Source organism: Delftia sp. SD018 (genome assembly GCF_017355445.1).
Classification (GTDB): domain Bacteria; phylum Pseudomonadota; class Gammaproteobacteria; order Burkholderiales; family Burkholderiaceae_C; genus Comamonas; species Comamonas acidovorans.
Map to the genome: position 1 here is coordinate 278,942 of NZ_JADDRN010000001.1, position 114,284 is coordinate 393,225.

The 114,284-nt window shown below is 64.7% G+C and carries 98 protein-coding genes and 2 pseudogenes (2 of these 100 running past the window's edge); 65 read left to right on the forward strand and 35 right to left on the reverse strand.

What is annotated here, in order from left to right:
* Both INR38_RS01265 and INR38_RS01270 read right to left on the reverse strand, forming a co-directional pair.
* Positions 1-237, reverse strand: partial view of a DUF779 domain-containing protein gene (locus tag INR38_RS01265; protein WP_207441626.1) — the 5' portion only. It extends 138 nt beyond the left edge of the window; 237 of the gene's 375 nt are visible here — the first part of the coding sequence; the start codon lies at positions 235-237; its stop codon lies beyond the left edge, outside the window.
* A 67-nt stretch (positions 238-304) separates the two neighbouring features.
* Entirely contained in the window at positions 305-1,828 is a 1,524-nt protein-coding gene (locus INR38_RS01270; RefSeq protein ID WP_012207447.1) for an aldehyde dehydrogenase family protein, read from the reverse strand.
* 322 nt (positions 1,829-2,150) lie between these two features.
* On the opposite strand from INR38_RS01270, the gene INR38_RS01275 reads away from it, so the two are divergent.
* On the forward strand, positions 2,151-4,118 hold the full coding sequence (locus INR38_RS01275; RefSeq protein WP_207441628.1) for a sigma-54-dependent Fis family transcriptional regulator: 1,968 nt from the start codon (positions 2,151-2,153) through the stop codon (positions 4,116-4,118).
* Positions 4,119-4,133: 15 nt separating this feature from the next.
* Here the strand turns inward: INR38_RS01275 and INR38_RS01280 are convergent, their stop codons facing one another.
* The 7 genes and pseudogenes from INR38_RS01280 to INR38_RS01310 form a co-directional block, all read right to left on the reverse strand.
* Complete coding sequence (locus INR38_RS01280; RefSeq protein ID WP_207441630.1) at positions 4,134-5,552, reverse strand: RtcB family protein; 1,419 nt, start codon at positions 5,550-5,552, stop codon at positions 4,134-4,136.
* Positions 5,553-5,766: 214 nt separating this feature from the next.
* A pseudogene (locus INR38_RS28655) lies at positions 5,767-5,904 on the reverse strand (hypothetical protein); the annotation flags it as partial.
* Between the two features lie 56 nt (positions 5,905-5,960).
* Positions 5,961-6,731, reverse strand: a complete 771-nt coding sequence (locus INR38_RS01290; protein WP_207441632.1) for an SDR family NAD(P)-dependent oxidoreductase — start codon at positions 6,729-6,731, stop codon at positions 5,961-5,963.
* Between the two features lie 29 nt (positions 6,732-6,760).
* Positions 6,761-8,632 (reverse strand): TRAP transporter large permease subunit, encoded by a 1,872-nt coding sequence (locus INR38_RS01295; protein WP_197944244.1) that lies wholly within the window; start codon positions 8,630-8,632, stop codon positions 6,761-6,763.
* A 5-nt stretch (positions 8,633-8,637) separates the two neighbouring features.
* Positions 8,638-9,657, reverse strand: a complete 1,020-nt coding sequence (locus INR38_RS01300) for a TRAP transporter substrate-binding protein (protein ID WP_012207442.1) — start codon at positions 9,655-9,657, stop codon at positions 8,638-8,640.
* 18 nt (positions 9,658-9,675) lie between these two features.
* Positions 9,676-11,085, reverse strand: a complete 1,410-nt coding sequence (locus INR38_RS01305) for a four-carbon acid sugar kinase family protein (protein ID WP_192368412.1) — start codon at positions 11,083-11,085, stop codon at positions 9,676-9,678.
* Positions 11,086-11,093: 8 nt separating this feature from the next.
* Complete coding sequence (locus INR38_RS01310) at positions 11,094-12,368, reverse strand: ribulose-bisphosphate carboxylase large subunit family protein (protein WP_192368413.1); 1,275 nt, start codon at positions 12,366-12,368, stop codon at positions 11,094-11,096.
* Positions 12,369-12,502: 134 nt separating this feature from the next.
* Between INR38_RS01310 and INR38_RS01315 the strand changes: the two genes are divergently transcribed.
* Positions 12,503-13,387, forward strand: coding sequence for a LysR substrate-binding domain-containing protein (locus tag INR38_RS01315; RefSeq protein WP_097201392.1), 885 nt, complete (start codon positions 12,503-12,505; stop codon positions 13,385-13,387).
* Between the two features lie 79 nt (positions 13,388-13,466).
* On the opposite strand, the gene INR38_RS01320 is transcribed toward INR38_RS01315, so the two are convergent.
* Both INR38_RS01320 and INR38_RS01325 read right to left on the reverse strand, forming a co-directional pair.
* A complete protein-coding gene (locus INR38_RS01320) occupies positions 13,467-14,144 on the reverse strand; it encodes a glutathione S-transferase family protein (protein ID WP_207441634.1) in 678 nt (225 codons plus the stop codon).
* A 174-nt stretch (positions 14,145-14,318) separates the two neighbouring features.
* Positions 14,319-15,071: an SDR family oxidoreductase gene (locus INR38_RS01325; protein ID WP_097201393.1), complete on the reverse strand. Its 753-nt coding sequence runs from the start codon at positions 15,069-15,071 to the stop codon at positions 14,319-14,321.
* A gap of 125 nt (positions 15,072-15,196) precedes the next feature.
* On the opposite strand from INR38_RS01325, the gene INR38_RS01330 reads away from it, so the two are divergent.
* Complete coding sequence (locus tag INR38_RS01330; protein ID WP_012207436.1) at positions 15,197-16,105, forward strand: LysR family transcriptional regulator; 909 nt, start codon at positions 15,197-15,199, stop codon at positions 16,103-16,105.
* Positions 16,106-16,253: 148 nt separating this feature from the next.
* Here the strand turns inward: INR38_RS01330 and INR38_RS01335 are convergent, their stop codons facing one another.
* Positions 16,254-17,108, reverse strand: coding sequence for a LysR substrate-binding domain-containing protein (locus INR38_RS01335; RefSeq protein ID WP_047326468.1), 855 nt, complete (start codon positions 17,106-17,108; stop codon positions 16,254-16,256).
* A 131-nt stretch (positions 17,109-17,239) separates the two neighbouring features.
* Between INR38_RS01335 and INR38_RS01340 the strand changes: the two genes are divergently transcribed.
* Both INR38_RS01340 and INR38_RS01345 read left to right on the forward strand, forming a co-directional pair.
* Complete coding sequence (locus INR38_RS01340; RefSeq protein ID WP_012207434.1) at positions 17,240-17,653, forward strand: VOC family protein; 414 nt, start codon at positions 17,240-17,242, stop codon at positions 17,651-17,653.
* A complete protein-coding gene (locus tag INR38_RS01345; protein WP_207441636.1) occupies positions 17,650-18,621 on the forward strand; it encodes a glyoxylate/hydroxypyruvate reductase A in 972 nt (323 codons plus the stop codon). Before INR38_RS01340 ends, INR38_RS01345 begins: the two co-directional genes overlap by 4 nt.
* A gap of 17 nt (positions 18,622-18,638) precedes the next feature.
* Here INR38_RS01345 and INR38_RS01350 read toward each other — a convergent pair whose 3' ends face one another.
* A complete protein-coding gene (locus INR38_RS01350; protein WP_016445481.1) occupies positions 18,639-19,529 on the reverse strand; it encodes a LysR substrate-binding domain-containing protein in 891 nt (296 codons plus the stop codon).
* Between the two features lie 168 nt (positions 19,530-19,697).
* On the opposite strand from INR38_RS01350, the gene INR38_RS01355 reads away from it, so the two are divergent.
* On the forward strand, positions 19,698-20,093 hold the full coding sequence (locus INR38_RS01355) for a RidA family protein (protein ID WP_016445482.1): 396 nt from the start codon (positions 19,698-19,700) through the stop codon (positions 20,091-20,093).
* An 86-nt stretch (positions 20,094-20,179) separates the two neighbouring features.
* Here INR38_RS01355 and INR38_RS01360 read toward each other — a convergent pair whose 3' ends face one another.
* On the reverse strand, positions 20,180-21,124 hold the full coding sequence (locus INR38_RS01360; protein WP_013800697.1) for a LysR family transcriptional regulator: 945 nt from the start codon (positions 21,122-21,124) through the stop codon (positions 20,180-20,182).
* A gap of 155 nt (positions 21,125-21,279) precedes the next feature.
* Between INR38_RS01360 and INR38_RS01365 the strand changes: the two genes are divergently transcribed.
* From INR38_RS01365 to INR38_RS01415, 11 genes are all read left to right on the forward strand, one after another.
* Complete coding sequence (locus INR38_RS01365; protein WP_207441637.1) at positions 21,280-22,140, forward strand: fumarylacetoacetate hydrolase family protein; 861 nt, start codon at positions 21,280-21,282, stop codon at positions 22,138-22,140.
* A gap of 14 nt (positions 22,141-22,154) precedes the next feature.
* Entirely contained in the window at positions 22,155-24,251 is a 2,097-nt protein-coding gene (locus INR38_RS01370; protein ID WP_207441638.1) for a hydantoinase/oxoprolinase family protein, read from the forward strand.
* A complete protein-coding gene (locus INR38_RS01375; protein ID WP_207441639.1) occupies positions 24,248-26,038 on the forward strand; it encodes a hydantoinase B/oxoprolinase family protein in 1,791 nt (596 codons plus the stop codon). The genes INR38_RS01370 and INR38_RS01375 overlap by 4 nt, the downstream gene beginning before the upstream one ends.
* 8 nt (positions 26,039-26,046) lie before the next feature.
* Positions 26,047-26,436 (forward strand): hypothetical protein, encoded by a 390-nt coding sequence (locus tag INR38_RS01380; RefSeq protein WP_207441640.1) that lies wholly within the window; start codon positions 26,047-26,049, stop codon positions 26,434-26,436.
* Positions 26,433-27,518, forward strand: coding sequence for a GTP-binding protein (locus tag INR38_RS01385; protein ID WP_207441644.1), 1,086 nt, complete (start codon positions 26,433-26,435; stop codon positions 27,516-27,518). The genes INR38_RS01380 and INR38_RS01385 overlap by 4 nt, the downstream gene beginning before the upstream one ends.
* 46 nt (positions 27,519-27,564) lie before the next feature.
* Positions 27,565-28,563: a tripartite tricarboxylate transporter substrate binding protein gene (locus tag INR38_RS01390; protein ID WP_207441646.1), complete on the forward strand. Its 999-nt coding sequence runs from the start codon at positions 27,565-27,567 to the stop codon at positions 28,561-28,563.
* A gap of 78 nt (positions 28,564-28,641) precedes the next feature.
* Positions 28,642-29,760 carry a porin gene (locus INR38_RS01395; protein WP_207441648.1) on the forward strand — a complete coding sequence of 373 codons (1,119 nt, stop codon included), beginning with the start codon at positions 28,642-28,644 and terminating at the stop codon, positions 29,758-29,760.
* A gap of 131 nt (positions 29,761-29,891) precedes the next feature.
* Positions 29,892-30,872 carry a quinone oxidoreductase gene (locus INR38_RS01400; protein WP_207441649.1) on the forward strand — a complete coding sequence of 327 codons (981 nt, stop codon included), beginning with the start codon at positions 29,892-29,894 and terminating at the stop codon, positions 30,870-30,872.
* A complete protein-coding gene (locus INR38_RS01405; RefSeq protein WP_043822138.1) occupies positions 30,869-31,864 on the forward strand; it encodes a LysR family transcriptional regulator in 996 nt (331 codons plus the stop codon). The genes INR38_RS01400 and INR38_RS01405 overlap by 4 nt, the downstream gene beginning before the upstream one ends.
* Positions 31,861-32,751 (forward strand): DMT family transporter, encoded by an 891-nt coding sequence (locus tag INR38_RS01410; RefSeq protein WP_207441650.1) that lies wholly within the window; start codon positions 31,861-31,863, stop codon positions 32,749-32,751. The genes INR38_RS01405 and INR38_RS01410 overlap by 4 nt, the downstream gene beginning before the upstream one ends.
* An 84-nt stretch (positions 32,752-32,835) precedes the next feature.
* The gene (locus INR38_RS01415; RefSeq protein ID WP_207441651.1) at positions 32,836-33,807 is read left to right on the forward strand and encodes a LysR family transcriptional regulator; all 972 of its coding nucleotides are present in this window, start codon (positions 32,836-32,838) and stop codon (positions 33,805-33,807) included.
* A 34-nt stretch (positions 33,808-33,841) separates the two neighbouring features.
* On the opposite strand, the gene INR38_RS01420 is transcribed toward INR38_RS01415, so the two are convergent.
* Together INR38_RS01420 and INR38_RS01425 are read right to left on the reverse strand one after the other, a co-directional pair.
* Positions 33,842-36,109 carry a xanthine dehydrogenase family protein molybdopterin-binding subunit gene (locus INR38_RS01420; RefSeq protein ID WP_207441652.1) on the reverse strand — a complete coding sequence of 756 codons (2,268 nt, stop codon included), beginning with the start codon at positions 36,107-36,109 and terminating at the stop codon, positions 33,842-33,844.
* 14 nt (positions 36,110-36,123) lie between these two features.
* A complete protein-coding gene (locus INR38_RS01425; protein WP_012207419.1) occupies positions 36,124-36,597 on the reverse strand; it encodes a (2Fe-2S)-binding protein in 474 nt (157 codons plus the stop codon).
* A 252-nt stretch (positions 36,598-36,849) separates the two neighbouring features.
* Here INR38_RS01425 and INR38_RS01430 point away from each other — a divergent pair, with 252 nt between their 5' ends.
* From INR38_RS01430 to INR38_RS01470, 9 genes are all read left to right on the forward strand, one after another.
* Positions 36,850-37,131 carry a hypothetical protein gene (locus INR38_RS01430; RefSeq protein WP_016445493.1) on the forward strand — a complete coding sequence of 94 codons (282 nt, stop codon included), beginning with the start codon at positions 36,850-36,852 and terminating at the stop codon, positions 37,129-37,131.
* A complete protein-coding gene (locus tag INR38_RS01435) occupies positions 37,128-37,412 on the forward strand; it encodes a type II toxin-antitoxin system mRNA interferase toxin, RelE/StbE family (protein WP_043822145.1) in 285 nt (94 codons plus the stop codon). Before INR38_RS01430 ends, INR38_RS01435 begins: the two co-directional genes overlap by 4 nt.
* 69 nt (positions 37,413-37,481) lie before the next feature.
* Entirely contained in the window at positions 37,482-38,330 is an 849-nt protein-coding gene (locus INR38_RS28950; protein ID WP_207441653.1) for an AraC family transcriptional regulator, read from the forward strand.
* A 106-nt stretch (positions 38,331-38,436) separates the two neighbouring features.
* Positions 38,437-40,638 carry a TonB-dependent siderophore receptor gene (locus INR38_RS01445; protein WP_043822147.1) on the forward strand — a complete coding sequence of 734 codons (2,202 nt, stop codon included), beginning with the start codon at positions 38,437-38,439 and terminating at the stop codon, positions 40,636-40,638.
* A 151-nt stretch (positions 40,639-40,789) separates the two neighbouring features.
* Complete coding sequence (locus tag INR38_RS01450) at positions 40,790-41,932, forward strand: ABC transporter substrate-binding protein (RefSeq protein ID WP_013800712.1); 1,143 nt, start codon at positions 40,790-40,792, stop codon at positions 41,930-41,932.
* Positions 41,933-41,940: 8 nt separating this feature from the next.
* Positions 41,941-43,020 (forward strand): iron ABC transporter permease, encoded by a 1,080-nt coding sequence (locus INR38_RS01455; RefSeq protein ID WP_065345582.1) that lies wholly within the window; start codon positions 41,941-41,943, stop codon positions 43,018-43,020.
* Between the two features lie 2 nt (positions 43,021-43,022).
* Complete coding sequence (locus tag INR38_RS01460; RefSeq protein ID WP_207441654.1) at positions 43,023-43,850, forward strand: ABC transporter ATP-binding protein; 828 nt, start codon at positions 43,023-43,025, stop codon at positions 43,848-43,850.
* Positions 43,847-45,589 (forward strand): ABC transporter ATP-binding protein, encoded by a 1,743-nt coding sequence (locus INR38_RS01465; RefSeq protein ID WP_207441656.1) that lies wholly within the window; start codon positions 43,847-43,849, stop codon positions 45,587-45,589. Before INR38_RS01460 ends, INR38_RS01465 begins: the two co-directional genes overlap by 4 nt.
* Positions 45,586-47,307 (forward strand): ABC transporter ATP-binding protein, encoded by a 1,722-nt coding sequence (locus tag INR38_RS01470; protein WP_207441658.1) that lies wholly within the window; start codon positions 45,586-45,588, stop codon positions 47,305-47,307. The genes INR38_RS01465 and INR38_RS01470 overlap by 4 nt, the downstream gene beginning before the upstream one ends.
* A 4-nt stretch (positions 47,308-47,311) precedes the next feature.
* Here INR38_RS01470 and INR38_RS01475 read toward each other — a convergent pair whose 3' ends face one another.
* The 4 genes from INR38_RS01475 to INR38_RS01490 are packed head-to-tail and all read right to left on the reverse strand — an operon-like array spanning position 47,312 to position 51,533.
* A complete protein-coding gene (locus tag INR38_RS01475; protein WP_207441660.1) occupies positions 47,312-48,547 on the reverse strand; it encodes a cytochrome c in 1,236 nt (411 codons plus the stop codon).
* Positions 48,548-48,559: 12 nt separating this feature from the next.
* On the reverse strand, positions 48,560-49,381 hold the full coding sequence (locus INR38_RS01480) for an ABC transporter ATP-binding protein (RefSeq protein ID WP_016450923.1): 822 nt from the start codon (positions 49,379-49,381) through the stop codon (positions 48,560-48,562).
* Positions 49,375-50,430, reverse strand: a complete 1,056-nt coding sequence (locus tag INR38_RS01485; RefSeq protein WP_207441662.1) for an ABC transporter permease subunit — start codon at positions 50,428-50,430, stop codon at positions 49,375-49,377. Before INR38_RS01485 ends, INR38_RS01480 begins: the two co-directional genes overlap by 7 nt.
* A complete protein-coding gene (locus INR38_RS01490) occupies positions 50,427-51,533 on the reverse strand; it encodes an ABC transporter substrate-binding protein (protein WP_207441669.1) in 1,107 nt (368 codons plus the stop codon). The genes INR38_RS01485 and INR38_RS01490 overlap by 4 nt, the downstream gene beginning before the upstream one ends.
* Positions 51,534-51,751: 218 nt before the next feature.
* Here INR38_RS01490 and INR38_RS01495 point away from each other — a divergent pair, with 218 nt between their 5' ends.
* The 7 genes and pseudogenes from INR38_RS01495 (at position 51,752) to INR38_RS01525 (ending at position 58,230) form a co-directional block, all read left to right on the forward strand.
* A complete protein-coding gene (locus INR38_RS01495) occupies positions 51,752-53,179 on the forward strand; it encodes an O-acetylhomoserine aminocarboxypropyltransferase/cysteine synthase family protein (protein WP_207441671.1) in 1,428 nt (475 codons plus the stop codon).
* A 36-nt stretch (positions 53,180-53,215) separates the two neighbouring features.
* Positions 53,216-54,319: a 2-oxoglutarate and iron-dependent oxygenase domain-containing protein gene (locus INR38_RS01500; RefSeq protein ID WP_047326487.1), complete on the forward strand. Its 1,104-nt coding sequence runs from the start codon at positions 53,216-53,218 to the stop codon at positions 54,317-54,319.
* 47 nt (positions 54,320-54,366) lie between these two features.
* Positions 54,367-55,179, forward strand: a complete 813-nt coding sequence (locus INR38_RS01505) for a MetQ/NlpA family ABC transporter substrate-binding protein (RefSeq protein ID WP_207441672.1) — start codon at positions 54,367-54,369, stop codon at positions 55,177-55,179.
* A gap of 13 nt (positions 55,180-55,192) precedes the next feature.
* Positions 55,193-56,335, forward strand: a complete 1,143-nt coding sequence (locus INR38_RS01510; RefSeq protein ID WP_207441673.1) for a methionine ABC transporter ATP-binding protein — start codon at positions 55,193-55,195, stop codon at positions 56,333-56,335.
* Positions 56,313-56,604 (forward strand): annotated as a pseudogene (locus tag INR38_RS01515) (hypothetical protein). The gene INR38_RS01510 and the pseudogene INR38_RS01515 overlap by 23 nt, the downstream one beginning before the upstream one ends.
* 111 nt (positions 56,605-56,715) lie before the next feature.
* Positions 56,716-57,204 (forward strand): VOC family protein, encoded by a 489-nt coding sequence (locus INR38_RS01520; protein WP_012207409.1) that lies wholly within the window; start codon positions 56,716-56,718, stop codon positions 57,202-57,204.
* Between the two features lie 87 nt (positions 57,205-57,291).
* Positions 57,292-58,230, forward strand: coding sequence for a CysB family HTH-type transcriptional regulator (locus INR38_RS01525; protein WP_013800726.1), 939 nt, complete (start codon positions 57,292-57,294; stop codon positions 58,228-58,230).
* Positions 58,231-58,250: 20 nt separating this feature from the next.
* Here the strand turns inward: INR38_RS01525 and INR38_RS01530 are convergent, their stop codons facing one another.
* The 5 genes from INR38_RS01530 to INR38_RS01550 form a co-directional block, all read right to left on the reverse strand.
* Complete coding sequence (locus tag INR38_RS01530) at positions 58,251-58,742, reverse strand: GNAT family N-acetyltransferase (protein WP_183019493.1); 492 nt, start codon at positions 58,740-58,742, stop codon at positions 58,251-58,253.
* 72 nt (positions 58,743-58,814) lie between these two features.
* Entirely contained in the window at positions 58,815-59,933 is a 1,119-nt protein-coding gene (locus tag INR38_RS01535) for a bifunctional nicotinamide-nucleotide adenylyltransferase/Nudix hydroxylase (protein ID WP_065345583.1), read from the reverse strand.
* A 46-nt stretch (positions 59,934-59,979) separates the two neighbouring features.
* Positions 59,980-61,680 (reverse strand): NAD+ synthase, encoded by a 1,701-nt coding sequence (locus tag INR38_RS01540; protein WP_207441674.1) that lies wholly within the window; start codon positions 61,678-61,680, stop codon positions 59,980-59,982.
* A 29-nt stretch (positions 61,681-61,709) separates the two neighbouring features.
* Entirely contained in the window at positions 61,710-62,909 is a 1,200-nt protein-coding gene (gene pncB, locus INR38_RS01545) for a nicotinate phosphoribosyltransferase (RefSeq protein ID WP_012207404.1), read from the reverse strand.
* A gap of 56 nt (positions 62,910-62,965) precedes the next feature.
* Positions 62,966-63,790, reverse strand: coding sequence for a cysteine hydrolase (locus INR38_RS01550; RefSeq protein WP_207441675.1), 825 nt, complete (start codon positions 63,788-63,790; stop codon positions 62,966-62,968).
* Positions 63,791-64,106: 316 nt separating this feature from the next.
* Here INR38_RS01550 and INR38_RS01555 point away from each other — a divergent pair, with 316 nt between their 5' ends.
* From INR38_RS01555 to INR38_RS01590, 8 genes are all read left to right on the forward strand, one after another.
* Positions 64,107-64,475, forward strand: a complete 369-nt coding sequence (locus INR38_RS01555; RefSeq protein ID WP_071957223.1) for a DUF2304 domain-containing protein — start codon at positions 64,107-64,109, stop codon at positions 64,473-64,475.
* The gene (locus INR38_RS01560; protein WP_207441676.1) at positions 64,472-65,905 is read left to right on the forward strand and encodes a mannose-1-phosphate guanylyltransferase/mannose-6-phosphate isomerase; all 1,434 of its coding nucleotides are present in this window, start codon (positions 64,472-64,474) and stop codon (positions 65,903-65,905) included. Before INR38_RS01555 ends, INR38_RS01560 begins: the two co-directional genes overlap by 4 nt.
* Before the next feature lie 21 nt (positions 65,906-65,926).
* Complete coding sequence (locus INR38_RS01565; protein WP_207441679.1) at positions 65,927-66,745, forward strand: ABC transporter permease; 819 nt, start codon at positions 65,927-65,929, stop codon at positions 66,743-66,745.
* Entirely contained in the window at positions 66,735-68,060 is a 1,326-nt protein-coding gene (locus INR38_RS01570) for an ABC transporter ATP-binding protein (protein WP_207441680.1), read from the forward strand. The genes INR38_RS01565 and INR38_RS01570 overlap by 11 nt, the downstream gene beginning before the upstream one ends.
* Positions 68,057-71,212, forward strand: coding sequence for a glycosyltransferase (locus tag INR38_RS01575; RefSeq protein ID WP_207441682.1), 3,156 nt, complete (start codon positions 68,057-68,059; stop codon positions 71,210-71,212). The genes INR38_RS01570 and INR38_RS01575 overlap by 4 nt, the downstream gene beginning before the upstream one ends.
* A gap of 2 nt (positions 71,213-71,214) precedes the next feature.
* On the forward strand, positions 71,215-72,330 hold the full coding sequence (gene wecB / locus INR38_RS01580; protein WP_207441791.1) for a UDP-N-acetylglucosamine 2-epimerase (non-hydrolyzing): 1,116 nt from the start codon (positions 71,215-71,217) through the stop codon (positions 72,328-72,330).
* The gene (locus INR38_RS01585) at positions 72,330-73,589 is read left to right on the forward strand and encodes a glycosyltransferase (RefSeq protein ID WP_207441684.1); all 1,260 of its coding nucleotides are present in this window, start codon (positions 72,330-72,332) and stop codon (positions 73,587-73,589) included. Before wecB ends, INR38_RS01585 begins: the two co-directional genes overlap by 1 nt.
* Before the next feature lie 61 nt (positions 73,590-73,650).
* Positions 73,651-74,829 carry a glycosyltransferase family 1 protein gene (locus INR38_RS01590; protein WP_207441686.1) on the forward strand — a complete coding sequence of 393 codons (1,179 nt, stop codon included), beginning with the start codon at positions 73,651-73,653 and terminating at the stop codon, positions 74,827-74,829.
* A gap of 25 nt (positions 74,830-74,854) precedes the next feature.
* Here INR38_RS01590 and INR38_RS01595 read toward each other — a convergent pair whose 3' ends face one another.
* The 3 genes from INR38_RS01595 to metK form a co-directional block, all read right to left on the reverse strand.
* Complete coding sequence (locus INR38_RS01595; protein ID WP_207441688.1) at positions 74,855-76,684, reverse strand: glycosyltransferase; 1,830 nt, start codon at positions 76,682-76,684, stop codon at positions 74,855-74,857.
* 12 nt (positions 76,685-76,696) lie between these two features.
* Entirely contained in the window at positions 76,697-78,706 is a 2,010-nt protein-coding gene (locus tag INR38_RS01600; protein WP_207441690.1) for a tetratricopeptide repeat protein, read from the reverse strand.
* Positions 78,707-78,949: 243 nt separating this feature from the next.
* A complete protein-coding gene (metK, locus tag INR38_RS01605; RefSeq protein WP_012207402.1) occupies positions 78,950-80,131 on the reverse strand; it encodes a methionine adenosyltransferase in 1,182 nt (393 codons plus the stop codon).
* 136 nt (positions 80,132-80,267) lie between these two features.
* On the opposite strand from metK, the gene INR38_RS01610 reads away from it, so the two are divergent.
* The gene (locus INR38_RS01610; RefSeq protein ID WP_207441692.1) at positions 80,268-81,119 is read left to right on the forward strand and encodes a lysophospholipid acyltransferase family protein; all 852 of its coding nucleotides are present in this window, start codon (positions 80,268-80,270) and stop codon (positions 81,117-81,119) included.
* Positions 81,116-81,982 carry a lipid A biosynthesis acyltransferase gene (locus tag INR38_RS01615; protein ID WP_207441694.1) on the forward strand — a complete coding sequence of 289 codons (867 nt, stop codon included), beginning with the start codon at positions 81,116-81,118 and terminating at the stop codon, positions 81,980-81,982. Before INR38_RS01610 ends, INR38_RS01615 begins: the two co-directional genes overlap by 4 nt.
* Here the strand turns inward: INR38_RS01615 and INR38_RS01620 are convergent.
* From INR38_RS01620 to zwf, 3 genes are all read right to left on the reverse strand, one after another.
* A complete protein-coding gene (locus tag INR38_RS01620) occupies positions 81,976-82,887 on the reverse strand; it encodes an alpha/beta fold hydrolase (protein WP_207441696.1) in 912 nt (303 codons plus the stop codon). The two genes, INR38_RS01615 and INR38_RS01620, sit on opposite strands and share 7 nt — an antisense overlap.
* Before the next feature lie 45 nt (positions 82,888-82,932).
* Entirely contained in the window at positions 82,933-83,685 is a 753-nt protein-coding gene (yihA, locus tag INR38_RS01625; protein ID WP_207441697.1) for a ribosome biogenesis GTP-binding protein YihA/YsxC, read from the reverse strand.
* A gap of 223 nt (positions 83,686-83,908) precedes the next feature.
* Positions 83,909-85,363: a glucose-6-phosphate dehydrogenase gene (zwf, locus tag INR38_RS01630; protein WP_012207397.1), complete on the reverse strand. Its 1,455-nt coding sequence runs from the start codon at positions 85,361-85,363 to the stop codon at positions 83,909-83,911.
* A gap of 140 nt (positions 85,364-85,503) precedes the next feature.
* Between zwf and pgi the strand changes: the two genes are divergently transcribed.
* On the forward strand, positions 85,504-87,066 hold the full coding sequence (gene pgi, locus INR38_RS01635) for a glucose-6-phosphate isomerase (protein WP_207441698.1): 1,563 nt from the start codon (positions 85,504-85,506) through the stop codon (positions 87,064-87,066).
* A 35-nt stretch (positions 87,067-87,101) separates the two neighbouring features.
* Here the strand turns inward: pgi and INR38_RS01640 are convergent, their stop codons facing one another.
* A complete protein-coding gene (locus INR38_RS01640) occupies positions 87,102-88,004 on the reverse strand; it encodes an SMP-30/gluconolactonase/LRE family protein (protein ID WP_063328285.1) in 903 nt (300 codons plus the stop codon).
* 240 nt (positions 88,005-88,244) lie between these two features.
* Here INR38_RS01640 and INR38_RS01645 point away from each other — a divergent pair, with 240 nt between their 5' ends.
* The 12 genes from INR38_RS01645 (at position 88,245) to INR38_RS01700 (ending at position 102,177) form a co-directional block, all read left to right on the forward strand.
* A complete protein-coding gene (locus tag INR38_RS01645) occupies positions 88,245-89,555 on the forward strand; it encodes a sugar ABC transporter substrate-binding protein (protein WP_071956771.1) in 1,311 nt (436 codons plus the stop codon).
* Entirely contained in the window at positions 89,552-90,445 is an 894-nt protein-coding gene (locus INR38_RS01650) for a sugar ABC transporter permease (protein ID WP_207441700.1), read from the forward strand. The genes INR38_RS01645 and INR38_RS01650 overlap by 4 nt, the downstream gene beginning before the upstream one ends.
* A 7-nt stretch (positions 90,446-90,452) precedes the next feature.
* A complete protein-coding gene (locus INR38_RS01655; RefSeq protein ID WP_012207392.1) occupies positions 90,453-91,271 on the forward strand; it encodes a carbohydrate ABC transporter permease in 819 nt (272 codons plus the stop codon).
* Positions 91,272-91,316: 45 nt separating this feature from the next.
* Positions 91,317-92,375, forward strand: coding sequence for a sn-glycerol-3-phosphate ABC transporter ATP-binding protein UgpC (gene ugpC / locus INR38_RS01660; protein ID WP_034397011.1), 1,059 nt, complete (start codon positions 91,317-91,319; stop codon positions 92,373-92,375).
* A gap of 64 nt (positions 92,376-92,439) precedes the next feature.
* Complete coding sequence (gene dalD / locus INR38_RS01665; protein WP_207441701.1) at positions 92,440-93,864, forward strand: D-arabinitol 4-dehydrogenase; 1,425 nt, start codon at positions 92,440-92,442, stop codon at positions 93,862-93,864.
* Between the two features lie 5 nt (positions 93,865-93,869).
* The gene (locus INR38_RS01670; protein ID WP_071956768.1) at positions 93,870-94,814 is read left to right on the forward strand and encodes a carbohydrate kinase; all 945 of its coding nucleotides are present in this window, start codon (positions 93,870-93,872) and stop codon (positions 94,812-94,814) included.
* Between the two features lie 54 nt (positions 94,815-94,868).
* Entirely contained in the window at positions 94,869-95,801 is a 933-nt protein-coding gene (locus tag INR38_RS01675; protein WP_016450966.1) for an AraC family transcriptional regulator, read from the forward strand.
* A gap of 276 nt (positions 95,802-96,077) precedes the next feature.
* A complete protein-coding gene (locus tag INR38_RS01680) occupies positions 96,078-96,728 on the forward strand; it encodes a c-type cytochrome (protein WP_065345545.1) in 651 nt (216 codons plus the stop codon).
* A 139-nt stretch (positions 96,729-96,867) separates the two neighbouring features.
* Positions 96,868-99,051 (forward strand): cytochrome c biogenesis protein ResB, encoded by a 2,184-nt coding sequence (locus INR38_RS01685; protein ID WP_207441702.1) that lies wholly within the window; start codon positions 96,868-96,870, stop codon positions 99,049-99,051.
* On the forward strand, positions 99,048-100,388 hold the full coding sequence (gene ccsB, locus INR38_RS01690) for a c-type cytochrome biogenesis protein CcsB (protein WP_012207385.1): 1,341 nt from the start codon (positions 99,048-99,050) through the stop codon (positions 100,386-100,388). The genes INR38_RS01685 and ccsB overlap by 4 nt, the downstream gene beginning before the upstream one ends.
* Before the next feature lie 174 nt (positions 100,389-100,562).
* Positions 100,563-101,543 carry a protein-methionine-sulfoxide reductase catalytic subunit MsrP gene (msrP, locus tag INR38_RS01695; protein ID WP_207441703.1) on the forward strand — a complete coding sequence of 327 codons (981 nt, stop codon included), beginning with the start codon at positions 100,563-100,565 and terminating at the stop codon, positions 101,541-101,543.
* A gap of 13 nt (positions 101,544-101,556) precedes the next feature.
* The gene (locus tag INR38_RS01700; protein WP_207441704.1) at positions 101,557-102,177 is read left to right on the forward strand and encodes a protein-methionine-sulfoxide reductase heme-binding subunit MsrQ; all 621 of its coding nucleotides are present in this window, start codon (positions 101,557-101,559) and stop codon (positions 102,175-102,177) included.
* Here INR38_RS01700 and INR38_RS01705 read toward each other — a convergent pair.
* Positions 102,174-103,001 carry an MBL fold metallo-hydrolase gene (locus INR38_RS01705; protein ID WP_012207382.1) on the reverse strand — a complete coding sequence of 276 codons (828 nt, stop codon included), beginning with the start codon at positions 102,999-103,001 and terminating at the stop codon, positions 102,174-102,176. The two genes, INR38_RS01700 and INR38_RS01705, sit on opposite strands and share 4 nt — an antisense overlap.
* 91 nt (positions 103,002-103,092) lie before the next feature.
* Entirely contained in the window at positions 103,093-103,374 is a 282-nt protein-coding gene (locus INR38_RS01710) for a lipoprotein (RefSeq protein WP_080518227.1), read from the reverse strand.
* A gap of 12 nt (positions 103,375-103,386) precedes the next feature.
* Between INR38_RS01710 and cyaY the strand changes: the two genes are divergently transcribed.
* Positions 103,387-103,725 (forward strand): iron donor protein CyaY, encoded by a 339-nt coding sequence (cyaY, locus tag INR38_RS01715; protein WP_012207381.1) that lies wholly within the window; start codon positions 103,387-103,389, stop codon positions 103,723-103,725.
* Positions 103,726-103,804: 79 nt separating this feature from the next.
* Here cyaY and INR38_RS01720 read toward each other — a convergent pair whose 3' ends face one another.
* A complete protein-coding gene (locus INR38_RS01720) occupies positions 103,805-106,129 on the reverse strand; it encodes a penicillin-binding protein 1A (protein ID WP_207441705.1) in 2,325 nt (774 codons plus the stop codon).
* A 371-nt stretch (positions 106,130-106,500) separates the two neighbouring features.
* Here INR38_RS01720 and INR38_RS01725 point away from each other — a divergent pair, with 371 nt between their 5' ends.
* The 8 genes from INR38_RS01725 to aroB all read left to right on the forward strand — a co-directional run.
* Positions 106,501-107,580, forward strand: coding sequence for a pilus assembly protein PilM (locus INR38_RS01725; RefSeq protein WP_043795715.1), 1,080 nt, complete (start codon positions 106,501-106,503; stop codon positions 107,578-107,580).
* Positions 107,577-108,188 (forward strand): PilN domain-containing protein, encoded by a 612-nt coding sequence (locus INR38_RS01730; protein ID WP_013800760.1) that lies wholly within the window; start codon positions 107,577-107,579, stop codon positions 108,186-108,188. Before INR38_RS01725 ends, INR38_RS01730 begins: the two co-directional genes overlap by 4 nt.
* Positions 108,188-108,865, forward strand: coding sequence for a type 4a pilus biogenesis protein PilO (locus INR38_RS01735; protein WP_034397004.1), 678 nt, complete (start codon positions 108,188-108,190; stop codon positions 108,863-108,865). Before INR38_RS01730 ends, INR38_RS01735 begins: the two co-directional genes overlap by 1 nt.
* Complete coding sequence (locus tag INR38_RS01740; protein WP_013800762.1) at positions 108,865-109,413, forward strand: pilus assembly protein PilP; 549 nt, start codon at positions 108,865-108,867, stop codon at positions 109,411-109,413. Before INR38_RS01735 ends, INR38_RS01740 begins: the two co-directional genes overlap by 1 nt.
* Positions 109,410-111,557, forward strand: coding sequence for a type IV pilus secretin PilQ (locus INR38_RS01745; RefSeq protein WP_207441706.1), 2,148 nt, complete (start codon positions 109,410-109,412; stop codon positions 111,555-111,557). The genes INR38_RS01740 and INR38_RS01745 overlap by 4 nt, the downstream gene beginning before the upstream one ends.
* 23 nt (positions 111,558-111,580) lie before the next feature.
* On the forward strand, positions 111,581-113,008 hold the full coding sequence (locus INR38_RS01750; RefSeq protein ID WP_207441712.1) for an Ig domain-containing protein: 1,428 nt from the start codon (positions 111,581-111,583) through the stop codon (positions 113,006-113,008).
* Between the two features lie 65 nt (positions 113,009-113,073).
* Positions 113,074-113,604, forward strand: coding sequence for a shikimate kinase (locus tag INR38_RS01755; RefSeq protein ID WP_013800765.1), 531 nt, complete (start codon positions 113,074-113,076; stop codon positions 113,602-113,604).
* 129 nt (positions 113,605-113,733) lie between these two features.
* Positions 113,734-114,284: the 5' end (the start) of a 3-dehydroquinate synthase gene (aroB, locus tag INR38_RS01760; protein ID WP_207441714.1), read on the forward strand. It continues 568 nt past the right edge of the window; only the first 551 of its 1,119 coding nucleotides appear in the window; it begins with the start codon at positions 113,734-113,736; its stop codon lies beyond the right edge, outside the window.

The window sequence follows — 114,284 nt, forward strand, 5'->3', positions numbered from 1 at the left end:
GAGCTGGGTGTGCTTCCAGTATTCGTACTGGGACTTGCCAATGTAGAAGGGCGCGCCGCCCACCTGGCCCAGCAGCACGTCCTGGGCGCCTATCGTCAGCTCGCCGGGCAGGTAGCAGTTGGCGGCGCTGTTGTCGCAGCAGCCCCCGGACTGGTGGAAGAACACCGGCCCGTGCTGGGCCTGCAGGTCGGCGATCAGCGCCAGCGCGGCGCCTGTGGCAGTCACTTTGTCAACCATGGGTTGGCCCTTTCCTGGGCGGCCGGCCGCGCTGTGCGCCGCCGGCCGCATTCACCTGGGAAGAACTTCAGAAGAAGCCCAGCTTGTTCTCGCTGTAGCTGACCAGCAGGTTCTTGGTCTGCTGGTAGTGGTCCAGCATCATCTTGTGGGTCTCGCGGCCGATGCCCGATTCCTTGTAGCCGCCGAAGGCCGCGTGCGCCGGGTAGGCGTGGTAGCAGTTGGTCCACACGCGCCCGGCCTTGATGGCGCGGCCCATGCGGTAGGCCACGTTGCCGTTGCGGCTCCACACGCCCGCGCCCAGGCCGTAGAGCGTGTCGTTGGCGATGGCCAGGGCCTCGGCCTCGTCCTTGAAGGTGGTCACGGCCAGCACGGGGCCGAAGATTTCCTCCTGGAAGATGCGCATCTTGTTGTGGCCCTTGAACAGCGTGGGCTGCACGTAGTAGCCGCCTTCCAGGTCACCGCCCAGATGGGCCTGGCCACCGCCGGCCAGCACCTCGGCGCCCTCCTGCTTGCCCAGGTCCAGGTACGACAGGATCTTGGTGAGCTGCTCCTTGGACGCCTGCGCGCCCATCATGCTGTCGGTGTCCAGCGGGTTGGCATGCCGGATGGCGGCCACGCGCTGTAGCACGCGCTCCATGAAGCGGTCGTAGATGCTTTCGTGGATCAGCGCGCGGCTGGGGCAGGTGCAGACCTCGCCCTGGTTGAAGGCGAACAGCACCAGCCCTTCGACGGCCTTGTCGAGGAAGGCATCGTCCTTGTCCATCACATCGGCGAAGAAGATGTTGGGCGACTTGCCGCCCAGCTCCAGCGTGGCCGGGATCAGGTTGTTGGCCGCGGCCTGGGCGATCACGCGGCCCGTGGAGGTGGAGCCTGTGAAGGCGATCTTGGCGATGCGCTTGCTGGTGGCCAGCGGCATGCCGGCCTCGCGGCCGAAGCCGTTGACGATGTTGAGCACGCCGGGCGGCAGCAGGTCGGCAATGAGCTCGGCCAGGATCAGGATGCTGATGGGCGTGGACTCGGCCGGCTTGAGCACCACGCAATTGCCCGCACCCAGCGCGGGCGCCAGCTTCCAGGCCGCCATGAGGATGGGGAAGTTCCAGGGAATGATCTGGCCCACCACGCCCAGCGGCTCCTGGATGTGATAGGCCACAGTGGTCTCGTCGATATGGCTGAGCGCGCCTTCCTGGGCGCGCACGCAGCCCGCGAAATAGCGGAAATGGTCCACGGTCAGCGGGATGTCGGCATTCAGCGTCTCGCGGATGGCCTTGCCGTTGTCCACGGTCTCGGCATAGGCGAGCAGCTCCAGGTTGGCCTCGATGCGGTCGGCGATCTTCAGCAGGACGTTCGCACGCTCGGCCGCGCTGGTGCGGCCCCAGGCGTCGCTGGCGGCATGGGCGGCGTCCAGCGCCAGCTCGATGTCTTCGGCCGTGGAGCGCGCGGCGCGGGTGTAGACCTTGCCGCTGATGGGGGTGACCACGTCGAAGTACTGCTCCTTGACCGGAGGTACGAACCTGCCGCCGATGAAGTTGTCGTAGCGGGCCTTATAGGCGATCTTGGCGCCAGCGGCGCCGGGTGCTGCGTAGACGGTCATGCTGCTTGTCTCCTGAGGATGCTTATGGGTCTGTTGTGATCGGGTGTGGATCGGCATATCCGGCCATGGCCGGACGGCAGACATGATTCAAAAGCCGTGCCAGCCTGCAGGCCGCAGGGCAGGTGCCCGCAAAGGCATGCGGGACGTGGCTGCTGCGGGTATTCCCGTGCGCGTTCGCCCTGTGCCGTGACGTTGCGCAACAGGACAACTGTCCAGAAATGGAACAGTCGGGCGCCTGGCCTGCCACTTGGCTTGCCCGGTGCCCGCCGGCCCCGCATACTGGTCTGCAACGCGGCGCAATGACGCCCGAGCAGGAGACAGCATGCAATCGAGAGCCTCCCTTGTGGCCTTGCGCCAGGCCCGTCACAGCCTGATGGAGTCAGGCCTGTGCCCCAGCGGCCTGGTGGACGAGCGCCTGGCGCGCTCGTGGCAGCGCTGCATCGAGCAGGGACTGCGTCCCACCGGGCGCCTGGGCGCCGCCGACAACCTGGAGCAGCACGCGCTGGGCGTGCTGCGCAGCCGCCACCATGCGCTGCTGGCGCATTCACGGCCCGTCATGGAGTACCTGTCCGAGCAGGTGCGCGGCAGCCAGAGCGTGGTGGTGCTGGCCGGCCCCTGCGGCACCCTGGTGGATACCTGCGGCGACCCTTTCTTTCTGGGCAAGGCCGAGCGCGTGGCCCTGGCCAGCGGCGCGTCCTGGCATGAGGCGCAGCGCGGCACCAATGCCATCGGCACGGCACTGGCCGAGATGGACTCCATCGAAATCCAGGGCGGCGAGCATTTCCTGGAGCGCAACGGCTTTCTCACCTGCGCGGCGGCGCCCATCCTGTCGGGCACGGGCCAGTTGCTGGGCATCCTGGACATCTCCAGCGAACATGGCCGGGGCAGCCCGCACACGCTGGGCCTGGTCGGCACGGCGGCCCGCATGATCGAAAACCGCCTCATGGCCTGCGACGGCCAGCGCCACATCCGCCTGCACCTGCACGCGCGGCCCGAAGGCATTGGCACGGTGGCCGAAGGCATTGCGCTGATCTCCGCGGACGGATGGCTGGTGGGCGCCAACCGCGCCGCGCTGGCCCTGCTGCGCCTGTCGCGCGCGCAACTGGGCAGCGTGTCGCTGGAGCAGGTGCTGGACGCGGGCCTGGAGGAGCTGCTGTCACGCCAGCACCGCCAGCCCGATGCGGCCCAGCCGCTGCGGCGCCATGACGGCACGGCGCTGTTCGGCCAGCTGGTGCCGGACCGGCGCACGGTCCGGTCCTCGGTCGTGGAGCGGGTTGCAGAACAACAGCAACAGAAACAGCAACAGGCGCCGCAGCAGCCGGCGCGCGATGCGCTGGCGCGGCTGGACACGGGCGATGCGCGCTGGCGCACGGCGGCCGACAAGGCCCGGCGCGTGCTGGGCAAGCCCATTGCGCTGCTCATCCAGGGCGAGTCCGGCGTGGGCAAGGAATGGTTTGCGCGCGCGGCCCACGACAGCGGGCCACGCCGCGACGGCCCCTTCGTGGCCATCAACTGCGCGGCCATGCCCGAGTCGCTGATCGAGGCCGAGCTGTTCGGCTACCGCCAGGGCGCCTTCACGGGCGGGCGGCGCGAAGGACAGGCGGGCCTGCTGCGCCAGGCGCACGGCGGCACGCTGTTCCTGGACGAGATCGGCGACATGCCGCTGTCGCTGCAGACCCGGCTGCTGCGCGTGCTGCAGGAGCGGCAGGTGGTGCCGCTGGGCGGTGGCACGCCCGTTGCGGTCGATTTCGCGCTGGTCAGCGCCTCCAACCGCAGGCTGCGCGAGGATGCCGACCAGGGGCGCTTTCGTGCCGACCTGTACTACCGCATCAACGGCCTGGCCGTGGAGCTGCCTCCGCTGCGCGAGCGCGGCGACTTCGAGGCGCTGGCCGCGCGCATGCTGGCCGACATCGAACCCGCGCGCCCGCTGCGCATGGCGCCTGCCCTGCTGGCGCAGCTGGCCGGCCATGGCTGGCCCGGCAATCTGCGCCAGTGCGCCAGCGTGCTGAGAACGGCCTGCGCCATGCTCGATCCCCATGAGGACTGCCTGCAATGGCAGCACCTGCCCGACGACTTCCAGGCCGAGCTGGTGCAGACCGCCCGCAGCGGCCCCCGGCTCGACGCTGCGCCGCAGAGCCTGGATGAACTCTCGCGCTCGGCCGTGCGGCAGGCGCTGGAGAACTGCCGGGGCAATGTCACCCAGGCCGCGCGCATGCTGGGCATCAGCCGCCAGACGCTGTACCGCAAGCTGGCCCAGGACCGTGCGGCGGACGGCTTGCGGCTGCAGTGAGGCGCCTGCCGGTGCTCAGGCCTTGAAGGTGATCCAGGGCCTGAGCTTCACGGCGGCGTGGATCAGGCCGGCGGCCTCCTGCGACTCGATGACCGGGCCGATGGGCTTGTAGGCTTCGGGCGCTTCCTCGATGCGGCGCTCCTCGCGCAGCGTCACGCATTGCCAGCCCTGTTCGCCCGCATGGCCTGCACGGGCTTCGGGCCGCAGTGCGCGCACGGCCTGGCGGCGCATGCGCCGCCCCGCGCCATGGCTGCAGGACCAGAGCCAGTCGGCCGCGCCCAGGCCGGTGACCAGGTAGGATGCATCGCCCATGGACCCCGGGATGAGCGCGAAGTCGCCCTCGTTGGCCGGCGTGGCGCCCTTGCGGTGGATGTTCATGCCGCCTTGCTGCAGGACCACGTTGTGCGGCACATCGACCACCAGGCGCGAATCCGCTGCTCCCACGATCTGCTCCAGGTCCTTGCGCACCAGCTCGGCCAGCACCACGCGGTTGGCCCAGGCATAGCGCGCCGCCACGCCCATGGCCTGCAGGTACTCGCCGGCCAGCGGACCCGACAGGCCGTACAGGCCGCTGGCCGGGTGTTTCACGCCTTGCGGCCACTCGGCCCGGGCGCGGTCCATCCAGGCCTGGCCCACGTAAAAGCCCAGGTCGCGCGAGCCGCTGTGGATCATCACCACCACGTCGCCCGCGCGCAGGCCGGCCCGGTAGGCCGCGTGGCGGTCCAGCACCTCGTCGACCACTTGCAGTTCCACGAAATGGTTGCCCGATCCCACCGTGCCCAGGCACGGGTCGCGGAACACGGCATGGCGCTCCTGCAGATAGGCATGGGGCGAGTGGCGGGCGCTGCCAGCGAAGCTGTCCAGGCCGATGCAGGCGGCCAGCTCGCGGTGCAGGCGATCCCTGTCGACATGGCCCCACAGGCCCTGGCCGTTCAGCCGGTCCACAAAGGCGGCCGGCCCGTGGTCGAACAGCGCGCGGAAGGCGGCCGTGGTCACTGGCACGTCGCGCCCGCTGCCCAGCAGGCTGGCGGTCAGCAAGTCCACCAGCCGGCCCTTGTGCGGTGCCAACTGGTCCAGCCGGGCACCCGTGGTCAGCAGGCGCACGCTGCAGTTGATGTCCGTGCCGATGGCGGCCGGAATGACGAAGTCCGATGGCGTGGCCACCACGCTGCCCACGGGCGCCACCGTGCCCGGATGGAAGTCGGGCGTGGCGCAGGCGCGGCAGACGGCGCCGTGGCTGCCCTGGCCGTCATGCCGGCGCACGGCCGCAAAGGCCAGCAACTGGCGCACGGCCTTGTCCTCCAGGGGAAGGCTGTCGGGAAGAAGGATGTGGGCCTCGGCCTGGCCATCGCGCACGTGGTAGATGCCGTCGCGATAGTCGAGAGAGATGCCCGTGCGTGCAAAGGCACGCTGGAGTCGTTGAGGAGTGCTCATGGCTGCAGATCCGCGAGGCCTGGTTGGCGCTCGCCGCGTCCGGTGGGTGTACGGACGATGAAAGACACCCGGGCGTCAAAGGCCCGGAAAACGTCTTTCCTGCAGCAGCTCGTTCAAGAAAGAAGGGGCGCAGTATAGCGGCAGATTTCCGAATCGTCTGCGGCTTCGGTCCTTGCAGCTTGAGCAGCACGCCGATCGATCGGCCGGTCGGCCGGCCAGTCTCGCGCTCGACGCGGCGGATCAGGTCCAGCCTTTCCTGGTGCTGGGTGTGGGTTGCGTGGCTGAAGTTCGGGCGAAAGGCGCCAGCGCCAGCGTGCAACAGGGCGCGGATGATGGAAAGGTCGCAGCCCAAGGGCCGAGCGTGGCGTGGAGAAGACCGCGCATGGTGCCCTTGGAGGTTTTGGTGCCTTATATGCCGCGTGCGCCTGACGCGAGAAAGCCGCCATCGACGGGCATCGCGATGCCGGTTACGTACCGAGCGTCTTCGGACACCAAGTAGGTCACGGCCGAGGCGATCTCCCCACAGGTGCCGTAGCGATTCATCGGAATGGCCTTCGAATATTCGGCGCGGAACTGCGCGGTGTGCAGCGCCTGCGTCATCGGCGTATCGACGGGGCCTGGAGCCACCGCGTTGGCGGTAATCCCGTGCTCGGCCAGTTCCACGGCCATCTGCCGCGTCAGCGCAATCACCGCCCCTTTGGACGTGCCGTAGGCGGTGCGGCCGCTCCCCACTGCGCGCATGCCGGCAACAGACGCGATGTTGACGATGCGGCCCCAGCCCTGCTTCACCATCAGCCGAGCCGCCGCTTGCGCGCACAGCAGCGTGCCGGTGACGTTGACGTTCATCGTCGCGACGAAGTTGTCGAGCGGGAAGTCGATGAAGGGGAAGACCTTCGCAATGCCGGCAGAGTTGACAAGGATGTCGCAGCGCCCGTGCTCGCGCTCGACCTGCCCGAACGCCGTGGCAATAGCCTCGGGCTTGCCGACGTCCAGCCGCAGCGCGGTGGCCCGGCCGCCGGCAGCACTTAGCTCGAGTGCCGTCGCCGTCGCCGCATCGACATCGAGGTCGGCCACGAGGACATGGTGGCCGAGGACCGCCAGACGGGCGCACACTTCTGCGCCGATGCCCTTGGCGCCGCCGGTGACGAGCGCGACACGTGATTCGGAAATGGTGGTCATGTCGGGTACCAATAAGAAGGTAGAAGGGTTCAAAGGAAGCCGATCGAGATCCACGGCACCGCCGCGACGATCACGAGGCCGACGAACAAGGCCAGCATGTAGGCGCCAATCGGTCGGATGCCTTCGTCGGGGTTGACGCGGCCGATCGCGCAAGCGGCGTAGTAACCCACACCGAAAGGCGGCGCGAACAGGCCGAGGCCCATCGCGAGGATGACCACCATCGAGTAGTGCACCTCATGGATGCCCACGGTGCGGGCAATCGGGAACAGCAATGGGCCAAACAGCACGATCGCGGGGATGCCCTCGAGCATGCTTCCCAGCACGATGAAGGCGACGACCGATACCGCCATGAAGCCTGCAGCCCCGCCAGGCAGCTCACGCATGGCCTGGCTCAGCGTGTTCGAGAAGCCCGATTGCGTCAGGCCCCAGGCCATCGCGGTGGCCGCACCGATGATCAGCAGGATCGAGCCTGACAGGCTTGCGGTATCCACCAGCATCGGATAGACCCGCTTCCAGTCGAACTGCCGGTAGATCAACAGGCCGGCGAGCACGCCGTAGGCAATGCCGATGGTGGAGACCTCTGTGGCAGTCGCGACACCTTCCACCACAGCGGCGCGGATGATGAACGGCAGCGCGATGGCCGGGAGCGCAATCAGAAATGCCCGACCGATCTCACGCCGGCTGGCACGCTGCACGCCGCTCAGGTCTTCATGCCGATAGCGGGCCCACACTACCGCCATCAGCGTCACGGCCAGCACGAGGCCTGGCAGCAGGCCGCCGGTGAACAACGCGGCGATCGACACGCCGGTGACCGAGCCTATCGTGATCAGCACAATGGATGGCGGAATGGTCTCGGTCTGTGCCCCGGTGGCCGACAGCAGCGCGACCAGGTCGCCTTCCTTGGCGCCGCGCTTCCTCATCTCGGGGAATAGCACCGGTGCCACGGCCGCCATGTCTGCGGCCTTCGAACCTGAGATGCCGGAGACGAGATACATCGCGCCAAGCAGCACGTAATGCAGGCCCCCGCGCACGTGCCCCAGCAGGCTGGCGAGGAAGGCCACCATCGCACGCGCCATGCCCGTCATCTCGATCAGTTGGCCCAGGAAGACAAACAATGGCACCGACAGCAGGATCAGGTGGCTGACGCCCTCGTCCATGCGACCGACGACGATCAGAACGGGCGTGTTCGTCGCCAGCATCACATAGCCCAGCGTTGCAAGGCCGAAGGCGAAGGCAATCGGCACGCCGGCGAACACTGCCCCAGCGACGACGACCACGAAGAAGACCACCAGATTGGCGTTGCCGAGCTGTCGCCACACCGGTTGCAGCAGCGTCATCACGACCATCAGGGCGACGACCAAGCCGACGGCGGCCATCACTTGGCGCGGCCGCCCCACCGCGACGAGCCGCAGTACGGCCAGCAGCGCCATCGCCCCGAAGCCTGCGGTCATCGCGGCCGCGCGCCATGAATTCTGCAGATCCAGCGCTGGCGTGCGCATCATCGCCTCCTCCACCGCGTATTCATATGCATGCGGCAGCACCAGCAGCAGGAATGCCAGCGCCGCGGCGGTGGCAAGCACATCAAGGAAGGCGCGCGCTTCGGGCGCGAGCTTGCCTACCACTGCCGTCATGCGCATGTGCTCGCCGCGCTGGAAGGCGACCGCAGAGCCCAGCATCGCCAGCCACAGGAACAGGATCGAGGCGACCTCATCCGACCAGATCAACGGATAGTGGAACATGTAGCGCGCGACCACGCCGGCCAGCAGCACGGCGATTTCGGTGGCCACCAGCAGCGCGACGGGTAAGCCGAGCAGGTGTCCCAGCGCTTGATGGGCGCGCTGCGCCCAGGCAGCGACGGCGCCGCGCTGCGGGCCGTCTTCGGAGATGGGTGTGGCGTGCATCTCGGTCAGCCCAGCTTGCCGGTGTGCTTCTCGAGCAAGGCCCAGGCCTCATCGCCATACTTCTTCTTCCACTCGGCGTAGAAGCCCGACGCAAGAAGCCGCGCACGGAACGGCCCGATTTCCGGGTCGTTGAAGGCCAGCCCCCTGGAAGTCAGCTCGGGCCGCAACGAGGCGTCGAGCTTCGCGCCATCGGCGCGCATGTCGAGCGCAGCCTGGTTCAGGTGCTTGGCAATGATGGGCCTTACCTTCTCGGGCATGCGGCTCCAGACCTTTTGGTTCGTCATGCACCAATAGCCATCCCACATATGGTTGGTCATGGAACAGTACTTTTGCACCTCGTAGAGTTTGGCGATCGAGATGATCGCCAAAGGGTTCTCCTGACCATCGACCACCTTCGTCTGCAGAGACGAATATGTCTCCGCGAAGTTGATAGAAGTGGGTGCGGCGCCGAGATGCTTGAACAGCGAGGTCCACAGAGGGCTAACCGGCACGCGAATCTTCAAGCCCTTGAGGTCGTCGGGAGTGTTGATCGGACGGACGCTGTTGGTGATCTGCCGGAAGCCGGAACTCCACACGGTGTCCATCGCCATCAGGCCGACCTTGGGGAACTGCGCGCGCAGAAATTTGCCGAGATCACCGTCCAGCGCCTTGTTGACGGCCTCGTCGTTCGCCCAGGCGAATCCAAGCCCCCACATCGATGAGACGGGCACGAGCTGCGACAGCACGTTCACGCCCGAGACGGTGAAGAACTCGAGCCCGCCTGCGCGCAGCTGCGAGAGCATGTCGGCGTCGTTGCCGAGTTGGTTGTTCGGGAAGACGTTGATCTGAACCTGGCCACCCGTGTCTTTCAGGATGCGCTCAGCGGCCTGCATCGCTCGCACGTTGAGTGGATGTGTCGCCGGCAGGTTGGTCCCGAACTTGTAGGTAAATTCGGCGGCGCGCGCGAAGCGCGGCAGCACCAATGCCGGTGCGCTGATCAGTGCGGCGCCAGTCACGATGGCACGTCGGCGGTCGATCGAATTCATGGTTATGTCTCCTGTTGTTTATGGAAGTGAGAGGTGGGCGTCGGCCGTGCCGAGCAACGCCTTGACGAAATAGTCGGGCTGGCCCATCTGGCCGCCCTTGAGCGCAATTTCGAGCTGTGCCAGGTGCGGCTCGCGCGAGATGGCGCGGCACAGCGGAGCGCCTGGCGCCAACCGGGCGACGACGCGCAGAGCCTGCGGGGCTAGTCGCTGCGTAACGTGGCTGGAGGTATCGCCGCCCGACAGCAGCAGGCGCTTGAGAGGATGCGCACGCAGCAGCGCATCGACGAGGTCGCCGAAGCGGTGTCCCAGCAGGCGGCCGCCTTCGTGGCGGGCCTGCTCCCGGCTGATGCCTTGCTTGGCGAGCGCGGACAGCATCGCTTCGATACGCGGGTCCTTCGGGCCGCGCGCGCTGTGCAGCATCACGCTGTGGCCGGCGCGCAGCGCTAGCAGGGCCTGATCGACGAGGCGGGCGAGTTCCGCTGCGGGATCGCTCGCTGCGACCAACGCGGCAGCGTCCACCGGCAACTCGACGAAGCCCGCATCAACGGCTGCGTCGATCTGCAGCGCGCTCAGCGGCGAAGCGCTGCCTGAGACGGCCAGCACCTGCGGCACGCCGTCGAAGCGGTCGTGCGTAGTCGGGATGGATGGCAGGGCGCCGGTCTCGTGCCACCACTGCGTCAGCGCATATTCGAGACCCGAACCGCCGATGCAGAACAAGGGTGTCTGGCGGCCCTGAGCCGCACCAGCGAGCCCATCGAGCAGCCGGCCGGTCTCGGTCAAGTGCTCAGTCGTGGTGCCGTCCAGCAGCACCGCGCCGCCCGACGTGGCGTCAACCAGGCGCTGCAACTCGCCCGCCATCTCGGTGCGGTCGAGTGTGAGTTGCGGCAGCGTGAAGCCGGTGACAGGCATCGCGGTCTGCCCTGCGAGGTGGCGCGCCAGATCCGCCTCGTGCATCGGCGTTACAGGGTGCACGCTCATGATTGGGTGGCGATCGATGCGATGCACACGGTCGTCGGTGCCGGAGCGCGCGAACAGATTGCCGAAGGCGCAGTAGCGGCCGAGCGCGGGGGTGGCGGCAACGATGGGAATCGCGGTGTCACCGAAGGCCGTGCGAGAAAGGTCCATGACCCGCCCGATGCTGCCGATGGTTGGTGAGCTGTCGAAGGTCGAGCAGACCTTGTAGTGCACCAGCGGCACAGGCAGGCGGGACATCGCTGCAAGCACGGGTGCGAGTTGCGCGTCCATCTCGGCCGGCGACATCGCGCGGCTCGCGCCCGCCACGCCGATCGCGTCGAAAGGTCCGAACTCGGCCAGCGTCTGCTCGTCGGGCACGTCGAGGAACAGTGCGCAGTTCAGGCCGGCGAACGCCAGCACTTCGAGTGCATCGGTGGACCCGGTGAAATCGTCACCGTAGAAGGCAAGCTTCATACCGGCTCCTACAGGTTGGCGAAATGAACCAGCGCGCGCTGTAGCGCTGGGTGCGCATCGGCATAGTGCTCCAGGCTCACGCCGGCCACCGCCGCCTCCCAGCCTTCGCGCATGCTTGCCACGCCGGCGGCGATGCCGTCGGGGTGGCCGATGATCCCGCCGCCCGCGAGGTGCATCAGGTCCACCGCGCCGAGCGCGCCGTACAGGTCGGGCGCCAGGCCGGCCCATTGACCCGACGAGAACACCGGCATCAGCGGCTGCAGTCCCGCCCAGGGCGCCAGGCAAGCCTTCGCGGAGGCGATCACCGAGTCGTCCGGCTCCCAGAACTTGCTGCGGATGCCGTTGCAGTGCAGGTGATCCACGCCGGCCAGGCGCCACAGCTTCTGGTAGGCCTGGAACGAGAAGCCGAGCCCTCCATGGCGCGTGAACGCGCCCCAGCCATTGCGATGACCATGGATCGGCAACTGCGAGTGGCGGCGAAGGTGTTCGACGGCGCTGAATCCGACCCAGTTGATGCTCACCATCACGCAGCTGCCGCCTGCGGCGAGCACGGCGTCGTGGCGGCGCAGCATCTCGTCGACCGAACCCGAGATGTTGATCGCGTACATCGGCATGCGACCGAGGCGATCGGCATGGCGTTGCAACACCGGCATGACGGCGCGCAGGCGCTCGTCGAACGGCGCGTACGGCGGGTCGGCGATCAGTTCATCGTCCTTGATGAAGTCGATGCCGGCTGCACAGAGGCTGTCGACCAATTCGGCGGTCTGTGCGGGCGTGAGACCGATGCTGGGCTTGATGATGGTGCCGATCAACGGCCGGCCATGGACGCCGGCGAGACGCCGGGTGCCGGGGATGCCGAAGGCGGGGCCGGCGAACTGCGCGGCGTATTCGGGGGCGAGATCAAGGTCGAGCAGGCGCAGGCCGGTGACTTCACCGAGCTCGTACAGGTTGCCCGCGATGGTGGCCAGCATGCTCGACAGATTGGCTCCGACGTTGGCGACAGGGAACGCGATCTCAATCTCCGCGCGGTGGAAGACGCCGCCGTGCGGATGCCGGCCGACATAGGCGCTTGGAAGCGTCGGCTGAAGCCCGGGTGCGAGTGGCTTGATGCTGGCGATCCGCGCGCGGGACCGCTCTTTCAGTTCATCGGTCTCACCGGGCAGTGAAAGGAAGGTGCCGCTGGACTGTTCGCCGGAGATCACCTGCGCGATCTTTTCGGAGGCGACCGAGCTTTCGACGAAATAGCGGGCGGTGAACTCTTTACGCGGGGCGATGTTGTTCATGAGGGCTGTGAGCTTCTGTCTTTGATAAACCGAAGGGTAGGCGTCACAAACCAATGAGGCAAACGATTCAATTTCGAATGGCTGTGATATAAACTCACAAAACGTACGGGTTGACCCTAGATCAAAAACTCGCCATGGCCACGCCCCATCGACTTTCGCTCAACGGATTGCGCGCCTTTGAGGCGACAGCGCGTTTGCGCAGCTTCAGCGCGGCAGCTGAAGAACTCTCGGTGACGCATGGCGCGGTGAGTCGCCATATCCGCACGCTTGAAGACTCGCTGGGCCTGGCGCTTCTGCAACGCACAGCGCAAGGTGCGACGCCAACAAACGAAGGGTTGCGCTTGGCGGAAGGCCTCTCTACGGCCTTTGGTCTGATTCAGTCAAGTGTCGAGCAACTCAAGCCTGGCCCGCTCACATTGGCATGTTCGGAGTCGATCATGATGTACTGGCTCATTCCCAGGCTGAATCGCTTCAAGGAGATCAACCCCGAGGTGGAGCTTCGCTTCAACATGAGCCATGGTCCGATCGACTTCGCTCATGACAAGGTCAGTGTGGCAATTCGTCTGTCATCGATTGACCCCCCAAAGGAGGCTGTCCGAGCGGATGTGGCTCATGAATGGATTGGGCCGGTATGCTCACCTGGGTATCTGCAGAACCACCGCATCGAGTCCTTCGAAGATCTCGCTCGAGCACGGCTGATGATCTCGCTCACCCGACCAACAGCCTGGGCCGACTGGGCCAGTTGCAGTGGGCAAATGAGCCCGGAGTTGCGCGTAGATGAGTCATTCGCCCACTTCTACCTGCTTATCCAAGGCGCCCGTTGTGGTCTGGGTATGGCGAATGTGCCCCATATGCTGGTCCGAGATGATCTGATGAGCGGCACCTTGGTTGCTCCCATGGGCTTTGTGTGTGGCCCCAACCGACTAGCGATCTGGACTGCTCCACACCTTAGCCGCAGACCTGATGTGGTGAAGCTGGTCGACTGGTTGCACGATGAGTTGCGCGCATCGGAGCCGTAGATCGTCTGCGGTCAGTGCGGCGCTTTGATGGAGGAGCATGTTTTTGACTCCTGATTGGAAGATTTGGGCTGGTTGATCGTTACCGTGAGGAAACAGCGATGAATGAGCCTTGCTCGCGCAGATGCCTCTGGAAACGATCGGCATAGTCTTCGACGACGGCATGCCTCACGCTGGGGCGCTCCGCAAGCGCCGATCGCCACGCTGAAATGCGCGGAAGGCCGTCGAAGACCTGATACGCGACCGTCGCGGGGGTGATGTCGAAGTATCGGAACAGCGGGGCGTAAACCGCATCGACCATGCCAAAGGCCTCGCCTGCGAAAAATGGCCCTGTATCCATTTCTGACTCCAGCTTGCCCAGCCGTTCGCGAAATGCAGCGCGCTTGGCATCGGCGGTTGCAGAGTCGCGAGCGTGGAGGAACTGCCAGCCTTCGGCGAAGGTCTGGGCGGCAAACTCGATCCACGCGCGGTGCTGTGCGCGAGGCAATGCATCAACGGGGTACATCGGCGCACCGCCTTGCGTTTCATTGAGGTACTCGCAGATGACCACGCTTTCGAACAGGATCGCGTCCTCGGCATTCGCTTGGCGCACCTTGAGCACCGGCACCTTGCCGGTCGGTGAAAGTGCCAAGAACCAGTCTGGCTTGGCTGACAGATCGACGTCTATCCGATCGAATTCCACACCCTTCTCAAGAAGCACGATCACGGCGCGCTGGACGAAGGGGCACAGCGGGTGACTTATCAGGGTAAGTGCAGTCATAGTGATGTGAGGATCTGGAGGGTTTGTGCAGGGGAAACAGCGGCATGGGGCCACGTACCGCTGTTTCCTTTGCCTGGAGTGGAGGAGCTGTCACGCAGCGCTGAAGCAGGCCGTCAGCGCCTCGTTGACTCTGCCCGAGCCAACACGCTTTCGCCGACCTCCTGGGCTGCGCGCTTAACCATTGAGCAGGCGGCCGCCGTCAACGACGATTTCAGAGCCCACCGTCCAACGCGACTCGTCGGAAGCCAGATACAGCACGGCTTTAGTCACCTCGTCGGCCGTGCCGAAGCGCCCAAGCGGAATGCTCGCCGCAATATCTTTGTTGACCTGCTCGCGGTACGCGTCCGGAATCCCGAGCTTGTCGTACAGCGGCGTTTCGATCGGTCCGGGGCTGACCGCATTGACACGGATGCCACGTCCCAGCAATTCAGTCGAAAGCGTCTTCGACATGTTCAAGAATGCGGCCTTCGTGGCGGCATACACGGACGAGCGGGCTGCGCCTGCATGCGCGCTGACGGAGGTGTTGAGCACGACGGAGGCGGGATTCGCGAAGATCGGGAGCAGTGCCTGCATCAGGAAGTAGGGGCCCTTGACGTTGATGTCGAAAGAGCGGTCAAACATCTCTTCCGACCATTCCTCGATGGGCAGCCAGACAGATACGCCGGCATTGAGGAAGGCAATGTCCAGTTGGCCGTAGTGCTCCTTGATGATCTGTGCCAATTCCTTTTGGGCAGCAACGCTGGCCGAGTCGGCGCGCAGCACCTGAACTTCGGGGCCCAGTTCGGCTTGTGCCTTTGCGATCGAATCGGGATTTACGCCCGTGACGATGACGCGGGCGCCTTCCTCCAGAAACTGCTTTGCGGTTTCCAGCCCGATGCCACTCGTGCCGCCAGTGATGAGAGTACGTTTACCTTGCAAGCGCGACATTGATTTCTCCTGAGAACGACGACCGACCAGGTCGACCGCAGGAATGATGCATCCATGCAAAAAAATACATAAGATATGACTTATGTATAAGATTCATGCTGAAACTGCATGAATTGAGGTGAGTAATGGACCGATTTCTCTTGATGAGCTGCTTCGCGCGCGCCGTAGAAACTGGAAGCTTTTCTGCTGCGGGGCGTGATCTGGGCCTGGGGCAACCCAATGTCAGTCGCTATGTGGCGGCGCTGGAAGATCATTTGCAGGCGCGCCTGCTCCACCGGTCCACGCGAAAGCTATCTTTGACGCCGGAGGGCGAACGCTACTACGCGGACATCCGGCGAATCCTGGATGCGGTAGATGAATCCGAATCGTCCTTCAGGAACAACGTCGAGCCATCAGGGCTCTTGCGCGTAGCCTGCCCAACGGCTCTCGCACACGCGTTTGTGTTGCCACACGTGCCGACCTTTTTGGAGCGCTATCCCCAATTGACCTTGGATCTTCAATTCAACGATCGATACGTGGACTTGGTCAACGAAGGGACCGAAATCGCCATTCGCATCGGACACTTGGAGGACAGTAGCTTGCGGGCCCGGCGTCTTGGATGGTATGACCGCGTCTTCGTGGCCAGCAAGGACTACCTGGCCAAACGTGGAGTTCCGCAGACTCCAGATGACCTGCGCGATCACGATTGCATCATCTACACCCTGTTGTCGTCCGGGGCGATCTGGCGATTCCGCGACGCGGACATCCCGGTTTCCGGCAGGCTCAGGGTGAACTCGCCCGACGCAGTGAGTGCCGCGGTCACGGCAGGCCTGGGCGTAGCACAAGGACCTGCGTGGCTGTTTGAGGGTGGGCTGAACAGCGGCCGATTGCAGTTCATTTTGACGGATCATGCAGCTCCGCCCGTACCGGTGCAGATCGTCTATGTGGCCAACAGGCTGCTACCCACGCGGGCTGTCGTGTTCATGGACTTTATGGGTGAGTTGTTTTCGAGGATTCCTGCCTTGAATGGCCGCACTCCTTTGCCGAATCTATAAATGTTTCGTTCGTTGGTCACCCGCGAATGCCATCAGGGCCAGCAGTACGAACACCTTGCATCGACAGGCCGAATGTGAGACTGCAAACCCTTCAGCCCCTTGCTCTGCCGAATCTTGCTTTTCTTGAGAAGTCCATGCGAGACATTCCCTACGCGAGTGCGCCCTCCAGCAGCTCGGCCATGCGCGGCAGGTCGGGATCGGCGCTGGTCACCAGCAAGATGGCGCGCTCATAGGCGGCGCCCGCAATGGGCAGCATGCGGCAGTCGCCCATGAAGCGCTCCAGGCCCGTCCAGTGCGGCACCAGGCCCACGCCCATGCCGTCGGCGGCCAGCATGGCGATGGCCTCCAGCGCGTCCAGGTCGCATAGCACCGCAGGCTCCAGCCCCTGGTCGGCCAGCCAGTCGGCCGCATGGCGGCCACCCCAGGCATCGGGGTCGTAGCGTATGTAGGGCAGGCTGCGCAGCAGCGCGGCAGGCCGGCCGCGTGCCTGGGGCGGGGCCAGCAGCACCAGCGGCTCGCGGCGCAGCTGCACGCTGCGCAGCGCCTTGGGTAGTTCAAAAGGGGGCGCCACGATGACGGCGGCATCGAGCTCGCCGGCCTGCAGCATCTGGAACAGCGCGCGCGAGGTGCCCGGCACGATGACGGGCCGGCACTGCGGCGCCGCCTGCGTGAGCTTGCGCAGCGCGGCCGGCAGCATGCCCGTGAGCGCGGTCGAGATGGCGCCGATGCGCAGCGTGCCGGCCAGCCCATCGGCACTGGCATCGCTGCCCAGCAGCGCGGCCTCGCGCACCAGGCGCCGCGCGCGCGGCAGCAGGGCCACGCAGGCCTGGGTGGGGCGGGCCGCATGGCCGCTGCGCGAAAGCAGGGCAAAGCCCAGTTCGCGCTCCAGCGCCTGCACGCGCTGGCCCACGGCGGCGGCGGTCAGGTGCTCGGCGCGCGCCGCATCGGCGATGGAGCCGCTGTCCACTACGGCGATCAGGCTCTTGAGATAGCGGGTCTCCAAAAGATTTCCTTGGGGATTGCAAAGAAATCAACGCTATCACTTTTGAAAAGCCTCTGCTAGGCTCGCGCCACCCACGGCAGGCCACGGCCTGCGAACCTGCCTGCACCACAAGCACAACCAAAGGATCAGCCATGCGCACCAGCTTCCACCTTGCCTACCATGTCCGCGATCTGGACGAAGCGCGCGCCTTCTACGGCACGCTGCTCGGCTGCCAGGAAGGCCGCAGCACCGAGACCTGGGTGGACTTCGACTTCTTCGGCCACCAGATCTCGCTGCACCTGGGCGAGCCCTTCCCGGTCACGAACACCGGCCGCGTGGGCGACCACATGGTGCCCATGCCCCACCTGGGCCTGGTGATGGCCATGGACGACTGGAAGGCCCTGGCCGCGCGGCTGTCGGGCGGCGTGGTGGATTTCGTGCTGCAGCCCGGCATCCGCTTCGAGGGCGAGCCCGGCGAGCAGGCCACCATGTTCTTCCGCGACCCCAGCGGTAATCCCATCGAGGTCAAGGGCTTCGCCGACCTGGACAAGGTTTTTGCCAAATGAGCGGCTCGCTGTCTCCTCGCGCCCCGCTCCCCCCGCTTCCTTTCGTCTGCGCACCCGGCTACCCGGCAGCCCCGGCCTGGCTGCAGGCACTGCAGGCCGCCCTGCCAGAGGAGCGCGTGGTGGCGCTCGATACGCTGGATGCGGACCAGCGCGCGGCCTGCGAGGTCGCCATCGTCGCCAACCCCCAGCCTGCCGACCTGCGCACGCTGCCGCGCCTGCAATGGGTGCACAGCGTCTGGGCCGGCGTGGAGCGCCTGGTGGCCGACCTGGGCGATACCGACCTGCGCATCGTCCGCCTGGTGGACCCGCAACTGGCCGCCACCATGGCCGAGGCCGTGCTGGCCTGGACCCTGTACCTGCACCGCGACATGCCGCGCTATGCCCGCCAGCAGGCCGCGCGCCAATGGCTGGCGCATGACGGCGTGCGCGCGCAGGACAGGACGGTATCGCTGCTGGGCCTGGGCGCACTGGGCAAGGCCGCCGCGCAGCGGCTGCTGTCGGCGGGATTCCAGGTGCGCGGCTGGAGCCGCACGCCCAGGCACATCGAGGGTGTGCAATGCCATGCGGGTGATGCCGAGCTGCCCGCCATGCTGGCGCAGACCGACATCCTCGTATGCCTGCTGCCGCTCACGCCGCAGACGCGCGGCATCGTCGGCGCGCAGGCGCTGGCCGCGCTGCCTGCCCATGCCTCGCTGATCAACTTTGCGCGCGGCCCCATCGTGGACGATGCCGCGCTGTGCGCCGCCCTGGACAGCGGCCGCCTGGCCCATGCCGTGCTGGACGTGTTCGAGCAGGAGCCCCTGCCAGAATCGTCCTGGCAATGGGCGCACCCCGCCGTGACCGTGCTGCCCCACATCTCGGCACCCACGGACCGCGCGACGGCATCGGCCATCGTGGCGGGCAACATCCGGCGCTGGCGCTCCAGCGGCGAGCTGCCGCAGGCGGTGGACGCGGCGCGGGGCTATTGAGGGCGGCTACGGTACGGCTATGGCACGGCCATGGACTGGCTTCTGAGCCAGTCCATGACGGCGCGCACATGGGGGCCCGGCTCCCGTTGCTCGCCCACGGCCAGATGGTAGGTATGGCCGGTGATCGAGGGGCCGAAGGGCTGCAGCAGGTGGCCGGCCGCAATGTCCTCGGCCACCAGGGCCAGGCTCACCAGGGCAATGCCATGACCGGCGATGGCCGCCTGGATGGCATGGCCCTCGTCGGAAAAGCGCAGTTGCCCCGCCGGTGAATTCCAGGCCAGGCCTGCCTCGTCAAACCAGCGCTCCCAGGTGGGATTGCTGGCGTGCGCCGTCTTCCAGTCAAAGCGGATCAGCGGCAGGCGGGCCAGGTCGGCCGGACCCAGCACGCCCAGCCGGGGATTGGCCACGGGCGCAAAGCGGTCGCTGAACAGGGGCTCGGCCACCAGGCCCGGATAGGGGCCGCGCCCGTAGCGCACGGCGATATCGACGGCATGGGAGCGCAGGTCCACTACATCGTCCGAGGCCTGCAGTTGCAGGTCCACCTCCGGGTGCATCGCGCGGAAGCTGGCCATGCGCGGCACCAGCCATTTCACGGTGAACGCATTGGTGGCCGAGATGCTGACCTGGGCGCGCAGGCGCTTTTGCAGCAGGCGCTCCAGCGTGGCGGCAAAGGCGTCGAAACCGTCGCGCAGCACCGGATAGAGCTGGGCGCCGGCCTCGGTCAGCACCACCTTGCGTACCTGGCGATCGAACAGCGCCAGGCCCAGCTGTTCCTCAAGCGCGCGAATCTGGTGGCTGATGGCCGTGGGTGTCACGGCCAGGTCGTCGGCGGCCTGCTTGAAGCTGCCCAGGCGGGCGGCGGCCTCGAAGGCGCGCAGTGCGGAAAGCGGCAGCTGGTTGCGTTGCATGAGGGCTGGAGGACGCAAGGGTCGGGTGAGGAATGGGGTGAGGAATGGGGTGAGGAAAACTCATCTTATGCCTGACAAATGAACCTTTGTCGCAATCATCCGGCTTCCCTATCGTTCACCCATGCCCCAAGCGCGATCCTGCCGGGGATGGATGAAGGAAATGAAACCATGCTGCACCGTGTCACCACGCAACCCGACCCCTACGAGCCGTTTTTGCTGTCGCAAGGCATTCGCTTTGGCGAGCTGCTGTTCATCTCCGGCCAGGCCGGCGCCGGAGACGATGGCCGCATCGTGCCGGGTGGCTTCCTGGCACAGGGCCGGCAGGCGTTTGCCAATCTGCGCCGCGCGCTGGAGGCGGGCGGCTCCAGCCTGAAGGACGTGATCAAGGTCACCATCTTCGTCACCGACATGGGCCACTTCGACGAGGTGGTCGCCCTGCGCCGGGAGTTCTTCGGCGCCCCCTATCCGGCCGACACGATTGCCCAGATCCAGGCGCTGTACGACCCGGCGGCCATGATCGAGATCGAGGCCATTGCAGCCGTGCGTGATGGACAGGCCCGCTGACATGGTTGCGGCCGTTCTGTTCCGATGGCCTGGCCACGGCGTGCATGGCCGACGACTGGAGCCGATGGGGCCGATATCTGATCCCTTCAACCGCCGAGCAGTCCCGAGGTGCTCAGCGGCCCCGGCGACAGCTGCTGCCCCCATGCCTGAGTCAATGCCTCGATGGCATCGCCCACCACGCGGCAGGCCTGGGTGAGCTTGCCGTGCCGGGGCAGGGCCAGCGTCACATGGCGCACCAGGCCGGGGTTGACCAGGCGGCTGGCCTGCAGCCGGCCCTGGCGCAGCTCGGCATCGATGGAATACGGGCCGATCACCGAGTAGAGGCCGGGCGCGTGGGCCACGAGCTCCTTTTGCACGGTCAGCGAGTCGGCCTCGGCCGCCGCCGCGAGCCGAAAGCCGTGGCTGTGCGCGGCCTCATCGAGCGCGTCGCGCCAATGGCTGGGGCGTCGCGGCAGCACCAGTTGCAGGCCGTCGAGCGCGGCGAACTCCGTGGTGGGCGCCAGGGTCAAGGGATCGCCAGGGCGCGACACCAGATAGCTGTGCGCGGTGCTCAGCAGCCGCTCGTCGCCGCCGGCCGGGCGTGCGAAGCGAAAGAGGATGGCCAGGTCCACGGCGCCGCTGTCCAGCAGCGCGTCGAGCTCCGTGCCCTGGGCCTCGGTGATGTTCAGGCGTATGCCGGGGTGCTCGCGCTGCAGCCAGTCGAACACATGCGTCATCAGCGGGTGCGCGGCCGAGGGCACGATGCCCAGCCGCACCTCGCCCCATAGCTGGCCTGCGTCCGCACGCAGCGTTTCCTGCAATTGCTCGGTTTCCTGCAGCCAGCTGCGCAGCCGCAGCGCGGCCCGCGCGCCCAGCGGCGTCAGCGTGACGCCCCGGCCCGTGCGCCGCAGCAAGGGGCCGCCCAGAGACGCTTCGAACTCGCTGATCTGCCGGCTGATGTGCGACTGCACGGTGTGCCGCCGTGCCGCGACCTTGCTGATGCTGCCGGCTTCGGAGACCTCGAGGAAGAGCTTGACGCTGGGCAGGTGCATGGTGGTTACCCGGTTGAGGTATGCCTGATGAGGCAATTCTGAAAGCCTGAAATTCTATCTATCCAGATATCAACGGGATTTCTACAGTGCAGTCATGCCTTGCCAGCGGCCTTGCCTTGGCAGGTTTTCCAGACACCGAACCTAAGGAAAATCCGTTGAAACTCGCCAGCTTCATCCATGCCGGACAGCCCCGCTACGGGCAGGTTCTGGCCGAGCGCTTCCTGCTGCCGCCCGCCGACTTTCTCGCCCGCCATCCCGACCTGCTGTCCGTGCTGCGCGCACAGGCGCTGGGCGAGCTGGAGCAGGCCCTGCAGGCCGGCGCCGTGTCCGTCGATGCGGCGCAGACCCAGGCGCTGCCCGTCATCCCCAACCCCGGCAAGCTCATCTGCGTGGGCCTGAACTACAAGACCCATGTGGCTGAGACGCGGCGCGCCGACAGCGAGCACCCGTCGCTGTTCCTGCGCTTCAACGACAGCCTGGCCGCCGATGGCGACGAGCTGCTGCGCCCGGCCTTCTCGGAGCGCTTCGACTGGGAGGGCGAGCTGGCCTTCGTCATCGGCCGGGGCGGGCGCCACATTGCAAAGGAAGATGCCTTCGACCACATCGCCGGCTATGCCTGCTTCAACGATGTGAGCGTGCGCGACTGGCAGCGCCATACGCACCAGTTCACGCCCGGCAAGAACTTTCCCGGCACGGCGCCCTTCGGCCCCTGGCTGGTCACGCGCGACGAGGTGGCCGACGTGCGCAGCCTGGCGCTGCAGACGCGCCTGAACGGCAGCGTGGTGCAGCAGGCCAGCCTGGGCGACCTGATCTTCGACATCCCCACCATCGTGGCCTATGTGTCGCGCTTCACGCCGCTGTCGCCAGGCGACGTGATCGCCACGGGCACGCCGGGCGGCGTGGGCGACCGCCGCGAGCCGCCTCTGTACATGAAGCATGGCGATGTGGTCGAGGTCGAGATCACGGGCCTGGGCGTGCTGCGCAATCGCGTCGGCACTGATAGCGCTGCCGTCTGATTCCGGAGAATTTCATGGATAACCAACAAGCGATTTCGCAGCGGCCCCGGCTGCGCATTGCCGTCGATATCGGCGGCACCTTCACCGACATGGCGGCGTTCGACGAGGCCAGCGGCCGGCTGCTGTTCGGCAAGGCCCTGTCCACGCATGGCGAGCTGGTCAACGGCATCCAGGCCACGATAGACAGCGCGGGCATCGACTGGCGCGACGGCCATCTGTTCCTGCACGGCTCCACCATTGTCATCAACACGCTGCTGGAGCGCAACGGCGCCCACACCGCGCTGCTGATCACCGAGGGCTTTCGCGACATCTACGAGATCGGCCGCGTGAACCGGCCCGATGCCTACAACCTGTTCTTCAACAAGCACCAGCCGCTGGTGCGGCGCTCGCTGCGCCATGAGGTGTCCGAGCGCCTGCGCGCCGACGGCAGCCTGCACAAGCCGCTGGACGAGGCGGCCGTGCGCGAGCTGGCCCGCGAGCTGGCAGGGCAGGGCGTGGAGGCCGTGGCCGTGCTGCTGCTGCACTCCTACCGCAACCCGGCGCACGAGCAGCGCGTCAAGCAGATCCTGCAGGAAGAGATGCCGGGCGCCTTTGTCTGCGCCTCGCACGAGCTGTCGCAGGAATACCGCGAGTTCGAGCGCGTGTCCACCGCCGTGGCCAATGCCTATGTGGGGCCGCGCGTGTCGCAGTACCTGGGCCAGCTGGAGAACCACCTGGGCGGCAAGGGCTTCGAGGGCGACTTCTACATCGTGCAGTCCACCGGCGGCCTGTTCCCGGTCGAGCACGCCAAGGTGGGCTGCGTTCGCATGCTCGAATCGGGTCCGGCGGCCGGCGTGATCGGCGCCCAGGCCATCTGTGCGCAACTGGGCATGGGCGATGCCATCGCCTTCGACATGGGCGGCACCACGGCCAAGGCCGGCGTGATCAGCGAAGGCCGGCCGCTGACCACGGGCTCGGCGCTGATCGGCGGCTATGAGCAGGCCCTGCCGATACAGATCCCGATGATGGACATCCACGAAGTGGGCACGGGCGGCGGCTCCATCGCCCGCGTGGAGACGGGCAACGCGCTGCGCGTGGGCCCGCAGAGCGCCGGCTCCATCCCCGGCCCCGTGGCCTATGGCCGTGGCGGGCTGGAGCCCACGGTGACCGACGCCAACCTGGTGCTGGGCCGGCTGGACGCGGAGCATTTCCTGGGCGGCGAGCTGCAGATGGACATGGACGCCTGCCAGCGCCAGATGGCCGAGCGCGTGGCGACCCCGCTGGGCCTGGAGCCCACCGAGGCGGCCGACGGCATCCTGCGCATCGCCGTGACGCAGATGTCGCATGCCGTCAAGGCCGTGACCACCGAGCGCGGCCTGGATGCGGGCAGCTTCACCATGGTCGTCTACGGCGGCGCGGGGCCGCTGCACGCCTCGGCCATTGCGCGCGAGATCGGCATCCGCAAGGTGCTGATTCCCTATGCGCCCGGCTATTTCTCGGCCTACGGAATGCTGTTCTCCGACCTGCGCTACGACTACGTGCGCTCGGTGTTCCGCAAGCTGGGCGAGGTGTCCTTCGAGGAGATCGAGGCCGCCTACCAGAGCATGGAGGACGAGGGCCGCGCCGCGCTGGCGCAGTCCGGCATCGCGCCGGACGGCATCGTGATCGAGCGCGCCGCCGACATGCGCTACGTGGGCCAGGAGCATGCGGTGACCGTGGACCTGCCCATGGCCTTCTTCGAGGGCCGGGACCGCTCGGCCATCAAGCGCCAGTTCGACGAGCTGCACAAGGTGCGCTACGGCACCTCGGCCCCGCAGGAGCCGGCCGACCTCGTGAGCCTGCGCGTCACCGTGCTGGGCACGATGAAGAAACCGCCCAGGCACAGCGTGGAGCGCGGCAGCGCCGAGCCCAGCCGTGCCTCCGTGCGCACGGTCAAGCCCGTCTATTTCCGCTCCAGCGGCTGGGTGGACACGCCGGTGCATCTGCGCGAGCGCCTGCTGGCGGGCAACGAGATCGCGGGGCCCGCGCTGATCGAGGAACACGCATCCACCACCGTCGTGCAGCCCGGCGACCGGCTGCGCGTGGACGAACTGGGCAATCTGCAAATCGACATCGGGAGCGACCGCACATGAACCACCCCACTGACTCCAGGCCCGTCGATCCGGTCACGGACGAGATCATCCGCAACGGCCTGTACGCCGTCACGGAGGAGATGAAGACCAACCTGACGCGCACGGCCTACAACCTCATCATCTACGAGGCGCTGGACTTCACGGTCGGCCTGTTCACGCGCGAGGGCGATACGGTGTCCATCGGCCTGGGCCTGCCCATGTTCATCCGCGGCATGTCGGAGACGGTCAAGGCCAAGATCCGCCACTTCGGCTACGAGAACATCCTGCCGGGCGACATCCTGGTCACCAACGATGCCTACACCACCGGCAGCCACCTGAACCACTTCACGTTCACCATGCCGGTGTTCCATGAGGGCCGGCTCGAAGGCTTCACCTGCTGCATGGCCCACTGGCTGGACGTGGGCGGCACGCTGGGCAACGTCACCACGGACATCTTCAGCGAGGGGATACAGATCCCCATCATGAAGTACCAGCGCCAGGGCGAGGTCAACCAGGACCTGATCGACATCATCGCGATGAACGTGCGCCTGGCCGAGCGGGCCCTGGGCGATCTGCGCGCGCAGATCACGGCCATCACCACGGGCGAGCGCCGCTATGTGGAACTGCTGCAGCGCTATGGCGTGGATGCGGTCAACGGCGCCATCGCGCAGATCATGGATTCCAGCGAGGCCGTGGCGCGCAAGAACACGCTGTCGATTCCCGATGGCGTGTACGAGGCCGAGTCCTTCATGGACGACGACGGGCTGGACATCGGCAAGCGCATTCCCATCCGCGTCAAGGTCACGGTGCAGGGCGACGAGATGACGGTGGACCTGTCGGATGTCTCCAAGCAGGTGCGCGGCTTCTACAACTCGGGCTTCACCACGGGCATCGCCTGCGCGCAGGTGGCCTACAAATGCCTCACCACGCCGACCGACTACCCGGTCAACGACGGCAGCTTTCGGCCGCTCAAGGTGATCATGCCCATGGGCACGGTGATCAGCGCCGAGAGGCCGTATCCCATGCGCGTGTGGATGACCTTCCCCATGACGGTGATCGACACCATCTTCAAGGCCCTGGCGCCGGCGATTCCCGACCGCTCCATCGCGGGCCACCATGCGGACCTGGTGTTTCCCAACATCCATGGCATCTCGCCCGAGGACGGGCGGCTGTTCATCGTCGGCATCGGCCCGCTGGGCGGCGGCTGGGGCGCCAAGAGCCGCGAGGACGGCGTGTCCGTCACCGTCTGCATCAATGACGGCGACACCCACAACAGCCCTACCGAGCAGCTCGAGGCCAAGTACCCGGTGCTGGTGGAGAAGTACGAGATCCGCCAGGACTCGGCCGGCGCGGGCCAGTACCGGGGCGGCCTGGGCGCGGAGATGGTGGTGCAGGCGCTGTCGCCCTTCACCGTCACCACGCGCATCGACCGCGTGCACTGCAAGCCCTGGGGCCTGGAGGGCGGCGGCGACGCCATGGGCAACGGCCTGGCCGTGCGCCACAAGGGCGAGTGGAAGACCGACCATGCCAACGCCAAGATCTTCAACGTGCGCCTGGAACGCGGCGATGCCTACCGCATGCTGTCGGGCGGCGGCGGGGGCTTTGGCGACCCGCTGGCGCGCGAACTGGACAAGGTGGCCGAGGACGTGCGCGAAGGCTATGTGAGCGCCCAGGTGGCCCGCGAGGTCTACCGCGTGGCGCTGGATGGCCAGGGACAGGTGGACCACGAGGGCACGCAGGCGCTGCGCAGCGGCAGGTCTCCATCCGCCGCAACGGCAACCTCAGCCGTAGCCTGGGACGGGCAGTGAGCACGGCCATGGCCTCCGACCACGCCCTGCACGCCGGCCGGCTCTGGGACCTGTGGTGCGCCCTGGCGCTGCGCCATGTCGCCCTGGGCGGTGCCTGCGCCTGCGGGGCGGGCGGCATCAGCCTGCGGCTGGAGGACTTCGAGCTGGACATCGTGGACTACCTGCAGGACGGGGGCGAGCGCTGCGAGCAGCCCGAGGTGGCGGCCTGGTTCCGTGCCCGGCCCGCACCCGAGCAGGGCGCGCAGCCGCTGCGCGGCCTGCTCGATGCGCTGGGCTCGGACGAGGTGCCGCAGGCCGTGGCGCAGTGGGCGCTGGCGCGGCTGGAGCGCACGCTGCGCTCGTTCGCCGAGGTGCATGGTGGGGCACAGGGCGGGGTACAGGGCGGGGTGGCGTCATGAGCGGGCATTTCTCCAGCCTGCTGGCCCTGCCCGAAGCGGCGGGCCAGCGCATTCCGGTCACCGTGCTCACGGGATTTCTGGGCAGCGGCAAGACCACGCTGCTCAACCGGCTGCTGGCACTGCCGGACCTGCACGGGACGGCCGTCATCGTCAACGAGTTCGGTGCGGTCGGCATCGACCAGGACCTGACCAGCCTGGCCTGCGAGGACACGGTGCTGCTGGCCAATGGCTGCCTGTGCTGCAGCGTGCGCGGCGATCTGGTGGAGGCGCTGGAGCGCCTGGCCCTGCGCGAACAGGGCGCGCCGCGCCGCGTGCTGATCGAAACCAGCGGCCTGGCGGACCCGGGGCCGATACTGCGCTCCTTCCTGGGCGAGCCCGCCGTGCGCGCGCGCTATGCGCTGGCCGGCGTGGCCTGCACGGTCGATGCCGTGCTGGGCAGCGCCACGCTGGCAGGCTATCCCGAAGCCGTGCGGCAGCTGGCTGTGGCCGACCTGGTGCTGCTGACCAAGACAGATTTGCTGGGCGGCGCACAGCCCGCTGCGCAACTGCTGGCCCAGGTGCAGGCCATCAACGGCGAGGCGCTGCAAGGCATGGACCCCGGCCACCATGTGGCGCTGCTGCAGCGGCTGATGTCGGAAGGCGCGACGGGGCAGGAGGACGCCGCTGCGGGCATGCTCCAGACGCCCGGCTACCGGGCCATGGCTCCGGTGACAGCTCCGGTGACAGCGCCGGCAGGCGCGCACCGCGACGGCATCTCGTCCTTTGTGCTGCAGCGCGACGAGCCCCTGCCCGCGCAGGCGTTCGGCGAATGGATGGACTGGGTCACGGCCATGCGCGGCGATGACCTGCTGCGCGTCAAAGGCATCGTGCACCTGCAGGAGCATCCGGACCAGCCCCTGGTCATCCATGGCGTGCAGCACCTGTTCGCCCCGCCGCAGACGCTGCCCCGCTGGCCGGGTGCCGACCGGCGCACGCGCATCGTCTTCATCACGCGGGGGCTGGATGCCCAGGCCTTGGACGACACGCTGAGCGTGCTGGTGCGCAGGCACAGGCGGCGCGCGCCGAATCAGGACCCGGGCTGAGCCACGCAACGGCCGGCCCATTTTCAAAAGAAACAGGAGACAAAGCATGAAAACTCTGACACGGCTGAAGGGGCCGGTGCTGGGCGCCTTACTGGGTGCGCTGGCTGCCTTGCCCATCGCCAGCATGGCCTCGTCCAGTGCGCCCGCCGCCTTTCCCGAGCCGGGCAAGATGGTCAAGGTCATCGTCCCGTTCGTGGCGGGCGGCGGCGTGGACAGCGCGGCGCGGCTGTTTGCCGAGCAGTTGCGCAAGCAGCTGGGCACGACGGTCATCGTCGAGAACCGTGTGGGCGGCAGCGGCGTGGTGGGCGGCCGCGCGGTGCTGGCGGCTGCCCCGGATGGCTACACCCTGCTGTTCTCGGCCGCCACGCATGTGCTGGCCAAGCAGGTGCTGGCCCATCCGCCCTATGACCCGCAGACCGACTTTGTCCCCGTGGCGCGCGTGGGCGAGGCGCCGCTGATGCTGGTGATCTCGCCACAGCTGCCCCACAGCAAGCTGGGCGAGGTGCTGGCCGCAGGCGCCAAGAACACATGGACGGCGGCCATTCCCGCCGTGGGCGCACCCAGCCACTTGGCCACGCTGCTGCTGGCCCAGCAGGGCCGCATGCGCCTCGAGTACGTGCCCTACAAGGGCACGCAGCCCGCGCTGGTGGATGTGGGCGGCGGCCATGTGGACCTGCTGCTCGACTCCATGGTCTCCGTGCTGCCGCTGGCCAAGGCCGGCAAGGTGCGGCCGATTGCCATCACCTCCGGCAAGCGCAGCCCGCTGGCGCCCGAGGTGCCCACCATGCAGGAAAGCGGCCTGCCGCAGTTTGCCTACACCTCCTGGTACGGACTGTGGGCGCCCAAGGACACGCCGGCCGACCGGGTGCAGCGGCTGAACCAGGCCTCCAACGCGGCGGTGGCGGAGCTGGCCAGGTCCGGCGCCTTCGCGAGCCTGGGCATCGACACGGTTTCGGAGAGCACCGAGCAGTTCAAGCGCTTCATCGCCGCCGATGTGGCGCAGAGCGCCGCGCTGCTCAAGGGCGCGGGCTTCAAGCCCGAGTAGCCGGGCAGACACCGGCACACGTCCGAGAAAAACAAAGAGCAAAGAGCAAAGCAAAGCAAAAAATCACAAGGAGACAACATGCAGGTATTCATACGCCAGGCCCTGGCCGCCTCGCTGGGGCTGGCCGCCGCGCATGCGGGCGCGCAGTCCTCGGTATCGATCTCGGGCACTGTCGATGTGAGCGTCAGGCAGGTGCGCAACCAGGGCCTGGGAACGGTCACCTCGCAGGCCAGCGGCGCCAACTCCACCAGCAAGCTGGTATTGCGGGGGCAGGAGGACCTGGGCGACGGCCTGAGCGCGGGCTTCTACCTGGACGGCAGCCTGCTGGCCGACACCGGCGCCATGGGCACCAGCGGCCCGTTCTGGGACCGGCGCTCCACGGTCAGCCTGGCCTCGCGGCAATGGGGCGAGCTGCGGCTGGGGCGTGACTGGGTGCCCACGCACCTGGTGTGGAGCGGCTTCGATCCGTTTGCCACGCTGGGCATCGGCAGCGCCAATGGCTTTCGCTCGTTCACGGCATCCCGCGCGCTGGGCCAGGCCTTCGGCACGGCGCCGGAGTCGCAGGCTGCCAATCCCACGCTGCGCGTGAGCAATGCGGTGGAGTATTTCCTGCCGGCCGGCCTGGGCGGGCTGCAGGGCGTGTCCGGCAGCCTGATCGCCACCTTGGGCGAGAAGGGCGCCACGGCGGCAGGCCAGACGCGCGGCAACGGCTTTCGGCTGGGCTGGGCGGGCGCGGGCTGGAACGTGGCGGGCGCGCAGTTCACCACGCGCAACACCCTGAGCGGCATCCATTTCAAGGACCAGAGCTACGGTGTCTCCTACGACTTCGGCTGGCTCAAGGCCAGCCTGGCCCAGCGCCGCTGGGTGCATGGCGTGGACCGCACGGTCAACACCCTGGTGGGCATGAGCGTTCCCGTGGGCAGCGGCGTGGTCAAGCTCAGCTATGTCAAGGCCGACCAGAAGGGCGCAACGGCGGCGCAAAGCGCCAGCGATGCCGACCTGTGGGCGCTGGGCTATGTGCACTCGCTGTCGCGGCGCACGGCGCTGTACGCGCATGCGGCCCGCATGTCCAACCGCAATGGGGCGGCCTTCGCCATTGCCGGGGGTGCGGCAGTCAGCGGCAATCCGGCCGCGGCCAATTACTTTGGCGGGCGCGCCTCCACGGCCTTCGAGCTGGGCCTCCGGCACGACTTCTGACGGGTAGCGTGGGCTGCGTGCGCGCTGGCTCGTGGTCATTGCTGCACCCCATGCAGCAGTGAACTGCACGCCGGCCTATTGCTGCCGTCAATCGCTTCTTCTACGCTGCACCCATTTCACGGAGCAGCGAGATGAACCCATTGATCAAGGTCCGCATGGACGCCGCAGGCACCCCCGACGCCATGCGCCTGGAGCCGGTCGAGGTGCAGGCGCCCGGCCCCGGCCAGGTCTGGCTGGAGCAGACGGCCATCGGCGTGAACCCGCTGGATGTGAGCCAGCGCAAGGGCGCGGTCGCCATCGCCTTTCCCTCGGGCCTGGGGCTGGAGGGCGCGGGGCGGGTGGCCGCCGTGGGCGAGGGCGTGACGAATGTGGCCGTGGGCGAGCGCGTGGGCTACGCCACGGGGCCGCTGGGCGCCTATGCCAGCGCCCGCCTGTATCCGGCCGAGCGCCTGGTGAAGCTGCCCGATGCGCTGCCTGACGACGCGGCGGCGGCCGTGCTGTTCAAGGGCATCACGGCGCAGTACCTGCTCAAGACCACCCATGCCGTGGGCCCCGGCAGCCGCATCGTGATCTATGGCGCCGCCGGTGCGCTGGGCCAGTTGATGTGCGCCTGGGCCAGGCACCTGGGCGCCCTGGTGATCGGCGTGGTGTCCAAGGCAGCCAGCGTGGAGCGCGCGCGGGCGGCCGGCTGCGACGAGGTCTTCGTGTTCGATGCGGCCACGCTGCCGGGCCAGGTGATGCAGGCCACCGGGGGTCTGAAGGCCGACGTGGTCTACGACCCCATCGGCCGCACGACGCTGGGCGCCTCGCTGGACTGCCTGCGCCCGCGCGGCCTGCTGGTGTCCTTCGGCGCGACCTCCGGCCTGCCCGATCCCATCTCGGTGGCCACGCTCAATGCCAAGGGCTCGCTGTTCCTCACGCGCCCCTCGCTGGCCGCGCACACGGCGACGGCGGCCGAGTACCAGGAGCGCGCACGGGATGTGCTGGCCGCCGTGGCGGCCGGCATCATCGTGCCCGGCGTCTGGCGCCGGTATGCGCTGGCGGAGGTGGCGCGGGCGCATGGCGATCTGGAGCAGGGACGCTCCCAAGGTGCGATCATCCTGACCCCATGAACCTTCTGGACAGCCAGCACGCCGATGAACTGGCGGCCCTGGTGGCGCTGCATGAACAAGGCTCCTTCGCTGCGGCGGGGCGGGCCTTGCTGCGCCATCCGTCCGTGCTGTCCAAACGCCTGAACGCGCTGGAGACCCGGCTGGGCGTGCGGCTGGTGGAGCGCAGCACACGCCATCTGCACCTGACCGACGAGGGCCTGCGCCTGGTGGACAAGGTGCGCCAGGCGGCCGGCCTGATCGCCGATGCCCAGAAGGAGGCCGCCCAGGGCGCCTCGCAGGCGCGGGGCCGGCTGCGGCTGTCGCTGCCGGCCGCCATGGGACGGCGCTGGCTCAGCCCGCTGCTGGCCGAGTTTGCGCTGGCCCATCCGCAGATCGTGCTGGAGGTGGAGTATGCGGACCGCTTCGTGGACATCGTGGGCGAGCGCTTCGACGCGGCGGTGCGCATAGGCCGGCTGGCGGACAGCCGGCTGGTGGCGCTGCGGCTGGGCGGGCACCAGCGCATCCTGGGCGCCGCGCCCGCCTACCTGCAGGCCCACGGCACGCCGGTGCACCCCGAGGATCTGGCGGCGCACCGCTGCCTGGGCTTCACAGGGCTGCAATCGTTTCCCCAATGGGAGCTGGTGCACGGTGGCGCATCGGGCGATGTGCCGCAGGGCCAGGCTCGGCACACGGTGCTGGTGCGCGGCCCCATGGTCAGCAATGACAGCGAGGCCCTGCTCACGGCCGCCGTCATGGGCGTGGGCATTCTGGCCGGCGGCGACTGGCTGATGAGCGAGCACATGGCCGCAGGCCGGCTGGTGCGGGTGCTGCCGCAATGGCGCCTGGATGGCGCCTCTGGCATCTACTTCGTGCGGCCCTCGGCGGCGTTCAGCAGCGCGGCCATGACGGCGCTGCGCGACTGCCTGGTGCGGTGGTTTGCCACGCGCAGCCCCTGGCGCACGGGGCATGACACACTGGCGCCGCCCCTATCGTCTTGCGCATCCGCTCCATGACCCAAAAAACCTCGCCGCCCGCCATGGCGGCCGCCTTGCTTCCCTGGCTGTTCGTGCTGCTGTGGAGCACGGGCTTCATCGGCGCCAAGTTCGGCCTGCCCTATGTGGAGCCGCTGACCTTTCTGACGCTGCGCTATGCCATCGTCCTGGTGCTGATGGCGGCGGTAGCCCTGGTGCTGCGCGCGCCCTGGCCGCGTTCGGCACGCCAGTGGCTGCACATTGGCGTGTCAGGGCTGTTCGTGCATGGCGTGTACCTTGCCGGCGTGTTCACGGCCATCGCCCACGGCCTGCCTTCGGGCGTGACGGCCCTGGTGGTGGGGCTGCAGCCGCTGATCACGGCCCTGGTGGCCGGCACCTTGCTGGGCGAGTCCGTGCGTCCCCGGCAGTGGGCCGGGCTGGCGCTGGGCTTCACGGGCGTGACCCTGGTGGTGGCGGGCAAGATCGCCTCGGTGCCGGTCCATGCCCTGCTGGCCATGCTGGTGCCGGCCGTGGTGGCGCTGGCCGGCATCACGGCCGGCACGCTGTACCAGAAGCGGTTCTGTCCATCGTTTGATCTGCGCACGGGCTCGGTCATCCAGTACCTGCCCTGCCTGGTGGCGACGGGGGCGCTGGCCCTGGCCACCGAAACCATGCAGGTGCGCTGGAGCGGCGAGTTCCTGTTTGCGCTGGGCTGGCTGGTGCTGGTGCTGTCCGTGGGCGCGGTCAGCCTGCTCAACCTGCTGATACGCCGCGGCGGCGCCGTGCACGTGGCCAGCTTGTTCTACCTGACGCCACCGGCCACGGCCCTGATCGCCTGGGCCATGTTCGGCGAGACGCTGGGCGGCCTGGCGCTGGCAGGCATGGCCTTGACGGCAGCCGGCGTGTGGCTGGCGCGCCAGGGGCGCTAGCTTGCCCCGCAAGCCGCGGGCAGGGCATGCGCAAAGGCGGGATACTGCGGCACTGTCAGCCCACGAATACCGGATTTCCGCACCATGCCCATCAATGAACTGCGCGCCATCGCCACCTTTGCCAAGGCGGTCGAGCTGGGCAGCCTGCGCCAGGCGGCGCTGTCCCAGGGCGTGAGCCCCCAGGCCGCCAGCCAGGCGGTGGCCCATCTGGAGCAGCACCTGGGCGTGCGCCTGCTGCACCGGACCACGCGCAGCCTGGCGCTGACCGAGGAGGGCCAGCGTTTCCTGCAGGACACCCAGCCGGCGCTGGCCGCGCTGGACCGCGCACTGAACCTGGCACGCGACAGCCGCGAGGGCATTGCGGGGCCGTTGCGCATCGTGGGCCCCAAGTCCTGCTTTGCGCCCGTGCTGATGCCGCTGCTCGATGAGTTCTGCCGCCTGCACCCAGGCATCGTCCCCGATGTGCGGCTGGACGACGGCATAGGCAACTGGGTGCTGGACCGGGTCGATGCGGGGTTTCGCATCGGCGCCTCGCCCGATGAAAGCGTGATCGGGCGGCGGCTGTTTCCCGTGCAGCTCATCGTCTGCGCGGCGCCGCAGTACCTGCAGCGCCATGGCGTGCCCCGGTCGCTGGACGAGCTGGCCGCGCACCGCTGCAGCATGTTCCGCCATGCGGCCACGGACACGGTGATGCCCTGGTACCTGCCGGTCGATGGCGAGCTCACGCACCGCTACCTGCAGCCGGCCCTGTCCACCAACGATGCCGAGCTGGAGCTGCATGCCGTGCTGGCCGGCCAGGTGCTGGGCCAGCTGTCCAACATCTGCGCGGCCGCGCACATCCGCGCGGGGCGCCTGGTGCCCGTGCTGCTGGCGCATGTCAGCGAGCACATCGGCCTGCATGTCTACTACGGCAGCCGCGACGCGCTGCCCCGGCGCGTGCGTGCCTTCATCGACCTGGCCGTGCATCGGCTGCAGGACTGCCCGGACTATCTGCTGTCCATGGAAGAACTGGAAAGGGCGGCGGCCGCAGGTGCCGCCGCCCTTTCCGGCGGCTGACCGGGATCAGGTCCGGTCGTTCAGGCCAGATCGATCACGCCAGATCGAACGGCAGCTTGCGCACGGGCTTGCCCGTGAGCTGTGCCACGGCGTTGGCGAAGGCCGGGGCCAGCGGCGGCAGGCCGGGCTCGCCCATGCCCGTCGGCGGCTCGGCGCTGGGCACGACGTGGACGGCGATCTCGGGCATGTCGGTGATGCGCGGCACGGCGAAGTCGCCGAAGTTGCTTTGCTCCACCACGCCGTCCTTGAGCGTGATCGCCGCGCCGGGCAGGCACATGGACAGGCCCATCAGCGCCGCGCCCTGCACCTGCGCCTCGATGGTGCGCGGGTTCACGGCCAGGTTGCAGTGCACGCCGGCCGTGGCCTTGTGCAGCACCGGGCGGCCGTCCTTGACCGAGGCCTCCACCACATAGGCCACCACTGTGTCGAAGGACTCGTGCACGGCCACGCCCCAGGCGCGGCCCGCGCGCAGCTGGCGCTTGCCGTAGCCGCTCTTGTCCACGGCCAGCTGCAGGGCCAGGCGATGGCGCGGGTGCTTGTCGCCGAACATCTGCATGCGGTAGGCCACGGGGTCCTGGCGGCTGCTGCGCGCGATCTCGTCGATCAGCGTTTCCATGACGAAGGCCGTGTGGGTCGATCCCACGCTGCGCCACCACAGCACGGGCACGTTGACCTTGGGGTGGTGCACGGTCAGGCGCATGGGCAGCGGATAGGGCTCGCGCATGCCCTCCACGGCCGTGGCGTCGATGCCGTTCTTGATCATGCCGCCCTCGAACATGGTGCCCGCCGTGATGGACTGGCCCACGATGGCATGGTCCCAGGCCAGCACCTTGCCGCGTTCGTCGAAGCCGATCTTCGCGCGGTGCAGGTGCATGGGGCGGTAGTAGCCGCCCTTGATGTCGTCCTCGCGGCTCCAGACCATGCGCACGGGGGCGCTCAAGCCGGCGCGGCGCGCGGCCAGCGCCACCTGGCAGGCCTCGACCACATAGTCGCTGGTGCCCACGCCCCGGCGGCCAAAGCCGCCGCCGGCCATCTGCACGTGCACGCGCACCTGCTCGGGCTTGAGGCCCAGCACGCGCGCGGCGGCCATGCCGTCCACGCCCGCGAACTGCGTGCCCAGGTAGAGGTCGGCCCCGGCCTCGCCGGTCTCGCCCATCTGCACCGTGCAGTTGAGCGGCTCCATGGGCGCATGGGCCAGGTAGGGGAAGCTGAACTCGGCCTCGATATGGCGCGGCGCCTTGTCCAGCGCCGAGATGTCGGCGTCGAAGTGGCGCGCGCCGGGCTGCGCGGCCAGCTCGCGGTACTGGGCCAGCTGGCGTTCGCTGTCCACCTTCTCCACGGCGTCGGTGTTCCATTGCGCCTTCAGCGCCTCGCGGCCCTTGCGCGCAGGCCAGTAGCCGGTGGCGATCACGGCCACGCCTTCGCCGCCACCGTCCACGGGCACGCGCAGCACGGCCTTGACGCCGGGCACGGCACGCGCCGCAGCGTCGTCCAGCGAGGCCAGCTGTGCCTTGAACACGGGCGGGTGTGCAATCACCGCCGTCAGCTGGCCCGGCAGGTGCATGTCGATGCCGAAGCTCTGCTGGCCGCTGCTCTTGGCCCGGGCGTCGATGCGGCCCGTGGGCTTGCCGATCAGGCGGAAGTCCTTGGGATTCTTCAGCACGACGGTGGCCGGCACGGGCTGGGCCATGGCGGCCTGGGCCAGCTCGCCATACGACAGCTTCTTGCCGTTGGGGCCGAGCACGAAGCCCTCGCGCGTGCGCAGCGTGGCGGCGTCCACCTTCCACTGCGCGGCGGCGGCGGCCACCAGCATGGCGCGCGCACGGGCGCCCAGCTCGCGGTACTGGGTATAGCTGTGCTTGAGGGCGGTGGAGCCGCCCGTCATCTGGATGCCGTAGCGCGGATCGGCATAGGCCGCATCGTTGCCGCCCAAGCGGGCGCGGACCTTGCTCCAGTCGGCGTCCAGCTCCTCGGCCAGCACCAGAGGCAGGGCGGTGTGCACGCCCTGGCCGAATTCCAGGCGGTTGATGGCCACGGTGACTTCGCCGCTGGGCGAGATCTCCACGAAGGAGGCAGGCTGCTCGGTGGGCTTGAGGCCGGCGGCCTCGCCCTTGCCCGGCGCCTGCGCCATGGCGGGAAACACGCCCAGGGCCAGCGAACCGGCACCGGCGATCTTGAGGAAGCTGCGGCGGGGGATCTGTGCAAGGGTGGGCGCGTCGGCGATGGCCGCAGTGGCCTCGTCACGGTCCAGGATGTGCTGCAGTGCGCGCGGCAGTTCGGCGGGGTTGAAGGTGGTCAGCATGCGGCGTTCTCCGTTCAGCCCAGGGTGCGCGCGGCATCGGCCACGGCCGTGCGGATGCGCGCATAGGTTCCACAGCGGCAGATGTTGCCGGCCATGGCCGCGTCTATCTCCTCGCCGCTGGGCTTCTTTCCCTTGGGCAGCGACTTGAGGAAGGCCGTGGCGCTCATGATCTGCCCGCTCTGGCAGTAGCCGCACTGGGCCACATCATGGCGCACCCAGGCATCGCGCACGGCGGTGCCCACGCGGTCGGAGCCCGAGGTCATGGCCTCGATGGTGGTGATCTTCTGGCCCGCGGCCGCCGAGATCGGCGTCACGCAGGAACGTATGGCCTGGCCATTCATGTGCACCGTGCAGGCGCCGCACAGCGCCGCGCCGCAGCCGAACTTGGTGCCGGTCATCTCCAGCGTGTCGCGCAGAGCCCACAGAATGGGCGTCTCGGGGTCCAGGTCCATGGAAACGGTCTTGCCGTTGATGGTGAGATCGGTCATCGCAGTCTCTCCTTGTTGTGGGTCAGTCAGGCAGGGGTGGGGTCCCCGCAGTAGTGTCGTGCGCAGCTGCGGCCCATGGAAGCCGGGCGCCGTCGAGGCGCGAATATAGAAAGAGGCCTTGCTTGCAACTAGTCCTGATTTGATTGATGCATTGGCAAGTGCAAGTTGCGAATGGGGTGAAGCGGTTGAGTCTCTGGAGTGTTTGGTACTGACGATGTATATACTTTGTTGGTATCTTCACAGGAGTCAATCATGCCCAAGGAAGCCGTTTTCACCATGAAACTGGAAGCCGAGCTGCGCGAAGACTTCATGGCCGAAGCCGCAGGCGAGGACCGGCCCGCATCCCAGGTCATGCGAGAGTTGATGCGCGGCTACATTGAGCAGCGCCGCAAGGCCCGTGAATATGACGGCTATCTTCAGCGCAAGGTCGAGGAGGGGCGTGCCTCCATGCGCGCTGGACTTGGCCGCTCGAATGAGGAAGTCGAGGCCGAGTTCGCTGCCCGGCGCCGTCAGGTTGCGGCAGACCGTGCGTGAAGGTCATCTGGACGCCGCAGGCGCAGCAGGATCGCGCCGATATCTGGGACTACATCGCAGCTGACAATCCTCGCGCAGCCTTGCGCATGGACCTTCTTTTCAGCGACGCAGCCGCCCGGTTGGCCGCGTATCCCAAGATGGGCAAAGCGGGCAGGATTGCCGGCACGCGCGAGCTGATCCCTCATGAAAGCTATCGCCTTGTCTATGAGATCGATGGCACGACGGTCTGGGTGCTGGCCCTGGTGCACACCGCGCGCCAGTGGCCGCCGTTGGAGGATTGACGAGGCGGTGCAAGGTCTTGGCTGTTGAACGTATGATTTGAGAATAATTCTCATTCATAGATTTGCAACGTGTTCCAGTGGAATTCCAGATTCGACAACCAGCTGTGCCTTGCGGCCGGCTGCCGCATGACGCAGGAGCCTGTGGAGGTCCGCGCGCCGGTGTTCCAGGGCCTGCAGATCATCGTGGCCCTCAACAGCAAGGTGCAGGCCGGGGTCAACGGCCGTCTGATGGAGGTGTCCGATGCCGGGGTCTACCTGGTGCTGGCCACGGGCCTGCATGAGGGACTGGACCGCTATGAATCCCACAGCCTTCAGCGCTATGTGCGCATAGGCTTTGACGCCGAGGCGGCGGAGCGCCAGGGCTTCGGGCTTGATCTCATAGCGCGCAGCGGCCACCACTGCTTCAACGACAACGATCTGCTGGTATTGCGCCAGGGGCTGTCGGCCACGGCGCGTGCGCTGGCCACACAGATTCTGGTCTGCCCCTATCAGGGGCCCATGCGTGATCTGTTCCTCAATGCCAAGAGCCTGGAACTGTCGGCTGCCGTGCTCCAGCAGTGCCTGCCGACGGCGGGCGCGCAGGGGGATGGCGCCGAGCTGTCACGCGCCGATGTGGAGCGGCTTTGGCATGCGCGCGAGGTGGCCACGGCGCACGCTCGCAGTCCCCTGTCGCTGGCCGAGCTGGCGCGCGAGGCCGGCATCAACGAGCGCAAGCTCACAGCGGGCTTTCGCCAACTGTTCGGCATGAGCGTGTTCGAGCACCTGCAGCAGCACAGGCTGGAGCAGGCCTACGGCCTGCTGACTTCGGGCGGCTGCTCGGTCACGCAGGTGGCGCTGGAGGTGGGCTACAGCATTGCGCATTTCTCGACGGCCTTTCGCAAGCGCTTCGGCATCGCGCCCAGCGAGTTGCTGCGCTGAGCCGTCTCCGGCGGGCGAAAGCCAAACTCCGGCCAGCGAAAGCGGCGAGCCTGCCTCTTGCATACAGTCGAATGCAATTGATTTTCATTTGCTTCGAGAGGGTTGAATGTCGCTGCCAGATTCTGCGGACCGGGATGCCGGCCCGCCCCGTTTTTCCATCACATCGATCGCGCTGGCCGTCTGCGTCCTGGGCCAGTGCGCCCTGGCCCGGGCGGCCGAGGAAAGGCTGCCCGAGGTGCAGGTCACGGGCCAGGCGGTCAAGGACCGGCCCACCGAGCTGACGGGTGGCTACGCGGCCCCGGGCGTCTCGGTGGGAACCAAGCTGCCTGCCACGCTCAGGGAGACGCCGCATTCGGTCTCCGTCATCACGCGCCAGCAGATCGAGGACCAGAACCTGCACACGCTGGACGAGATCATGGCGCAGACCCCCGGCGTGACTGTGGACCTGTCGGGCACGGGCGTCATTCCGGCCTTCTATGCGCGCGGCTATCCCATCGAGTACTTCCAGTACGACGGCCTTCCCGTGCAGACAGGCGGCGCTTCCTGGAGCCAGCCTGACATGGTGATGTTCGACCATGTGGAGACGCTGCGCGGCGCTGCGGGCCTGTTCAATGGCGCGGGCCAGCCCGGCGGCGTGATCAATCTGGTGCGCAAGCGCCCCACGGGCGACCGGCGCTTCACGGGCTCGCTGGGCCTGGGCTCCTGGAATGCGGCCCGTGCCGAGATCGACTACAGCACCCCGCTGAACGCCGATGGGTCGGTGCGTGCCCGGCTGGCGGCCGCGCACGACCAGCGCGACTCCCATGTGCGCTATGCCAGCAGCCGGCGCGATTCGCTGTACGGCATCGTCGAGGCCGACCTGGGATCGGCCACCACCGTCTCCTTGGGCGCCGGCCACCAGACGCGCGACTGGGTGCCGCCCATGATGGGCGTGCCGCGCTACGCCGACGGCGGCGACCTGGGGCTGGCACGCAGCACCTTCCTGAGCACGCCCTGGACGCACTGGGACTTCGAGGCCACCCAGGTCTTCGCCGACCTCAGCCATTCCATCAATGCCGACTGGCAGTTCAAGCTGGCGGCGGTCTCCGACCGCGAGTCCAGCGCGCTCAAGTACGCCTATGTCTCGGGCGCGGTGGACCGCGCCACGGGCCTGGGTCCCCGCCTGATGGGCGGCGCCAATGACTACGACAACGAACAGCTGTCGCTGGACGCCATGCTCAGCGGGGCCTGGCAGGCCTGGGGCCGGCGCCATGAGGTGGTGCTGGGCGCCAACTGGTACGACCGCGACGCGCGCTCGCAAGGCGGCAGCCTCCCGGGCTTTGGCGGCATTCCCGTCAATGTGTTCGACTTCGACCCGGCCGCCTACGCCGATCCGGGTGCCGTGCAGTGGACATCGGACTCGCGATCGCGCACGCGCCAGTACGGCATCTATGGCGCCGCGCGGCTGAAGCTGGCCGATCCCCTGACCCTGCTGCTGGGCGGTCGCTGGAGCTGGTGGCGCACCGACTCCGTCAACCAGCGCACGGGCGCGCAGACGGCGGACTACCGGCAGGACGGCCGCTTCACGCCCTACGCGGGCCTGGTCTTCGATCTGGACTCCCGCTGGTCGCTCTACACCAGCTATGCCGACATCTTCCGCGTGCAGAGCAACTACCGGGGCGAGGATGGCGGCGGACTGCCGCCCGTGGTCGGCGCCAACTACGAGGCCGGCATCAAGGGCTCGCTCAACGATGGCCGGCTGCAGGTGGCGCTGGCGGCCTTCCGCATCGTGGAGAGCAACCGCGCCGTGGCCGTGTCGCCCGTCATCGTGGACAGCTGCTGCTACGCCGCGCAGGGCAAGGTGCAGAGCCAGGGCTTCGACGCCGAGCTGGCGGGACAGATCGCCCCGGGCTGGCAGGCCATGGCCGGCTACACCTACAACACCAGCGAATACAAGCGCGATCCCAGCTATCAGGGCCAGTCCTTCAGGACCTTCAGCCCCCGGCATCTGCTGCGGCTGTGGACCACATACCGGCTGCCGGGCGCGCTCAACGCCTGGGATGTGGGCGGCGGCATCAACGTCCAAAGCGGCACCTACAGCGAGGGCGGCAAGCCCCTTGTTCGAGCCACCCAGGGCGGCTACGCCACGGCCAGCCTGCGCGTGGGCTACCGCATCAGCCCGCAGTGGAGTGCGGCGCTGAACGTCAGCAACCTGTTCGACCGCAGCTACTACACGCGCCTGGGCAGCGGTGGATTCGGGCCGGCCAACTTCGGCAATGTCTATGGCGAGCCGCGCAATGTGCAGGTGAGCTTGCGCGGCCGGTTTTGACCCCCTGAGCCGCTTTGTGGCGGCAGCCTGAGGGGGACGGCAGCCTTGCTGCGGGGCGTTGCGGCCGGCTCAGGCCCTTGCTTGCTGTCCCAGGCTTTGGGGCGCGCCGGTTGCATTGGGTATGCCGGTAACGACTGAGAGAAGAAAACAGATGCAAATACAGACAGGAATGCGGCGCGGGTTGCGCGCTGCGGTGGCGGCGCTGACGCTTTGGAGTGGGCTGGCCCAGGCCTTGACCGTGACGGACATGGCGGGGCGCAGCGTGCAGGTGCCGGACCGCGTGCAGCGCGTGCTGTTGGGCGAGGGGCGCATGGTCTACACCATGGCCCTGCTGGAAGGCCGGCAGGCGGTGGAGCGCGTGGCGGGTTGGCAGGGGGATTTCCGCCTGCTCGATACCCAGGGCTATGCGGCTTTCTCCAAGGCCTTTCCTGCCATGGAGAAACTGCCGCTGGTAGGCGGCGCCACGCCCGAAAGTTTCAACGTGGAACAGGCCCTGGCCGTGCGTCCCGACGTGGCCTTCATGGCCGTCTCGGGCGGTCACGGGCCCGCGCCCGACAGCGAGGCCGTGCGCCAGCTGCAGGCGGCGGGCGTGCCCGTGGTCTTTGTGGATTTCAGCCAGCATCCGCTGACCCATACCGTGCCCAGCCTGCGCCTGATGGGCCAGGTGCTGGGCCGCCAGCAGCGCGCCGAGGACTTCATCGCCTTCTACGAGCAGCGCATCGAGCGCGTGCGCCAGCGCGTCGCGGCGGCGCGCAGGAAGGACGGATTCCAGCGGCCCGCCATCTTCATCGACATGCTGGCCGGTCTGCGCGACTGCTGCGGCTCGCCGGGCAAGGGCAATTTCGGGGAAATGGTGGAGCTGGCCGGTGGCGACAACATCGGCGCCGGCCGCATTCCCGGTCCCATCGGTACGCTGAACCTCGAATATGTGCTGTCGCGCGATCCTGCCGTCTATGTGGCCACGGGCGTCTTCGCCAGTGGCCAGGGCGGCGTGACGCTGGGCTACCAGGCCACGCCTGCCCAGGCGCAGGCCAGCCTGGCGACGGTGGCGCAGCGTGCCCAAACGCGCGAGCTGTCCGCCGTCCGAAAGGGGCGCGTGCACGGCCTGTGGCACATCTTCTACGACTCGCCAGAGCATGTGATTGCCGTCGAGGCGCTGGCCAAGTGGCTGCATCCCGAACTCTTTGCCGACATCGACCCGCTGCGCACGCGGCGTGAGTTGTACGAGCGCTTCATGCCGATTCCGATGACCGGCGTGCTGCTGACCGACCTGCCTTCCGGGGCCGGCCGATGAGCGCGGCCATGGAGGCCAGTGCCGTGGCGGCAGAGACGGGCGCTGCGGCGGCCGGTGCCGCGCAGCGCTACCGCCGCCGCCATGCCCGCCACGGGCTGGTGCTGGCGCTGCTGGCCCTGGCGCTGCTGGCCAGCCTGGCACTGGACGTGGCCACCGGCCCGTCGGGCATGGGGCTGGCACGGCTGTGGCAGGTGCTGGGCGATCCGGGCAGCGTGTCGCGCGTGGAGGCCGTCATCGTCTGGAACGTGCGCCTGCCCTATGCGCTGATGGCCGTGCTGGTGGGTGCGGCGCTGGCGCTGGCTGGCGCGGAGATGCAGACCGTGCTGGCCAATGCGCTGGCCAGCCCGTTCACGCTGGGCGTGTCGGCGGCCGCCGCCTTTGGCGCGGCCCTGGCCATCGTGCTGGGACTGGGCGTGCCGGGCGTGCCGGCGCAGTACGTGGTGTCTCTCAACGCCTTCCTCTTCGCGCTGCTGTCGGTGGGCCTGCTGTACGGGCTGGCCATGTGGCGCGGATTTGGCGTGCAAAGCCTGGTGCTGTTCGGCATCGCCCTGGTGTTCAGCTTCAACGCCCTGGTGGCACTGCTGCAGTTCGTGGCCGACCAGAACACCTTGCAGCAGCTGGTCTTCTGGACCCTGGGCAGCCTGGCACGCGCCTCCTGGGACCGGATTGCCGTCATGGCCGCCGTGCTGGCGCTGTGCCTGCCCTGGTCCTGGAGCCAGAGCTGGTCGCTGACCGCGCTCACGCTGGGCGAGGACCGCGCGCGCAGCCTGGGCGTGCCGGTCACGGCGCTGAGAGGCTGGGCGCTGCTGCGCATCAGCCTGCTGTCGGGCGTGGCCGTCTCCTTCGTGGGCACCATAGGATTCGTGGGGCTGATCGCACCGCACATCGCGCGCATGCTGGTGGGCGACGACCACCGCGTGCTGCTGCCGGCCTCGGCGCTGGCGGGGGCACTGATCCTGTCCATGGCCTCGGTGGCCAGCAAGACGCTGATCGAGGGCGTGCTGGTGCCCGTGGGCATCGTGACCTCGCTGGTGGGCATTCCCTTTTTCATGGCCATCGTTGCCCGCACGGGCCGGCAGGAGCGCTGAGCATGCCATTCCGCAACGCGCTGCATGTCAGCGATGTGCACATGGGCTATGGCGCAGCACCCGTGCTGCGCGGTGCCACTCTGGGGCCCTTGGCTGCGGGTTCGGTCAATGCGCTGGTGGGACCCAATGGCGCAGGCAAATCCACGCTGCTGCGCGGCATTGCAGGCTTGCAGCGCATGCGCGGCGAGGTGCGCCTGGGCACGGCGCTGCTGTCTTCCCAGCCGCCGGTGCAGCGCGCGCGCCAGGTGGTCTATGTACCGCAAAGCCTGCCCGAACGCTCGCGACTGGCGGTGTTCGAGTCCGTGCTCAGCGCGGCCATGGCCGGCGAGCCCGCACAGACGGCCCGTGGTTGGCCGTTGGTCGGCACGCATGAGGCCGAGACCGCCGTGGAGCAGGTGCTGCAGCGCCTGGAGCTGACGGCCCTGGCTGACCGGCCGCTGGCTGCGCTGTCGGGTGGCCAGCGCCAGATGGTGGGTCTGGCCCAGGCCCTGGTGCGCCGTCCGCGCCTGCTGCTGCTCGACGAGCCGACCAGCGCCCTGGACCTCTACCACCAGCACCGCGTGCTGGACGTGGTGACCGAGATCGCACACGAGCGGCAACTGGTGGTGCTGGCCGTGCTGCACGACATCAACCTGGCCATGGGCTGGGCAGACCGGATCATGGTGCTGGACCAGGGCCGCGTGGTGCGTGCCGGCAGCCCTGTCGAGGTGGTGGACAGCGCCCTGCTGCACGAGGTCTACCGCGTGCAGGCTGTCGTGGAAACGGTCAACGGCCGGCGTCTGGTCGCCGTGAGGCACGCGCTGGGCGGCCGTGGGCAGGAGCCGTCATGAGCACCTCGCTGGAACGTTGGATGGTGTCGCGCTCGCGCGCGCAGCTGGCGGCCACGGTGGCCTGCGGGCTGCTGGCCCAGGCCATGCTGGTGGTGCACGCGCTGTGCCTTGCTCGACTGCTGGCCCAGGCCATGGAGGGGGCGTCGCTGCATCCCTGGCTGGCGATCGGTCTGGCGGCCCTGGTGCTGCGCGGCGTCCTGGTGTGGCTGGAAGAGTGGTGGGCGCAGCAGGTGGGCATGCGCACGCGCGCCGTGCTGCGCGAACGCCTGCTGGCCCGGTTGATGCGCCTGGGGCCGGCCTGGGCTGCGGCCCGCCCCACGGGTGAGCTGCAGGCCACGCTGGTTGCGGCTGTCGATGCCGTGCAGGTCCATGCCAGCCGCCATGTTCCCAGCCTGCTGGGAGCCGTGCTCGGCTGCGCGCTGGCGCTGGGCGCCCTGGCCTGGGTGGACGCGGGCTGCGCGCTGCTGCTGGCCGTGTTCGTGCTGGGCCAGCCGCTGCTGGACCGGCTGTGGCTGCGCCGGCACATGCCAGGGGCCAGCGGCGTCATGGCGGCCCTGGCTGCCTTTGGGGCGCAGCTGCTGGACAGCCTGCGCGGCATGGAGACGCTATGGGCCTTTGGCGCCTCGGCGCGCTGGCGCATGCGTCTGGCCGAACAGGCCGCCCGCCTGCGTGCCGAGTCCATGCACACGCTGCGCGCCACCTTGCTGCGCACCGGCCTGACGCGTTTCGTTGGCCTGGCCGGCATGGCCAGTGTCCTGGGGTGGGGCAGCTGGCAACTGGGCCAGGGCCGGCTGGATGCGGCATCGCTGCTGGCCGTGCTGCTGCTGTCGCGTGAGGCCTTCAGGCCGCTGGAGCGGCTGGAGAAAGCCTTTCATGCGGCCTGGGCCGCGCGCGACGGCCTGCATGCCATCGACGCGCTGCTGCACGCGCCGCTGCCCGTGCCTGAGCCGCTGCGGCCCGGACCTGCTCCTGCAGACGGCCGCATCTCGCTGAGCGGGGTGTGCTTTGCCCATGACCAGGGGCAGGAACCGGGGCGGCCCGAGGTGCTGCACGGACTGGACCTGGATATCGCCGATGGTGAATGGGTGGCGCTGGTGGGGCCTTCGGGCGTCGGCAAGTCCACGCTGCTGTCGCTGCTGTGGCGCGCCGCCGATCCCCGGCGCGGCATGGTCTGCCTGGGCGGCCGGGACCTGCGGGAGCTGAGCCTGGCGCAGTTGCGCTCCAGGGTCGCCCTGGTCGCCCAGGACACGCTGCTGTTCAGCGGCAGCCTGGAGGACAACCTGCGCATGGCCAGCCCCCAGGCCTGCCTCCGCGACATCGAGGCTGTCCTGCGTGACGTGCAACTGGCCGACCTGGTGGACAGCCTGCCCCAAGGCCTGCAGACCGAGGTGGGCGAATTCGGCGCGCACCTGTCGGGCGGGCAGCGCCAGCGGCTGGCCCTGGCGCGTGCGTTGCTGAGGCGTGCGCCCGTGCTGTTGCTGGACGAGCCCACATCCAGCGCAGATCCACGCACGGAGCAGGCCTTGCTGCAGGTGTTGCGGCCATTGCGGGGCCGCCGCACTCTCGTCATGGCCGCGCACCGCCTGGAGACGGCGCGCGAGGCGGACCGCATCGTGGTATTGGAAAACGGCCGGGTGGCCGAACAGGGCACGCACGATGATCTGCTGCGCCGCGGCGGCCGCTATGCACGGCTCTGGGCGGCGTCGCAGGCCAAGAGGACGACGGAGGAGGCCGCATGATCCGCGATGAATCCCGCAGCTGGGCCGGCCTGCTGGCGCCGGTGGCGTCGCACAAGCGCCTGCTGGCAGCGGCGTTGCTGGCCGCCGCACTGACGCAGGCTACCGTGGTCGGCGCCTGGGTGCTGGCTGCCTGGATTGCCGGACAGGCCGCCATGGGCGCGCCGTGGACTGCGCTGCAACCGGCACTGGGCGCATTGGCCTTGACGGCGCTGGTGGCCGCGCTCAGCCAATGGTGGCAGACCCATGCCTCCCATGCGCTGGCGTTTGCGTTGATAGAAACACTGCAACTGGGCATCTACGACGGGCTGGAGCGGGGCGCAGGCAATGCGGCCGGCCCGCAGCGCAGCGGCGACATCGCCGCCACGGCCACGGCCGATGCCGAGCTGATGGAGCACTTCTACGCCCACATGCTGGGCGAGCTGTCCGGCGCCCTGTGCGTGCCGCTGGCGGCGCTGGGCCTGCTGGCCTGGCTGCATCCGCTGCTCGCCCTGGCCTGGCTGCCCTTTGTTGCCTTGCCAGTGCTGCTGTCCTGGTGGCTGGCCGGCAAGGCGCAGCGGCAGGCCAGGGCGCTGGCAGCGGCGCAGGGCGAACTCAATGCCGATGTGGTGGAAGGCCTGCGCGGGCTGCGTGAACTGGCGCTGCTGGAGGCCGGGCCGCGCTGGCTGGCACGCATGCGTGCCAAGGCTGCCGCTCTGTCCCCGCAGGTGCGCAGGCATGCGTCGCTTGCTGCGGGCCAACTGGCCACCGCGGACCCGTTGCCGGCCGTGTCGGCCTTGGCCATGGCTGCCGTGGCCGCCTGGCTGCTGGACCAGGGGCACATCGATGCCGCTTGGCTGCCGGCCGTGGTAGTACTGGCCGGCATGGCGCTGGCGCCGCTGGCCGAAGTGGCGCAGGCCGCGCGCAGGCTGGGCGATGTGAAGGCTGGTGCCGACCGCATCGTGCAACTGCTGCGCCAGCCCCGGCGCATTGCGGACAGCGGAACCCGTGAGGCGCCGGCCACGGCGTCGCTGGACTTCTGCGGTGTGCATTGGCAGCGTGGCGGCGTACCCGTGCTGCGCGGACTGGACCTGTCCCTGCGGCCTGGCGAAATGGTGGCCCTGGCCGGCGCGTCCGGCTCCGGCAAAAGCAGCTGCGTGCAGCTGTTGCAACGCCTGGGCGAGCCTGACGCCGGCAGCCTGTGCATGGGCGGCATGGACATTCGTGAATTGCCGCTGGCCGTGCTGCGGCAGCAACTTGCCGTGGTCCGCCAGGAGGTGCATTTGTTCGACATCTCCATCGCCGACAACATCCGCCTGGGCCGGCCTGACGCCAGCGATGACGAGGTGCAGCAGGCCGCCATGCTGGCGCAGGCCCATGGCTTCATCAGCGGGCTGCCGCAAGGCCATGCCACGCGCTGTGGCGAACAAGGCATGCGCCTGTCGGGTGGCCAGCGCCAGCGCATCGCCCTGGCGCGCGCGCTGCTGACCGGTGCTCCCGTGCTGGTGCTGGACGAGGCTTCCTCCCATCTCGACAGCGAAAGCGAGCAAGCCCTGCTGCGTGCGCTGGACGCCTTGCGCGAGCACCGTACCGTGCTGCTCATCGCCCACCGGCCCGCCATGCTGGCCCGCGCCGACCGCGTGGCCCTGCTGGAGGGCGGCCGCATCGTGGAGCAGGGCACCCACCGGGAGTTGCTCGCGCGCCAGGGCGCCTATGCCAGCCTCATGGCGGCGGATGCCTGATCCCTCAGTGCACAAACCCACCCTTGATGAACCGCACGGGCTCTGCATCCATGCGAGCGATCAGGGCCCCGAGGCCGTCGGATGAGCCGTCGGGTGAGCCATCGGACGGGCCGGCGGTTGCCGCAGCGGCCGTCGTCGCCTCGACCGTCGTCCTCGCGGGCGTGTCCGTGCGGCAGACCAGGTCGTCCTCCGACCAGCCCTGGGCGCCCGGACGCGATAGCGCGCGCAGCCAGCCGCTGCGGTCGCCCAGCCATTGCATGCCCTGCAGCTGCTCCGAGCCGCTGAGCAGGGCCATGGCCTGCCAGGCGCGCGGGTCGTTGACGGTGCAGTCCAGGGCGCTGGCGGCGCGGTTGTCGCCATCGGGTGACAGCTGCAGGCTGACCAGGCGCGGGTCTTCCTGCACCGGGCCGCTGCCTGCCACCACCCTCAGCCGCTGCTGGCGGCTTTGCCAGGTGCTCAGGCGGCGTGCGGGCTGGCCTGCGCACTGCACGGCCATGTCGGGAAGGCCCACGGGATAGGGCCAGCTGCCGGCGATCTGCAGCATCTGGCCTGCGGCGCGGGCCTTCATGAAGTCGATCAGGGCCCAGGCGTCGTCGCTGGACAGCCGGTCGGCCTGGCCGTGGGCCCGTGCGCCGTCGCCAGACTCCACGGGGCGGCGGTCATGAAGAATGGCCCAGAGCAATTCCCCATCGGCGCGGCGCCACAGCAGCGGGCTGGTGAAGTTGGGGGGCCAGACCGGCTGGCTGGCGGCCAGCGGGCCGTGGCCCCGGCCATCGGCACCGTGGCAGGCCGTGCAGTGCTGGGCATAGGCGGCGCTGCCGCGCGCAATGCTCTCCACGCTGAAGCCCGTGGGCGAGGCATGGAAGCTGGTGGCATGCGCGGGCACCAGGATCAGGTCGGCACGCGGCCAGGGGGCCAGCAGCAGGGCGAGCGCGGCCAGCGCGGTCAGCACCAGGGCCGGCAGGCGGATGCGGCGCAGCACCAGGGCCAGCGCCAGGGCCAGCACCAGCAAAACGATGGCGGTGGCCACGGACGCCAGCGACCACATCAGGCCCCGGGCCTGGCCCAGGTCGATCAGCAGGTTTTCGCCGGACAGGCGCACGGCCCACGGCCAGGCGGGCTGCCCATCCACCGTGCCGGCCAGGCCCAGGCCGTGCAGCAGCTGCAGCAGGCCGACCTGGGCCTGCTGCATGGCGCCGATCAAGGGGTTGAGCCAGTCGGGGGAGTCGCTGCGTTGCATCGGATGCGGGCGCTACCAGGTCTGGTCCAGGCCCAGGTGGCGCAGGGCCTCGTGGCGCAGCTCGGACAGGCGGGCGTGGCCGCGCTGGCGCGGGTAGGGCAGGTCCACATCGATCTCGGCCACGATGCGGGCGGGCCGCTGGCTGAAGACCAGCACACGGTGGGCCAGGAAGAGGGCCTCTTCCACATCGTGCGTGACCAGCAGCACGGAAAAGCCTGCGCGCTGCCAGATCTTGAGGATCTCGCTTTGCATGGCCAGCCGCGTCAGCGAGTCGAGCTTGCCCAGCGGCTCGTCCAGGATCAGCAGGCGCGGGTCGTTGACCAGGGCGCGCGCCAGGGCAGCGCGCTGTGCCATGCCGCCCGACAGCTGGTGGGGATGGCTGTCCGCGAAATCCTCCAGCCCCACCAGGCGCAGGGCCTCGTCGATGCGGTGGGCCTGGCTGTCCAGCAGGCCGCGTGCCTGCAGGCCCAGGGCCACGTTGCCGCGCACCGTGCGCCAGGGAAACAGCGTGGGGTCCTGGAAGACGACGATGCGCGAGGGATCGGGCTCGGTGATGGCCGTGCCGTCCTGCGCCACGGCGCCGGCCGTGGGCGCGTCCAGCCCGGCCACCAGGCGCAGCAGCGTGGACTTGCCGCAGCCGCTGGGGCCCAGCAGGGCGACGAACTCGCCAGGCCGCACCTGTAGGCTGACCTCGTCGAGCACCTGCAGCGCGCCCTGTCCCTGGCCGAACCAGTGGCTGACGGCCTGCACATCGATGGCCGCGCCGGCTAGGGCCGCCCCTGCGATGGCGGGCGTGGCTGCGGCGTTGGCGGCGTGTTCTGCGGCAATCACCATTTGACGGTTCCCTTCTGCCACGACAGCGTGCGGTCGCGCACGGTGAACAGCAGCGTGATCAGGCCCGAGCACAGCACGGCCATGACCAGCAGCGCCGTGTACATGTTGGCGTAGGCTGCCCAGCCCTGGGCCCACTGCAGATACCAGCCCAGGCCGGCCTTCACGCCCATCATCTCGGCCGTGATCAGCACCGAGAACGAGGCGCCCAGCCCCATGAACAGGCCCACGAAGACCTGGGGCAGGGCGGCCGGGATGGCCACGCGCAGCACCAGGAACCAGGGCGATGCGCCCAGCGTGCGCGCCACGTCGTAGTAGCTCTTGCTGACCGATGCCACGCCCGACCAGGTCAGCACGGCCACCGGAAAGAACGTGGCCAGCGCCACCAGGAACACGGCTGCCGAGTAGCTGGACGGCGCGAAGAAAAAGGCCAGCGGCAGCAGGGCCGAGGCCGGCACCGGCCCCAGGAAGCGCAGCAGCGGATGCACCCAGTAGCCCGCGATGCGCGACCAGCCTATCCACACGCCCGTGAGAAACCCGATCACCGCGCCGAATACGATGCCGTTGAGCAGCAGCCGCAGCGAATACAGCGTGGACAGGCCCAGGCGCTGCCAGTCCTCGTGCACCACGTCGATCAGGCTTTGCGGTGGCGCGAAGAACGGCGGCGGCAGCGCGCCGAGCTTGGCCGTCAGCGTCTCCCACAGCGCCAGCAGCAGCGGCGCCGCCACCAGCCAGGCACCGGCCGGGCGCAGCCAGCGGTCGATGCGCCGTGCTGCCCGTACGGGTCGCACAGGCAGCACGGCCGATGCCAGCAGCAAAAGGGCCACGGCCAGGGCGGCAATGCCGAATTCCTGCGTGAACGCCCATTCGCTGAAGCCGATCTCCTTGTTGGGCCACAGCAGGGTCAGCATGCCCAGGCCGGCCCAGGCGGCGGCGGCCAGCAGGCCGGTGCGCCAGGGGGCTGCCTTGCGCGTGCCCTGCGCCTGTTCCCGTTCCAGGCCGGGTGCGGCATCCGTGGCGCCCAGGCGCCAGCGTGGTCTTGCGGTGCTCATGCGAGGACGTCCAGCGTGATGTGGCTGGCAAAGCGGCCAGGGTCGGTCTGCTTCTTGAGCACGCCGGCCGTGCGGAAGTCGGCCGCAAAGGCCTGGACCTCGTCGCGCAGCGGCTTGCCGTGCGGATGGTGCTTGAAGGTCAGCTCGGCCAGCAGGCGCTGCAGGTCCTCGACAGGCACCTTGGGCGAGTACTTGGCAAAGATCTTCGCCGTTTCGTTGGGGTTCTCGGCGATGTAGTCCGAGGCCTGGGTCAGCGCGCGCACCACGCTGGCCGCAGCGGGCTTGTTGGCCCGGGCGAACTTTGCGCCTGCGCCGATCACGCAGCAAATGCTTTCGGCGTACTCGTTCTTGGCGCTGTTGCCCAGTTCGAGGAAGGTGCCGGGGTTGCGCTTTTCGATCAGGTAGAGATTGGGGTCGCCGTCGGCAATGGCCTGGATCTCGCCCTTCTTGGCGGCCACATCCAGCAGGTCGGCCGGGTAGACGCGCCATTCGATGTCCTTGTCCACATCCAGGCCGCGCTTGGCCAGGTGAATGGAATAGAACTGCTTGGCTGGGCTGTTGAGATCGGCCACGCCGATGGTCTTGCCCTTGAGCGTGCTGGGGTCCAGCGTGACGCCGGCCGACTTCAGGCCGACCAGGCGCAGGCAGCCGCCGTGCACGCTGCCGATGAGCTTGACATCCAGCCCCGCCTCCAGCGGCTTGATCCAGCGGTGGATCAGGCCCGCGCCCGCATCGGCCTTGCCCGTGGCCAGCGCCTCCAGCAACTGGTCGGCCGAGCCGCCCCAGTTCAGCAGCTCCACGTCCAGGCCGTTGCGCTCGAAGAAGCCGCGCTCCAGCGCCACGGGAATGGGCGAATGGCAGAAGCTGGCCTGGCTCCAGGCAAAGGTGATCTTCTGGCGCGGCTGCGCCCCGGCGCGGCCGCTGAACCAGGCGGCCGATCCCAGCGCGCCGGCTGCGGCGCCGGCGCGGATCAGGGCGCGGCGCGAGAGCGAGGGCTCGGATGCCTCGGGAGCATCGAGCGCCCCGAAAGCACCGCAATCTGCGCCATGGGCGCAGCGGCTGTCCTGGGTCCTGTCGATCTCGGTCTGGGTCTTGCGGGTCATGGAACTCCCTCCAAAGCAGTTTCGGGACTGCCGATGCTGTCCGCTGAGTGCCGTGTTTCCAACGACGCAAAACGCGCATCCATATGTGCGTGGCAACTAGGAAGGGCGCGGCCCGGCGACATGCGCAAACCGAATAAGCGAACGCGTTTTTCTTCGTAGTGCGCAGGGCGCGGGCTTCGAATAATGGGCTGCATCGACCACTCATACGGAGTCCATGCATGACCTCAGCGACCGGCACCGAGTCCGCCCCGCACGACGCAGCCAGCGATGCGCTGTGGCAGCAGGACACCCAGGCCCTGCACGCCGGCTACCGGGGGCGCGAGCAGCAGCGCAGCGCTGCCGTGCCCATCTACCAGAGCACCTCCTTCGTGTTCGACAGCGCCCAGCACGGCGCCAACCTGTTCGGCCTGGTGGAGGAGGGCGATGTGTACTCGCGCACGGCCAACCCCACGCTGGCGGTGCTGGAGCAGCGCATTGCGGCTCTCGAAGGCGGCGTGGCCGCGCTGGCCCTGGCCTCGGGCATGGCCGCCATCGATGTGGCGCTGGCCACGCTGGCCAGTGCGGGCGACCATGTGGTCGTGGCCTCGCAGCTGTATGGCGGCACGCACAACTTCATCGCCCATGTGCTGGCCTCGCGCGGTGTGCAGAGCACGGCCGTGGCCAAGGATGATTTCCAGGCGTTGCGCCGGGCGATAGGGCCGCGCACCAAGGCCGTGTTCGTGGAGTCCGTGGGCAATCCATCGGGCGGCATTGCCGATCTGCGCCAGCTGGCCGATATCAGCCATGCGGCGGGCGTGGCGCTGGTGGTGGACAACACCGTGGCTTCGCCGCTGCTGCTGCGGCCCTTCGACTGGGGCGCCGACATCGTCGTGCATTCGGCCACCAAGGCCATCGGCGGACACGGCAATGTGCTGGGCGGGCTGATCGTGGACAGCGGCCGCTTCGACTGGGTGGCGCACGCGGGGCGCTACCCGCAGTTCAGTGCGCCCGAGCCGGCCTACCAGGGCTTTGTCTTCACCGAGAAATTTCCCGACCGGGCCTTCATCGCGCGGGCCCGTGCCGTGCTGCTGCGCAACTGCGGCGCGGCGCTGGCGCCGCACAGCGCCTTCCTGCTGCTGCAGGGCCTGGAGACGCTGGGCCTGCGCCAGGAGCGCGCCAGCCGCAACACGCTGGCCGTGATCGATTTCCTGCAGGCTCATCCGCTGGTGGAGCGCATACACCACGCCAGCCAGAGCGGCCACGCCGACCACGCGCTGGCCCTGCGCCAGCTGCGCGGCGGGCATGTGCCGGCGCTGCTGGGCTTCGAGCTGCGCGGCGGCCGGCCGGCGGCACGCGCCTTCTATGACGCGCTGCGCCTGTTCCTGCGCCTGGTCAACATCGGCGACAGCAAGTCGCTGGCCGCCATTCCTGCCGAGACTACGCACAGCCTGCTCAGCGACGAGGAGCTGGCGCGCGTGGGCATTGCGCCCGGGCTGGTGCGCCTGTCCATCGGCATAGAGCACCCGCAGGACCTGCTGGCCGACCTGGCGCAGGCGCTGGAGCAGGCGCAGGGCCATGCGGTGTTGGCTGCTGAACGCGAACAAGACCGCGAACAAAACCGCGAACAAGACCGCGAGCAAGACCGCGATCAGCGCCTGGCGGCCTGAGCGCTCCTTCCTTCCCCCTTCCTCTGGCAGCACAGCATGAGCACCTTGACAGCATCCACTCTCGACGCGCCCGCCGCCACAGCGGCAACCCCGGCCCTGCCCGTCATCGATCTGCAGGCCCTGCGCGACCCGGCCACGCAGGCCCAGGCGCTGCGCCAGCTGGCGCGCACGGCGCGTGACACCGGCTTCTTCTACCTGGAAGGGCATGGCATAGGCCGGGACGCATGGCAGGGCATACAGCGGCGCGCCCGCGAATTCTTTGCGCAGCCGCTGGCGGACAAGCAGGCGCTGGCCATTGCCAACACGCGGCACTTCCGGGGCTATACGGCCGTGGGCATGGAGATCACGCGCCAGCGGCCCGACCAGCGCGAGCAGATCGACCTGGGCGAGGAGTCGCCCGAGATTCCCGCAGGCCCCGGCGTGCCGGACTGGAAGGGGCTGCAAGGCCCCAACCAGTGGCCGCAGGCCCTGCCCGGGTTCCGCGAGGAAGTGCTGGCCTGGCAGGCGGCAGCGCATGGCGTGGCGCTGGAGCTGCTGCGCCACTTCGTGGCCGCGCTGCAGCTGCCCGAGGGCGCGCTGGACGCCCTGGTCAGCGGCCTGCCTGCGCACCGCATCAAGATCATCCACTACCCGGGCAGCGAGCTGGGCGCAGCAGGCCAGGGCGTGGGCGCGCACAAGGACGGCGGCCTGCTGACCCTGCTGCTGCAGGACGAGGTGGGCGGGCTGCAGGTGGAGACGCCGGCCGGCTGGGTCGATGTGCCGCCGCGCGACGGGGCCTTCGTCATCAACATCGGCGAGATGCTGGAGCTGGCCACCAACGGCTATCTGCGCGCCAACGTGCATCGCGTGCTGGTGCCGCGCGCGGGCGTGCAGCGCTACTCCATCGCCTACTTCCTGGCGCCGCGCCTGGACCTGGGCCAGGTCCCGCTGCTGACCCTGCCGCCCGAGCTGGCCGTGCTGGCCACGGGGCCGCAGAGCGACCCGGACAACCCGCTGTTCAGCCATGTGGGCGAGAACGCGCTCAAGGGCCGCGTGCGCTCCCACCTGGATGTGGCCCAGCGCTTCTATCCCGAGCATTTCGCCCGCCTGCAGGCCCAGGCCCGCGCCGCTGGCCGTGAGTTGCACCCCGGTGCCTATTGATCGATTCCTGTTGATCGGTGCCTGTTGATTCTTGAAAGGACTGTGCGATGGACAAGCGAGTATTTCTGCGGGGACTGGCGGCGGGGGCCTCGGTGGCGGCGATGTCAGGCGCCATCCGGGCCGCGCAGGCCGGCCCGCTGCGCGTGGGCGTGCGCGGCGGCGTGGATGAGGAAATCTGGGAGGTGGTGACCCGCGTGGCGGGCGAGCAGGGGCTGCAGGTCAAGCCCGTGGTCATCAGCGGCGCGGCCAGCCCCAACGAGGCGCTGAACAACGGCGACATCGAGGCCAACTCCTTCCAGCATGTGCCGTTTCTGCGCGACCAGAACCAGCAGCGCGGCTACCGGCTGGTGGCGGCCGGCGACACCTATATCTCGCCCATCGCCTTCTATTCGAAAAAGCACAAACGCCTGGCCGACCTGCCCGCTGGCGCGCGCCTGGGCATTCCCAACGATCCCAGCAACCAGACGCGCGCGCTGGTGGTGCTGCAGGACCAGGGCATCCTGAAGCTGCGCGAAGGCTTCGACCCCTTCAAGGGCACGGCGGGCCTGGCCGACATCGCCAGCTACCAGAAGAAGGTGCAGCTGGTGGAGGCCGCTTCGGTGGTGCTGGCGCGCTCGCTGGACGATCTCGATGCCTCGGCCATCGTCAACAGCTTTGCCTACCAGGCGGGGCTGATCGCCACGCGTGATGGCATTGCCGTCGAAAGGCGCGAGCGCAATCCCTACGTGAACATCATTGCCGTGCACGAGCGCGACCGCGCTGCACCCTGGGTCGCTGCCCTGCTGCGCGCCTACCAGTCCGAGCCCGTGCGCCAGTTCATCGTGAGCAGGTACCAGGGCTCGGTGCTGCCGGCCTTCTGAGGCGTGTAAGGCAATGAAGGTGGAACAGGCGGCGGCCGGCGAGCCCCATGCAATCGATGCGCTGCAGCGGCCGCACATCGTCTTCGAGGGCGTGCGCAAGCACTACCCGGGAACGGGCACGGGAAGGAGCGCGGGCGAGCCCGTGCACGCACTGCAGGCGCTGAGCTTCGAGGTGGCGCGTGCCGAGGTGTTCGGCGTCATCGGCCGCAGCGGTGCCGGCAAATCCACGCTGCTGCGCACCATCAATGCGCTGGAGCGGCCCAGCAGCGGCCGCGTGCTGGTGGACGGCACCGATGTCGCCACGCTGGACGAGGACGCGCTGGTGGCGCTGCGCCGGCGCATCGGCATGATCTTCCAGCACTTCAACCTCCTGTCCTCGCGCACGGTGTACGAGAACGTGGCCCTGCCGCTGCAGGCCGCGGGCTGGCGGCCCGCGCTCGTGCGCGCGCGGGTGGACGAGCTGCTGGCTCTGGTGGGGCTGGCGGACAAGAGCGGCGCCTATCCGGCCCAGCTCTCGGGCGGGCAAAAGCAGCGCGTGGGCATTGCGCGCGCGCTGGTGCACGAGCCCGAAATCCTGCTGTGCGACGAGGCCACCTCGGCCCTGGACCCCGAGACCACGCAGTCCATCCTGGAGCTGCTGCGCGAGATCAACCGCAAGCTGCAGCTGACCATCGTGCTCATCACGCACGACATGGCCGTGATCCGCGAGGTCTGCGATCGCGTGCTGGTGCTGGACCAGGGCCGGCTGCAGGAGATCGGCGAGGTCTGGCAGCTGTTTGCGGCACCGCGCTCGGAGGCTGCGCGTGCGCTGCTGCGGCCGCTGCGGCAGGCCTTGGCGGCCGACCTGGAACTGGTGGCAGAGGCCGATGGCCCGGAGGCCGTCGCCGTGCTGGCCATCGGATGGGCCGACGGCGGCAGCCAGCAGGGCCTGCCGCTGGCGCAGCTCCAGGTGCTGGGCCCGCGTGCCCGCCTGCTGCAGGGCGGGCTTGACTGCATGCGCGGGCGTTCGCAGGGCCGCCTGCTGGTGGGCGTGCCGGTGCAGGATCTGCCGTCGTCGCTCTCCCCGCTCTCGCCGGCCGCGCTGTCTTCCCTTCAACAGGCGCTGGGCGCCGATTCACTGCAACTGCTTGGCCATGTCCCTGCCCCCGCTCGATAAATACCTGCAGGCCTTTCTGGAAACCCTGCTGATGGCGGGCGCGTCCTCGCTGATCGCCATCGTTGCCGGGCTGGCGCTGGCCATCGTGCTGCACACCACGGCGCCGGGCGGGCGGCCTGGGCGACCTGGCCATCCGCTACGGCTACGAACGCTATGAGACGCGCGTGATGTTCGAGGTCATCGTCATCCTGGTGGCCCTGGTGTCGGTGCTGCAGTTCGGCGGCGAGTGGCTGGCGCGCCGTGCCGACCACCGGCGTTCGATCTCTTGAGATGATTTGGAAATAACAGACTGAATTTTTATTATTTTTGGTTTTTTCGACTTGTCTCGACAATGGCCTGCAGCAGCATTCGGGCTGCTGATTCTTTTCCGAGACGCTTCGATGACCCACACCACACGCCCCGCCTGGCCTTCCCCTCTTGCCGGCCGCACTGCCATGAAGCCGGGCGTGGCCATCGTCTGTGGCGTCCACCATGTCCAGCTGTCCTTCCCGGCGCGCGCCCAGGCGGCCATGGAGCGCTTTTATGGCGAAGTGCTGGGCCTGTCTGCCCTGACCGTTGCCGGGCGTCCGGGCCTGAGCTTTCTGGCCGGCGGGCAGCGCATCGATCTGGTGCCCTACAAGGGGCAGTCCGGCGGCACCGAGCGCGCGGCGGGCAACCTGGTGCACCTGGCGCTGACGGTCAGCGACGTGGATGCTCTGCGCCAGCAGTTGCTGGTGCACGGCGGCCTGGCGCTGGAGGTGGCGCCCGTGAGCGAGGGCCGGCGCTGCTATGCGCGCGACCCCGCAGGCAATCTGATCGAGCTGCTGGAGCTGCCCCGCGAGGCAGCGGCCGATGCCCCGGATGAGCCGGCCGTGGCCTGTTCGGCCTGAAGCCTCTCGCCGTCCCCCTCTCTCTTTCCTTCCTGCTTTTGCCTTCCACAGGCCCGGGCCGCACCGGCCCCGGGCGGAGCCTTGCCCATGAACTTCCAGCAACTGCGCTATGTGCGCGAAACCGTGCGCCGCGGCTACAGCCTGACCGAGGTGGCCCACACGCTGCACACCTCCCAGCCTGGCGTGAGCCGGCAGATCCGCGAGCTGGAGGAAGAACTGGGCGTGGAGATCTTCATCCGCGCAGGCAAGCGGCTGACCGGACTGACGCCGCCCGGCGAGGCGCTGCTGCCCATCGTCGAGCGCCTGATGCTGGAGGCCGACAACCTGCGCCGCGTGGGCGCTGACTTCAGCGCCAGCGAGCAGGGGCGGCTGTCGATTGCCGCCACCCACTCCCAGGCCCGCTATGCGCTGCCCCATGTGGTGCGCGACTTCCGCCAGCGCTATCCGCAGGTGCGCCTGCACCTGCACCAGGGCTCGCCCGAGCAGGTGGCGCAGATGCTGCGCAGCGGCGAGGCCGACATCGGCGTGGCCACCGAGGCGCTGGCCGGCTATGAAGGCCTGGTCGCGCTGCCCTGCTACCGCTGGACGCACGGCGTGGTCGTGCCGCCCGGCCACCCGCTGCTGCAGTCGCAGCAGGCGCTGACGCTGGAGGCGCTGTCGCGCTTTCCCATCATCACCTACGAGCAGGGCTATACGGGCCGCGCCCACATCGACGAGGCCTTTGCGCGCGAGGGCCTGGAGCCCGACGTGGTGCTGACGGCCATGGACGCCGATGTGATCAAGACCTATGTGGAGCTGGACATGGGCGTGGGCATCGTCGCCTCGGTGGCGCTGGATGCCGAGCGCGACCAGGGCCTGCGCACGCTGGACGCCGGCCACCTGTTCGAGGTCAACACCACGCGGCTGGGCCTGCGCAAGGGCGCCTGGCTGCGCGGCTATGCCTATGCCTTCATCGAGACCTTCGTGCCCACGCTGACGCGCGAGGTCGTCGAGCAGGCCGTGCGCCAGGGCGTGGAGCCCGAGTAGGCAGACGAAGGGGGCCGGCCTCAGGCCGGCTCGCGCGCCATCTCCAGCAGGGTGTCGCCGGTCACGCGATAGCGGATCCACTCGGTCTGGGGCAGGGCGCCCAGGCGGTCGTAGAACTCGATGGAGGGCAGGTTCCAGTCGAGCACGCTCCACTCGAAGCGGCCGCAGTCCTTCTCGACGGCGATCTGCGCCAGGCGGCGCAGCAGCGCCGTGCCCGCGCCCAGGCCGCGCGCCTCGGGCGTGACGTAGAGGTCTTCGAGGTACAGGCCGTGGCGGCCCTGCCAGGTCGAGTAATTGAAGAAGTAGACCGCAAAGCCCACGGGCTGGTCGCCATGCAGGCAGATCAGGCCGAAGACGGCGGGGTTGTCGCTGAACAGGGTGCGCTTCACATGCTCTGGCGTGGCCAGGACTTCATGCTCGGCTTTTTCATAGACGGCGAGTTCGCGCACGAAGCGGACGATGAGCTCGGCGTCATCGGGGGTGGCGGGTCGGATCTGTAGGGTGGTAGTCATTCAATCGCGGGGGAACACGGGAAGCCCGGAAAAACGGTATTGCGGCGCAAGATGGCGCCGCAATCTCCGGTTTTAGCCGATTTTCACGCCCGTGTCCGCCAGGGGCTGTTGCACCGGAAGGGGCAGGAACTGGCGCAGGATCTGGAAGTGGTCCTCGAAGAACGCACTTTCCATGGCGGGCAGGTCGCAGACGGCCACCCAGCGCGCCAGTGCCGCATCGTCGCCGCCCTGCACGGGCGGCAGCGAGGGCAGCACGCCCAGGTCCAGGTAATGCACATGGGTGATGGTGCGCCCGCGCAGGCTGCGGTCGGGATGGTCGAAGACCTGCACGGACTGCAGGGCCGCCTGCAGGTCGGCCTCGCTGAGCGTGGAGCAGGTCTCCTCGCGCAGCTCGCGCAGGCAGGACTGCCACAGCGTGTCGCGCGGCTCCAGGAAGCCGCCCGGCAGCGCCCACAGGCCCAGGCCCGGGGCATGGCCGCGGCGTATCAGCAGGATGTGGTCCTGTTGCGCGTCTTCGTGCGGCACACGGCAGCGCAGCAGTGCGTCCACGGTCACGAAGACGGGCGGGTAGGGCGCCGCAGCCCAGGCCTGGCGGTACCGGGCCAGCATGCGCCATTCCTCGCACATCTGCGCATGGACGGGCGTGGTGGCCCATTGGCGCAGGAACTGCAGGGTGGCGGGCGGCACCTGGGCGGCCAGGGCCTCGAAGTCCACGCCGGATTCGCCGAAGTAGATGTCGCGCAGCGGCGTGGCGTCGAACTGGCCCAGGCGCGGCAGGCTGATCAGCTGCCAGCGCGGAAAGCGCGCAAGGTAGCCGCTGGTCGCGTCCTTGAAATGGCCGACCAGGGCCACGCTGGCGCCTTCGGGCACGCAGGACTGCACGGCCTGCTGCACGGCCTGTACCCACAGCGGCTCGTTGTAGTAGTCGCGCACGGGCACGCAGTGCAGGCGGGCCGCGTCCGCGGGCGGCAGCGCCTCGCGCAGCATCTGCGCGCGTTCCTGCCAGCTGAAGGGGTTCTTGGGATTGGGCGCCTGCCAGGCGCTGCCCAGCACGACGACGATCTGCTCGGCACGCTCCAGCGCCGCGCGCAGCAGGGCCATGTGGCCGTTGTGCAGCGGCTGGAAGCGCCCGATCAGCACGGCGGTGTGCACGCGCTCGCTGGTGGCCGGGGTTTCGGTGGGGGCGTCCATGGCGGCAGTCTCTTGCATAAACAGGCTCGGTGGCTTCACTCTGGCTTCATTCGTAGTGGGCGGCAATGGGCATCTGGCGCCCGGTGCCGAAGGCGCGCGGGCGCACGCGCAGTATGGGCGGGGCCTGGCGGCGCTTGTACTCGCTGCGGAAGATCATGCGCTTGACGCGGTCAACCAGCTCGGCCCCGCCGGGCTGGCCCAGCAGCTGGGTCACAAAGCGCTCGGCCGTGCCGTATTCGGCGGTGGACAGGTGCCGGCCCTCAATGGCGTATTTGAGGATTTCGTCCAGCACCGCATAGGGCGGCAGGCTGTCCTCGTCCTTCTGGTCGGGCGCCAGCTCGGCCGAGGGCGGCTTGTCGATGATGGCCTGGGGAATCAGCTCTCGGCCCGCACTGTGGTTGATGTGGCGAGACAGCTCGAAGACCTCGGTCTTGTACAGATCGCCCAGCAGGCCCAGGCCGCCGTTGGTGTCGCCATACAGCGTGCAGTAGCCCACCGAGATCTCGGACTTGTTGCCCGTGGTCAGCAGCAGGTGGCCGAAGGCGTTGGAGTACTCCATCAGCGTGGTGCCGCGAATGCGTGCCTGCAGGTTCTCCAGCGGCAGGCCCTGCAGCGGCTGGCCGAAGCTGGCCTCGAACTGGCGCGCATAGCCGTCGACCAGCTCGCGGATCGGGTGCTCATGCAGCGTGATGCCCAGGTTGCGGCACAGGATCACCGAGTCATCGACCGAGCCGCTCGACGAAAAGCGCGAGGGCATGGTGACTGCCACCACGTTGTCCGCGCCCAGGGCCTCGGCCGCCAGGGCCAGGGTCAGCGCGCTGTCTATGCCGCCCGAGCTGCCGACGACGGCGCGCGTGAAGCCGCAACGGCGCGCATAGTCACGCAGGCCCAGCACGATCTGGCGGCGGTAGAACTCCATGGTGGGCAGGCCTTCGGCCGTCACGCTCATGCAGGGCTGGCCGGCCGCGTCGAGGAAGCGTCCGTCGTCGAACTGCAGCGTGCGCAGGTCTTCGACAAAGCGCTCGGCCTCGAAGACCACGCCGCGCCCGGGCTCCACCGCGAACGAGGCGCCGTCGAACACGATCTGGTCCTGGCCGCCGATCTGGTTCACGTAGAGGATGGGCAGGCCGTGGCGTGTGGCCGCCTGGCCGAAGATCTCGTGGCGCTGCTCGCGCTTGCCCAGGTGGCTGGGGCTGGCGTTGATGCTGACCACCAGGTCGGGCGCGGCGTCGGCCATGCGCGCGAAGGGGTTGGTGGCGTAGTCGGCACCGGCGTCGTTCCAGCCGTCCTCGCACACCAGAAAGCCCACCTGGGCCTGGCCTATGCGCAGCACCTTGGCCGCGTCGGGGCCGGGCTCGAAGTGGCGGCGCTCGTCGAAGATGTTGTAGGTGGGCAGCAGCTGCTTGTCGTAGCGCAGGCGCACGGCGCCGTCCTTGAGCACCAGCAGGCTGTTGTGCAGCGGCTTGCCCGGCCCGCTGGCGCGCGTGGGCGCGCCGATGACCCAGTGCAATTGCGGCCACTGGCGCGTGGCCTGCAGCAGCTGCTGCAAGCCTTGCTCCAGGCACTCGCGAAAGGCGGGCTCGTCCAGCAGGTCGCCAGGGTAGTAGCCGCACAGCGACAGCTCGGGAAAGACCAGCAGGTCGGCCTGCGCGTGCGCGGCGCGGGCAGCGGCCTCGGCCATGCGGGCCACGTTGCCAGCGATGTCGCCGACGGTGGGGTTGAGTTGGGCAATGGTGATGCGCAGCATGAATGGAGCCTTGGCGGTGTCAGGCGGTGTCAGACGGCGACAGGCTGGGCCAGGCCGAAGACCTGGCGCAGATAGGCCAGATAGGTTTCGTCGTTGCACAGCGTCTTGCCCGGCGAGTCCGAGATCTTGGCCACGGGCTGGCCGTTGGCGTGGGTGAGCTTCATCACGATGTTGATGGTCTCCAGCCCCATGTCGTTGGTCAGCCGCGTGCCGATGCCGAAGCCCAGCTGTATGCGGTCGGCAAAGCGCTGGTACAGGGCCAGGGCCGTGTCCAGGTCCAGCCCGTCGGAGAACACCAGGCGCTTGGCCTGCGGGTCTATGCGCAGCTTCTGGTAATGGGCGATGGCCTTCTCGCCCCAGGCATACGGGTCGCCCGAGTCGTGGCGCAGCCCGTCGAAGAGCTTGGCGAAGTACATGTCGAAATCGGCCAGGAAGGCATCCATGCCCACGGTGTCGGTCAGGGCCACGCCCAGGTCGCCCCGGTACTCCTGCACCCAGTCCTCCAGCGCGGCGATCTGGAAGTCGCGCAGGCGCACGCCCTGGGCCTGGTAGCTCTGCAGGTACTCATGGGCCATGGTGCCTATGGGCACGATGCCGAAGTCGCGCGCCAGCAGCACGTTGGACGTTCCCTTGAACCACTGCGCCGTCTGCGTGGCAAAGGCCTGGACCACCTCGCGCTGCCAGGCGCCCGAGAAGCGCCGGCGCACGCCGAAGTCGAACAGCTCGAACGGGTTGCGCAGCCTGGCCTCGCAGGCCAGGTGGCGCAGGCGCTCGATCTTGCCCGCCAGGCGCCTGCGGCCTTCGGCCAGCGCCGCCTCCGCGTCGAAACGCCGGAAATACAGCTCGTTGACGATGGCCAGCACATAGATCTCGAACCCCATCACATGGACCTGGGGGCCCTTGGCCTCAATGTGCAGGGTATCGCCATCGGCCCAGGCACGGATGAAGGCGCGCTGGAACTGGAAGATGCGCAGAAAGTCGATGAAGTCGCTCTTCATGAAGCGCAGCCCGCCCAGGTAGGCCAGGTCTTCGGGCGTGAAGCGCAGCGCGCACAGGGCGTCCAGCTCGCGCTCCACCTCGGGCAGCAGCTCGGCCAGCGGGAAGGCCGTCTTCGTGCGGCAGACGAATTCGTATTCGGCCTCGGTCTGGGGATTGCGGTGCAGCATGGCCTGCCACATCGTGAATTTGTAGAGATCGGTGTCGAGCAGGCTGGTGATGATGGGAGCCATGGTGCGATGCTGGGGAAACAGGAAAGGGGGCTGCGCGCAGGAAGGAGGCCTGGCCCCTACAGGTGGAGTTCTTGGCTGGAGGCCAGCCGCAATCCGCGGGCCTGCATGGCTGCCAGGAAATCACGGTGCGCGGACTCGAAGCCCGGCACCGGGCTCATGGCGTCGTGCATCAGCACGATGCGCTCAGGATGGGGAAGGTGCTCGACCAGATGCTCGACCGTGGAGCGCACGCAGTGACTGCTCGCCTCGCCCGCGACCACCAGCAGCCCGGCGCGGTCCAGCCGCTCCAGCAAGCCGGTGTTCAGCAGGGTCGCCGGATCGGCAGGGTCCGGCACCTCGGCCTGCAGGGCGCTGTAATGCTCGGTCCAGGGATTGAGCCCCTTGAAAACGTTGTACACGGCGCGCTGGCGCTGCTGCTGCCAGTCGCCGCAGGCCGCCAGCACATCGGCATGGATACCGTGGCCCCAGCTGCCCACTTCGCAGTGCACGGGCCAGACCATCAGCGTGTAGCGGCTGTTTGCTTCGAGTGCATCCAGATATTCCAGGCTGCGCTGCAGCGCCTCGGCGTTGCGCGGCCGGAACACCCCCGCCCGCACCTGCGCCGCCGTGATCGCGGTGAACGGCGCCACATGGCTGCCATCGCCCTGCTGCCAGAAGGCGGGGTGGGCAATGTCATAGCGCTGGTGCGAGTCCAGCGTCACCGTGATGGCGTCAATTCTCGCCCCCTCGCGCCGTATCCAACCTGCAAGCCGCTGCATGTCGGCATGGGCGCCCGCCACGGGAAGGCTGGGACGTAGTCCGCCAGGACACCAGTCCTCAGGCAGATCGCAGAAGTCGTTCTGGGGGTCTATGACCAGGAGCTGGGTGGTGGCAGATGGCATGGGTGAGTGCACGAAAGCAACAGCGCGGACGTGTATCAGGTGAGTGCTTCAGTGTAGTGCTGCCGGAACCCCGTCTGCATTCAAGGCTTTGATCCTGGATGTCTGGTCTTTTGGCGAAGGAATGCCGCGATTCCCTGTCATGGGGCAAGGCGGGGCAAGCAGGGTCCGTTTGTTCCGAACATGATGCAGATGGCTGCAATAGGAGGTTTCACGTATTTCGCGAATGGTTTGGCTTGTCTCAGACCGCCACTGCGCTGCTTTCAGGCGTGCCCTGCTTCAACCGAACAGACTCATTCGGTGGCTCTTGATTATCAATATGGCATCCCTTCAGGTAACAACAACTTTTATGGGTATGGGTTTGGCTGCGCTGATTCTGTACCTGATCCGGCGCGACCATCTCTACCTCATGCACGGGCTGCTCTGGGTGATCGTTGCCGTGGCTGCCGTCGTGCTGGGCGTCTGGCCCGGGATGATCAACCGCCTGGCAGCGGTGCTGGGCATCAGCTATCCACCAGCCATGCTGCTGCTGCTGGTCAGCATCGTCCTGCTCATCAAGGCCCTGCATGCCGACATGGTCAACACCCGCATTGAGCGCGATGTGCGGCGGTTGAATCAGCGGTTGGCGATGGTGGAGGCTGATGCTGAGGATTTGCACCAGTCTCTTTCCAACAAGACCCCGTCATGAGCACACCCTTGCTTCCCGTCATCTTTTGTGGCGGATCTGGAACCCGCCTGTGGCCACTGTCCCGTGAGAGCCACCCAAAGCAATATCTGGCGCTCCATGGGGACGGAATCTCAATGTTGCAGAAAACTGCCAGGCGCTTGGATGGCATGGCCGAACATATCTCGAAGGCTGCTCCCGTCGTGATATGCAATAACGAGCACCGCTTTTTGGCGGCGCAACAGCTGCAGGAGGCCGGAATAGAAGGCTCCAAGCTGGTGTTGGAGCCCGTTGGTCGAAACACTGCCCCGGCCTTGACCCTGGCGGCACTGGTCGCAGAGCCTGAAACCGTCATGCTGGCCATGCCTGTAGATCACGTCATTACCAGGCTTTCGGAATTTCATGAGGCCGTGGCTGTGGCTTGGCAACTTGCCAAGGATGGCGCCATGGTCACGTTTGGCATTACACCCAGCCGTCCAGAGACTGGGTATGGCTATATACAGAAAGCAGAAGCCGTCGATTGCGGCGCGTTCGAGATACGCAGCTTTACTGAAAAGCCCAACCGTGAATTGGCCGAAAATTATCTGCGAAGCGGCGACTATCTTTGGAACAGCGGCCTTTTCATGGTGCGGGCAGACCAATGGCTCAAGGCTGTCGCAGAGCTGCAGCCGCAGATGCTGCATGCTTGCCAAGCCTCGTTAATTCAGAGCAGCCAAGATATGGACTTCATACGCCCCCATGGCGAGCTCTTCGCCAGTTGCCCTTCCAAATCGATCGACTACGCAGTAATGGAACATCTACCAGGCAACAAAGCTCTGGGAATTCTTGCTTCGGTGGTTCCGATGGATGCGGGCTGGTCCGACCTGGGAGCCTGGGACTCTCTTTGGGACGTGTTGCCGCGTGATGCATGTGGCAATGCCCATGTAGGCCACACGCTGGCCATTGATACTAATGACAGCCTTCTCTTCTCGGAGAACTGCCTCGTGACTACCGTTGGAGTGGACAACCTTATCGTTGTAGAAACTCCAGATGCCATCCTAGTGGCTGACAAGCGAAGGAGTCAGGATGTGAAAAAGATCGCCACAGAATTGAAGGCCCAAAGGCGTGAACTTGGCGCCTCGCGTCGCAAGGTGCATCGTCCTTGGGGCTGGTACGGCAGCATAGACCGCGGTGAGCGTTTTCAAGTCAAGCGAATTGTTGTCAACCCAGGAGCCAGGCTCAGTCTGCAGATGCACTATCACCGGGCTGAGCATTGGATCGTAGTGAAGGGAACTGCCGAAGTGACCAATGGAGACAGGACTTTCTTGTTGGGAGAAAACGAGTCCACCTTCATCCCTCTTGGCAAGGTTCACCTTTTAGCAAATCCAGGGAAATTACCGCTTGAGATTATCGAAGTGCAATCGGGCGCCTATTTGGATGAGGACGATATTGTTCGTATTCAAAGCGAATATTAGCCTTGCAAGAGTCAATTATGTATGCGTAAAGACAGTATCGATATGCTCGCTCCCCTAAAAATATTATTGAATTATCGAGTGCTTATCGTAGATCTGGCTAAGAGGGAAGTGGTTAGTCGTTACAAAGGGTCGATTGCAGGCTTGCTTTGGTCTTTTCTAAATCCACTATTGATGCTGGCTGTCTACACGTTTGTATTTGGCATGGTATTTCAATCCCAATGGCCAGGTGGTAGTGGATCAAAAGCAGAGTTTGCATTGGTGTTGTTTGCTGGGTTAATAATATTTGGCTTATTCTCGGAAGTGATCAGTCGTGCACCGGTGCTTATTGTAGGTAATATTAATTACGTAAAGAAGATAATTTTCCCAATTGAAATATTGCCATATATCGCTTTGGCCTCAGCTTTTTTCCAATTTTTGGTGAGTACTTTGGTGTGGCTGATATTTTATATGTTGTTCTTTGGATTTCCGCACGCAAGTATTGTGCTGTTGCCAATTACTCTTTTGCCATTGATGTTGCTCACTTTGGGGGTCTCGTGGACGCTTGCATCACTAGGGGTCTACATCCGAGACACGCCGCAGTTTGTTGTCGTCATGGTTACAGTATTAATGTTCCTGTCCCCTGTTTTTTATTCGACTGCTTCAATTCCTGTTGAGTACCGGAAATTGCTAGAAATAAATCCGCTGACATTCTCAATAGAAACTGCTCGTGACGTGATGCTGTGGGGTAAATCCATTAAATGGGTGGCATGGTTTCAGCAAACTTTCGTGTCCGCATTTGTGTTCTGGATGGGATTTGCTTGGTTTCAAAAAACCAAGGGGGGATTCTCTGATGTCCTTTAAATCAATCATCGAAATTGAAAATGTCAGCAAGTGCTACGAGATTTATAAAAAGCCGATTGATCGGTTGAAGCAATATGCCGCATTGGGAATGGAGGCTATTAATCAATGTCCTGCCAAAAAACATTATCGTGAGTTTTGGGCGCTGAAAAATGTTTCTTTTAAAATTGGCAAGGGTGAAACGGTTGGTATTATTGGCCAGAATGGCAGTGGAAAATCTACATTGTTGCAAATTATTTGCGGCACATTAAAACCAACCAGTGGTCGCATTAAAGTGAATGGCCGCATTGCTGCGCTGTTGGAACTGGGTGCTGGATTCAATCCGGAGTTTACTGGGCGCGAGAATGCATATTTGAATGCGGCAATTCTAGGAATTCCTCGTGAAGCCATGGAGTCGCGAATGCAAGATGTTCTGGAATTTTCGGAATTAGGGGATTTCCTTGAGCAACCAGTCAAAACCTATTCCAGCGGCATGTACGCACGCTTGGCCTTTGCAGTTGCTATTCATGTGGATCCTGAGATCTTGATTGTCGACGAGGCGTTGGCTGTTGGAGATGCTCGCTTCATTGCTAAATGCATTCGTCGTATCAAGGATATACAAGCGCAAGGCACTTCCATCTTGTTCGTGAGCCACGATGTTGGCTCTGTCCGAACCTTGTGCCAGCGAGCTATTTGGATCAATCAGGGTAAGCTGATTGATGATGGAGATGTTTTTCCAGTTACTGGCCAGTATATGGCCTATATGTTTCGCGATGATGTGACTCAAGAGCAAGAAAAAATGCAGGATGAAGGTGTTGCTGCAGGCATACCTAAATTATCAAATCAAATAGCCTTTCCTTGTTTCAATAAAGATGATTGTCTAAAGCCCATCAACCATTGGGGTTCTGAGGTCGGTATTGTGAAATACGCAGAGCTTCTAGATGCCAGTCAAGTCAGAAAGAATGTTTATATTTGGGGCGAGTCACTCAAGGTTATTATAGAAGTAGCACTACCTTCTCATTTGCCTAAAGAGAATATCAGCTTGGCATTTTCGATCAAAGATCTAAAAGGAACAGATTTGATTGTGTCTACCACGCATGATTTCACCAAGCTTGATTTCTCAACAGGAGAGCACTTTAGGGTATCTTTTGATTTTACCAATCACCTTACAGCGGGAAAATATCTCTTGGTTGTGGCTGTGGAAAATAGGGAAAACAGAGATATTCACTACTATGAATATATAGAGGGAGTACAGTACTTTGCCTCCGAATCAGATCGGCGCCTATTTGGGGTATTTCAGCCATCTATCACACAATCGTCCATCCAGCTAGCACCATGACTACAGATGAGAAAATCAATTCTCAACATTATTGGGATATGCGTTTTTCCACTGATTGGGAGAAAATGAGTGGCCCTGCCCAATCAAGAGAATTCTCTTGGCTTGCTGTAAAACAATTGCCGGAATGGATTTTTCTAACCCTGCAGCGAGATTCTTTGACATTGGTAGATTGGGGGTGCGCACAAGGAGATGGTGCCGACGTATGGGCGAGCCATATGCCAGTCGAAAATATCTGTGGAGTGGATTTTTCTGCTACAGCGATAGAACAGGCGTGCAAGAGATATCCTGCCATCAATTTCAAGTGCCAGAACTGGCTCGGCTCAAGCCAAGACTCTTTTGAGACTTACGATATCGTTTTTTCATCGAATACGCTGGAGCATTTCTCCAGTCCCTATGACGTATTGCGGCGTCTAACTGAGCGAGCCAGAAAAGCTGTGGTGCTGTTACTTCCTTACCAGGAGGTCCATAGGATTGATGAGCATGAGTTCACTTTTCTCGCGAAAAATATCCCAAATAAACTGCCCAACGATTTCTCGCTGGTATGGAGTAAGGTTTCTGGACCTCATCAATTTTGGGCAGGGGAGCAAATACTATTAATTTACGGGCAAGACCAATGGATTGCCGAGCAGAAGCTGACGCTACATGATGTTTTTATAGATAAGAATAATGTAAATAATCCAAACGATGAAATATACCGCCACTACGAAGAAATTGCTGAACTGAAGCAGCGTTTAAAAAATCTTGAAGAAAGTAGCCAACGCGCACAGGCCGAAGCTGAAAGGCGATTGGCTGATGTCATCCACATCAGTCAAGAAGCACAAGTTGAACTTGAGAGGCGGTTGATGAATGCGACCCATACCAGTAAAAGTGCACAAGCTACTATCGAAATACTTGAAAAATCCATCGTTGAACACTTAGATCAATCTGAGAAATATCAAAAAATAGTTGCGAATCATGAAATAGAGATAAATTCCACAGCCTTAGCTGCAGAGGAGACGCATCAAGCGATGCGCCAAGCCAATGATGAATTGCAAAAGTGTCTTGTTTCATGTGATGCCGAAATTGAGAAACTGCAAAAGGAACTCCGAAATTTCAGGACATCTGCTTCTTGGCGTATCACCCGGCCATTACGAGCGACTTATTCACATATTAGCAAACTAGGGACGCCATTTTTTCTCAAGTTACCTCCGGATATCAGGCGCAATATCTTGCATAAGATCAATCCAACAGCACACCCTATTGATCTACAGCAGCAGATATCGTTGGCAACGGCATCCACGTCAGTTCTTTCAAGATATCCAAAGCAGAACCATAAGGGGTGTTATATAGTAGATCAAGCCCTTTTAGAGGATGATTTGGTTATCATTGCTGGGGTGCCTTTTGATGATATCGGTGGCGGGCAGCGTTCAGCACAACTGGCTCGCTGTGCTTTGAAAACTGGGCGCCGAGTCACCTATATATATATCCATAAGAAGTTTGATTTCGAATTCAATGCCTATGTTGAATCCGATATTTCTCTTTATGGATTGAATCATGTGCATATAGAAGACATTTCTCCAGATGCACTGCTTAAAAATATTTCCAGTAATGCAACTCTTTTGGTGGAGTTGCCTCATTATGCTGCTTTGGAATATCTTGATATATTCAACATCTGCGGTATGCGCACTGTATTTGAATTAATAGATGATTGGGAGACAAGTCTTGGAGGTGATTGGTTTAATAGGGATGTTTACTGCGAGTTTGTAAATAAATCTCAAATTGTGGTTGGTACTGCAAAGCTCTTGGTTTATCGCCTCAATAATTTAGGTCGTGACGATGCCTTGTATCTGCCCAACGCTGCGAATGAGTATCTTTTCGATCGGTATAAAAATTACGCATGCCCTGATGATCTTCCGAGAAATGGAGGTGTAGGACTATATTTTGGATCGCTTTATGGTGAGTGGTTTGCTTGGGATTTCCTTGAAGAAGCTGCGCGCAAAAATCCCAGTATCAACTTTGTGCTGATCGGTGATCGTCCACAAAGAGAGAATCTTCCAGAAAACATTTGCTTTTTGGGCTCTAAGCGCATTGAGGATTTGCCTGCATATTTGGCGTACTCGGATTTCTGCTTGCTTCCATTTACTCCGGGGAAGATCTCTGATGCTGTATCTCCCATTAAAGTCTTTGAGTATTTGTTTGCCGGTAAGCCTGTCATTTCCACTGATTTACCGGAAATAAATGGATACCCTGGATTGATGATTGAGAAAAATCCAGAAGATTTTGCCCTGGCTTGCGCTAAGGTCATGCATCTGGATGATCTTATGTTCAAGGAAGATGGGGATCGGTTTGTTTGGGAGAATTCATGGTTTTCTCGGCTCGATGCCATCACTGCAAAGCCGGAAATCACAAATTTTCGACATTCAGTTAGCGTTGTCATTCTTATACATAACAATCGAAAAATTATCGAGCGTACACTAACTTCTTTGCTATACCATTGCTCTGCATATATCAAAGAATTGATTGTTGTAGACAACTGCAGTACTGACAATGGAGCTGAATTTGTTCGAGAAAAATTCCCCTCGATACGAGTCATTCCGAACCCCGTAAATGGTTGTGCATCCGGACGTAATTTAGGAGTCGCGGCTGCGACCGGAAAATATATTTCCTTCTTTGATTCTGATCAGTGGTTTACGTCGTCAAGCTGCTTTGAAGAGGCGCTCTCTATTCTGAATCGTGACGCCAATATCGGTGCTGTTGGATGGGCTGCAGGTTGGTTTGATGCTAATCGAACGGATTTTGGTGGAATGATCACGGACTACTGCCAAAATCGTGCCATGAATGAGAAGGCTATTCGTGAAGGCTATCGATCAGATATTGCATATTTGGGTACTGGAGGATTTTTTACGCGAACGGCAGTGATTAGATCTACCCAAGGGTTTGATACCGCTTACGACCCAACTTGCTTTGAAGATACGGACATTTCACTCCAAATAAAGCAACTGGGTCTGGATATTTGTTATCGCGACCTGACCGGCATTCGTCATCAACCCCATCAAACTACAAACGCCAGTGCTGGCTCTGATTCTTATGCAAATCTCTTTAAAAGAAATGCTGACTATTTCAGAGAGAAGTGGAAGCATCGAAGCGATTTTTTTATTGATTACACCGAGTGAAATTGTCTAATATTAATGCGTCGAAAAAGAATATTCTTTGTGTCGTAGGAACTCGTCCGGAAGCTATTAAGATGGCCCCAGTTATCATTGCTCTTAAAAAAGAGCCATGGGCACGGGTCCGCGTATTAGCTACGGCACAGCACCGCCAGATGCTAGATCAGGTATTGGACTTTTTCGGGGTGAAGCCTGATATCGATTTGAATATTATGCGGCCAAATCAAGCGCTGACAGAACTCACGGGGCGTTTGCTCTTGGAGTTGGATGTGGTGCTAAAAGAAGAGAAGCCTGACGTCGTATTGGTTCAAGGGGATACGACCACGGTAATGACTGTTGCCTTGGCTTGTTTTTATCATGGAATTTCAATTGGGCATGTTGAGGCCGGTCTGCGTACATGGGATATACGGAACCCTTTCCCAGAAGAAGCAAATCGTATAATTGCTGGAAAACTTGCCCGCTGGCATTTCGCTCCAACAGAAGAATCAAGAAAGAATCTTCTTAGGGACGGGATCGCGGATAACGATATTATCGTGACAGGCAATACGGTCATCGATGCACTGTTGGAGACCGCTGAAAAGAAATTGGAGATGGGTTTACCTGTAGATCCTGAGAAACGTGTTGTGCTTGTTACTTCGCATCGCAGAGAAAATTTTGGTGAACCATTTAGGAGTATTTGTCGTGCCTTGAAGATATTGGCTCGAAGAAATCCTGAGGTTCAATTCCTTTTTCCTGTTCATCCAAATCCAAACGTAAAAGATATTGCTTACGAGTTTTTGAGTCAAGAACCCAACTTCCTTCTTTGCGAGCCATTGGATTACGCGCCTTTTATTGCAGCAATGAAGAGAGCGATCCTAATCTTGACTGATTCCGGAGGAGTTCAGGAAGAGGCTCCTGCACTTGGAAAGCCTGTGCTTGTGTTGCGTGAGGAAACAGAGCGCCCTGAAGCCGTTGCTGAAGGAGTTGTGGAATTGGTGGGAACTGATAGTGAGCATATTGTTCAAAGAGTGCAGTGCTTGCTAGATGACGAAACGGAATACAAGAAAATGGCGCGAGGTGTTTCTCCATACGGAGATGGAAAGGCCGCTCAAAGAATAGTTGCCGTTCTGAGAGAGCAAGCTTAGTGAAAGTATTGCTTATTGCTTATGAGTTTCCTCCAATATTGGCTGCCCAGGCATTGCGTTGGTTTTATTTGTCTAATGAGCTAGTCGATATTGGTGTAGACATCCATGTCGTATGTCCAGATATTTCGACAGAAAACGCGTTTCCCATGGATATGGATGCGCGTATTACTATCCATCGAGTCTGGCCAGGGCCTTTTATCGGATTTGGCCAGAGATTGGCAGGAGATGTCTGGAGAAATAATAAAGCTGGGAATGGCCGAAATGCGTCAAAGCCATCTCGGCTATTTCAGGCTTATCGAATAGTCCGATCGATTTTGAATGCTATTTTTTATCCGGATGTGAGGTCTGAATGGTATCCTTTCGCACTTCAAAAGATAAAGAAGTTGTTGAGGGATGAGAAATTCGATGCCGTAATAAGCTCACATGAGCCGGGTGTTGATATTTTTGTTGGAAATTATGCCCGTAAATTGGGGATTCCTTGGATTATTGACATGGGTGATCCATTGCTAACCCCATACTCGCCAAAATGGAGGCGAGGAATTGATCTGAAAGTGGAGCGAAAGGTTATTCACTCAGCCTCTTCCATCTGGGTCACGGCTGGCAGTGTGTTGGACTTGTTGATAAGTCGTCATGGTGCCAGTGTCGAGAGAAAAATATCAGTATTGCCTCAAGGTTTTTCGTATAGGCGAGTAGGTCGGAAAACTAAAGAGGATGAACAACGCTTTCTTCTGGTGTTTACAGGAAATTTCTACAGAGATTTCAGGAATCCGTTAGAGTTGGCAAAGGCGCTTGTTGGATTACAGGATCTGGCAATATTTTTTGTAATTGCTGGGGATAATTCTGAATTTGAGCCCATGTTTCAAGGGATTTCCGGTGTTGAGTTTGCCGGGAAAAAAAGTCATTTTGAGTGTCTTGAGTTGCAAAGACAAGCAGATGTACTAGTGAATATTGGGAATGTCCAAAGCTACCAGATTCCAGGAAAAATATATGAATATCTGGGTGCTGAGAAGGCCATACTACACATAAAGACTGCTGAAGATTTTGACCCTGGTGTCGAACTTTTGGAAGAGACAGGTTCAGGGATTGTTGTGAAAAATTGCAGCAGACAAATTGAGGCTGTGCTAAGAGATATGTATAGGCAATGGACAGATAATCCAGAGCAACTGACTGATGGGCGAAAAGAAGATGTTATTAAGGCTCATTCTTGGAGTCATCGAGCTCGCACTTGTGAGGAACTATTGAAAGAAATATTGCATTGACACTGATTGCTCCGATGGGGTAATAGATTTTTAATATATTCTGGCGTCAGATAATGCTCTTATGAGACTTGATGTAATTTTTGCTGCTGATGCGCTTCGCCCACCACTGACTGGTATAGGGCGATATACTTATGAGCTGGCGAAGCGGCTGAGTTGTCATGAGGGTATTGATAGATTACGGTATTTTTCTTCCGGGCGGTGGGTTGATGATCCCATGGCTGCTTTGGAAACCCTCGCCCCTTTGAAATTGTCCTTGATTAAGACCAAAGCGGCGCTGCGGGATAGGGTTGCGGGAAGTAGATTGGCTGTTCGTTTATACAAAAGGATCACTCCTGCCCTTTTTGGATGGCGGCTGCGTGGAAATGAAGGGTGTGTATATCATTCGCCTAATTATATTGTTCCGAATTTCAGTGGTAGGACTGTAAGCACGATACACGATCTATCTCATATCCTTTATCCGAATTTTCATCCCCAGGTTCGTGTTGAATATATGAATATGGCTTTGGGTGAAAGCTTGGCGAGGACAGATCATGTAATTACGGTATCCGAGACTGTTCGCCAGGAAGTGCTGGCGCATGGACTGATGTCACCAGAACAAGTGACCGCAATACATTTGGCGGCGGGTAGTGATTTTCGACCTCATACATCAGAGATGCTAGACTCTGTAATGAATGCGTTGGGGCTTAGGTCTGGGAGGTATAGTCTATTTGTCGGTACCATAGAGCCACGGAAAAATATCCAACGCCTTGTTGAGGCGTATGGAATGCTACCCAAAGAGGTGCGGCACAATTGGCCTTTGGTGATTGCGGGGGGCAGTGGCTGGAACTCTAATGCGATTCACTTGTGCCTTGCAAAAGCACGGGCCCAGGGTTGGTTGCAATACATATCCTATGTTGACCAAAGTTGGCTTCCGGCATTGTATGCTGGGGCGCGATTGATGGTCTATCCATCACTTTATGAAGGTTTTGGATTACCTATTGTGGAGGCAATGGCGAGTGGCACCCCAGTGCTCACATCCAACGTTTCCTGCATGCCAGAGATTGCCGGAGGTGCCGCTAGACTGGTGAATCCCTTGAATCTGGAAGAAATATTATTTGGCCTTCAGGGCTGCCTGACTGATGAACACTGGCAAAGGCAGGCGCGAACCTTAGGGTTGGCGCGATCTGGTCAAATGTCTTGGGCTCAATGCTCTGAGCGAACAATAGAAATTTATGCCAAGGTGGCTCAATTGGTTCAATAAATCAGCGGGAGGGATGAAGTGGATTTCACGTATCCCTGCCATGTGCAATACTCAGTAATGAAGATACAGCTACATATCTCACTGCATTGCCCCATGATCTGAAGATTTTCGACCGATTGATTTTTGCAGTATGTAGTGGCAGTGCAACCTCTGCAACCTGTAGTCCCTGTCTGCGCATAAGCAGCAGCGCGCCGATGTCTTGATAGTCAAGCATCGTGGCCTCCGTAGAGGCTGCTACCTCCAATGCTGGACGGTTGTACAACCGGAACCCGGACACAAAATCGCGCAGGCCCAAACCCGTCAACCAGCGAAACCATTGCCACGCGATGCGGCGCGCAAGGCTGTTTTGTTCAGCAAAGTAGGCAACGACCATGTCTGCCTTCTGGCGCACGGCCAGAAGTGCGGGAAGTTCCTCCACCTCGTAGCGGCCCTCGGCGTCGATGGTGACGACGGTCTGGAAGCCATGGGTCTGCGCATAGCGCAATCCTGTCTGCAAACTGCCCCAATTGGTCATGGCCAGCAAAGGGCGCAGCACCCGGGCGCCGCATTGCTCGGCTTCATGGCAGGTGGCATCGGTGCTGCGGTTGTCCACGACAAGCACGGTTGCATCGACCAGGGCATGGACCCTGCGGATGAGATGGGTTATTTCGGCCTCGTTGTTGCGCGTGGAAATGACGACCAGCAGGTCCTGACCCACTCTGGCCGGGCGGTTGTCGGGTGCCAGGCTGCGATAGTGACGCGCCACACTGCGCTCACAGGGGCCAATGCTGAAAAACCGATGCAAGGCCTTGTGGCCTGATTGGCCCAGTCGCTGCCTCAGCTCTTTGTCGTGCTGCAGGCGAGCAATGCTGCTGCGCCAGGCATCGATGTCTTCAAAGGGCACATGCAGGCCGGCGTGGGCATGGCCGACCACCCAGGGCATGCCGGAACCGGGAAGGTCGGTGACCAGGCAGGGTTTGGCGTGCAGCATGGCCTCCAGCAACACGATGCCGAAAGCTTCCGTGCGTTCGCGTGAGGCAAGGCAGAAGATGTCGCACTCTGCAAACAAGGCATGTTTTTCCTCGTCTGACACCGAGCCCACCAGTCGCACACAGGCCTGTCTGCCCTCGGGAGTGCGTTGGCGTATCAGGTTTTCCAGGGATGCACGTAGTTCGCCTTCTCCCGCAATCAGCAGTTCCACGCCGGGCATGGCCGAGACGGCTAGGATCAGGGTCTCGAAGCCTTTGTAGTACGTCAACCGTCCTATGGACAACAGGCGCAACCGGGTGTCGGGCCGCCAGCCTTGACCGTGTTGCAGCGGTGCTGGTTCAGGAAGGGTTTCGAGGTTCAGGCCCAGCGGAACGATCTCGCATTTGCTGCGCCAGGTGCGCAGGGCATTGCTGGCCTCAAGATAGGGCGGCGACGTGGCAAACACCTGCTGAGCGCGCTCCAGCAGGGCCTGTTCGAACGGCCTGTACAGCATGTAGGCCAGGGCCACGGACCACTTGATGTTGGAAACCACCACATCGGAGTGCCAGTGAATGACCCAGGGAACGCGCCTGGCTATCGGCAAGGTGAGGGCCCATAGCGCCGAGTTGTTGGGCAGATGCAGGTGCAGTACGTCGGGCTGAATGCGTTCGATGGCGCGGCCCAGTGCGCGCCGGAATCCGATGGCCATGGGGGCGTAGACCAGATTGAATTGAACCGGCACGCGTTCCAGCCAGAGGGGATCATCTGGCTCCGGATCACCATGGACCAGGGCATGGGCATCTATGCCCTGAGACCGCTGCTCCTGGATCAAGTCGGCAAGAAAGACCTCCATGCCGCCCCGATAGGACGGGAAGAATTTGCCGACGTGGAGTATGCGCAAAGCCATGGCGGAAGGTTTTTACTTCGCAGCCTGAGGTTTGGCCGTTGGTTGCGGATTGAGCTGGCTGCGGATTTGCCTGTATTGAGGATTCTGAGGCTCCCGACGAATGGCTTGGTCGAGGTACTTCAGCGCTTCCGCCATGTTTCCTTGACCGTGGTAAGCCATTGCAAGCCCGTACAGCGCGGGTGCACTGGGGTTTCGAGCGACCAACGGTGTCAGCAACTCCTTGGCTCTGACACTTTCTCCCTTGCCAACAAGGGCCAGGCCCAGCCCGACGATCAGGCGGGGTACATCGGGCGAGGCATTCAGCAGAATCTGAAAATCGCCAACAGCCACTTGATATTGCTGAGCAGCGATGGCAGTTTCCGCGCGCTTGAGGCGCAAGGTTTGCTCCATCTGCTTGGCGTTTTCGGGGTCTTCCGCCGGAGCGGTGAGCGCGATGGTGTATTCCTTGAGCGCTTCACTAGGCTGGCCCATGGCCAAAAGCGCTTCGGCTTTCTGGTAATTCAGGGCCTGGCCCTTGAAACCCTTGGCCTCTGCCGCCCAGAAGGCATTCATCGCCTCGGCAAATTTCTTTTGCTGGGACAGAACGGCACCCATATTGAACAGTGCATTGCCTCCCAAGTCTCCAAGGGCGTTGGCCGTGGCGAAGTCCTGCAGCGCCTGGTCGAGCATGCCCTTGTCTGCATGAGCTGTTCCTACGTTCAGGAAGGCACGGCCGCGTCCCACGGCATTGGCGGGGGCTTTTTTGTCGATTTTTTCGACAGCATCGGCCCAGGATGTGCCTACATCCTGAAGAGAGAGCACGCGCTCGAGAGCCAGGGCTCCGTACACCAGCCCGATGACGATGCCTGCGATGTAGATGGTGCGTGGTTTGACCCCTGTCAGCGCAATGGCCACGAGCCCCGGAATGGCCACCGCCCACAGGTAGCTGCGGTACAGCACGAAGGGATCCTGCAGCCAGACTGTGGCGAATTCAGTGGCATACCAGAGAAGGGGAAACAGAATGCAGAGGGCGACGAGACCGATGATGCCTGGGCGCTTGATCAATGCCCAGATGGCGCAGCCCAGCACGGTGAGATAGCCCATGGCTCCGGCAAGGTGCCATATCGATCCAAAGCCCAGGGGAAATGCCGGTCTCAGGTCGATGGACATCCAGCCCACATATGGAAAGATCCACAGAAATCCATAGGCAAAAAACAGGGCGGCTTCATTGAGGATGCTCAGGGGATAGATCTGAGCGGTGATTCCGGGCCGAAGGGCTTCCAACTGCCTTGCATAGCCTTGGGATTGCTCATCGAAAATCTGGCCCACCAGACTGCCGAAGAAATGAAAGACTGCAGCCGAGGCAATGGCCAACAGCAGCAAGGCCATTCCCACAATGACCATGGCCGCCTTCATGCCGGGGCGCCTGACAAAAATGTAAAGCGGCACCACCATGGCGACTGTCAGAAACGCATGCTCCTTGGACAGTACGGCAAGCACATAGCAGATCAATGCCGTGGCATGCCAGAGAGCGCGCCCGCTCTGAAGCCCACGCACAAAGGTCCAGCATGCCAGTACCGCGAACAGCGTTGCCATGACGATGGAGCGCTGCACCAAGTATCCAACGGCGTAGACCGCGACGGGGTTCAGTGCAAAAAGGATCAGGCCCAACTGCAGGGCTGCATCGCGCGACGCGAGGAAATGGGGCTGCTCCTCGATGTCCTGCGGAAAGCGCGTCTGCGTCAGCAGGGCCTTGAACAGTGCATACAAAGCTGCCACGGTCGCGAGATGCAAGGCGATATTGAAGACGCGCTGCTTCCACCAGCCGGCTCCAAAGAGCTGTTCGATCCAGACGAAGCTGCCATACGACAGCGTGCGCTGTTTGAAGTCCAGCAGGCTGCCGTAGTTGCCGAAAATGGTTGCATCCGCCAGACGCATATCGTCAAACAGCAGCCCGTTGTTCAGGCCGGGCAGATAAACCCCCAATATGGCCAGCGCAAGAAGGGCACTGAAGCAGTAAATCGCTTTGTAGGAGGCAGCCATCGCTTTTTGCCTTGTCTTGTCTTGGATGTGGCAGAGCTTGAGGTTGCCTTGCAGATTGCCTCTCTTGTGGAAAGGTGCAGTCAGTTTATCGGCCGTTAAACCCGATTACTTTGCCTGTTGCGCCAGTTTGGTGCGAGTATTGCGAGAAGGCCTTCGATGAAAAAAGCCCCATGTGCGGCACAGCGCAACATGGGGCCAAAGGCCATCCGTTAGATGGGCGCACGAGCGCCCCTGGCGTTTTGCTTACAGGCCGGCCGCAGCGCGCAGCACGGCTGCCTTGTCCGTCCGCTCCCAGGTGAATTCGGGCTCTTCACGGCCGAAGTGGCCGTAGGCGGCGGTCTTGCTGTAGATGGGGCGCAGCAGGTCCAGCATCTGGATGATGCCCTTGGGGCGCAGGTCGAAGTGGGCGGCCACCAGCTTGGCAATCTCGGCGTCGGGGATGACGCCTGTGCCTTCGGTGTAGACCGTGATGTTCATCGGGCGTGCCACGCCGATGGCGTAGGCCACTTGGATCTGGCACTGGCGTGCCAGGCCGGCGGCCACGATGTTCTTGGCCACGTAGCGCGCGGCGTAGGCGGCGCTGCGGTCCACCTTGGTCGGGTCCTTGCCGCTGAAGGCGCCGCCGCCATGGGGGCAGGCACCGCCGTAGGTGTCAACGATGATCTTGCGGCCGGTCAGGCCGCAGTCACCCTGGGGGCCGCCGACAACGAAGCGGCCCGTGGGGTTGATCAGGTACTTGGTGTCCTGCAGCCACTCGGAGGGCAGCACGGGCTTGATGATTTCCTCGATGATGGCTTCGGTGAAGCTGGCCTTCATCTTGGTGGCGGTTTCCGACTGGTCGGGGCTGTGCTGGGTGGACAGCACCACGGTGTCGATGCTGTGGGGCTTGCCGTCCACGTAGCGCATGGTCACCTGGCTCTTGGCGTCGGGGCGCAGGAAGGGCAGGCGGCCGTCCTTGCGCAGCTGGGCCTGGCGCTCGACGAGGCGGTGCGCGTAGTAGATGGGCGCGGGCATCAGCTCGGGCGTCTCGTCGCAGGCGTAGCCGAACATCAGGCCCTGGTCGCCGGCGCCGGTGTTGAGCTCGTCATCGCTGGCCTTGTCCACGCCCTGGGCGATGTCCTGGCTTTGCTTGTCGTAGGCCACGAGCACGGCGCAGCCCTTGTAGTCGATGCCGTAGTCGGTGTTGTCGTAGCCGATGCGCTTGATGGTGTCGCGTGCGACCTGGATGTAGTCGACGTTTGCGCCGGTGGTGATCTCACCTGCCAAAACCACCAGGCCCGTGTTGGTCAGCGTCTCGGCCGCCACGCGGCTGTACGGGTCTTGGGCGAAAATGGCGTCCAGGATCGCGTCAGAGATCTGGTCAGCCACCTTGTCCGGATGGCCTTCAGAGACGGATTCCGAGGTGAAAAGAAAGTCGTTCGCCATATGAATAAACTCCTTGGTTGCAGCTTTTTTGCTGGGCGCTGCCCAAGCTGCAGGAGCTCTGGCGAACGCTTTAGCAGAAATTGTTTAACGTCGCTCTGCAAGTTGCTCAGTTAACTCAGCGACACCCATCATTTTAATGCCATCCCTGTTCCGACTGTTTGCTGCACTGCCTTTGTGGCTATTGCACCCCCTTGGCGCGCTCATGGGCTGGGTGGCGTTCGCCGCTTCGCCCACGTACCGGCGCCGCTTTCTGGCCAACGCCCGGCAGGCCGGCTACGGCCTGGGCGCCGTGGCGCCGGCCGTGGGACACGCGGGGCGCATGGTGGCGGAGCTGCCGCGCATGTGGATGGGCAGGCAGCCGAGCTGCGAGATGCACAACGAGGAATGCGTGCGCCGGGCCTACGCGGCCGGGCGCGGCATCATCTTTCTGACGCCGCACCTGGGCTGCTTCGAGCTGTCAGTGCAGCATGCGGCGCGGCAATGGTCGGCCGAGCATGGCGAGATCACCATTCTCTACCGCCCCGCGCGCCAGCCCTGGCTGGCCCGCGTCATGGAGACGGCGCGCAACCGCCCCGGCGTGCAGGCCGTGCCGACCACGCTGGCCGGCGTGCGCCAGATGATCAAGGCGCTGCGCAAGGGCGCGGCCGTGGGGCTGCTGCCAGACCAGGTTCCGCCCGAGGGGCAGGGCGTCTGGTCGCCGTTCTTCGGCCGTGATGCCTATACGATGACGCTGGCGGCGCGCCTGGCGTTGCAGACGGGGGCCGCGGTGATCGTGGCCCGTTGTGAGCGCTTGTCCTGGGGGCGGGGCTATGCGCTGTATCTTGAGGAGTTGCCCGTGCCCTTGTCCGAGAATCTGGAAGCTGCGGTGCAGCAGATCAACGAGGCGATGGAACACACCATCCGCCAATGCCCGCAGCAGTACCTGTGGGGCTATGCGCGCTACAAGCAGCCGCGCCGTGAAGCACCTGCCAACGAGGTGCATGCATGAGCGGGCGCATCGGCGTGTGGCTGATGCGGTCGCTGGCTTGGATGCCGCTGCCGTGGCTGCGGGGGCTGGGTGCGTTTCTGGGGCGTGTGCTGTTCGTGCTGGCGGCGCCGCGCCGCAAGGTGGCGCTGCGCAATCTTGCGCTGTGCTTTCCCGAGCTGACCGAGGCGCAGCGCGTGGAGCTGGCGCGCAGCAACTTCATCGTTTTTTGCCAGACCTGGCTGGACCGCAGCTGGCTGTGGGCCGCGCCGCGCGAGGTGGTGGCCGAGCGCGTGAAGCTGCAGGGCGCCGTGCATGAGCTCGATGGCGATACGCCCACCATCCTGTTCGCGCCGCATTTCTACAGCATGGATGCGGGGGGCCTGGCGCTGCCGCTGCACACCACGCGGCCCTTCACCTCGATTTTCTCCACCCACCCGGACCCTGCGGTCGATGAGTGGTTCATGTCGGGGCGCCAGCGCTTTGGCGACGTGCGCATGCTCAACCGCGCCGACGGGGTCAAGCCCATCATCTCCAACCTGCGCAAGGGCGGGCTGCTGTACCTTTTGCCCGACATGGACTTCGGCCGCAACGACTCGGTCTTCGTGCCCTTCTTCGGCGTGAACGCGGCCACCATCCCCTCGCTGTCGCGCTTTGCACGCCTGGGCCGGGCCAAGGTGCTGGGCATGTACACGCGCATGACGCCCACGGGCTACGTGGCCGAGATCACGCCAGCGTGGACGGACTTTCCCACCGACGATGCCGAGGCCGATACGGCACGCATGAACCGCGAACTGGAAGCGGCGATTCGCACCATGCCCGACCAGTACTACTGGGTGCACAGGCGCTTCAAGACCCGGCCCGAGGGCGAGCCTTCGGTCTACTGAACGGGGCGGGACAGGAACTGCTCCAGCGCTTGCCGCACCGCATCGGGCTGCTCGTGCACGACCCAGTGCGAAGTGCCTGCCAGGTGCTGCACCGTCAGGCGCGGCACCCACGGCTCCAGGCCTTCGACCAGGGCGGGCTGCAGCGCCGGGTCGCTGTCGCCCCAGAGCACATGCGTGGGCACGCCGATGTCCAGCATCTCGGGCGGCAGCCTCAGGTTGCGCAGTGCGTCGGCTGAGTCCGGGTCTTCGGGCCGGGGCGGCACCAGGGGACTGGCGCCGTAGTAGTGGCAGGAGCCTTGCACGCCCAGGTCCCAGTGCTCGCGGTAGCGCTGCTGCAACTGCGGCGTGAGCCATCCGGGCAACTCGCCCTGCGGTGTGCTGAAAAATCCCAGCATGCGCTGCCAGTCGTTGTCGGCCAGCAGGGCGGGCGCGTCGGGGCGGCGCAGGAAATGCATGTACTGGCTTGCTGCCTGCTGCACGGGGTTGTCCAGCAACTCGCGCAGAAAGGCGCCTGGATGCGGGGCGTTGAGGATCATCAGCCGCTGCATCAGCCCGGGATGGCGATTGGCCAGACCCCAGGCCAGGGCACCGCCCCAGTCGTGGGCGATCACGCAGGCGGCTGGTGCGCCAGGGCTTTCGATGGCGATCAGCGCTGCCAGATCCTGCAGCAGGTGCTTGGCCTTGTACTGCTCCACGCCGGCCGGCTGGCTGGAATGGCCAAAGCCCCGCAGATCGGGGGCGACGCAACGCCATTGCGTGCCGAACTGCTCCAGCATGCCTTCCCAGATGAAGCTGCCCTCGGGAAAGCCGTGCAGGAACAGCAGCAGCGGCCGGCCGGGTTCGCCGCTGACGCGGCAATGCAGATGGATGCCGTGAGGCAGCTCACGAATGCAGGTGGTCACCATGTTGCGCTCCTTGCGGGGCGCTGGCTACACGAGCGCCTCCGGGCGCTAATCTTGGGGGCTGTCGCTCTCGCCGGGCGTCGCGGCTGCGACGGCCGCCTGCGGTGCAGCCGCGGCCGGCTGGGCCAGCCCTTCGGGATGGCTCCAGTGCCACAGCAGCTGGGCCACCTCGTCCACACCCTGCTTCTTCAGCGCGGAGAACATGCGCACCTCGCCACCGCCGGCATTGAGCCGCGTGATGGACAGCACCTTGGCCTGCTCGGCGCGCGTGAGCTTGTCGGCCTTGGTCAGCAGCACGAGGAACTTCAGGCCCTCCTGCACGCGCGGGCGCAGGGCATCGAGCAAGGCTTCGTCGAGTTCGGTCAGGCCCAGTCGCGGATCGCACAGCAGCACGATGCCCGTCAGGCTCTCGCGGCTGACCAGATAGTTCAGCATCACGCGCTGCCAGCGCTGCTTGTCCGTGCGCGACACGGCGGCGTAGCCGTAGCCGGGCAGATCGGCCAGAACGGCGTCGGTCACGCCCTGCTTGCCCAGGGAGAACAGGTTGATGTGCTGCGTGCGGCCAGGCTTCTTGGAGGCGAAGGCCAGCTGCTTTTGCTGCGTCAGCGTGTTGATGCAGGTGGACTTGCCGGCATTGGAGCGGCCCACGAACGCGATCTCGGGCACATCGACCTTGGGAAGATGGTGCAGTTGCGCAGCCGTCGTCAAAAAGCGCGTCGTGTGCATCCATCCCATGGCGAGCTTGGGATCGATCAGGGAGGAAGTGGGGGCGGCATCGGCAGCCGGCGCAGCAGGATTCATGGTGTGGTCAGTCTCTCGGGGCCTCATTGTAGGTTCCCCCATGATTCAGCGTTTCTCACGGGCCATATGCCAACTGCGTGGCGCCATATGCAGGCGCGGCGCAGGAAGCTGGCGCTGTCAGGCGAGAGACGCCGAGCAAGAGCCGCCTCGCGGCGAGGGCGTCGTCCCCCTCCCTCGCGTAGCGAGTAGAGAGGGGGAAGGCGCGAAGCGCCTCAGGGGGTGCCTAAACCTCCTCGCTCCAGCAAAACCCATCCCGCGCAATCATCGCGCTGGCCGCGCTGGGCCCCCAACTGCCAGCCGCGTAGCCGCGCGGTCCCGAGAGATCGTTGCGCCAGTGCTGCAGTATGGGTTCCACCCAGCGCCAGGCCTGTTCCTGCTCGTCGCTGCGCACGAACAGGTTCAGCCGCCCGGCGATCACGTCCAGCAGCAGGCGTTCGTAGGCGCCCACGCGCTTGGCGCCGAAGCGCTGGTCGAAGTCCAGGTTCAGGTGCACAGGGGCCAGCGAAGGCTCGGCCTGCTGCTGGGTGGCGCCCTGGGCCAGCAGGTGCAGCTCCAGGCCGTCCTTGGGCTGTAGGTTGATGACCAGGCGGTTGGCTTCGGACAGGGGCGAGCGGAAGATGGGATGGGGCACGGGCCGGAAGTTCACGACGATGCGCGCATCCCGTCCTGCCAGCCGCTTGCCGGTGCGGATGTAGAAGGGCACGCCGGCCCAGCGCCAGTTGCAGATCTCGGTGCGCAGGGCGACGAAGGTCTCGGTCTGGCTGCCGGCCGCCACGCCTTTCTCTTGCTGGTAGGCGGGCACGGGCTGGCCCTGGCTGGCGCCGGCCAGATACTGGCCGCGCACCACGTGCTGGCTCAGGGTTTCCGGCGTCCAGGGCTTGAGCGACTGCAGCACCTTGAGCTTTTCGTCGCGGATGGCGTGGGCCGAGGCGTTGATCGGCGGCTCCATGCCGATGGCGCACAGCAGTTGCAGGGCATGGTTTTGCACCATGTCGCGCAGCGCGCCAGTCTGGTCGTAGAAGGCGCCCCGGCTTTCCACGCCCAGTTCCTCGGCAATGGTGATCTGGATGTTGGCAATGGTTTCGCGCCGCCACAGTGGCTCGAACAGGGCGTTGCCGAAGCGCAGTGCCAGCAGGTTCTGGACCGAGGGCTTGCCCAGGTAGTGGTCTATGCGAAACACCTGCTCTTCGCGCAGGACCTTGCGCAGCGTGGCGTTGATGGCCTGGTTGGAGGCCAGGTCGTGGCCCAGCGGCTTTTCCAGCACCACGCGCGTCTGCGGGCCATTCAGGCCCACGGCGGCAATCTGCTCGCAGACCGTGGTGAACAGGCTGGGCGCAGTGGCCAGGTACATCACCACCGTCTCGGCGCCGCGCGTGTTCAGCGCCGTGGCCAGGCGCTCGTAGTCGGCGGGTTGCGACAGGTCCATGCGCAGGTAGTGCAGCAGGGCCGCGAAACGCGAGAACTCCTCCGGACTGGGGCGCTTGGACAGTTCCACCTTTTCGAAGCGGCCCTGGATGAGCGCGCGGTACTGGTCATCACTCAGATCATCGCGACCCACGCACAGGATGCGTCCCCCCTCGGGGAGGGTGCCATGGCGGAACGCCTGGAACAGCGCGGGCATGAGCTTGCGCCATGCGAGATCACCCGTGCCACCGAACAAAACCAGATCGAAACCCATGCTGTCTCCACAAGTTGGTGTGTCTATTTTTTGGTAACTTGGTTACCGAAATTTTGAAGAATCGGATAAATTATAGGAAGGTATTGAAGTTTTGTTCCAGAGATGTGTTGTCGATTTGGTAATCAGATTACTTTCATCCCATGCTGTCCGTCATTCCCCAGCCCCCGCGCTGTGACCATGCCACTGTCTGGCCTGCACTGCACCACCATGCCTTGGCCCTGCGCAAGGGCTTCGATCTGCGCCACGCCTTTGCCGATGATCCCGGCCGGTTCACGCACTTCAGCCAGGAGGCGCCACACTGTTTTGCAGACCTGTCCAAGAACCTCTGGGATGCCCCGGCCGAGGCGCTGCTGTTGCGTCTGGCGCGCGAGTGCGCAGTGGAGCAGCAGCGCGATGCCATGTTCGCCGGCGAGCACGTCAACGGCAGCGAGGGCCGCGCCGTGCTGCACGCGCTGCTGCGCTGCCCGCGCGGCGAGTCGCCGCCGGGCCTGGCATGGGCCCTGGCCCAGGTGCACGAAACGCTGGATGCCATGCTGGCCTATGCCGAGCGCGTGAGGGCCGATGCCGGCATCACCGATGTGGTGTGCATGGGCATCGGCGGATCGGGCCTGGGGCCGCAGATGGCCGTGCAGGCGTTGCAGGGGATGTGCGACGCACGGCGGCGCATGCACTTCGTCTCCAACGTGGATGGGCATGAGCTGCAATCGGTGCTCGATGGGCTGCAGCCGCGCAGCACGCTGTTCATCGTGGCCTCCAAGGTCTTCAACACGCAGGAGACGCTGACCAATGCGCGCAGCGCACTGCAATGGTTCCATGCGCAGGGCGGTGAAGATGTAGCGCGGCATTTCGTGGCGCTGACCACCAATGCCTCGGCGGCTGCGCAGATGGGCATCACCACCACTTTCGGCTTCTGGGACTGGGTGGGCGGGCGCTATTCGCTGTGGTCGGCGATCGGGCTGCCCGTGGCCCTCGCCGTGGGAGCAGCGGCATTCCGCGACCTGCTGGCCGGCGCGCATGCCATGGACCACCACTTCCGCACGGCACCGCTGCAGGCCAACCTGCCCGTGCGCCTGGGCCTGCTCGATGTCTGGAACCGCAATCTGCTGGGCTTTGCCAGCCGCTGCATTGCGCCCTACCACGCAGGCCTGCGGCGCCTGCCGGCCTATCTGCAGCAACTGGAGATGGAGAGCAATGGCAAGCGCGTGGACCGCCAGGGCAGGCCGCTGGCGCTGGGCTCAGCCCCCGTGCTCTGGGGCGAGCCGGGTACGGATGGGCAGCATGCCTTCTTCCAGATGCTGCACCAGGGTACGGACATCGTGCCGCTGGAGATCATCGCCGTGCAGCGGCCGTCGCACGGCCTGCAGGGCCACCATGAGCAACTGCTGGCCAACGCCCTGGCCCAGGCCCAGGCCTTGATGCAGGGGCGTTCCTGCGATGATGGCCATCGCCACTTCCCGGGCAACCGGCCCAGTACCTTCGTACTGCTGGATGCGCTCACGCCGGCGGCGCTGGGTGCGCTGATCGCCTTGCAGGAGCACCGCGTGTTCGTGGCGGGCGCGCTGTGGGGCCTCAACAGCTTCGACCAGTGGGGGGTGGAACTGGGCAAGCTGCTGGCGCGCGACCTGCAGCAGCGCCTGGCCAGCGGCGATGTGGCGCAGCTCGATGCATCGACCGCAGGACTGCTGCAGCGCATGCGGGCCTGACGCCCCTGGCAACACGTTGCCGAGGCTGTGCAGGCTCAGGCTTCGCGGAAGCTGTTCACCGGCAGGCCCGGCACATCGACACGGCACTCCATCAGTGCGCCGGCAGGCACCTGCGCCGATCGCTCCGGATCGGGCCGGCCGTGTCCGGCCGAGGTGATGTACAGCGTGCGCAGGTCCTCCCCCCCAAAGCAGACCATGGTGGGGCAGCGCACGGGCGTGTCCAGGCGCTGCAGCACATCGCCCTCGGGGCTCAGTTGCAGCACGCAGCCGCCTTCGTACATGGCCACCCAGTAGTTGCCCCGGACGTCGACGCTGGCGCCGTCGGGGCGGCCGCCATAGAGCCTGCCCTCGGCCTTGGGCGCGAAGGCCTTCCACAGCGAGCGCGTGCCCAGCGTGCCGGATTCCAGGTCGAAGGCAAAGCGGTCTATGCGGTGGGCTGGCGTGTCTGCCCAGTACATCCAGTCGTCATCGGGGCTGAAGGCCAGGCCGTTGGCCGTGGTGCAGTCGCCTGCCATGCGCTGAACGGCGTAGCCTCCGGCGCCGTCCGCACGCAGGCACCACAGCGCGGCATCGGGCGCCGTCTTGGGCGAGAACAGTGACCCCGCCCACAGCCGCCCGGCGCGGTCGCAGCGCCCGTCGTTGAGCCGCAGCTGCTGCGGATCATGGTCCAGGCGGGCGATCATTTCGGTGTGTCCCGTGGCGGTGTCCAGCAGGCCGAAGCCATCGCGCAGCCCCACCACGATGCGGCCCCGGTCCGTGGGAGCGCAGCAGCCCGGTTCGCTGGGCGTGGCCCAGCTGCGGTGCAGGCCTGTGGCGGGCTCCCAGGAATGGATGTGCCGGTCCTGGATATCGCACCAGTAGAGCCGGTGTTCCTGCGGGTGCCAGAAGGGGGACTCGCCGAGTGCACTCGGTGGAACAGGGATGCGCTGCACGGCCATGGTCTGCCTCGGAGATGCGGATGAACGGAATTCTAGGAGGTCGGGACGCACCGCAGCAGCGGCAAATGGTTTGATGCATCGGCTAAGGGATATCACCGGCTTGGCTGCGCATAAAAGTATCGAAAGACGCATCTGTCGTACCAGTCCGGGCACGAGGCCGTCGCCACAATGCCTCATCCGCAGCCGGGATGGGAGGTGCGGTGATCCAGCATTCGAAGACCAGGGAACAAGGAGACAAAAATGCACAGCTTGCTCAAGGCCAGCCTCACATGGGCCATGGCCACTGCCGCAGTGGGCGCACTCGCCGGCACCGAACTCGTGATCGCCACCGTGAACAACGGCCACATGATCGAGATGCAAAAGCTCACCCCCCGGTTCGAGAAGGCCCACCCCGACATCACGCTCAAATGGGTGACGCTGGAAGAAGGCGTGCTGCGCCAGCGCGTGACCACCGACATCGCCACCAAGGGCGGCCAGTTTGATGTGATGACCGTGGGCATCTACGAGGTGCCGATCTGGTCGAAGAAGGGCTGGCTGCAGCCCATTGCCACCGATGCCGCCTATGACGCGGCCGATCTGCTGCCCACCATCCGCGAAGGCCTGTCCTATGAAGGCAAGCTCTATGCCTCGCCCTTCTATGGCGAAGGCTCCATGCTCATGTACCGCAAGGACCTGGCCGACAAGGCGGGTTTTCAGATGCCGGACAAGCCCACCTGGGAGCAGGTCCGGGAGTTCGCCTCCAAGGTCCACGATCCCAAGGCCGGGGTCTATGGCATCTGCCTGCGCGGCAAGCCGGGCTGGGGGGACAACATGGCCCTGATCACCACCATGGCCAATACCTTCGGCGGCCAATGGTTCGACATGCAGTGGAAGCCGCAGATCGACACACCCGCCTGGAAGAAGGCCGTGGGTTTCTATGTGGACCTGATGAAGGCCTATGGCCCCCCGGGCGCCTCGGCCAACAGCTTCAATGAGAACCTGGCGCTGTTCAACGAGGGCAAGTGCGGCGCCTGGGTGGATGCGAGCATCGCCGCCTCCTTCGTGAGCGACCCCAAGCAATCCAAGGTGGCCGACAAGGTGGCCTATGCGGCTGCACCCATGGCCAGCACGCCCAAGGGATCGACCTGGCTGTGGACCTGGAACCTGGCCATACCCTCCAGTTCGAAGAAGGCCGATGCGGCCCAGGTCTTCGTGAAGTGGGCCACCTCCAGGGAGTATGTGCAGTTGGTTGCGCAGGAGCACGGCTGGCGTGCCGTGCCCACAGGAACGCGCCAGTCCACCTATGCCAATGCCGAGTTCCAGAAGGTGGCGGGCTTTGCCGCAGCCGAGAAGCGGGCCATCGACAGCGTGAGCCTGACCGATGCGACCGAGCCCAAGTCGCCCTATGCCGGAGTGCAGTACGTCGCGATTCCAGAGTTCCAGGCCATTGGCATTGCCGTGGGCCAGCAGATGAGCGCCGCGCTGTCGGGCAAGGTCACGGTGGAGCAGGCACTCAGTACCTCGCAGACGCTGGCCGAACGCGAGATGAGGAAAAGCGGCTACTACAAATGAGGGCCGATAGGACTCCCGACAGGGCGGCATCCGCCAGGCGACTGCTGCCCCGCGCCCTGATGGCGCCCGCCGTGGCCGTGCTGCTGTGCTGGATGCTCGTGCCCTTGTTGATGACGATCTATTTCTCGCTCGTCAACTACAACCTCATGCAGCCCGGCGAGCACCGCTTCGCCGGCTGGGGCAACTACGCCTTCTTCGTCACCGACCCGGACTTCCTGCCCGCCGTGTGGAACACGCTGAACTTCCTGGCCAGCGTGGTGCTGATCACCCTGGTGCTGGGCGTGCTGATCGCTTTGCTGATCAACGAGCCGTTTCCGGGGCGCGGCGTCGTGCGGGTGCTGCTGATCTCGCCGTTCTTTGTGATGCCCACGGTCAATGCGCTGCTGTGGAAACACATGATGATGAACCCGATCTATGGCGTGCTGGCTAGCCTGTGGAGGGCCGTCGGACTGCAGCCCGTGGACTGGCTCACCGAGATGCCGCTGCTGTCCGTCATCGTCATGGTGTCCTGGCAATGGCTGCCCTTCGCCTGCCTGATCTTCATCACCTCGCTGCAGTCGCTGGACCGCGAGCAGATGGAGGCGGCGCGCATGGATGGTGCCAACGCCCTGCAGCGCTTTTACTACCTCACGCTCCCCCATCTGGCGCGGCCCATGGCGGTGGTGGTGATGATCGAGATGATCTTCCTGCTCAGCGTGTTCGCCGAGATCGCCATCACCACGGCGGGCGGGCCCGGCAACGAGAGCACCAACCTGACCTACCTGATCTACAAGCAGTCGCTGATGAACTTCGACGTGGGCGTGGCCTCGGCCGGTGCACTGTTTGCCGTGGTGCTGGCCAACATCGTCTCCCTCTTCCTGATCCGCATCGTCGGCAAGAGCCTGGACTGAGGGCATGATGAAAACAAGTTCCTCCACCCTGGTGCGCGCCGCTGCGGCATGGGCCGTGGCACTGCTGCTGTTCTTTCCGCTGGCCTGGCTGTTCCTGACGGCCTTCAAGACGGAACTGCAGGCCATTGCCGTGCCGCCGCTGTTCGTGTTCGAGCCCACGCTGGCCAACTTCGGCGAAGTGCAGCAGCGCAGCGACTACCTGCTGTATGCGCGCAATTCGCTGATCACCAGCCTGGCCTCGACCCTGATCGGCCTGGCCATCGCCGTGCCTGCTGCCTACTCCATGGCGTTCTTCCGCAGCCGCCACACGCGCGACGTGCTCATGTGGATGCTCTCGACCAAGATGATGCCGGCCGTGGGGGCCCTGCTGCCCATCTATGTGCTGGCGCAAGGGGCGGGCTTGCTGGATTCGCTCACCGTGCTGGTCATCGTCTTCACGCTGTCCAACCTGCCCATCATGGTCTGGATGCTCTACAGCGCGCTCAAGGACATCCCCAACGAGATCCTGGAAGCGGCGCGCATGGATGGCGCAGGCCTGTGGGCCGAGTTCCGCCATGTGGTGCTGCCGCTGGCGGTGGGCGGCATTGCCTCCACCGGGCTGCTGTGCCTGGTGCTGAGCTGGAACGAGGCCTTCTGGTCGCTGAACCTGAGCAGCGCCCGGGCCGGCACGCTGGCCACGCTGATCGCCTCGTATGCCAGCCCCGAAGGGCTGTTCTGGGCCAAGCTCTCGGCCGCTTCGCTGATCGCCATCGCTCCCATCGTGGTGTTTGGCTGGTTCAGCCAGAAGCAACTGGTGCAGGGCATGACCTTTGGCGCCGTCAAGTAGCCGTCCGGCATCCATTTCGCGGCTTTGCGCTGCACAAGGAACACCATGGCCTATCTGCAACTTCAGGACATACGCAAGCGCTTCGGAGAGGCGCAGATCATCCGCGGCGTGGACCTCGCCATCGAGCGCGGCGAATTCATCGTCTTCGTCGGGCCTTCGGGCTGCGGCAAGTCCACGCTGCTGCGCCTGATCGCCGGGCTGGAGAGCATCACTTCGGGGCAGCTGCTGCTCGACGGGCGCGACATCACGCATGCGCCATCGGGCGAGCGCGATCTGGCAATGGTGTTCCAGAGCTATGCGCTGTATCCGCACATGAGCGTGTACGACAACATGTCCTTCGCGCTGCGCCTGGCCGGCGTGCCGAAAGAGGAGATACGCCGAAAGGTCGGGCAGGCGGCCGAGACGCTCAACCTCACGCCCTATCTGGAACGCAAGCCGCGCGACCTGTCGGGCGGCCAGCGTCAGCGCGTGGCCATAGGCCGGGCCATCGTGCGTGCGCCCAAGGTGTTCCTGTTCGACGAGCCGCTGTCCAACCTCGATGCGGCGCTGCGCGGCAACACGCGGGTGGAAATCCACAAGCTGCACAAGGCGCTGGGCGCCACCACCATCTATGTCACCCATGACCAGGTCGAGGCCATGACCCTGGCCGACCGCGTGGTGGTGTTGCGCGATGGCTGCATCGAACAGGTGGGCGCGCCCCTGGCGCTCTACGACCATCCGGCCAACCAGTTCGTTGCGCAGTTCATCGGCATGCCGTCGATGAACCTGATCGCCGCCGGGGCACTGCCCGTGTTCTCCGGGGCCACGCAGGGCCGCCTGCCCGCCGACGGCACGCTGGGCATACGCCCCGAGGCCTTGCGCGTGGCCAGAGCGCAGGTCGCAACCGATGCCGCTGCACAGAGACAGGTCATGGGCCGCGTGGACCTGATCGAGGCCTTGGGCGCCGACACGCTGATCCATGTCAGCGTGGGCGGTGCGCAACTCATTGCGCGCCAGGCCGAGCGCACGCCACTGGCCGTGGGCGACGCGGTGTCCGTCGCGCTGGACACCGGCTGCGCACTGCACCTGTTCGACCGCCAGGGACGCACGCTGGCAGGCGCCTGAGCGCTTCGCTCCGAGAGGCTGCCCGCAGCAGTCATCCTTTCTTCCTCATCTCCCTCTGGTCACCATGAACGCGATTGTTCCGCATCTTTCCAGACCCACGGTGCTGCACCTGGGCCTGGGTTCCTTTCACCGTGCGCACCAGGCCGCCTATCAACAGCGGCTGATCGATGCCGGGGACACGCAATGGGAGCTGGTGGGGGCCAACCTGCGCTCCGACATGGCGCAGACGCTGGAGGCGCTGGCGCGCCAGGGAGGGGCTTACACACTGGAGACGATTGCGCCTGGCGGATCGGTGCGCTACCAACGCATCGAGGCCCTGCGCGAAGTGATCCCCCATGCGCCCGGGCTGGCCGCCGTGATTGCGCGCGGAGCCAGCCCCTGCACACGTGTCATCTCCCTCACCGTGACCGAGGCTGGCTACTACCTCGATGGCAGCGGCGTGCTGGACACCGGCAGCCCGGAGCTTGCGGCCGACATCGGCCGCATGCGCCAGGGGCAGGTCGGAGAGACGATCTATGGCGTGCTGTGCGCCATCCTGCAGTTGCGCCGCTGTGCTCATGCCGGCCCGGTCACACTGCTGAGCTGCGACAACCTGCGCCACAACGGCGATCGCCTGCTGGCCGGTCTGCTGGCCTTCATGCAACTGGCGCAACTGCAGGAACTGGCCGAGTGGGCAGGGCACAACATCAGCTGCCCGAATGCCATGGTCGACCGCATCACCCCGCGCCCGCCGCCGGAGCTGCGTGAGCGCGTGCAGGCCGCGACGGGCTGGGACGATGCGGCCGCCGTGACGGCCGAAAGCTTTTCACAGTGGGTGATAGAGGACCGCTTCGTCGCAGGCCGCCCATCCTGGGAGCGCGTGGGCGTGGAGATGGTGTCTTCCGTGGCCCCCTACGAGGAGGCCAAGATCCGCATCCTCAACGCCAGCCACAGCTGCATTGCCTGGGCCGGCACGCTGGCGGGCCTGCGCTTCATCCACGAAGGCAGTGCCGTGCCGGCGATACGCCAGCTGGCATGGGACTATGTGACGCAGGATGTGATTCCCTGCCTTGCACCATCCGGCAAGGCATCGGCCCTGGACCTGCCGGCCTACCGCGACACCGTGCTGGAACGCTTCGGCAACCCTGCGATACGCGACACCAACCAGCGCGTGGCGGCCGACGGCTTTGCCAAGATCCCGGGCTTCATCGCGCCCACGGTGCGCGAGCGCATCGCGCAGGGCGCGTCCATGGATGCCGTGGCCATGCTGCCGGCGCTGTTCCTGGTTTTTCTGCAGCGCTGGCACCATGACACACTGCCCTATGCCTACCAGGATCAGGCCATGGACCCCGCAGTGGCACACGCCATCTGCGCCGCCGCCGACCCCGTGGCCGCGCTGTGTGCCGAAGTGCCCTTGTGGGGTGAGGCCGCGGGCCATCCGCATCTGGTGGAGGCGGTCCGCCGTGCCACAGACCGTGTCCATGCTTTTGTCCAACAGGCAGCGAGGTAGAACGCATGCGCATAGCCATCGCGGGCGAAGCCCTGATCGATTTCACCGCCACGGGCGGCCTGGCCTTCCAGGGCCATGAAGGAGGCGCGCCCGCCAACTGCGCCGTGGCCGCCGCGCGGCTCGGGCAGGCCACGGGCTTTGTCTCGCAACTGTCGCGCGATCTCTTCGGCGAACGCCTTTTCGCGCACCTGCAGGGCAACGGCGTGGACATGCGCCTGGTGCAGCGCTGCGATGCGCCCAGCACGCTGGCCTTTGTCGAGCATGCGCAAGGCACCAACCGCTATGCCTTCTACACGCAGGCAACGGCGGACACGCTGTGGGCACCTGCCGAGCTGCCCGAGTTGCCGCCCGAATGCCGCTATCTGCAGTTCGGCTCCATCGCATTGCTGCACACCCCTGTCGGGCCGCGCATCCTGGACCTGGTGGCGGCTGAGCGCGGGCGGCGCATCATCGTCTTCGACCCGAACGTGCGGCCCACGCTGATCCGCGATGCCCAGGCCTTCCGGCGCGACTGCCTGGGCTGGCTGGCCCAGGCAGACCTGGTCAAGCTCAGCGATGAGGACCTGGCCTTTATCGCGCCCGGCGTTCCGGCGCTGGAGGCCGCCGCGCGCTGGCTGGCGCTGGGTCCCCGGGCCGTGGTGCTCACGCGCGGAGCGGCCGGCGCGACCTTGCTGCGGGCAGGACAGGCGCCTTTGTCGGTGCAGCCGCCGGCCGTGCAACTGGTGGATACCATCGGCGCGGGCGACACCTTTGGCGCGGCGCTGTCGGTTGCGCTGCTGGAGCAGGGTGTCGAGCAGCCGGGCCAGTTGCAGGAGCTGCCCGAGAGCGCGTGGCGCCAGGTGCTGCGCTTTGCCGCAACGGCCGCAGCGCTCAACTGCACGCGCGCCGGTGCCCAGCCGCCCCGGCGCGCGGAACTCGATGCCGCGCTGGCAGCCCATTGCGGTGGATAGCCGCCGCTGGTGATACTGTTTGCCCATGGCCTCTCCAGAAACCTTCACGCCGCCATGACCAGCCCACGCCGCCGCACACCCCGCCAGCGTCACCCTGAACTGGAGCGCGATTTTGTGCGAACGCCCGCGCTGGGCTATGAGGATATGGAGGGCAGCGGCCTGGTGCGCTGCCTGGCACATGGTTTCCCAAGCCCCCTGGTGCGCTGGCATTTCCATGAGGAGTACGAGCTGCACCTCATCACCGACACCTCGGGCCGCGCCTTCGTGGGAGACTGGATAGGACCCTTCGAGCCCGGCCACCTCGTGCTGTGCGGCCCGCGCCTGCCGCACAACTGGATCTCGTTCGATGCGCCCGATGGGGGCTCGCCTGCACGCGATTACGTGATCCTTTTCAACCACGACCCCATCGCCCGTGCGGCCGAGCAGATCCCGGAGATGCGCGAGGTGCTTCAACTGCTGGACCGTGCGCGCCATGGCATCGAGTTCTTCGGCTTGGCGCAGACGGCGCGCGCGCACTGGGATGCGGTCAGGAGTGCGCGCGGAATGCGCCGCTTCACGGCCTTTTGCGCGCTGTTGTCCGATCTGGCCGAGTGCACCGATTACCGGCTGCTGTCAGCCGTGCAGATGCAGGGCGCCCAGGGCGAGGCTCAGGTGGACCAGATCAACGAGGTGGTCAACCGCATCATGGCGCGCGTGAGCGAGCCGCTGAGCCTGGCCGACGTGGCGGCCGAGCTGGGCATGAGCGAGAGCCGCTTCAGCCGCTTCTTCCGCAGGGCCACGGGCAACAGCTTCACCGACTTCGTCAGCCGGGTACGCATCAACAGCGCATGCCACCTGCTCATGCAGACCGACAGCTTCATCGCCGACATCTGCTACCAGGTGGGCTTCAACAACGTGGCCAACTTCAACCGGCGCTTCCTGGAGATCAAAGGCATGACGCCCTCGGAGTTCCGCCGCCAGGCGGACAGCCGCTTCGGCGCGGGTTGAAGCGACGGGGAAGCGGAATCTGGCGCGCACGGGTGTGGTATTGCGCGCCACATGGGTAGAGCCCTTATTGCCGCGCTGGCACAGATCGATATGCTGGGCTGCGAAAAACATATGTTCAGTACCGAATCCGTGGCCAGTTTGTGACCACGATCAAGGAATATGTTTTCCTCTGTGCGCAGGGGCGAAACCAGGGTTCCTGACGATATCAATCACAGGGGACCCCATTGTAGAATCCGCCGAATTTTGCGCTTTCAACAACAGAACCACGCCCTCGATATGAAGTTGCTTGCCTCTTTGCTGACGGCTGCCATTCTTGCTGCAGCCCCCGCCTTTCCCGCTTTCTCCGCTGGCGAGGCACCTGCTGCCTCGGCACAGCCGAAGGCGGCCAAGGCCGACCTGGCGAAGGGCGAGGCCAGCTACACCGCCGTCTGCGCGGCATGCCATGCGGCCGACGGCAATTCCACCATCCCGCTGCAGCCCAAGCTGGCCGGCCAGCATCCCGAGTACCTGGTCAAGCAGTTGCTGGAGTTCAAGGACGACAAGCGCAAGGACCCGGTGATGAAGGGCTTTGCCAGCATGCTCAGCGAGCCTGACATGAAGAACATCGCCGCCTGGCTGCACACGCAAAAGCCCAAGGACGGCTTTGCCAAGGACAAGGACCTGGTGGCCATGGGCGAGCGCATCTACCGCGGCGGCATCCAGGAGCGCAACATTGCTGCCTGCGCGGGCTGCCACAGCCCCAACGGCGCCGGCATTCCAGCTCAGTACCCGCGCCTGGCGGGCCAGCATGCCGACTACACCACGACCCAGCTCACGGCCTTCCGTGACGGCAAGCGCGGCAATAGCATTCAGATGACGCAGGTTGCTGCCAAGCTTAACGATCGCGAAATCAAGGCCGTGGCAGACTACATCGCTGGCCTGCGTTGATGCGATCCCGGGGCCGACGCGGTTCCCAGGGTAATCACCGGGAACCTATTGCTTTATAGACACCCCAAGCCAGGCGGGTCCATCGCATGAATGCAGATGGTCCCGCTTTTTTCATTCGGGTTTTGGCTTTTCGTTCTTCATGTCAGACAACTCTTCCGGTGCCGCTCTTGCTCCCTCCCGCCCGCAGGCCGCGCGCGCGACCCTGGAGCTGCTGGCATCGATGCGCTTCGCGATCTCGCTGCTGACGGTCATCTGCATTGCCTCGGTGATCGGCACTGTGCTCAAGCAGCATGAGCCGGTGGGCAACTACGTCAACCAGTTCGGGCCTTTCTGGGCCCAGCTGTTCCTCGCGCTCAAGCTCAATGCGGTCTACAGCGCCTGGTGGTTCCTGCTGATCCTGGCCTTTCTGGTGATCAGTACCTCGCTGTGCGTGGCACGCCATGCGCCCAAGTACCTGGCCGATCTGCGCAGCTACAAGGAAAACGTTCGCGAACAAAGCCTCAAGGCCTTCGGCCACCGTGCGCAGAACGTGGTGCCCGGCAGCACGCAAGAGGCCGCCAGGCGCCTGGGCCAGCAGCTGGTATCGGGCGGCTGGAAGGTGCGGCTGCAGCAGCGCGATACGGCGGCCGGTCCCGGCACGGGCTGGATGCTGGCGGCCAAGGCGGGCGCGGCCCACAAGCTGGGCTATATCGCGGCCCACAGCGCCATCGTGCTGATCTGCCTGGGCGGGCTGTTCGATGGCGACCTCATCGTGCGCGCGCAGATGTGGCTGGGAGGCAAAACACCTTATACCGGCGGTGGCCTGATCTCCGAGGTGTCCGAGCAGCACCGGCTGAGCGAGCGCAACCCCACCTTCCGAGGCAACCTGCTGGTGACCGAAGGCGGCACGGCAGGCACGGCCATCCTGTCGCAGTCCGACGGCGTGCTGCTGCAGGAGCTGCCCTTTGCGGTGGAACTCAAGAAATTCATCGTGGAGTACTACTCCACGGGCATGCCCAAGCTGTTTGCCAGCGAGGTCGTCATCCACGACAAGGCCACGGGCGAGAAGCTGGAAAAGCGCATCGAGGTCAACCACCCGGCCAGCTACCGCGGCATCGAGATCTACCAGTCCAGCTTTGACGACGGCGGCTCGTCGGTGAAGCTGCGCGCCGTGCCGCTGGAGGCGGGAGCCAAGCCCTTTGATGTCGAGGGCGTGATCGGCGGATCGGACCAGTTCGTGCGCAAGCTCCCGGACGGCAAGGACGAGACAGTGACGCTGGAGTTTGCCGAACTGCGCACCATCAACGTGGAGAACTTCGGCGGTGGCGGCGGGGCCAATGGCAGCGGCACCGATGTGCGCAAGGTGGATCTGAAGCAGGCCATCGACGAGCGCCTGGGCGCGGCCCACAAGACCGTGACCAAGAAGGAGCTGCGCAACATCGGCCCCAGCATCCGCTACAAGCTGCGCGATGCCTCGGGCCAGGCGCGCGAGTTCCAGAACTACATGCTGCCCGTGGACACGGGCGACGGCCAGCGCGTGTTCCTGCTGGGCGTGCGCGACAACCAGGCCGATGCCATGCGCTATCTGCGCATTCCCGCCGATCCCGAAAGCGAGATGGACACCTTCCTGCGCCTGCGCAGCGCGCTGCAGGACCCCCGGCTGCGCGAGCAGGCTGCCAAGGCCTATGTGGCCAAGGCCATCGATTCCTCGCGTTCCGAACTCAGTGGCGCGCTGGCGCAGTCGGCCACCAAGGCGCTGGAATTGTTCGCGGGCCAGACCGACAAGAAGGGGCCGGACGGCAAGCCGCTGGGCGGGCTGCAGGCCATCTCGGACTTCATGGAAAGCAATGTGCCTGCGGCCGAGCGCGAACGCGCGGGCGAGGTGCTGGTGCGCATTCTCAACGGCGTGCTGTTCGAGCTGGCCCAGATCGTGCGCACGCAGGCGGGCCAGGCGCCCCTGGAGCCCAGCGAGCAGACGCAGTCCTTCATGACCCAGGCCGTGTTCTCGCTCAGCGATGCGCAGTTCTACCCCATGCCCATGGTCTTCATGCTGCAGGACTTCAAGCAGGTGCAGGCCAGCGTCTTCCAGGTGGCGCGCGCCCCGGGCAAGAACGTGGTGTATCTGGGCTGCCTGTTCCTGATCATCGGCGTGTTCTGCATGCTGTACGTGCGCGACCGCCGCCTCTGGATCTGGCTCACGCCCCGCGATGGGGAAAGCCATGCCGAAATGGCCTTGTCCACGAATCGCAAGACACTCGATGGTGATAGAGAATTCGCCATGCTGGCCGGCAAGCTGATAGGCGCCGAGCCCATCCACAAGAAATCCCCCGGAGGTTCCGCATGAACACCGCCACTACCACGACGACTTTGACGCTCAACGAGGGCTTCTTCGCCCGCCGCAACTGGTTCGACTGGGTGTTCGCGGCCCTGGTGGCGGCGGGACTGCTGTATGCGCTGCAGCGCTATGGCGAGTACATGGATGTCTACGAAAAGTGCATCCTGGTCGGCACCATTCCCTCGGCCATCTGGCTGGGCTGGTTCTGGCGCCCGCTGCGCGGGCTGATGCTGGTGGTGGCCGGGCTGTCGCTGCTGGCCATCGGGCTCTACCAGGGGCCTGAAGGGGCGCAACTGGCGCGCTCGGACACGGTGTTCGGCCTCAAGTACTTCCTGTCAAGCCAGTCGGCCATCCTCTGGATGAGCATGGTGTTCTTCATGAGCACCGTCTTCTACTGGATCGGCATGTTTGCGCGGGGCGAGGGCACGGCGCTGTCGCTGCTGGGCTCGCGCCTGGCCTGGCTGGCCGTGACGCTGGCGCTGGTGGGCACCATGGTGCGCTGGTACGAGAGCTATCTGATCGGCCCCGATGTGGGCCACATCCCGGTCAGCAATCTCTATGAAGTGTTCGTCATGTTCTGCTGGATGACGGCGCTTTTCTATCTCTATTACGAACAGCACTACGACACGCGCGCCCTGGGCGGCTTCGTGATGCTGGTGGTCAGCGCGGCCGTGGGCTTTTTGCTGTGGTACACGCTGGTGCGCGAGGCGCACGAGATCCAGCCGCTGGTGCCGGCGCTCAAGAGCTGGTGGATGAAGCTGCACGTGCCGGCCAACTTCATCGGCTATGGCACCTTTGCGCTGGCAGCCATGGTCTCCTTTGCCTACCTGATCAAGCAGCAGGCCACGGAGACCCGTTGGTACAAGCTCGCGCCGCTGTGGATGCTGGGTGTGGTGCTGTGCTTCGAGCCCATCGTCTTCCGCCAGGGCGCGACCCAGAACGGCGGCAGCTACTGGATGGTCTACTTTGGCATCTCGGCGCTGATCGTGGCCGGCATCCTGCTGGCGCGCAAGCGCATCGCCGAGCGCCTGCCCAGCTTCGAGCTGCTGGACGATGTGATGTACAAGTCCATCGCCGTGGGCTTTGCCTTCTTCACCATCGCCACCGTGCTGGGCGCGCTGTGGGCGGCCGAGGCCTGGGGCGGCTACTGGAGCTGGGACCCCAAGGAAACCTGGGCACTGATCGTCTGGCTCAACTACGCGGCCTGGCTGCACATGCGCCTGGTCAAGGGCCTGCGCGGCACGGTGTCCGCCTGGTGGGCGCTGGGTGGACTGGCCATCACCACCTTCGCCTTCCTGGGGGTGAACATGTTCCTGTCGGGGCTGCACAGCTACGGCGAGCTTTGAGCCACCGCAGTGGCAGTGGCAAGATAAGGGCAGCGGCATGCGTTCAGGCGCATGCCGCTTTTTCGTGCACCATCGCATCGGTGCCGCAGGGAACTTGCGCGCGCCCGCGAGGCTCCCAATCGCCATATCGCCAGCAATAGCGCCCCGTGCCCGCCGGCACACCAGGAGATTCCCATGCTGATCCGCTCCCACAACAACGGCTTCCAACACCCGCAAGGCAGCGAGATCACGCCCCGGGCAGGCTACCTCAAGCGCCGTGCCTGGCTGCAGTACCTGGCCGCAGGCTCGGCGGGCGCGGCATTGCCCGGCTGGGCGGCGGGCGTGCAGCGCCCCGGCAAGCTGGCGGCACTGGCCTCCGTGCCTTCCCAGGTAGTGGGCGCAAACACCATGGACCGTGTCACGGCCTATGCCGATGTGTCCCAGTACAACAACTTCTATGAATTCGGGCTGGACAAGGACGATCCCGCCAAGAACGCCCACACGCTCAAGACCCGCCCCTGGACGGTGAAGATCGAGGGCCTGGTCCAGCAGCCGCAGACGCTGGACCTGGATGCGCTGCTCAAGCTCGCGCCACAGGAAGAGCGCATCTACCGGCTGCGCTGCGTGGAGGGTTGGTCCATGGTGATTCCCTGGGTGGGCTATTCCCTGGCCGAGCTGCTGCGCAAGGTGCAGCCGCTGGGCAGTGCCAAGTATGTGGAATTCGTGACCCTGGCCGACAAGGCGCAGATGCCGGGCCTGCGCAGCGGCGTGCTGGACTGGCCTTACACCGAGGGGCTGCGCCTTGATGAAGCCATGCACCCGCTGACGCTGCTGGCCTTTGGCATGTATGGCGAGGTGCTGCCCAACCAGAATGGCGCGCCCGTGCGGCTGGTCGTGCCGTGGAAGTACGGCTTCAAGAGCGCCAAGAGCATCGTCGCCATCCGCCTGACCGACAAGGAGCCGGGCACGGCCTGGAACAAGGCGGCGCGCAACGAGTACGGCTTTTATTCCAATGTGAACCCCGACGTGCCGCACCCGCGCTGGAGCCAGGCCACGGAGCGGCGCATTGGCGAGGATGGCCTGTTCGCCAAGAAGCGCAAGACGCTGCTGTTCAACGGCTACGAAGCCCAGGTGGGCCAGCTCTACACGGGCATGGATCTGAAGAAGTTCTATTGATGCGGCCCATGCAATGACGGTGTTACAGCGCCTTTTGCTGCACCGGGCGGCCAAGCCGCTGGTGTTTCTTCTGTGCCTGCTGCCGTTTGCGTGGCTGCTGGCTGGAGCCATCCTGAACACGCTTGGCGCCAATCCGGCCGAGGCCTTGCTGCGCTCCACCGGCGACTGGACCTTGCGCTTTCTGTGCGTGGTGCTGGCCGTGACACCGCTGCGCCAGGCGCTGGGACTGACGGCACTGGCGCGCTTAAGGCGCATGCTGGGTCTGTATGTGTTCTTCTACGCGCTGCTGCACCTGCTGTGCTATGCATGGTTCGACATGGGGCTGGACTGGGGCGAGATCGTGCTCGACATCCCGAAGCGCCCATTCATCCTGGTGGGCTTTGCGGCGCTGCTCTTGCTGACTGCTCTGGCGGCGACTTCACCGCACCGTGTCATGCGCGCCATGGGCGGCAGGCGCTGGCAGTGGCTGCACCGCTGTATCTATGCGGTCGCGCCGCTGGCCCTGTTGCATTTCTTCTGGATGCGCGCAGGCAAGAACAACTTTGCGGAGGTCGGCGTGTACGCCGCCATTCTTGCGCTGCTGCTGGCCTGGCGCGTGGTCCATGCACTGCGCCGCCGGCGCGCCAGGCGCTAGCCGGCCACGGCGCGCAGGGCAGGGCGCAGCTGGCGGGTCACGGGGTCGATGTCCGCCATGGGCAGCTGGTAGTTGCGCTGGTCGAACAGGTCGATGCCGCACTGCAGGCCTTCGAGCCAGTTGAACAGGTCGGCAATCGCCTTGGCACCCATGATGGGCGCGCCGTGCTGGGGCACGATCATGTCGATGGGCAGCTGGCGCGCCATCTGCACCCACAGCCGCAGGATCTTGTTGGAGACCATGTATCGGCGGTGAAAACCTTCCATGCGGGCGATGTGCGGCACGAGGTCGGTCACGGGCACCTGCGCCTCGATGCCGTTCATCAGGGACACGCCGAGGTCACCCGTGAAGAGGATGCGGCTGACCGGGTCGTAGAAGTGGAAGTTGCCTTCGGCATGCAGGAAGTGGGCGGGCAGCAGGTGCAGTTCATGGCGGCCCAGCGGCAGCCGGCCACCGGCGTCCGGCACGCCGATCACGCGGTTTTCGGTCTTGCCGACCTTGGTGAAGTGGGGCGCGAAGCGCTCCCAGATGCGCGAGATCACCAGCTGTGCCTTGGTGCTGGTCATCCAGCGGTCCAGCGAGGCAATGATGTCGGGATCGGCGTGGGAAGCGATCAGATAGGACAGCTTGTGCGGCGCGAAATGCCGCGACATGCCCATGAACAGCTCGTTGAATGCGAGATTGCCGCCCGGGTCGATGATGGCGCCCGTGTCGTCATCGACGATGAGGAACTGATTGGCCTGTATGGCCTGTCCATCTTCCTCGATGAGGTCGGTGAACATCAGGCAGGCGTGGTTTTTGTCTCGGTAGAGCTCTACGGGCATGGCGGGTTGTCGAGGGACAAGAGAAAGTCACTCTAAGCGCCATGCCTGGCCGCGGTGTTGATGTGCATCAAGCCGCGGCGCGGCTGCCGACTCAGTCGGCCTGCTGCTTGCGGGAGTCCGTGGTGCCGGTGGGTGTCGAGCTTTCCTCTACAGCGGCACTTGACGGGCCTGCGGGCAAGGTGGTGGGTGCAGGCGCGGGCGTTGCACGCTCGGCCGGGCTGGAAATGCCCAGGGTCTGCGGCAGTGTGGCGCGGTGGCTGGCCGCAGGCGAGCTGGGCAGAAACAGCGGGCCTTTCTGGCCGCAGGCGGCCAGGGACGCCGCACAGGCGCCAAGGGCAATGCACCTGACTAGAATTTGCGAGGCTTTCAACATAAGCGAATTGTAATGACCGACCAAGAATTTCTGGATCTTGCCGAACGACTGCTGCTGGCGGTGGAGCAGGACTGCGATCGCATCAACGATGAAACCGATGCCGACCTCGATGCCCAGCGCGTGGGTGGCATGGTGACCCTGGTCTTTGCCAACCGCAGCCAGATCGTGATCAACCAGCAAAAACCGCTGCACGAGATCTGGCTGGCGGCCAAGGCCGGCGGCTTCCACTACCGCTACGACGCGGCGCAGGGCGCCTGGCTCGATACCAAGGGCGCGGGCGAGTTCTTCGCCAACCTGAGCCGCTACGCCACCGAGCAGTCGGGCCTGGCGCTGCAGTTCTCGGCACGCTGATCCGCCGTTATCGGCAGGCTCCATGAAGAAAGCCCGGCATGGCCGGGCTTTCTTGCGTGGTCAACCGCTTGTGTGGCGGTCAGTTGCGGAAGAGATCGAGGATGCGGTTGCGCTCCTCGGTGGCGGGCGGGGGCGTGGCGCCTGCAGCGCCGCCCGTGGAGGCGCTGTCCATGCCCAGGCTGCTGACGCCGCCGTTGCGCGCGTTTTCCTCGTAATACCACTCGCCGCCCATGTTCACGACGCCAGGGGGCACAGGCATCTCCGCCACCGGCACGCCCTTGAGGGCATGCTGCATGAAGCCGATCCAGATGGGCAGGCTCAGGCCGCCGCCCGTCTCGCGGCTGCCCAGGTTGCGCGGCGTGTCGTAGCCGATCCAGGACACGGCGGCCAGCGTGGGCTGGAAGCCTGCGAACCAGGCATCCACCGAATCGTTGGTCGTGCCCGTCTTGCCATACAGGTCGGGGCGCTTGAGCGTGGACTGCGCGCGCGCTGCCGTGCCCACGCGCGCCACGTCCTGCAGCAGGCTGTCCATGATGAAGGCGTTGCGCGCGTCGATGGCCTGGGGCAGTTCCTGCACCGGGGGCGGTGTGAATTCGGACAGGATGCGGCCCTTGTGATCGGTGACACGGGCAATCAGCCAGGGGTTGACGCGGTGGCCGCCATTGGCGAACACGGAGTAGCCGGCAGCCAACTGCAGCGGCGTGACCGCTCCGGCACCCAGCGCCATGGTCAGGTAGGCCGGATGCTTGGCTGCGTCAAAGCCGAAGCGCGTGACCCACTCCTGTCCCTGCTTGGGTCCCACGGCCTGCAGCAGGCGGATGGAGATCATGTTCTTGGACTTGTTCAAGCCCGTGCGCATGGTCATCGGCCCGTCGTAGCGGCTGTCGTAGTTCTTGGGCTCCCATGGCTGGCCACCCGTCACGCCGGCGCTGAAGAACAGCGGCGCGTCATTGATCATGGTGGAAGGCGAGAAGCCTTTTTCCAGTGCCGCAGAGTAGATGAAGGGCTTGAAGGCCGAGCCGGGCTGGCGCCAGGCCTGGGTCACGTGGTTGAACTTGTTCTTCTGAAAGTCGAAGCCGCCGATCAGGGCGCGCAAGGCGCCTGTCTGGGGGGCCAGGGCCACGAAGGCGCCTTCCACTTCGGGCAGCTGCGTGATTTCCCAGGTGTTCTTGGGCGTCTTGACCACGCGGATCACGGCGCCGGGACGGATCTTGATGTTGGGCGGTGCCTTGGGGTTCAGGCCCGATTCGGCGGGCTTGAGGCCTTCACCCGTGATCTCGATCTGTTCGCCGTCGGCGCGTGCTGCCAGGATCTTGCGCGGATTGGCATCCAGCACCACGGCGGCGAGCACATCACCGTTGTCCGGGTGGTTGGCCAGGGTGTCGTCAATGGCGTCTTCACGGTCCTCGGCGTCGGCCGGCAGGGCCACGAACTTTTCGGGACCGCGGTATTTCTGGCGGCGCTCGTAGTCCATGATGCCGCGGCGCAGCGAGGCGTAGGCGGCTTCCTGTTCGCCGGCATTGATGGTGGTGTAGACGTTCAGGCCGCGCGTATAGGCTTCGTTGCCGTACTGGGCAAAGATCAGCTGGCGTGCCATCTCTGCCACGTATTCGGCATGTACGCGGGTGTTGAAGGAGCCCGTGCGGATCTTCAGCGGCTCGGCCTTGGCTTCAGTGGCCTGGGCGGAGGTGATGAAGCCGTTTTCCTCCATGCGCTCGATGATGTAGAGCTGGCGCGAGCGGGCGCGCTTGGGGTTGCTGATCGGGTTGTAGGCCGATGGTGCCTTGGGCAGGCCTGCCAGCATGGCCGCCTCGGCCACCGTGATGTCCTTCAGTGGCTTGCCGAAATAGGCTTCACAGGCAGCAGCAAAGCCATAGGCCCGATTTCCCAGATAAATCTGGTTCATGTAGATCTCGAGAATCTGGTTTTTGCTCAACAGATGCTCTAGCTTAAAAGTCAGTAAGACTTCGTAAATTTTGCGTGTAAAGGTTTTCTCGGAAGACAGATAGACGTTGCGCGCCACCTGCATGGTGATAGTCGATGCGCCCTGGCTTTTCACGCGGCCCAGATTGGCCAGCGCGGCGCGGGCCATTCCCTTGTAGTCCACGCCGCCATGCTCGAAAAAGCGCGTGTCTTCAATGGCCAGCACGGCGTCGGTCATCACCTTGGGGATGTCCTGGATGGGGGTCAGCGTGCGTCGCTCCTCGCCGAATTCACCCAGCAGGGCGCCTTCGCTGGAGTACACGCGCAGCGGCAGCTTGGGCCGGTAGTCGGCCAGCTCGGACACGTCGGGCAGGTTGGGATAGGCCATGGCCAGTGCCACGGCCACGGTCAGCATCAAGGCCAGCGCGCCGGCGACGGCGATGCCCGCCAGCCATAGCAAAGCCTTGGGAAACCAGTGCATGGGCTTGGATGGGGCGGAGCGAGGCTTTGCAGCCTTGGGTTCTCGGGAGTCTGAAGACGGCATGTCGCAGGGAGTGCTGAGGAGTGCCGCATTATAAAAATGCGTGCCCCAGAAGGTCGGTAGGAGACGGCTGCACACGGTTGCCAGCATGGCCGCAAGCCACGCATCCTAAGCCAGGCGTGCAGGCCGACATGCAAGCAGGGGTGCATTCATGTCGCATTTGATGGCCCGCAATAATGTCTGTTTTTGGCCACTAGCGCCTAGCGTGCTCCGGCCGGCATGGTGAGCTGCGCGCAGTCTTGCTGATAGCATTCAACCTATATGTGAAGGTTTGTTGCGTTCTTTACATACACAAGAAGAGGGAGGGCAAGTTGATTGCTATGGGATCCTTATTCAGTCGCCAGCCCGCACCTTTGCTAGGCATCGACATCAGTTCTTCGAGCGCCAAGCTCGTTGAGCTGTCTCGTGCCAAGTCGGGCGAACTGTTGCTGGAGCGCTGTGCCATCGAACCGCTGGAGCGGGGATGGATCACGGACGGCAACATCGAAAAGTTCGATGAAGTGGCAGAGGCTGTACGGCGACTGGTCAAAAAAAGCGGCACGCGGACCAAGAACGTGGCCATGGCCTTGCCGGCCTCGGCCGTGATCACCAAGAAGATTTCGCTGCCGGACGGCATGAGCGAGCAGGAACTGGAGGTCCAGGTCGAATCCGAGGCCAATCAGTACATTCCTTTCTCGCTCGATGAAGTGAGTCTGGACTTCTGCGTGATAGGCCCGTCATCGAATTCACCCGGCGACGTGGACGTGCTCATTGCCGCATCGCGCCGCGAGAAGGTCCAGGACCGCCAGGGCCTGGCCGAGGCGGCTGGCCTCAAGCCGACGGTCATCGACATCGAGCCCCACGCCTCCCGCATGGCGGCTGCACGGCTGATCGAGCGCCTGCCCAATCAGGGCAACAACGCCCTTGTGGCCTTGTTCGAGTTGGGCGCCATGACGACCAGCATGCAGATCCTGCGCGACGACGAGGTGCTGTATGACCGGGACCAGGCTTTTGGCGGCGCACAGCTGACGCAACTGATCGCGCGCCAATATGGTTTCTCGCTCGAAGAGGCCGAGTCCAAGAAGCGCAGCGGTGAACTTCCGGAGGACTACGCGTCCGCCGTGCTCAAGCCCTTTGTGCAAAGCATGACGCAGGAAGTGTCTCGCGCACTGCAGTTCTTTTTCACCAGCACGCCCCACAACCGCATAGACCACATCCTGCTGGCAGGCGGCTCGGCCCCACTTTCCGGCCTGTCCGAGGCCATCACGCAGCAAACGGGGTTTGCCTGCAGCCTTGCCAATCCCTTTGATGGAATGGAAGTCGGCAGCGGCGTACGCCTCAAGCGCATGTCGCGCGAGGCCCCCGCCTACCTGACCGCCTGCGGACTGGCCATGCGGAGGTTTGTCTCGTGATTCTGATCAATCTGCTTCCGCACAGAGAAGCAACACGAAAGCGCCGCAAGGAAGCATTCCAGGCCACCATGGTCCTGTCGGCCCTGGTGGGGCTTTTGATCATTGGCGCGGTGTACTGGTGGTACCAGATGATGATCGAGGCCCAGCAGGCCAAAAACAGCATGCTGCGCGCCCAGATCACCGTGCTGGAGTCCCAGATCAAGGAGATCGCGGGGCTGGAGGATGAGATCACGGCCCTGCGTGCACGTCAGAAGGCCGTGGAAGATCTGCAGTCCGACCGCAATCTTCCGGTGCACATGCTCAACGAGCTGGTGGCGCAGTTGCCCGATGGCGTCTACATCACCAGCATCAGGCAGGAAGGTCTGTCTGTGACCATGCAGGGTACGGCGCAGTCCAATGAGCGGGTTTCCGAAATGCTGCGCAATCTGTCCGAAGGAACGCCCTGGATCTCCAAGCCGGATCTGGTGGAGATCGTGGCCAGGACGGTCAATGTCACGCCCAAGGACCAGCGCCGCGCTGCTGCGTTCAATCTGCGCTTTCAACTGACGCGCGCCAGTGTGGCGGAAAAGAGCCTTTCGACGCCGGCCAACCCAGGAAAGCCCCAGTGATGGCCAAGAAGAAAAAGAAAGACATCGACTTCTCCGCACTGCAGGAGAACATCCAGCGCCAGTTCCGTGGTCTGGATCCCAATGACCCGTCGCGGTGGCCTGTGTTGCCGCGGGCGCTTTTGTGTGTGGCCATCGCGCTGGCTGTGGCCGCCGTGCTCTGGTATGTGCTGATCAAGGACTACGAAGACACCTTGGAGCAGGAGCGCAATACCGAAGTCACGCTGCGCCAGGACTTCAGCCAGAAGCTGTCCAAGGCCGTCAGCCTGGATGGCCTGAAGAAGCAGCGTGAACAGGTCCAGCAGTATGTGACGCAACTGGAAAAGCAATTGCCCAGCAAGGCGGAAATGGCGGCGCTGCTCTCGGATATCAATCAAGCAGGGCTGGGCCGCAGCCTGCAGTTTGAAACCTTCCGGCCTGGTGCGATGGTGGTCAAGGAGTACTACGCCGAGTTGCCCATTGCGTTGAAGGTCACGGGCCGCTTCCATGACATTGGATCCTTTGCGTCCGATGTGGCCTACCTGTCACGCATCGTGACCTTGAACAATCTCTCGATCGTCCCCGTGGGCAAGGAAGGCAGCGAAGTCTTGAGCATGGAGGCGACGGCACGGACCTTCCGCTACCTGGATGCCGACGAGGTGCAGGCGCAACGCGCGGCTGCAGGGAAGGGCAAGAAATAATGAGACACATGCGTTTCAGCGGCTGGCTCACGCTGGCAGCCTGCTTGGCCGTCTCAGGCTGCTCTTCTTCTGATCAGGAGGAGCTGCAGAGCTGGATGGCCCAGGAAAGAGCCAATGCCAAGCCTCGTATCAAGCCTTTGGAAGAGCCCAAGACCTTCACACCCCAGGCCTATCTTGGTTCTGATGGCATGGATCCTTTCAATCCCATGAAGCTGATGCAGGTGCTGCGCAGGGAGTCTGCACAGACTAGCGCCAATACCACCCTGATTGCTTCCGAACTCAATCGCCGCAAGGAACCGCTGGAGGCCGAGCCTTTGGATGCGATGACCATGGTCGGCAGTCTGGACAAAAAAGGCGTGCCTACAGCGCTTGTCAGGGTGGGGGCTTTGCTGTACCAGGTTCGGGCAGGAAATTACCTGGGGCAGAACTACGGCAAGGTTACCCGGATCACCGAGACGTCCATCCAGTTGCGGGAAATCGTCCAGGACGGCAGCGGCGACTGGATAGAGAGAAATAGCACACTGGAGTTGCAGGAGGGAAGAAAATGATGGGCACACATCGAAGCATATTGCACAAGGCTCGCTGGGGAATCGCCGTAGGCGGTTGGCTGCTGGGCTCCTTGGCATGGGCGCAGTCCGCGATAGAGTCGGTCTCCGGCTCGATTCAAGGAGGCACTGAGGTGGTGCGCATCGAGCTTTCCGAAGCGCTGGCTGCGGACCCGACCGGATTTGCAATCCAGTCGCCTGCACGAATCGCACTGGATTTCCCTGGTGCAACCAATGCCACGGGTAAATCGATGGTCGAGCTCAACCAGGGCAACCTGCGCTCCATCAATATCGTGGAGGCATCGGGCCGCTCCCGTCTGGTGCTGAATCTGAAGTCTGCTACGTCCTACCGCACTGAACGCCAAGGCAAGGCGCTGCTGATCCTGTTGGATCCGGTGGCGACGTCTGCCACAGTAAAGCCTTCTACCCAGCAGGGCGTGTTTGAAGCCAAGACAGCTGTTGGCAGTGATGTCCAGCCCATTCGGGATGTTGATTTCCGCCGCGGTAGTGACGGCTCGGGCCGTATCGTCGTGGGTCTGAGCAATAGCCAGGTCGGCGTGGATCTACGCCGCGAAGGCAAGGAACTGGTAGTCGATTTCCTGCGTTCTTCTTTGCCTGAAGGGCTGCGGCGCAAGCTGGATGTTGGGGATTTCGGAACGCCGGTGCAGACAATCTCTTCGGTGCAGCAGGGTGAGTCGGTGCGCATGCGCATCGCTCCCGTCGGCGACTGGGAGCACAGCGCCTACCAAAGCGACAGCCAGTTTGTGATCGAGGTCCGCCAGAAAAAGGTGGATGTGAGCAAGCTCACGCAGGGACCCGGCTACAGCGGTGAAAAGCTATCCCTGAATTTCCAGAACATCGAAGTGCGGTCGCTGCTGCAGGTGATCGCCGACTTCACGAACTTCAATATCGTGACATCGGACACGGTTTCTGGGGCATTGACCCTGCGTCTCAAGGATGTTCCCTGGGATCAGGCGCTGCAGATCATTATGGACGCCAAGGGCCTGGGCATGCGCAAGTCCGGCTCGGTGCTTTGGATTGCACCCAAGGATGAGATTGATGCACGTACCAAGCGCGACTATGAAGCCGCAATGGAAATTCAGAAACTGGAGCCACTGCGGACTCAGGGCTTTCAGCTGAACTACGCGAAAGCGGCCGATATTTTGTTGCAAATCACAACCAACACCAGTGGTGGCGGGGTCAGTGGAACTTCCACGAGATTTCTGTCTGAACGTGGATCTGCAATCTCAGAGCCCCGGACCAATCAACTATTTGTGACTGACACCCCTTCCAAGCTCGAGGCGATGAAGTCATTACTGGCGACGTTGGATGTGCCAGTGCGTCAAGTGCTCATCGAAGCGCGTATTGTGGAAGCCCGTGACACGTTTGGGCGTGCACTCGGTGTTCGACTCGGCGGCGGGGACTTGCGCGCCCAGCGCGGCGGCGATGGCGGCTACAGTATTGGCGGTGACAATCGCGTTGCCTTTGGCACAGGATTTGATAACGCGAATGCCGCTGCAGGTGCAGGAGGTACTGTTAATACTTCTGGTAGCTTTGTGAATCTTCCTGCATCCGTTTCGGGTGTTTCGGGATCTGGTACGTTTGCTATGTCCATTTTCAATGCGGCAGCCAATCGTTTTCTTACGTTGGAACTCTCGGCAATGGAAGCGGATGGTCAAGGCAAGATAATTTCAAGCCCTCGTCTCATGACGGCCGATCAGACCAAGGCGCTCATCGAGCAAGGTACCGAATATCCGTATTCAGTCACGGCGCCAAACGGCGCAACCACTATAGCTTTCAAAAAGGCTGTATTGAAGCTAGAAGTGACGCCGCAAATCACCCCTGAAGGTGATATTATTCTGGATTTGGATATCAACAAGGATTCTCGTGGTGAAACCACGACCCAGGGTGTGGCTATTGACACCAAGCATATCAAAACGCAAATTTTGGTGCAAAACGGTGGCACGGTGGTGATTGGCGGTATTTTTGAGTTGGAAGAAACTAATCAGGAAAACAAGATTCCATTGCTTGGTGATGTGCCTGTGCTGGGTAATCTTTTCAAGAGTCGCAGCAAAGCGTCATCTAAGAGGGAAATGTTGGTTTTCATTACGCCGAAGATGGTGTCTGACATTAGAAATAATCGTTGAATAATAGTGGAAGGTAGGTAATCATGCAAAAAATCATATTCGGTGCCATGCTGGCACTCGGTCTAGTCGGGTGTGGTGGTGGTGGTGGGAGTGCTGGAGAGACAAGTCAGCCTTACACCATTTCGTTGCGTGCGGATAAAACGCAGCTTCCGGTGAATCTGGGAAATACGGGCCCTGACATTGGTGCGAATGCGGCATATACAACAACGATGTATGTTGAGGCTCGACAAGGGAGCATGCCTATTCCTGGTGGAGACGGTATTTTTCAATGTGCGATGACTGCAGGCCTTGATTCGGCAGTCCTGTATTATCTGGATGGAACGGATAAAAAGGACGATAAAGGAAATATATCGGCCAGCCGTTCCATTGTGTTGGGCTCCAATTCTGGCAGTGCCACTTTCCATTTGCACGCAATCGACAAAGCTGGTGTGGCGAGTGTGACTTGCACGGTAACCGATCCTCGCGATAAGCGTCAGGTGAGCGCTGTTGCCAGTGTCAATGTCGGCGGTGCAGCGCAGGGGATTCCCGCCAGCACGCTGGCCGTGACCCAGACGCCTGGCTATCTGGGCTCCCGCGACAACCTCTCCAATCTGCGAAACAACGTCGCACTGGAAGTGAAGGTGGTCGACGACCGCAATCAGCCGGTCACTGGCACCAGTCCCAATGTGCAGGTTCGGATTTTGCCCAGCTCGGCTTATGAAGGTGCGCGCTTGATCTCTGGATCCAAGGCTGGCTCTTCGTTGCAAGTCAATTCGCTCAATGGCATTGCACAGCTGTCGCTTTCCAGTGGCCCCGATAGCGGCGCCATCGTGCTGGAAACGACCGTGGACCGCCGGGACAATGATGTCAGCAATGGCATTCAGGATCCCATCAGGGCCTATACCGTTGTGGGTGTCTACCATGAGATCGCCAAGACGCCTCTGGCCCTGCCTGATGGCTTGAGCATCACGGGTGTCAAGGACCAGCCTCTGGTGTACGGCTTTGCAGCAACAGGCGGCATTCCTCCTTACCGCTGGTCGACACTGGGCGGTGTTCCAGACGGTATGCGCCTGAGCAGCGACGGCGTGCTTTCCGGTACGCCGACTGTGGTCGGAACCTTCAACATGCTGGTACGTGTGCAGGACGCACAGGGCACCGTGGTCGACAAGACCGTGACCGTGACCATTGCGGCCAAGGCACCTCTGGCCTTCACTGCACCGACCATCTCTGGCGTCCGTGGTGTGGCCCTGGCGTACGCACTGTCGGCAACCGGTGGTACCGCTCCCTACACGTGGGTGAGTCTGGGTGGCACTCCCGAAGGGCTGGCGTTGTCCAGCGACGGCATCTTGTCGGGTACTCCGACGGCGGATGGCGCCTTCAACATGATCGTGCGCGTCACGGATGCCGACAACACGGTGATCACGAGGAACGTGACCATCACGGTGGCCAAGCCGGCAACCACGACGCCGTAAAGGCGATGCCGTTCGCGGCCATGGGAGATAATTTTGATTTCCCATGGCCCGTGCGGTAACAGCAAATGGATGTATCAGGCTTGGTAACCCGGGTGGCCCTGATCGGCCTGCCCGGCTCCGGCAAATCGACCATAGGGCGCCAGCTGGCGCGCCTGTGGTCGATGCGTTTTGTGGATGCGGATCATGTGGTCGAGCAGCGCATAGGCTGCAGCATCCGGGAGTTTTTCGAGCGCGAGGGCGAGCAGGCTTTTCGAGACATGGAGTCGCAGGTCATTGATGAGCTGTCGGCCTCCACATCCAGCCTGCTGCTGTCCACGGGCGGCGGTGTGGTGCTGCGCGAGCAAAACCGACGCCATCTGCATGCGCGCACCCAGGTCTTCTATCTGGATTGCACGCCAGAGGCCATCGCCGCGCGGCTGCGCAACGATGTGACGCGGCCCTTGCTGCAGGTGGAAGATCCGGCACTGCGCCTGCGGGAGCTGCTGCTGCAACGCGAGCCGCTTTATCTGGAGACGGCTCACTTCGTGATCCAGACATCGGGTCTGTCTGTGGCGCAGGCCGCCCAGCGCATCCGCATGCAGGCGGAACTGGCCTGAGCACAGTCAGGTGGAACACCAAAGGCCTCGGCACTTGCCGGGGCCTTTTTCTTTAAGATCGGCGGTTGCCGGGCGCGCTGCCGTGTCGCGCAATTCCTTTCACTCTTTCTGCCTTGGAGCGACACCATCTTGCCCACCGCTTCCTCCTTGCCTGCCGCCCAGGTCGTGACCATCGACCTGGGTGACCGTTCCTATCCGATCACCATCGGCACCGGCCTGCTGGACCAGGCCGCGACCTATGCCGCCCTGCCTTCTGCGGCCCAGGCCGTGATCGTCAGCAATGATGTGGTCGCGCCGCTCTACGAGCCCGCACTGCGTCGCGTGCTGGAACAACGCTACCGCAGCGTGCGTACCGTGGTGCTGCCCGATGGCGAGGCCCACAAGGACTGGCAGACGCTGAACCTGATCTTTGACGACCTGCTGTCCGGCGGCTGCGACCGCAAGACCGTGCTGTTCGCGCTGGGCGGTGGCGTCATTGGCGACATGACCGGCTTTGCCGCCGCCAGCTACATGCGTGGCGTGCCGTTCGTGCAGGTGCCCACCACGCTGCTGTCGCAGGTGGATTCGTCGGTGGGCGGCAAGACCGCCATCAACCATCCGCTGGGCAAGAACATGATCGGCGCCTTCTACCAGCCGCAGCTGGTGGTTTGCGACCTGGCTTCGCTGGACACGCTGCCCGT

Coding starts and splice junctions, on each gene's coding strand:
- INR38_RS01680 (WP_065345545.1), top strand. CDS start 96,078: ATGAAGTTGCTTGCCTCTTTGCTGACGGCTGCCATTCTTGCTGCAGCC.
- INR38_RS01385 (WP_207441644.1), top strand. CDS start 26,433: ATGAGCGGGCATTTCTCCAGCCTGCTGGCCCTGCCCGAAGCGGCGGGC.
- INR38_RS01550 (WP_207441675.1), bottom strand. CDS start 63,790: ATGCCATCTGCCACCACCCAGCTCCTGGTCATAGACCCCCAGAACGAC.
- INR38_RS01275 (WP_207441628.1), top strand. CDS start 2,151: ATGCAATCGAGAGCCTCCCTTGTGGCCTTGCGCCAGGCCCGTCACAGC.
- INR38_RS01540 (WP_207441674.1), bottom strand. CDS start 61,680: ATGCTGCGCATCACCATTGCCCAACTCAACCCCACCGTCGGCGACATC.
- INR38_RS01360 (WP_013800697.1), bottom strand. CDS start 21,124: ATGCACCTGCCCAGCGTCAAGCTCTTCCTCGAGGTCTCCGAAGCCGGC.
- INR38_RS01530 (WP_183019493.1), bottom strand. CDS start 58,742: ATGACTACCACCCTACAGATCCGACCCGCCACCCCCGATGACGCCGAG.
- INR38_RS01470 (WP_207441658.1), top strand. CDS start 45,586: ATGATCCGCGATGAATCCCGCAGCTGGGCCGGCCTGCTGGCGCCGGTG.
- INR38_RS01375 (WP_207441639.1), top strand. CDS start 24,248: ATGAACCACCCCACTGACTCCAGGCCCGTCGATCCGGTCACGGACGAG.
- INR38_RS01685 (WP_207441702.1), top strand. CDS start 96,868: ATGTCAGACAACTCTTCCGGTGCCGCTCTTGCTCCCTCCCGCCCGCAG.
- INR38_RS01645 (WP_071956771.1), top strand. CDS start 88,245: ATGCACAGCTTGCTCAAGGCCAGCCTCACATGGGCCATGGCCACTGCC.
- INR38_RS01350 (WP_016445481.1), bottom strand. CDS start 19,529: ATGCAACGCAACCAGCTGCCGCTTTCCGCACTGCGCGCCTTCGAGGCC.
- INR38_RS01315 (WP_097201392.1), top strand. CDS start 12,503: ATGGCCACGCCCCATCGACTTTCGCTCAACGGATTGCGCGCCTTTGAG.
- INR38_RS01675 (WP_016450966.1), top strand. CDS start 94,869: ATGACCAGCCCACGCCGCCGCACACCCCGCCAGCGTCACCCTGAACTG.
- INR38_RS01320 (WP_207441634.1), bottom strand. CDS start 14,144: ATGACTGCACTTACCCTGATAAGTCACCCGCTGTGCCCCTTCGTCCAG.
- INR38_RS01500 (WP_047326487.1), top strand. CDS start 53,216: ATGAGCACCTTGACAGCATCCACTCTCGACGCGCCCGCCGCCACAGCG.
- metK (WP_012207402.1), bottom strand. CDS start 80,131: ATGGCGAACGACTTTCTTTTCACCTCGGAATCCGTCTCTGAAGGCCAT.
- INR38_RS01610 (WP_207441692.1), top strand. CDS start 80,268: ATGCCATCCCTGTTCCGACTGTTTGCTGCACTGCCTTTGTGGCTATTG.
- INR38_RS01735 (WP_034397004.1), top strand. CDS start 108,188: ATGGCCAAGAAGAAAAAGAAAGACATCGACTTCTCCGCACTGCAGGAG.
- INR38_RS01400 (WP_207441649.1), top strand. CDS start 29,892: ATGAACCCATTGATCAAGGTCCGCATGGACGCCGCAGGCACCCCCGAC.
- INR38_RS01590 (WP_207441686.1), top strand. CDS start 73,651: ATGAGACTTGATGTAATTTTTGCTGCTGATGCGCTTCGCCCACCACTG.
- INR38_RS01485 (WP_207441662.1), bottom strand. CDS start 50,430: ATGAGCACCGCAAGACCACGCTGGCGCCTGGGCGCCACGGATGCCGCA.
- INR38_RS01270 (WP_012207447.1), bottom strand. CDS start 1,828: ATGACCGTCTACGCAGCACCCGGCGCCGCTGGCGCCAAGATCGCCTAT.
- INR38_RS01710 (WP_080518227.1), bottom strand. CDS start 103,374: ATGTTGAAAGCCTCGCAAATTCTAGTCAGGTGCATTGCCCTTGGCGCC.
- INR38_RS01600 (WP_207441690.1), bottom strand. CDS start 78,706: ATGGCTGCCTCCTACAAAGCGATTTACTGCTTCAGTGCCCTTCTTGCG.
- INR38_RS01430 (WP_016445493.1), top strand. CDS start 36,850: ATGCCCAAGGAAGCCGTTTTCACCATGAAACTGGAAGCCGAGCTGCGC.
- INR38_RS01520 (WP_012207409.1), top strand. CDS start 56,716: ATGACCCACACCACACGCCCCGCCTGGCCTTCCCCTCTTGCCGGCCGC.
- INR38_RS01495 (WP_207441671.1), top strand. CDS start 51,752: ATGACCTCAGCGACCGGCACCGAGTCCGCCCCGCACGACGCAGCCAGC.
- INR38_RS01345 (WP_207441636.1), top strand. CDS start 17,650: ATGAGCGGCTCGCTGTCTCCTCGCGCCCCGCTCCCCCCGCTTCCTTTC.
- INR38_RS01570 (WP_207441680.1), top strand. CDS start 66,735: ATGTCCTTTAAATCAATCATCGAAATTGAAAATGTCAGCAAGTGCTAC.
- INR38_RS01415 (WP_207441651.1), top strand. CDS start 32,836: ATGCCCATCAATGAACTGCGCGCCATCGCCACCTTTGCCAAGGCGGTC.
- INR38_RS01300 (WP_012207442.1), bottom strand. CDS start 9,657: ATGAATTCGATCGACCGCCGACGTGCCATCGTGACTGGCGCCGCACTG.
- yihA (WP_207441697.1), bottom strand. CDS start 83,685: ATGAATCCTGCTGCGCCGGCTGCCGATGCCGCCCCCACTTCCTCCCTG.
- INR38_RS01465 (WP_207441656.1), top strand. CDS start 43,847: ATGAGCACCTCGCTGGAACGTTGGATGGTGTCGCGCTCGCGCGCGCAG.
- pgi (WP_207441698.1), top strand. CDS start 85,504: ATGCTGTCCGTCATTCCCCAGCCCCCGCGCTGTGACCATGCCACTGTC.
- INR38_RS01740 (WP_013800762.1), top strand. CDS start 108,865: ATGAGACACATGCGTTTCAGCGGCTGGCTCACGCTGGCAGCCTGCTTG.
- INR38_RS01640 (WP_063328285.1), bottom strand. CDS start 88,004: ATGGCCGTGCAGCGCATCCCTGTTCCACCGAGTGCACTCGGCGAGTCC.
- INR38_RS01670 (WP_071956768.1), top strand. CDS start 93,870: ATGCGCATAGCCATCGCGGGCGAAGCCCTGATCGATTTCACCGCCACG.
- INR38_RS01460 (WP_207441654.1), top strand. CDS start 43,023: ATGCCATTCCGCAACGCGCTGCATGTCAGCGATGTGCACATGGGCTAT.
- INR38_RS01525 (WP_013800726.1), top strand. CDS start 57,292: ATGAACTTCCAGCAACTGCGCTATGTGCGCGAAACCGTGCGCCGCGGC.
- INR38_RS01280 (WP_207441630.1), bottom strand. CDS start 5,552: ATGAGCACTCCTCAACGACTCCAGCGTGCCTTTGCACGCACGGGCATC.
- zwf (WP_012207397.1), bottom strand. CDS start 85,363: ATGGGTTTCGATCTGGTTTTGTTCGGTGGCACGGGTGATCTCGCATGG.
- INR38_RS01535 (WP_065345583.1), bottom strand. CDS start 59,933: ATGGACGCCCCCACCGAAACCCCGGCCACCAGCGAGCGCGTGCACACC.
- INR38_RS01475 (WP_207441660.1), bottom strand. CDS start 48,547: ATGCAACGCAGCGACTCCCCCGACTGGCTCAACCCCTTGATCGGCGCC.
- INR38_RS01505 (WP_207441672.1), top strand. CDS start 54,367: ATGGACAAGCGAGTATTTCTGCGGGGACTGGCGGCGGGGGCCTCGGTG.
- INR38_RS01370 (WP_207441638.1), top strand. CDS start 22,155: ATGGATAACCAACAAGCGATTTCGCAGCGGCCCCGGCTGCGCATTGCC.
- INR38_RS01310 (WP_192368413.1), bottom strand. CDS start 12,368: ATGAACAACATCGCCCCGCGTAAAGAGTTCACCGCCCGCTATTTCGTC.
- INR38_RS01620 (WP_207441696.1), bottom strand. CDS start 82,887: ATGGTGACCACCTGCATTCGTGAGCTGCCTCACGGCATCCATCTGCAT.
- dalD (WP_207441701.1), top strand. CDS start 92,440: ATGAACGCGATTGTTCCGCATCTTTCCAGACCCACGGTGCTGCACCTG.
- INR38_RS01705 (WP_012207382.1), bottom strand. CDS start 103,001: ATGCCCGTAGAGCTCTACCGAGACAAAAACCACGCCTGCCTGATGTTC.
- INR38_RS01380 (WP_207441640.1), top strand. CDS start 26,047: ATGGCCTCCGACCACGCCCTGCACGCCGGCCGGCTCTGGGACCTGTGG.
- ccsB (WP_012207385.1), top strand. CDS start 99,048: ATGAACACCGCCACTACCACGACGACTTTGACGCTCAACGAGGGCTTC.
- INR38_RS01330 (WP_012207436.1), top strand. CDS start 15,197: ATGGACCGATTTCTCTTGATGAGCTGCTTCGCGCGCGCCGTAGAAACT.
- pncB (WP_012207404.1), bottom strand. CDS start 62,909: ATGGCTCCCATCATCACCAGCCTGCTCGACACCGATCTCTACAAATTC.
- INR38_RS01745 (WP_207441706.1), top strand. CDS start 109,410: ATGATGGGCACACATCGAAGCATATTGCACAAGGCTCGCTGGGGAATC.
- INR38_RS01615 (WP_207441694.1), top strand. CDS start 81,116: ATGAGCGGGCGCATCGGCGTGTGGCTGATGCGGTCGCTGGCTTGGATG.
- INR38_RS01450 (WP_013800712.1), top strand. CDS start 40,790: ATGCAAATACAGACAGGAATGCGGCGCGGGTTGCGCGCTGCGGTGGCG.
- INR38_RS01650 (WP_207441700.1), top strand. CDS start 89,552: ATGAGGGCCGATAGGACTCCCGACAGGGCGGCATCCGCCAGGCGACTG.
- INR38_RS01425 (WP_012207419.1), bottom strand. CDS start 36,597: ATGACCGATCTCACCATCAACGGCAAGACCGTTTCCATGGACCTGGAC.
- INR38_RS01755 (WP_013800765.1), top strand. CDS start 113,074: ATGGATGTATCAGGCTTGGTAACCCGGGTGGCCCTGATCGGCCTGCCC.
- INR38_RS01575 (WP_207441682.1), top strand. CDS start 68,057: ATGACTACAGATGAGAAAATCAATTCTCAACATTATTGGGATATGCGT.
- INR38_RS01340 (WP_012207434.1), top strand. CDS start 17,240: ATGCGCACCAGCTTCCACCTTGCCTACCATGTCCGCGATCTGGACGAA.
- INR38_RS01700 (WP_207441704.1), top strand. CDS start 101,557: ATGACGGTGTTACAGCGCCTTTTGCTGCACCGGGCGGCCAAGCCGCTG.
- INR38_RS01405 (WP_043822138.1), top strand. CDS start 30,869: ATGAACCTTCTGGACAGCCAGCACGCCGATGAACTGGCGGCCCTGGTG.
- INR38_RS01395 (WP_207441648.1), top strand. CDS start 28,642: ATGCAGGTATTCATACGCCAGGCCCTGGCCGCCTCGCTGGGGCTGGCC.
- INR38_RS01325 (WP_097201393.1), bottom strand. CDS start 15,071: ATGTCGCGCTTGCAAGGTAAACGTACTCTCATCACTGGCGGCACGAGT.
- INR38_RS01410 (WP_207441650.1), top strand. CDS start 31,861: ATGACCCAAAAAACCTCGCCGCCCGCCATGGCGGCCGCCTTGCTTCCC.
- msrP (WP_207441703.1), top strand. CDS start 100,563: ATGCTGATCCGCTCCCACAACAACGGCTTCCAACACCCGCAAGGCAGC.
- INR38_RS01510 (WP_207441673.1), top strand. CDS start 55,193: ATGAAGGTGGAACAGGCGGCGGCCGGCGAGCCCCATGCAATCGATGCG.
- INR38_RS01555 (WP_071957223.1), top strand. CDS start 64,107: ATGGCATCCCTTCAGGTAACAACAACTTTTATGGGTATGGGTTTGGCT.
- INR38_RS01295 (WP_197944244.1), bottom strand. CDS start 8,632: ATGCACGCCACACCCATCTCCGAAGACGGCCCGCAGCGCGGCGCCGTC.
- INR38_RS01750 (WP_207441712.1), top strand. CDS start 111,581: ATGCAAAAAATCATATTCGGTGCCATGCTGGCACTCGGTCTAGTCGGG.
- INR38_RS01655 (WP_012207392.1), top strand. CDS start 90,453: ATGAAAACAAGTTCCTCCACCCTGGTGCGCGCCGCTGCGGCATGGGCC.
- INR38_RS01290 (WP_207441632.1), bottom strand. CDS start 6,731: ATGACCACCATTTCCGAATCACGTGTCGCGCTCGTCACCGGCGGCGCC.
- INR38_RS01565 (WP_207441679.1), top strand. CDS start 65,927: ATGCGTAAAGACAGTATCGATATGCTCGCTCCCCTAAAAATATTATTG.
- INR38_RS01720 (WP_207441705.1), bottom strand. CDS start 106,129: ATGCACTGGTTTCCCAAGGCTTTGCTATGGCTGGCGGGCATCGCCGTC.
- INR38_RS01305 (WP_192368412.1), bottom strand. CDS start 11,085: ATGAAGCTTGCCTTCTACGGTGACGATTTCACCGGGTCCACCGATGCA.
- cyaY (WP_012207381.1), top strand. CDS start 103,387: ATGACCGACCAAGAATTTCTGGATCTTGCCGAACGACTGCTGCTGGCG.
- INR38_RS01420 (WP_207441652.1), bottom strand. CDS start 36,109: ATGCTGACCACCTTCAACCCCGCCGAACTGCCGCGCGCACTGCAGCAC.
- INR38_RS01480 (WP_016450923.1), bottom strand. CDS start 49,381: ATGGTGATTGCCGCAGAACACGCCGCCAACGCCGCAGCCACGCCCGCC.
- ugpC (WP_034397011.1), top strand. CDS start 91,317: ATGGCCTATCTGCAACTTCAGGACATACGCAAGCGCTTCGGAGAGGCG.
- INR38_RS01355 (WP_016445482.1), top strand. CDS start 19,698: ATGCTGCACCGTGTCACCACGCAACCCGACCCCTACGAGCCGTTTTTG.
- INR38_RS01595 (WP_207441688.1), bottom strand. CDS start 76,684: ATGGCTTTGCGCATACTCCACGTCGGCAAATTCTTCCCGTCCTATCGG.
- INR38_RS01455 (WP_065345582.1), top strand. CDS start 41,941: ATGGAGGCCAGTGCCGTGGCGGCAGAGACGGGCGCTGCGGCGGCCGGT.
- INR38_RS01390 (WP_207441646.1), top strand. CDS start 27,565: ATGAAAACTCTGACACGGCTGAAGGGGCCGGTGCTGGGCGCCTTACTG.
- INR38_RS01445 (WP_043822147.1), top strand. CDS start 38,437: ATGTCGCTGCCAGATTCTGCGGACCGGGATGCCGGCCCGCCCCGTTTT.
- INR38_RS01490 (WP_207441669.1), bottom strand. CDS start 51,533: ATGACCCGCAAGACCCAGACCGAGATCGACAGGACCCAGGACAGCCGC.
- INR38_RS01560 (WP_207441676.1), top strand. CDS start 64,472: ATGAGCACACCCTTGCTTCCCGTCATCTTTTGTGGCGGATCTGGAACC.